The sequence below is a fragment of the Candidatus Dormiibacterota bacterium genome, from assembly GCA_035635555.1.
In the GTDB taxonomy this organism is placed as follows: Bacteria; Acidobacteriota; Polarisedimenticolia; order Gp22-AA2; family Gp22-AA2; genus Gp22-AA3.
The window spans coordinates 1-115,343 of the sequence record DASQAT010000055.1 but is presented as its reverse complement, the minus strand read 5'-3'; the positions used below and the strand labels follow the sequence as shown (position 1 = coordinate 115,343).

Sequence of the window (115,343 nt, the reverse complement as noted above, 5' to 3'; positions counted from 1 at the left end):
TGGCGAGCGGCAAGGTGACGAAGCCGGCGACCCTCGAGAACGGCACGCAGATCAGAGTTCCCGTCTACCTCGAGGGGGGGGAGACGGTGCTGGTGGACACGACCACCGGCGAGTTCGTGAAGCGGGTGTCGGAAAAATAGGAGGGGACATGAAGCTGTCGCGCAGGGCCGTCGCCGGCGCCGTCGTCGGAGCACCCGTCCTGGCGCTCGCCGCGTCGGTCGCACGGCTCGGATCGCTGTTCGGGATCAGGGAGGCGCACGCCGCGCAGGATCCGGCCCCGTCGCCGACGCCCGAGCCCGAGGACTCGGCCCTCGGGCGGTTCCTGGCCCGCGACGAGGAAGGGCTCACGGGCGAGGAGCGTCGCAAGGTCAGGAAGCAGGTGGCGCAGCTTGAGCAGTCGCTCAAGGAGATCCGCGACTTCAAGCTGACCAACGACGTCCCGCCGAGCGGCACGTTCACGGCACTCAGGACGAGGCGGCCCCATGCTCGGTGACGAGGTCCTGTACAAGCCGGTCACCGACCTGGCGAAGATGGTGCGGGCCCGGCAGGTCTCTCCGGTCGAGCTGACCCGCGCGTATCTCGCGCGCATCGAGAGATTGAACCCGAAGCTTTCCGCCTTCGCCACGGTCACGGCCGACCTCGCCCTCGGGCAGGCCAGGCAGGCCGAGCGCGAAATCGCCGCCGGCAAGGATCGCGGGCCGCTGCACGGCATCCCGTACGGCGTCAAGGACCTGGTCGCGACCAAAGGGACCAGGACGACCTGGGGGGCGAAGCCTTACGAAGACCAGGTGTTCGACCGTGACGCGGCGATCGTCAGGCGGCTCGAATCCGCGGGCGCGGTCCTCCTCGGCAAGCTGGCCATGATCGAGCTGGCCGGTGGCCTGGGCTACTCGAAGGGGGAGTCCTCTTTGCAGGGCGCGGCGCACAATCCCTGGGGACTCGATCGCTGGACCTGCGGCTCGTCCTCCGGCTCGGGGGCGGCCGTCGCCTCCGGCCTCGTGCCGTTCGCCATCGGGTCGGAAACCTGGGGTTCGATCATCTGCCCGTCGTCGTTCTGCGGCGTGTCCGGCCTGCGCCCGACCTTCGGCCGCGTGTCGCGACAGGGGGCGATGGCGCTGTCGTGGACGCTCGACAAGCTCGGGCCGATGGCGCGCTCGGCGCGCGACTGCGAGATCGTCCTCGAGCGGATCCAGGGACACGATCCGGAGGACCCGTACTCCGCCGACGAGAAGCCGGCCCCGCCCTCGGACCCGGCCGCAGTCAAGAAGATGAAGATCGGCTGGCTGCGCCTCGATTTCCAGAAGCAGGGGGACAAGTCGGTGGAGAAGGCGTTCCTCGCCGCCCTGGACGATCTGCGGCGCGCCGGCGCGCGTCTCGAGGAGGCGAAGCTCCCGGACCTCCCGTTCGAGGCGGCCGCCTCGATCGTCCTCACGGCCGAGGTCGCGACCGCCTTCGAAGATCTCCATGCGTCGGGCGGGGCCCGCAAGCTCGTCAGCCCGGACGCGCCGCTGGCGTTCGTGGTGGCGCGGGCGGTGAGCGGTCCCGACTTCGTCAAGGCGCAGCGCGTCCGCACGGTGTGCCAGAAAGCGATGGCCGATCTCTTCGCGCGCTACGACGTCCTGCTCTATCCGGGGGAGGGATACACCGCCTTCCCGCTCGACAAGGACTTCAACGAGATCGCCTGGTCCGATCCGGTCGGCGGCGCGGGGAACCTGTGCGGCCTGCCGGCGATCGCCGTGCCGTGCGGCTTCGGCGCCGACGGAATGCCGGCCAGCCTCACCGCGATGACCTCCGCCTTCGAGGAGGACAAGGGGATCTCCCTCGCCCGCTTCTTCCAGGGGATCACCTCGTGGCACCTGAAGCGGCCGCCGATCGACGGCGCCGCGGGGGCGCACGCCACCGGGACGGCGGCGGCGGGCGCGGCCGCGCCACCCCCCGTCTCCTGAGGCTGCGCATGGATCCCAAGGACCGCGTGGCGCTGATCGCCGGAGGCGCCCGCATCGGGCAGGAAGTCGCCACAGCACTCGCCCGGCGCGGCTGCCACGTCGCCCTCACCTACAACCGGTCGCGCGCGAGCGCCGAAGAGGCGGCCGGGCGGGTGCGCTCGCTCGGGTCGCGCTCCCTGATCGTCAAGGCGGACCTGTCGAGGGCGTCGGGGGCGGCCGCGGCGGTGCGGGCCGTGAAGGCGAAGCTCGGCGGCCCCGACATCCTCGTCTGCATGGCGTCGGTGTACGACCGCGTGCCGTTCGCGAAGATCGACGAGCGCTCCTTCCGCGCCAACCTGGACGTCGATCTGGCGAGCGCCTTCCACCTGGCGCGGCAGGCGGCGCCGCTGATGAAGAAGGCGGGAGCGGGGCGGATCGTCCTGTTCGCCGACTGGCTGCCGCGCAGCGGCCGGCCGCGCTACCGCGGCTACCTGCCGTACTACGTCGCCAAGGCCGCCGTGATCGGCCTCACCGAGAGCCTGGCGCTGGAGCTGGCCCCCGAGATCCTGGTGAACGCCGTCGCACCGGGACCGATCCTCAAGCCGCCGGGGTTCAGCGCCAAGGCCGATCGCGCCGTGCGCCGCGTGACCCCGCTCGGACGCTGGGGCGGCCCGGAGGAGATAGCCCGCGCGGTGCTGTTTATGGTCGAGACCGGGTTCGTCACTGGCGAATGTCTCCGTGTGGACGGCGGACGCCACCTGAATTGAGCCGAAACCTCGCCGCCGCGGCGACCGTCTGAAGAGCGCCTGTTCAACCGGGCAGGGCTGTTGTAGTATTCCCGCCCCCACAAGGAGGATGCACGACGATGAACAGATTCAACGCCGTCCGCAACCTGGCACTGGGTGCCTTCGCCGTCTCGGCCCTGGGCCTGGCCGTCACACCGGCCGTCGCCGCCCCCGAGACGTACGCGATCGATCCGGCCCACAGCGCCGTCACCTTCTCCATCCGGCACCTGTTCAGCCGGGTGCCGGGGCGGTTCACCAAGCTCGAGGGGAAGATCGTCATGGACCGGGACGACTGGACCAAGAGCACCGTGCAGGTGGCGATCGATGCCGGCAGCGTCGACACCAACGAGCCGGCGCGCGACAAGCACCTGCGCAGCGACGCCTTCTTCGACGTCGCCAAGAACCCGAAGATCACCTTCCAGTCCGTGTCGGTGAAGCAGGTCGCGCCGAACAAGCTGCAGGTCGCCGGCAACCTGACCATCCGAGGCACCACCAAGCCGGTGGTGCTCGACGTCGATGTCCTCGGCTTCGGCCCCGGCTACGGCGGCGGATACCGCGGCGGCTTCGAGGCGCACACCCGGATCAACCGGCAGGACTTCGGCGTGGCCTGGAACGACGTGGTCGAAGGGGGCGGCGCCGTCCTGGGGGACGACGTCGACATCACGATCAACATCGATGCGGCGAAGGAGATGCCCAAGCCGGCGCCGAGCCCCGCTCCCAAGAAAGGGCGCTGACCGCCCGCCCGGGTCATTCGCCCGGGACCAGGTCGCACGACGTGACGACCGCGGCCGTGTCGCCCAGGTGACGGGTCGCGCCTGCCCCCGCTTCGAGGACGTGCTCCTTCAGCGCGTCCGCCGCGTAGCCGGACGGCGCGAAGATCACCATGACCAGCGCGCGGGTCGACGGCGTGACCGACGTGCGCAGGGAGTCGGAGGTCGGGTTCCCGAACGGCCCCTGTGCGTCGACGAGCACCGGCCGTCCCTCCAGGTGGACCTCGTCCTTGCGGATGCCGGCGTATGTCTCCCCGGGGCGGCCGCGCCTCAGGGTCACAGGCGGATCGACGCGGTCGGCGTCGTACAGGCCGATCGGCAGAAGGAAGCGGAGCGCGCACAGGTTGCAGAGATCCACGGCGTTCAGGATGCGCGGCAGCCCCTTCCCCTGCAGGACGCGGCGCAGGAGCGCCTCCGACGAGGGGCGTGTGTGCGTCGGGTCCATCCCGAAGGCGCGGTACAGATCGCGCGCCGCCGCGAGACCGGGGATCCCGCCGGGCGCTTGACCGGCGTGCGCCGACAGCAGGGCGGAGGCGGTCGTCTCCATCTCGGCGACGAGCGCCTCGCCGGCCGGGCCGACCGCGACCGGCGAGGCGTGCATCACGCCGGCGCGCACGCGCGATCGCGCGTCGTCGTCAATCCGCAGCAGCGCTTCGCGTTCCCACACGCCGCACCTCGCATTCAGGAGATCCGCGCTCCAGGCGCGCGCGGCCCGGAGACACCGTCCGTCATCGCGCAGGCGTCGTACGGGTCCTGGCCATGCCCCACGGCGACGGCAGCGGCCCGGTGAACAGCAGATCGTAGTCGACGACGGCGTGGATCGAGGGGTACCCCTCGAAGTACGCCGCCATCCCGGCGGTGTTCACGAGGAACGTGGGGTCGATCCGCGACAGATCGACCGTCACGGTCGCGGCGCCGATGCGCTCGAAGATCAGCGACCTGAGATGGCGACTCACGCCGACGTTGAGCCGGCGCAGCGCGGCGTTGTAGTGGCACTGCACCAGAAGCGGCACGTCGAGCGGAAGCGTCGTCTCGGCCGAGTTGAACGCGAAGTTGAAGAAGGCGTTGTCCCCGACGTTCCCACCGAACACCGAGGGGGACACGAACGGCCCGCCGAACGCCGTCACGTTCGGGAAGTAGTCGAACTCGACCAGGTCGAAGCTGTCCGAAGGGAAGGCCGTGCGATTCAGCCCGGTCCGTGCGGCGTTCCAGAGGCCGAAGGCGATCTGGGAGAACCCGTTCGGGTCGGCGAAGTATCCCTGCGAGCGGATCGTCAGGATCGCGCCGAAGTCGAAGTCGGCATCGAGAGAGAACACCTGGCCGGTCGAGGTCGACAGGCGCGCCGTCGGCAGAGTCGTGTCGTAGACGACCCGCAGCGTCCCGTCATGGTCGCCCGGGAAGTGCGACGGCTCGTCCGCGAGGAAGGTGAAGCGGGAGGCGACGTCCCCCTCGCCGATGAAGATGTTCCTGCTCTGTCCCGTGAGCGGGTCGGCGTCGAACCTCTCCACCATCTGGGCGGACAGGGGGGACAGCGAGGCGGCGGCGACGAGGACGAGAACGACTCCGAGCGCGGTGCTCCGGACAGGGTGCTCGATGCGGCGTGCGAGCGTCATGGCAGGCTCCTTGTGAGAATGGCGAAAGAGAACGGCGGCAGCCGCGCCGGCAGGGCGGCGACCAGACCACCGGTCTCGGCGTTGAAGATCAGGACACGGGGCGTGAAGAAGTTGCTGTCGGCGACCAGGAGGAAGCCGTCGCCGTCGGTCTCGATCGAGGCGATCTCGCCGGCGCTGTCGAAGATCGTCCCCAGAATTTCGCCGGTCGTCGGATCGAACATCTTGACGTAGTTGTGGAACGAGGCGTCGGAGACGACACAGTAGCCGCGCGTCGCCGAGTGGACGGCGACGGCGGAGACGTTCCCTCCCAGGTCGTCGTCATCGACGAGCAGACCGCCGCCCCTGCGGGTGATCGGGTCGATCGTCTCGATGCCGCCGCTCAGGACGGGCAGCGGGCCGGCGCGGCCGGGGAAGAGACCGGCCAGGCCGACATAGATGAGGCCGGTCGAGGGGGCGTACGACAGCGACTCGAAGGGGTTCTGGCCCACCAGGTCGATGACGTCCACCACCTGTCGCAGGACCGGATCGACGACCACGACCCGCCCGTTCATGAACTCGCTGAAGGAGGCGTTGGCGTCCTCCATCGTCACGTAGATCAGACCGTCGTGCAGAAGGGCCTGATCGGGGCGCGCCAGGTGGTCGGCGTTCCTGGCGTAGGGGGCGAGATCGATCCGGTCGATGATCTCCCCGGTCGCGAGATCCAGCACGGCGACGTCGTTGAACGCGGCGCCGTAGCGTGTCACGAACGCCGTGCCGGCGTCGCCGACGGCGCCGGGGGGCGGGACCACGAGGTCGTGAGGATTGGCCAGGTTCCCGACTGAGCGCTCGAACAGAGTCGCGAACGAGCCCTCGGGATCGAGCCCCTGGATGTTGTCGAAGGTGAAGCGGTTGACGACGAACGGCCGGCCGTCCTCCACGCGCGCCACCGGGTCGCTGCTGATCACTTCGACGTCGTCGTTGGAGGTCACGAGTGTGTCGTAGCGGACCGAGATGACCGCGACTTTCCCGATCGGCCCCTGCAGATCGGTCCCCGCAACCAGGTACCGCCGGCGCTTCACCGCCACGAATGTCCCCGGATCGGGGATACCGAACAGAGAGGCCGCGCCCGCCACCCGCCGCGCTCCGTCCTGGGCGCTGCCGGTCAGACCGACGAGCAGCCCGGCGTTGCCGACGCGGATCGGCCCGAACAGGTTCGTCGCCAGGACACCGTCGCCGTACGTCCCCCCGATCGCGATCGGCTGCATCGCCTCGAACGCCTGCGGCACGCCCCCTGCGGCGACCGACGTGATGCGCGCCTTCGCCTCGAAGGCCGGGTCGTCGTCCCGCAACGAGGCGTCGTCGAAGGTCAACTCGATATCGAGATCGATGCCGCGGTAGGTCAGCCCCGAGACGATGATCTCGGTGCTGGGAAACGTCACGGAGACGTCGTAGATCGGCGCGAGACGAGCCGTCTTCGGGCCGGGCAGGACATCGATCGCCCGCGCTCCCGGGCCGCAGCCGGCGAGCCAGGCGGCCGCGGCGCACGCCAGGAGCGGTCTCAGAACTCCCACGACATCCTCGCGTCGACGCTGCGGCCCGGGAGCGGATAGCGCGCGTAGTCGAAGGTCTTCTCGTTGCCGATGTTCTTGATCTCGAACGTCGCTGTGAGCCCCGGGCGGACCCGCAGGCGGTAGCCGGCGTCGTGCAGGTAGCGCGCCGGCAGCATCTCGCTCTTGGTGTTCGGCGTGTCGATGAAATTCCGGCCGACGTAGGTGAAGTCGTAGAAGACGCGGCCGCGCCCCGCCTCGAGCAGACCCCCGGCGCTCACTTCGTCCTGCGGTCTGCCGGGCAGGATGTTTCCGTCGGTGTACAGACCGCTGATGTCCCTCGGCACCTGGTGCGTGACGTTCAGGCTGCCGTTGAAGCGTCTCCCCAGCCCGAGAAGAAACGTCAACTCCAGCCCCGTGATGCGCGCTCTGGACATGTTCTGGGCGCGCACGATGCTCTGGGACTGCGGGACGAACTGGATGAGGTCTTCGGCGATCGTCTCGAAGAGCGTCGCCTCCACCTGAGCCAGGCGCAGGCGGCCCGCGGAGCGCCGGCGCGCGGCGATGATCCCGAGATCGGCGCTCCTGCCACGCTCGGGGGAGAGGGCCGGGTTCCCCACGACCGACCCGCGGTCGCCGAACAGCTCGATGAAATCGGGCAGCCGGAAGAAGCGGCCGTAATTCCCCTTCAGAGTCACGCTGTCCCCCGCCCGAAGGCGGAAACCGATCTTCCCGGTGAGGGAGTCGTCGCCCGACAGCCGCGCCACGAGCCCCCCGGCGTCCCCCGGACGGTAGACGCTGTCGTACGTCTCGTAGCGCAGCGACGGGTTGATCACGAGCACGTCGGCCGCGAGCGCGACCTGGTCCTCGAACGTGACGACCGTGGTGTTGCGCGCCGCGCGGCCGATGTCCTGGGGCCCCTGGATGGCGCGGTCCTGCAGGTCGGCGGTCTCCCTCGATCTCGACGCGAGAAAGGAGATCGCCTGACGTCGCGTGGCGGCCAGAACGAATCCCGCCTCCCCCCCGAGCGACGAGGTGAGATCGATGGCGTCGACCGGCACTCCCGACAGGCCCCCCTGGCCGTTCCGGTCGTCGAACTCCTCGCGGTTGCGCGTGACGTCGACAGCCGCCCGCGCCAGCAGACGGCCGCCGAAGAGACCGGGCACCTCCAGCTCCGGCCGCACCAGGACGCGCCAAGTCGTATAGCGCGCGTCCCGCGACAGGCAGCAGTCGAGACCCGAAACTCCCTGCCCGCGCGCCAGCAGGTCGGTGGAGAGCGTGAACCGGCTGCGCGGCCCGCTCTTGAGCGCGAGCCTGCCCGACAGATGGCCGCGGCGGAAGTCGTTGTTGACGCGGCGGGTGGTGACGTCATCGGAGGGATCGTGCGGCGTGCCGTTGTTGTCGAGGAAGAGAAAATCGCCCCGGCCCACCGCCGAGTCGAATCCGAGCAGGTAGTCGGCGCTCCCGCGGGCGCCTGTGACCGAGGCGATCGCCTCGCCCGACCCGAACGAGCCGGCCGAGACCGATACGGTCGAGGCCGGCGCGCCTGTCGGCCGGCGTGTGTGGATCATGACCGCCCCGCCGATCGAGGCGGCCGGCAGCCCCGCCGGCGTGAATCCGCGGTACACCTCGATCGACTCGACCTGCCCGAGCGGCAGGTCGGCGAGGTTGACGCCCCCTCCGAGCGCGTGGTTCAGGGGGACGCCGTCGAGATACACCATCACCTGCTCGGCGCTGGAGCCGCGGATAGAGACCGTCGCGAACTCGCCCCCCAGGCCGCGTACCTGCACGCCGACCAGATCGCGCAGAAGCTCCGGCACCGAGGTGATCCGATCCGCGAAGTCCTCCGCACGGATCACGGTCGCGAAGGCGGTCGTGTCCAGGACCGCCGCGTCGTCGGCGCTGCCGCGGACTTCGATGGTCTCGACCGGCCCCTTGGGCGCCGCGCCGCCATCGTCCGCGCGTGCCGCCCCGGTGAGCAGGACGAGCAGGGCCGGCAGGAGGAGGGCGTGAGGCCCCGCCCTTCCGCCTCGGGTGCGCGCGCTCATGGACAGCCGCCGGAGGCGGGGACGCGCCGGTCGTGCGCGGACGAGAAGCCGTATCCCAGGCCGCTTCCGGCGGGATTCTGGCGCACCAGATAGAAGAACGCCGCGCCGGTGAACGGGGCCGCCGCGTCGGCCAGGCCGCGCGTCGTCAGATCGGTCGAGTCGTTCTCGATGCAGGTGACCACACCGAGATCGACGAGTCCGCCCGAGGCGTGCAGCGCGGCGACGTCGCCGCGGATGACGTCGTAGGTGACCCCGGTGCCGAGGAAGTTCCAGCGCACCACCGTCGGCGAAGGATCCGCCACCTCAAGATTGAGGACCGGCACGAAGAACGGATCGGCGGCGGCTCCGGCGGGATTGCGGCACGAGGCCGCCTCGTCTCCGTCGGTCACGCCGTCGCCGTCGCTGTCGATCCGCGCCGGGTCGGTGAGATAGAGGTAACGCTCCGCCTCGTCGGAGAGACCGTCCCCGTCGCTGTCGGTCTCCGCAGAGTCCAGGATCGCCCGGGAATGGATCGCCGCGACTGCGTCGAGATCGAGCCCCTCCGAGGCGCCGGGAATGCCGATCGGCAGGTTCGGATCGGTGATGCGCACGAAACGGGCCCGGGCGAGCCCGACGGTCGCGAGATCGAATGCATCCCCGCCGTGCCCCGAGACCCCTCCGGGCGCTGTCGGATCGAAGACGAGCGGATCGTCCGGTACCGTCCAGTTGCCGATGAAGGACGGCGTGATCCCCATGAGACCGATGAGCCGGCGCAGGAGCGTCTTGTCGGTGCACAAAGAGGTCACCTGCGACAGCGCCGAGGCGTCGTAAGGAAACATCCTGAAATTTACGCCGTCCTCGCTGACCTCGACGATTCCCGGCTCGGCGAACACGCTGTACGGATCGGCGTCGCTCAGCGGCACCGACGTGCAGAAGAACGGATTCTCGAAGAGGATGAGGTCCGGACCGGGACCGTCGACGATCTCGTTGTTCGTGAACTCCAGCGTGATCCGCCCGCCGTGCCCCAGAGACATGACGGCGAGCGATCCGTTCGTCGGGGTCGAGCCGCCGGGCGGGCCGAGGACGATCCCCGGCTCCCACGTATTCGTCGCCGGTGGCGCGCTGACCGTGCCGACGGTGAACGAAACGATCTTGTCGGGAAAGCAGTCGGTCGTCGCCTGGGCGCGTGCAGACGTCGCGCGCGACAGTGCGACGAGCAGAATCACGACGGCGGTGGGGAAACGGGCGGATCGAGCCATGGCAGCCTCCCTCGAGGCGAAGCATCCTCGCGGGCAGGTTTCCTGGCTCGCGGCTTTCTACTCGCCGGCCCTTCCCAGGAGCCTCAGGCTCCCAGTGGGATTCTCCGGCTTTCGGTACCGCTCACAGTTGCGGGGCAGCGGGGGTTTCACACCCCCTTCCCTTTTCAATCATCCCGGCGAGGTGCCGGAACGATCGCCCACGATGCGAAATGTCAAGGAACGAAAGCGCCCTCTATATACCTCGGGCGGCTGGTGCTGTCAATCGTGAAGGCAAGAACTTAACGGCTAGTCCTGGACATTGAAACCGATTGGCAACGCCATTCGGATGGTCATGTCCGGCCAGATCACAAGCACTGCGTCGCCGGTTCGTCCGGTGCTGTCTCTGAGATGGTAGTGCACAGTCACGCGTTCAGCCGATAGGGATTGTCCACTGAAGACAGGCTCGTCCCAGACGAGCGACATGTTGAGCCGGCAGGACTCATCCTCGCAGAGTCCGTTTATCTCACGGCTCAGTCGCAGCGGCGTAGTGTCGAAGGTCGCGGAAGCCGACTGGGGTCCGCCCGAGGGCAGACTCGAGACAGTCGTCCTGGTCGGATACTCGATCGACGTGAGCCTCGGTGGCAGACGTAGAGAAAACCAGTTCACGTCGATCCGAACGATCTGAAGATCGGTCCCTGAAGTATTGACGAGGTCCCAGGAGAGCTTCCTGTTCTCCTCTGTCGTGATGACCAGCGGCGTCGTCGTGCTCAACCCTCCCTCCGGCCTGGACTTGACGAAAAAGTCGGTGGTCCTGAAGGTGTTGCACCCCTCGGCGGTCGTCAGTCCCCAATATATTCGGTAATCTCCGGCACCCGAGACCCTTGTATCCCAAGTCGGGAACAAAAAGGGGACACCTGCACTCTGATGATCGTAGACGACAGAGTCGAGGTCATCCTTGCGAACCACCCGAACCCTCGCCCTCGGATATCCCCTCCGGGTATCTGGACGAAGGATCATAGGAATAATCCCGGAGCCCGAGTCCCCATCCCTCGGGGTAAGATCCAGGACCGCCTCAACTTTGCAAGAAAGACCGCCTGGATCTGATCTCCCACTTTCATTTCCACAGCGATCTGCAGCAGTGACTGCATAATAGAATTGCCACCCACGGATTATGTCGCTCTGTTCAGACACGTCCAAGACATCGTTATAAGAAGGCGATGCACTGTCGACCGCAGCTCGCAACGAGAATGTCTTGAGATTCAGGTTGGATGTTGAAAGATCAGAAATGCTCCTATACAGGTAGATCCTGTATTGATCGATAAACACCGGTCCCCCGTTAAGGTCAGAACGGACGGGTTTCCAGGAGAGGGCAGTCTGGTCCTCCGAGAGTCGAAAGACAGTCAGAGCGACCGGGGCTGATGGAGAAACGCTTGTCTCCGCTCGTCCTTCAGCGACGAGAGAGGCGACGCTCGTCACGGCGCAATTGTCGACGGCGATAAGCCTATAGTAATAGGTCAAACAATTTGCCACATCATGGTCAACATAACGGCTGGTTCCGGCGCCTATGGTTGCGATGAGGTTGCCGCTATCGCTTGGAATGAAACCAGGCGTAGAGGCGCGGTATAGCTTGTAGCCGTTGAGGTCCCGTATTACGGTCGTATGATCGACAACGTCTAGGTCATCAGGGATCAGCATGGTGTTACTCACGACTGGTGACCATTGGAGTTCGATATGGTTGGCCAAAGCAGTGTGTGGTGCCCCGCCCGTTGCGACCAGGTCAACCGGGGCACGAGGCGTCGTCGCATCCGTGACTTGGACGCAAGGAGCGGCGGAGGCCGAGGACCAATTGCTGGGCCCCCCGGGTATGAACCGAGTTCTGACCTGAAAACAATAGGTGGCTTTCTCGGTGAGGCTGGTGAGATAGCCGTGAAGGTGGTGATCAATGCCCGAAGCCTGAACGGATGGATAAGAAAATGCTTTCGTCCGCGGCTCCGAGGCGACGCCTTTCTCCCAGTATCTTATGTCGAAGCCACGGATGTCGTCGTGGGGCTCATCGGCCTCCCAGGTGACCAATACGCTCCGACAGTGTCCGGCCACGGCGCGAACGGCCTTAGGGACGACGGGGGCTTGAGTGGAGGTATCAGCAATCCCGACTCTGCCCAAGTTGCCAGGTGTGATCATGGAAGAGAGAGAGAATCCTTCGGCTCTTGAGACTCTCCTTCCTACGGGGTGCTTGCCCGATTCAGAGGATTCCTGTGGTGGCATCCCCGTCAGTGTAATCTTGATGCTGCGAATCCGGGCCCGGGTGACTATTCCAGTATCGCCGCCGCCGATGTCGTCGACGGGGTCTTGAGGTGTGCCGGGACTCAGCAGTCGTCCTTCATGATCATAGTATTGGAGTGTCAAGCTGCGGATATTGTCGGCGATGGACTCAAATAGAAAATTGGACGGCGCTTGAGGCGCAGAAGGGAAGAGACCGCCTGTGTTCCGGAGAGTCACTCTGTACAAAGTGTAGGGCGGCTCATCATGAACTAGAGAAACGACCGGTACGATGATGGTCCTCGGAATCTTAGATCTCGGTTCATCAGCGTCGAGCTGAAGAGCGAGACTGTTCGAGTGCTGTTGCTGCGGCTTTGCCAGCACATAGGATACAATCTCGTCGTTCCCGATTGACACAATCCTGTAGTGCGGCGGCGCCAAGGCGAGTTCGGGTACGGTGTTCTCAGGTGAGCGATCGGAGTCGAGGTCCGCGCGAAATGTGATTGCGGTGTCCCAGGCTCCTTCGATCTGTTCGTCAGGACGGGTCAGGTCTCCATCGGGGTTCGAGTTGAACCCCGCCAACCCAATCTCAGAAACCAGACGATCAAACCCCAGACGTACATTCTGTTGATCAAGCACCTGCTGCTCTCCGGTTCGATACGAACGTGTGGCACCGGAATATACGGCGAGAGCCACGGCGATCGCCAAAGCGAACACGGCGATGGCCACCAGCAGTTCCACGAGGCTGAAGCCGAGTGGTATTCCACCTGCTTCGCTTGGAGGATGCTGAAGCGCATAGTCGCACGTGACTCGGCTCGCTCTGCGAATTCGGTTGCTCCAGGGAATCATCGACGATGGGAGGCCGTCCAAGGAAGAGGCGCTCATTTCATGGGCTCGAGGCAGACGGAAGGAATGGTCGGCCGCACACTCGCTCTCTGACGGAATTCCTCGGAACTCAAATCTAAGCATTCGAAGACAATGTGCAACCTGAATCGGTGGGGCTCGAACTGAGCATACCGCTACGCGTCACACGTCATCGGGTAAGCGGAGCTTGTCCGGAGCTCGGGACACCATCATTAGGAGACTCCATCGCTGAATGGACACAGGGGCCCCCACTTCGGTAAGCTGACGGGCATGTTCGGCGCCCGTCGCGTACTCGTCGAACTTGCCCTCGCCATCATTCTGATGCCGTGTCCGCTCCTCCTCTCGGCGGATACGACCGCCGAAGGGGACGGCTGGGCGGCGGAGACCAGGATCCGCAAGGATGGAGCCCGCGTGGAGGCGGTCTGGGAGATCCGCCTCTCCCGCTCGCGTTTCAATCCGGAAAACTTCCAGGAGCTGCGAAAGCTCTGGAACGCGGCCTCCCTCTTGGACAGCGACATCGCTCAATTCATGCCGTGACCTCCGCGCGCGTCGTTCAAGTATGTGTCCTGGCGGCCGTCGCCGTCCTGTCGTGCGCCCGGTGGCCATCGGAGCCTGACTGGCCTGGCGACGCCTGGCCCCTGTCGACGCCGGAGGAGCAGGGGATGGACTCCGCGGCCCTGGCCTCCCTCGATTCCGAGTTTGCGTCGGGACAGCACGGGTACATCGACGGGATGCTGGTCATCCGTCACGGCCGCATCGTCCTCGACCGCACGTACACCAACGACTACGTGAAACTGTTCGAGGGGAAGGACCCGGTGCGCGGGGCGTACAACTACTACGACCCCGACTGGCACCCGTGGTTCAGGAAGAGCGACCTGCACACGCTGCAGTCGGTCACGAAGAGCGTGACCTCTGCGGCGATCGGCGTGGCCATCGCGCGCGGCGAGATCCCGGGTGTCGACGTCCCGATCCTGAAGTATTTCGATGCCGGCGCCGTCGCCAACCTGGACGATCGCAAGCGGAGCATCCGGCTGCGCGATCTCCTGACGATGACGGCGGGGTTCCACTGGGACGAGGACTCGGTGCCGTACACCGACCCGCGCAACACCTGCGCGGCGATGGAGGCGAGCCACGACTGGGTGAAGTACGTCATCGATCAGCCGATGGACCAGGCGCCGGGGAAGATATTCCTCTACAGCAGCGGCGTGAGCCAGCTCCTGTCCCACATCCTCTTCAAGGCCACGGGCCGGCAGGTGGACGCGTACACGGAGGAGCACATCTTCCATCCGATCGGCATTCAGACTTATTACTGGAAGCACACGCCGACCGGTCTTCCCGACACCGAAGGGGGGCTGTACCTGTCCCGGAAGGACCTGGCGCGCTTCGGCTACCTGTACCTGCACGACGGCGTCTGGAACGGAAGACGGATCCTCCCCTCGGCCTGGATCGCCGAATCGCTGAAGCCGTGGGTGACTCCGGGGGATATGGAAGCGTCCGGCGTGCGTTACGGCTACCAGTGGTGGCTGATGCCATACGGAAGCGCGGGGGCGCGCGCCGCCACCTGCTGGGGGTACGGCGGACAGTTCCTGTTCGTGGTCCCCGAGCACGACCTGGTGGCGGTCTTCAACGGCTGGAACATCTACGACAAGCCCGAGCTGGAGCCGAAGATGGCTCTCGATCGAGTGCTGGCGGCGATCCGCGCACCGCATTGATGGCCGGGCCCCGGCTCCGGGGCCCGGCCTTTGAGGATCCACGCCGCGAGCTACCCTTCCCTCACGGCGTCCGGAAGTCGATCTCCCACGAGTTGAGCGTCCCGACGTCGATCGCCGCCAGGTCACGGACCTTCAGCTTCCAGGCGCCGGCGATCGCCTTGCCGTTGAAGGCGGAGAGCGACTGCGCCGGGGCCGTCAGGTCGGGATAGACCGTGACGATGTTGTCCGCGCTCCCGCCGGCGCGGTTGTGCAGCAGGACTGCGGTGTTGTCCGGTCCGATGAGCGACACCTCCAGGTCCCCCTGGTAGGTGTGGGTGATGTTGACCCGGACGCGCAGGTCGGCGACCGTACCGGTCGCCGCCACGTTGATCGTGCTGGTCACACCCGTAGTGTTGTTGTCGGGTATCGCCAGGCCGGGGGAGGCGGTCGAGTAGCCGTTGAACGCCAGTTTCCACGAGTTGAGCGTCCCCGTATCGATCGCCGCGAGGTCCCGCACTTTCAGCGTCCAGGCCCCGGACGTGTTCTTCCCGTTGAACGCGGTCAGGGATTGGTTCGACCGTGTGGTGATGTTGTAGGTCGTCACGATGTTGTCGGTGCCGCCGCCCGTGCGGTTGTGCAGCAGGACCGTCGTGTTGTCGGGAGCGATGAGCGACACTTCGAGATCACCCTGGTAGGTGTGGGTGACGTTCACGTACACGCTCACGCTCGTGATCGTCTCGGACCCGGCGACCGAGATCGTGCTGGTGACCCCGGTGGCGCTGTTGTCCGGGATCGGCAGGTTCGGTGTTGTGGAGAAGGTCAGGACCTGGTTCCCGCCCCCGGCCGCCTGCACGTTCAGGGAGACGGTCGTGGAGTGGGACAGCGCCCCGCTCGTCCCGGTGATGGTCAGCGTGTAGGTCCCGGCAGGGGTCGTCCCCGCCGTCGTCACACTGAGCGTCGAGCTCGTCGAGCCGTTCGCCGGCGGCGTGATCGGGTTCGGCGAGAAGGAGCCGGTCGCACCGGAGGGAAAACCGCTCACGGAAAGCGTCGTCGCCGCGCTGAAGCCGTTGACGCTGGTCACGGTCGTGGTGTAGCTCGTGGAGCCGCCCTGGGGGACGGTTTGCGAGGCGGGTGTCGCCCCGATCGTGAAGTCGGGAGTCGGGGCCGCCTGGGTGCCGTTGTAGACGAACAGGGCGAAGTCCTGGTCGGTCGTGTCGGCGTTGCCGGGGACGCCGTCGCCGTTGATCCCGATGGCCCGCACGGTGATCGAGAAGCTCCCGGTCGTGCCGGCGGGGAGGAACACCGCTTCGGTATTGTCGCGGTTGTCGGCGGTCCCGCCGCTGATCGATCCCGACCCCGAGAAGACGTTCCCCCGGTAGAGGGTCCCGTTGATTGTCACCTCGAGATCGAGGTCGTTCACCCAGGCGTTGCCGCTGGTGGCGCCGGGAGCGTCGGTCCACGCCAGCATGACCCGGAACGGCAGCGACGAGCTGGCGATGTTGCCGGTCACGTTGTATGTCTGCCCCGCCGACCCGAACACCTGCGACTCGTCGACCCGGATGTTCGATGCGTTGTCGAAGGCGCGGCCGAGGTCGAGCCGGCCGTACCCCTGGTTGTTCGAGGGGAGCGTGTCGTTCGCCCCGACACCGGTCATATAGGCCGGGGTCGCCATCAGGAACGCTTTGGTCATCGCCGGGGAGGGGCTGCCCCATCCCTGGTTGGTGAACCACTGGCGGGCCAGCGCGGCGGCTCCGGCGATCCCTGGCGTCGAATGGGACGTTCCGGAGGACCAGGCGTAGAGCGTCTGTCCCGCAGGCCAGTACTGGTTGCACACTCCGGACCCGTCGTAGTTCGCGCTCCTCGACGCGGCACCCTGGATGTGCGTTCCGGGGGCCATCAGGTCGGGTTTCTTCCGTCCGTCCGAGGTCGGGCCTCGGCTGCTGAAGCTGATGATGTCGCGCGCGTTGTCGGCCCCGGTGTTGGCGATGCCGCAGCCGTCGGTCCCGGTCTGCCGGAAGTTCTCGGACGCCCCGGCGGTGAGGACGTTCTTCGCGGTCCCGGGCGCCGATACGGTGTTCGCTCCGGAGCCGGCGTTGCCGGCGGCGAAGACGATCGTCATCTCCTGGTTGCCGGTGCTCCCCGCGACGGCGTCGCGCGCCAGGATGTCGTAGGAACGGGAGTCGGTCGTGTACTGGTTCGCACCCGTGCCGGTGAGACCCCAGGAATTGCTGCTGATGCGGGCACCGCTGTTGTAAGCGTTCGCGATCAGTGTCGCGTAGCCGGTCGAGGTGAACGCGCCGGCGTTGCTGAAGATCTTCGAGGCTCCGAGACGCGCGTACGGCGCGAGCCCGAGACCGTACTGATAGCCCGCCGTGTCCTCGAAGGCGGAGTTCCCCTGGGTGTCGTTGTAGCCGCCGACGATCGCGGCATTGATGTTCCCGTGACCGGCGCCGCTCTCCCCCGAGGCGTCGCCGGAGTAGTTCAGGACGTAGGTGACCCGCGACGTTCCGCCCGCGTCCTTGAAGTCCTGGTGGACGTCGGTGGTCGAGCCGCGGTCGATGCCGTCGTCGGCCACGTCGACGGTGAACGGGAAGTTCGACGTGAACCCTCTGCCTCCGAGCCAGGCCAGATAGCCCGGGGCGGACGGCTGGCTGCCGGTGCCGTCGAGGTTCCCGGCCATGATCTGCCCCTGGCGCTCGTCCATCTTGATCTTCGGAAGGCACGGCTCGATCCAGAAGACGTCGGGCTGCGCGGCCAGACGCGTGACCAGCCGGGCGGGGACCCGCACGCGCACGTCGCGCATGCCGCCGAGGCTGACGTCGTCCATCAGCACCCGAGCCGCCTGCGCCTTGAGGTCGGCGGCGGTCCGCTCGGCGCCGTCGTGCTCGACGATCTGCACGACCACGTCCACCGCCTTGTCGTCCCGGGCGATGGCGTCCTCCAAGTCGGCGGAGATCCGGTAGGCGGGATGGTACGCGCCGGCCCACTGGACGTGACTCATGGGTCGACCCGCCTCCCGCGACAACCGCTGCCAGGCGGCCGGCGCCGCGAACAGGGCGTAGGTGTTGCTGGGGAGATAGGCCACGATCGCGGCGTCGCCGCGCGCCGTGAGATCGGCGAGCCACTCGTCCTTGGCCGGACCGACCAGCTGCGCGAGATAGAGCTGACGATCGTACCGTCCCGGCGTGTCGACGCGGTCCCACGGCAGGTCCTTCGGCTCGCCCACCCGCGTATCGATGAGCCAGCGATTGACCGCGACGAGGTCGAGATCGTCGCGCAGCGCGGCGCCGGACAGGTCCGCCTCCCCGAGCGCCGGCATCGCCCGGTCGTCCACCACCAGGAGCTGGAGCGTTCCGTAATCGATCCGACGCTGCACGACGCCGAGAGCGGCCAGACGCTCGAGCGCCTGACGATCGTCGGTGCGGATCAGCAGCTTGTGCGGTCCGGAATCGTGCGCCTGCCGCGCCGGGATCCCGGCGCGCGCCGGCAGGGAGGGGGATCCTCCTTGCGCGACCGCGAAGGCGAGGATCGCCGGGACCGCCAGGAGACAGCCCAGCGCCAGGACGATCCGGAACGAACCACGCCGCCTGCGGGTGTCTGGCCCAAGGCCTCGCCGTGATCGCGTCCATCCAGTCGACATCGTTGCCCCCTCCTCTCGAGAGACGAAGCGTGCGGTACGCTGGATCTGTGTGTGGTCGGCGCGCCGGTGAAAACCGCTCCTATCTACCCGGTATTTCGTCTGCTGTCGAGTCGGGTATTCACCTCATAAGACTCGGTGGAACCCCCTATGCGGGGTCGGTGGGTTGCTCCGCGCGCCGCTTCAGCGCGCGATTCATCTCCTCGAATCCGGCGCGCGTCGCCGCGAGCACGACGCGACCCAGAACGGGGACGAGGACTCCGCGAAACGTCTCTCTCTGCGAGAACCGCACCCGGCCGGCGGCGAGGGGGGCTATCGAGAAGACGTGCTCGCCGTCGAAGATCCCGGGCAGCAGGAGGCGACCCCGCCAGCGCAGCTCGCGACGCGCCTCGGCCCGCAGGACTCGCGTGCGCAGAGTCACCGTGCGGCCCCCCGGCGCGCGGATCGCGACGGCGAGACGCGCGCCGGCTCGGGCTTCGCCCCGGACGGAGCGGATGAATGGATTCCAGTCGGGGTAGGTGTCGAAGCGGGTGAGGACGCTCCAGACGCGCTCCGCCGGTGCATCGATTCCGATATCGCTGAGGACGTACGAATGAAATGGATGGCCCCGGAGGGGGAGGATCCTGGGGAGGGCCGACGCCTCGTACTCGAAAGCACCGCTTCCGGCCATCCGCGCGGCCGCCCCCTTCCAGGATTCGACCGAGGCGCGGAACGACCGCAGCTCCGGAAAGAATGCGTCCGCCGGGACCGCGGCGAGCTTCGCGACCCCCTTGCTCAGGAGGGACACCGTTCCCGAGGGCTGGCCGCACTGCAGCTTGTGAAACCCCGCGGCCACCTGGATGAGTCCGTGCAAAAAGACCTTGTCTTCGTCGCGCGCCCGGCGCCAGGCGTCCTCCCAGACTTCGTGGGCCTCGAAGAACTGCCCGCGGTCGAACAGGACGATCCCGTCCTCGAGAAGACGCACCAGTCTCCGGTCCATGCCGGGACTTTAGCGCACCTCGGGGATGCGGGGCCGGCCCGTCCTGATCTACAATCACGCCACCGTGAGACGCCACTTCATCCTGACCGCCATCGGAAAGGATCGCCCCGGGATCGTCGCCGACCTGGCGGAGATGGTGTTCGATCTCGGCTGCAACCTCGAGACCAGCAGCATGATCAACCTGGGAAGCGAGTTCGCCACCATGATCCTGTTCTCCGGCCAGGGGGACGATCTCCTGCAGCGGCTGCACATGACGTGCAAGCACCTGGAGTACGAGCAGGGGATGACGATCTTCATCAAGCCGATCGAGGAGGGGGCCGGGCCGGCATCCCCCGCCGCCGGGCGGCCGTACCGCCTGAAGACGATGGGGGAGGACAAGGCCGGGATCGTCGCCCGCACGGCGCGCGCCATCGCCGACGCCGGCGGCAACATCCTCGAGCTGACGTCGCACCTGAAGCCGGCCGCCTCGACCGGCACGCCGCTCTATGAGATGGAGATGCGCTTCGACCTGCCGCGCGCGGCCGATCTCGAGGCGCTGCGCCGGAAGCTCCAGGGGATCGAAGAGTCGCTGCACGTCGACATCACGCTGGCGCCCGCCTGAGAACCGGATGCCCCGTCACGATCCGTCCGGCGCCGGACCGGGGCCGCGCCAGGCCGCGCGCTGGTACACGCACGGGTGGAACCGCAGACTCTCCTGGCGTCTGATCCACGCCATCGTCCCGAAAGTGCCGCGCCTCCTGCGGCCGCCGATCCACCTCGCCACGACGGCGATCTGCTTTCTCGCCATGCCGGACGAGAGGCGCGCCGCCCGGCACAACCTGGAGCGGGCCACTCGCCGCTCGGGGCTCGCGTCGCGCGCGCTGGCCTTCGGCCTGTTCTACAACTTCAGCAAGTTCATGGTGGGATACACCGACCTGATACGACTGCCGGACGAGTCGCTGCGGCGCCGGGTCGAGGGAGGGGACGAGGCACGACGGCTGATCGAAGCCCTCCTGCGCGAGGGGAGAGGGCTCATCGTGCTGACGCTGCACCTGGGAAACTGGGAGATGGGGCTCCTGCACCTCGCGAGCCTGGGCCGTCCCGTCAGCGTCGTCCTGCGCCCGGAGGACTCCGGGGGGGCGCCGTTCGAGGAGGAGGCGCGGCGGCGCGCCGGCGTGCGCGTCGTGCCCGCGGGGGAGTCGGCCTGGAACGGGCTCGATCTTCTCCTGGCCCTCAGACGCGGGGAGATCGTGGCGATCCAGGGGGACCGGACGTTCGGGCCGCTCAGCGAGCGCGCCGGTCTGTTCGGAGCCGACGTCGATCTCCCGTCGGGACCGTTCGCGCTGGCGCAGGCGAGCGGGGCGCCGATCCTCGCCGTCTGCGTGCCGATCCGGGGGCACTCCCGCTACCGCATCGTCGTGGACGGCCCTCTGCGGGTCGGGTCGGGGGCGGAGGGGGTGCGGGCCGCGGTCGACTCGTTCGCGCGCATCGTGGAGCGGTTCGTCACCGACTACCCGACGCAGTGGTTCAACTTCTATGAAGTGTGGGGGGAGGCGGTGAAGCGCGGTGACTGAGGGCGCCGGGCCGGGGCGTCCGGCGGACGGGCCACCAGGCCGAGGAGACTCTTCCGGTCGGTCTTGCCGCGGGGGCTCACCGGGATCCGCTCCACGAACTCGATGCGCCGCGGCAGCTTGAACTGGGCGAGTCGCGGGGCGCAGGCCATGAGGAGGCACTCGCGCGTCACGCCGCGGGCCGCGACGAGACAGGCGCAGACGATCTGGCCGCGATGACGGTCGGGCGCGCCGAACACGACGACCTGGCGCACGCCCGGGACCTCGCGCAGGACCGCCTCGATCTCGACCGGGTTCACCTTCCTGCCCCCCACGTTGATCATCCGGTCGGCGCGACCCAGGAGGTGCAGACGCCCCTCCGCGTCGATGCGACCGAGGTCCCCCGTGACGAAGCGCCCCGCCGAAAGCTCGGGACTTCCTTCCGGAACGTAACCGAGGGCCACCACGTCGCTCTCGACGCAGAGGCGTCCGGCCCCTTCCTCCCCGCCGCGCTCGGCGCGCACGGTGACGTTCACGCCGGGGAGGAGCGTGCCGACGCAGCCGTCCGGGAGAATCCCGTCGCGCGATCGGTCGTACGAGACGCCGCCGCACTCGCTGGCGCCGTAGAAGGTCCTGATCGGCAGGCCGAGGCGGTCCTTGCAGGCGCGCGACAGGTCGGCCGGCAGGGGCGCTCCCGCCGACAGGCACAGACGCAGCCCCTTGAGCTTCTTCCTCCCCGCAGCCTGGAGGAGCAGGCTGAACAGGTACGGCGTGCCGGTGAGGACGAGGGGACCGGGACCGGAGAGCGCTTCCAGAAGCAGCGCCGGCAGCGGCTGCTCCAGCAGGATCGGACGCGAACCCTGAAGCACGAGAGACATCAGGACGTGCCCGAAGCCGTACGCATGCCCGAGCGGGATGGCGCACACGATCGTGTCGGCGGGCCTGATCCCGACGGCCGAGGTGATGTGGCGCGCGTCGGCGAGAAGCTGCCCGGCGGTCGCCAGGATCCCGCGCGGCCGTCCGGTGCTCCCGGAGGTCAGACGGACGACCGCAGCGTCGCCGTGCAGGACGGTCCCGTTGGCGAGAAGGCCGGAGACCGGCCGGGTCGCTCCCCGCCGCGCCGGGATGAAGGCGTGCAGGCCGGTGAGCGAGTCCCCCAGGTCCTCGGTGTCCCCTCCCTCCGGGTCGACCCGTCGATCGAGAATGCAGAAGGCCGGTCGGAACGTCCTCACGAGGTCCGCGATCTCGGCACGCGCCAGGTCGGCGTCGGCCAGGATCGGCACGAAGCCGCGCTTCCACAGCGTGGCGATCGCCACCAGATACGGCTCGATGTTGCGGGAGGACAGGAGGACGAGCTGACCGATGTCGGGGACCGCCGTGGGCCGCCCCGAGGGCGTGCCGACGCGCACGAGCCTGCGCTCGGCCCCCAGGATGCGTCGTTCGAACGTGTCCAGGTCGAGAGACCGCCCGCCCGGCAGGAAACGGGCCACCTCCCTCTTCGGGGAGGAGGCGAGGCTGGCCAGGAGCCTGTCGTGCAGTGCCCTCGTCGCGGGGCCGGACATGCGGCGCATTATAGCGGCACGGCGGCATTTTCCGGCACGGGATGTTGCCGTGCCGCGACGGGGGAGGGTATCATCCGGCCGTGAGCGACGCCTCCTCCGACACGCCTCCCGCGCCGACGCTCAGGCGTTGCGACCTGCACCTGCACACCCGTTACTCCTCCTGGAGCCACGCGCGCGTCCTGCGGGCCCGCGACTCCTGCTCGCACCCGGCCGACGTGTTCGACAGAGCCAAGGCGGCGGGCATGGACTACGTCGCCATCACCGATCACGATTCGATCGAAGGAGCCCTCAGCCTTTTGGAGGATCGGCCCGACCGGGCGGCGGAGATCATCGTCGGCGAGGAGGTGGAGACGCGCTTTCCCGACACCGGCCAGCGCCTGCACGTCAACGTCTTCGGCCTCAACGAGACGGCGCACCGCGAGGTGCAGCGCCTGCGCGGCGACGTCCACGACCTGGTCGCCTGGCTGCGTCGCCGCCGGCTGCTGTTCGTCCTGAACCATCCGTTCTGGTCGTACCGCTTCCAGAAGCGGCCGCGCGCCTACGTGGAGGAGATCCTGGGGCTGTTCGACCACATCGAAGTCGCCAACAGCACGATGCCGGCGGGGCACGTCGAGGTGGCCGAGGCGATGCTGCGCTTCGCCCTGGCGCTCGGCCTGCGCAAGACGGCGGTCGGCGGGAGCGACGCGCACGTCCTGGACCACGTCGCTTCTTCGTACACGCTGGCGCCGGGCGGGACGGCGGCCGAGTGGCTCGCGAGCGTGAGTCGCGGAGAGTGCCGTTACGTCGCGTCATCCATCGGCTTCCCGCGTCTGCTGTCGCACATCTACCGGGCAATCGGACACTACTACGCCGGCCTTCTCGCGCCGGAGACGCGCGCCTCGATGCGCCCTATCAACTACCTCGCGGCCGCCGCTTTCCTGCCGGGCGCGACCGTCCTCGGTGTTCCCGCCATCCTCGCCTGCCTCAACGAGATCAAGCAGCGCTCCGTCCTTACCCTGACGCGCCGCAGCCTGGAGCGCGACGTCACGGCGCCGGCGCCTCTCGAAGCCCTCGATTGAGCCTGCGCTAGTAAAGGTAGGGGTGCTTCCCGGCCTGCTGCATCTTCCTGAAGATCAGGTTCGCCGTCAGGTAGTGCATCTGGATCTTGAGATTGCGCGGCGCGGGCGGGAAGAAGCGGCGCAGGATCGAGCGCATGCTGAAGAAGTCGTGGTAGGTCGCCCAGAACTTCTGCTCCGCCATCTCGGGCGTCATCCGCTTCGGCCGGATGACGGCGCTGCCGTAGTGGTAGCGGCTCCAGTCCTTCGTCAGGATCCGCCCCTCCTTCTCCATCCGGTCGTAGAACGGCGTCCCGGGATACGGGATCGGCAGGTGGAACTTCGCCAGCGGCACCTTGTGGCGGATCAGGAACTCGAGGGTGCGGTCGAAATCGGCGGGATCGTCGTCGTCGAGGCCGATCATGATGAGGGCGACGATCTGGATGCCGCGGTGACGTAGCAGGCGGATCAGGCGCGCGTACTCGCGGGCGCGGGCCCACGGCTTGTTGATTCCGTCGAGGTTCGACTGCTTGATCGTTTCGAAGCCGATCGAGAGAAGAAAACAGCCGCTCTTGGCGGCGAGATCGAGGAGCTCCTCGTCCTCGGCGATCTGGATCGTGCACTGGCTGCACCAGCGCATCCCTTTCGGGGCCAAAGCACCGAACAGCTCCTTCGCGTAACGCCGGTCGGCGACCGGGTTGTCGTCCATGAACAGGATGTTGCGGGACCCTCTGGAGCGGATGGCGTCGACGTCGCGCATCACCTCGCCGATCGGCCGCTTGCGGTACGTCGCCTCGTGGAACCGGGTGACGCAGCAGTACTCGCAGCGGAAGGGACAGCCGCGCGTGACGTACAGAGGGAACTGGAAGTAGTAGTCGCGGTACACCTTTTCGCGCATCAGCTCGGGGCGCCAGAGCGGCAGGTGGTCGAGGTCCGCCTCGGGGAGCCCGCGCAGGTCGTGCTGCCGGCTCCCTTCGTAGACGCGCTGGCGGAATACGCCGCGCTGGAAATCGGCCAGCAGCTCGGGCCAGGCGTACTCGGCCTCCCCCTTCAACACCACGTCGCAATGTTCCAGCGCCTGCTCCGGGTTGAGCGAGACCCACGCCCCCCCCATGACGACCGGCAGGCCGCGCGCGCGGTAGTAGTCCGCCAGATCGTACGCCCGGCCGATCTGCAGCCCCATCGCCGTGATGCCGACCAGCTCGGCGTCGGTCTCCAGGGGCGGCTCGCGCCTGAAGTCGTCCACCAGCTCGCAGACGAAATCGCGCGGCGTCAGCGCCTCGAGGTGGACGAGGGTGAGCCCGGAGGTCCAGTAGCGCTCGACGCGCGCCACGCCGCCGCGAGGCTCGTAGTGCGAGGCGGAGATCAGCAGGATCTTGCGCGACCCGGTCACGGCTCGTCCGGGCGGGAGCGCGCGAAGCGGCGTCTCAGCCACTGGCGCAGGACGGTGTCGACGATGCGGACGGTGTCGCGCAGCGGCCGGTAGTGGCTCGTGGCCCGTCCGTCGACGACGCGCAGGTGGATCGGCACCGAGGTGACCTTCATCCGCCACTCCGCGGCGCGCATCAGCGCCTCCATCTCGGCCTCGTAGCGGCGCCCGACGAGGCGAAGCCGTCCGAGAAAGGCGGCATCGTACAGCCGGAAGCCGCTCTGCGAGTCGGGCAGATCGACTCCGGAGAAGATGCGCAGCGAGGCCGACGAGAACCGGTTCATGGCCCGGCGCGGTCCCCACATGGCCGCGAAGTCGCGGGCGCGCGAGCCCACGATCAGGGAGGGACGCGCGCTCCGGTGCAATTCCAGGAAGAGGGGGATATCCTCCGGATCGTGCTGGCCGTCGGCGTCGAGGGTGATGACGGCGTCGACCGGGCGCCCGGCGAGCACGTGCTCGAACGCCGTGCACAGCGCCGCCCCCTTGCCGAGGTTGTCGGGGTGACGGAGGACCTCGGCCCCCGCGGCGCGCGCGCGGTCCGAGGTGTCGTCGGTCGATCCGTCGTCCACCACCAGGACGCGCGGCAGGTGGCGGAGAGTGCCCGCCACCACCGGTCCGATGGTCGACGAGGCGTTCAGAGCCGGGATCACTCCGACATAGGCGGCCGCGCCGCGGCCGCCGGCCTCAGGCGTCGCCACGCTGCCCGGCGACGAATCGGGCGAGGCTGTCGACCGACGTCAGGATGCGCCGGCCCTCCGCCACGTCCGCGATCTTCAGCCCGTACTCCTTCTCGAGCCCGACCACCAGCTCCAGAAGATCGATCGAGTCGAGGTCGAGACCGCCGCCCACGAGGAGGGCGTCGTCCTGGATGGAATCGGGGTCGACCTGCTCCAGGCGGAGCCGGCGCACGATGAAGCGCTTCAATTCGCTGTGGAGCACATGATTGTTGCCGGGCATGGAGGCCGTCCTTATACCAGAGACGAGCGACGCTTGCAACGACGGGAGCCGTCGTCTAAACTGCCTGTCCCGTCCGCGGGAGACCCGCACGTGAGCGACGCGACCGTTCCGCCGCACTCGCACCCATTCCGGATGATCGACGTGGTCCTGGAGCTGGAACACGGGATCAGCACGGCCATCAAGGCCGTCACCACGGACGAGGTGGTGCGGGACGACCCGCGGGGAGGATACCCCTTCTCTCTTCTGCTGGAGGCGATGGCGCAGGCGGCCATCCCTCTGGCGGAAACACAGGGCGAGGACCATGCGCACGCCTCCGAGACACCGCGCGGCGCGGGGATGATCGTCGGGATCGACGGGGGGCGTCTTCTGCGGCGGGTGGGGCCCGGCGATCGCCTTCTGATCACCGCCTCGGTCACCGGGATCCTGGGCAACATGATCCGTGTGCGCAGCGTCGCCGAGCTCGCCGGCTCCCCCCCGGGCGGGGCGGTCGTCGCCGAAGGGGAGTTCACGATCGCCCTGGGGAAGCCTGCATGAGCCGGGTCGCCGTGACCGGGGCCGGCGTCATCTCGGCCCTGGGGGAATCGGCGGCCGAGACCTGGCGGGGGCTCGTCGCCGGGCGCTGTGGGATCGGGCCGCTCACGCTGTTCGACGCTTCGAAGGACCGCACGCACACCGCGGCGCAGATCAACCCGACAGGCTGGAACGGGGATTTCACGAGGAAGGAACGGGCGCGCCTGTCCCGCGGCGACAGGCTCGGCGTCGAGGCCGCGCGGCAGGCCCTCGCCGACGCCGGTCTCGACCCCGCACGCGTCGGGGGGACCGGGACCGGCCTGATCCTCGGGGGCGGCGGCACCGGGCTCCTGCAGGGGGAAAATTATCTCGAGGCCAGGCTCCGGGGGCGCCTCCCGCGGCCGTCATCGGCCCTCGGGTTCTTCATGACGACGACGGCGGATCTCATCGCGGCGCGGCTCGGTCTCGCAGGACGGGTCCAGACGATCATGAACGCCTGCTCCTCCTCGACGATCGCCGTCGGGCTGGGGGCCTCGCTCGTGGCCCGCGGCGCCCAGGACATGGTGCTGGCGGGGGGCGTCGAGACGCTGTCGCGCACGACCTATTCCGGCTTCAACTCACTCCGGCTGGTCGACCCGGAGCCGTGCCGTCCGTTCGACCGGGAGCGCCAGGGGATGTCCCTGGGGGAGTGCGCCGTCCTGCTGGTCCTCGAGCCTCTCGAGGCGGCACGCCGGCGCGGGGCGCGTATCTACGGGGAGATCGCGGGGTACGGCATGTCGTCGGACGCGCATCACGCCACGGCCCCCGACCCCAATGGAGCGGGCCTCGTCCGATCGATGCGGGCGGCTCTCGCCTCCTCCAATCTGACGGCCGACGACGTCGATCACGTCAACGCTCATGGCACCGGCACCGAGCAGAACGACGCGGCCGAGACGCGCGCCCTGAAGACGATGTTCGGTGAACGCGCCCTGCGCATTCCGGTCGTGTCGATCAAGGGGGCGGTGGGGCATTGCCTGGGCGCCGCGGGTGGGATCGAGGCGTTCGCCTCCCTGATGTCGCTCTTCCACGGACTCATCCCGCCGACCACCGGTCTCAGGGAGACCGGGCCGGACTGCGACCTCGACTGCGTCCCCGCGCGTGCCCGCGAGGCGCGGTTGAGAGTCGTCCTGTCGAACTCGACGGCCTTCGGCGGGAACAACGGCACGCTGGTCCTGAAGAGGCACGACGCATGAAGAAGAGGTCGAAGCCGATCCGCGTCCTGTTCGTGTGCACCGGCAACGCGGCCCGCAGCCAGATGGCGGAAGGACTCGCGAATTACCTCGGGAAGGGGCGCATCGAGGCGAAGAGCGCCGGGACCTTCCCGGCCGGGTTCGTCGTCGGTCACGCCGTCGCGGTGATGGAGGAGCACGGCATCGACATCAGCCGGCAGTACTCCAAGGGGATCGACGACGTGCCGGGAGCGTTCGACTGCGTGGTCACCCTGTGCGACTCTGCGGTGCAGGAATGCCCGGTTCCGCTCCTGGAAGGCCACCACGAGCACTGGTCGACCTACGATCCGTCCTTCGCGGAGGGGGGGCCGGACGCGGTGCGCGAGGCGTTCCGGCAGGTGCGCGATCGGCTGGAGACGCAGATCAGCGCGCTGATCGACGGACTTCTGCAGGAGGAGCGTCCGGCATGAACCGGCGGGTGATGATCACCGGCGGCGGCTCCATCGGTCCGCTCGGCTCAGGGGTCGACGCCCTGGTCGAGGGGGTCGTGGCGGGGAGGACCGTGCTCGAGCGGTCCGGGCGGATCTGCGCCGCGCGCGTGCGGGAGACGGCGGGATCGGGTCCGTTCCATCCCAACGTCTGGCGCCGGCTGGATCGCTGCTCGCGTCTGGCCGCGACCGCGGCCCTCGAGGCGCTGGAACGGGCCGGGCTCCGCGCCGGGGCGGGTGGAATGGTGGGGCTGGTGACCGGCACGATGACCGCCGGTGTCGCGTCGCTGACCGCGTTCCTGACCACGTTGTTCGAGGAAGGGCCGGCAAGCGTCTCCCCGTTGCTCTTCCCGGTCACCGTCCCGAACGCTCCGGCGAGCCAGTGCTCGCTCCTCCTGGGCCTGCGCGGCCCCAGCCTCACCGTCAGTCAGATGGAGGCATCGGGCCTGGCGGCTGTCGCGACGGCCGCGGGCCTGGTGCGTGACGGTGTCTGCGACGTCGTCCTGGCGGGGGGCGCGGACGAGCGCGTGCCGGAGTTCGAGGCGGCCTGGGACCGGCTGCATCTCCTGTTTCGAGGGGACCCGGATGATTTTCCGGGGCCGTTCGGCAGGGGGCGCCGCGGCTTCGTCCCGGGAGAAGGAGCCTCCTTCGTGGTCCTGGAGTCGCGCGAAGCGGCCGCACGGCGCGGCGCCGTGGCGTGGGCCGAGATCCTCGGCGAGTCGATGGCGCACGCCCCGGGCCCGGTCCACCGCTGGCCCGCCGAACCCGCGATCGCGGCGGCGATCGGCTCGGCGATGGCCCAGGCGCGGCTGGGGCCGGAGGAGATCGGCTGCGTCGTCGCGGGGGCCAACGGCTCGCGGGTCCTGGATGCCGTCGAGACGCGCGCGATCCTCCGGGCCCTCGGCCCGGCGGCGCGCCGGATCCCTGTGACTTCGGTGAAGGGGGGTACGGGGGAGTCGGGGAGCGCCTCGTCCTGCGCACTCCTGGTCGCGGCCTGTTCCGTCCGTCAGGGTTTCATCCCGCCGGTCGCCGGGCTCGTCCAGCCCGACGCGGAGCTCGGTCTCAATATCGTGGTCGGAAATGCCCGGCGGGAACCGCTGCCCTCAGTCCTGGTCAACGCCCTCGGGACCGGCGGATCGTGCGCCACCGTCGTCCTGGGCCGCCCCGGCGCCTAGCGGCTCGTCCGTTTCGGGCACGGCGCGACCGGCGTCCTGCAGGACGCGCTGGGCGTCCGCGACCTCCGATTCGGGGACGTACACCTCGAACGTCGTCGTCACGGGAAGCATCAGTCCGCTGCCGAGAGTGAACGGCTCCTCCGGGTCGATCGGGTGCGGCGCGCCGCTGTCGTCCTTGTAGGCGAGGATGGGATGCATGCCGGCGCTCTCGAGCAGGTGGAAGGCGAGGTGCGCCTCCTGCGGCAGCGGCTCGATCGCGACCGGGCGCGCTCCGTCCAGGAGACCTCCACCCGTTTCGCTCATGCCGGCATCCTACCCCCCGCCCCCGTCGCGGTCAATCAGGCGAGGCGGAAGACGGCTTCTAGATTCCGGGTCGTCGCCTCGCCGACCGCCTCCGCCGTGAGCCCCTTCAGGGCCGCGATCCTCTCGACCACGAGCCTGACGCGCGCCGGCTCGTTGCGCTGTCCGCGGAACGGGTGCGGCGTCAGGTAGGGGGAATCGGTCTCGCACAACAGGCGGTCGATCGGCACGTACGCCGCCGCCTCGGCGACGTCTTTCGCGTTCTTGAACGTGACCGGACCGGCGAACGACACGAAGAATCCGAGGTCGAGGCAGCGCTGCGCCTCCTCCGTTCCCCCGGAGAAGCAGTGGAACACGCCGCCGACGTCGCCGGCGTTCTCGTCCTGCAGGATCATGAGCGTGTCGTCCCAGGCCTCGCGGGTGTGGATCACGATCGGCAGCCTCAGGTCCCGCGCCAGGAGGATCTGCTCGCGGAAGACCCGGCGCTGCGCGTCGCGCGGCGAGAGGTCGTAGTGGTAGTCGAGACCGATCTCGCCGATCGCCACCGCCTTGGGGCGCGTCGCGGCGCTCCTGATGTCCGCGGCGGCCTCGGGCGTGAAGCTCTTCGCCTCGTGCGGGTGCACTCCGGCCGTGAAATGGATGAAGTCGTACCGGGCCGCGAGCGCCGCGCAGGCGGAGGCGTCGCCTATGAACGAGGAGACGGTCACGATCCTCGCGACTCCCGCCTGGCGGGCGCGCGCGATGACCTCCTCGCGGTCCGGGTCGAAGTGCTCCAGGGTCAGGTGCGCGTGGCTGTCGCCGAGCACTACTTCACACGCAGGCCGGGCGGGACGGGCTCCTCGGTCGTCAGGATGTAAGGCTGGCCGGTGGCGTCGGAGGCGGCGAGGAGCATCCCCTGCGACACCACGCCGCGGAGCTTCGCCGGCTTGAGGTTGGCGACCACCACGATCGTCTTGCCGACGAGCGCCTCGGGGGCGTACCGCGTCGCGATCCCGGCCACGATGGTGCGCGTCTCGGACCCGATGTCCACGCTGAGCTTGAGCAGCTTGTCGGCTCCCTGCACGCGCTCGGCGGCCACGATCCGTGCGGTGCGCAGCTCGACGCGCGCGAAATCATCGATGCCGATCTCGGCGCCGCCCGCGGCGGGGGCGGTCGTCGCCGGCAGGGCCTGCGGCGCGCCCGGCCCGGCTGCGGGCGGGGCGGGGGGCGTGGTCATGGGTGCGTCCTTGAGATATTCGGCCTTGTCGATGCGCGGGAAGAGCGGCTCGCCGCGGGCGATCGGCCGCCCCGGCTTCAGCTCTCCCCAGTGAATGTGCTCGAGACTCGCGGTCGTGACGTCGCCTGTCACGCCGAGACGCTTCCACAGCCCGGCTGCGGACTCCGGCATGACCGGTGCTATGAGGACGGCCACGATGCGCAGCCCCTCGACAACGGTGTAGAGGACCGAGTCGAGGGCCCAGCGGCGCACCGGATCCTGCGCCAGTTTCCAGGGCTCGTTCTGTACGATGAAGCGGTTCAGGAGTCCGATGAACCCCCAGACGCGCGCCAGTCCCGACGAGAAGTCGAGCTCCTCGAAGTCCTTCATGAACCCGTCGACGGCGTCCTGCGCCGCCTTCTTCAGCGGCTCGTCCCCCCGGAAGCGCGGATCGGTCTTCGGCGTCTTGCCGCCGCAGTAGTCCTCGATCATCTTCAGCGTCCGGCTCACGAGGTTTCCCAGGTCGTTGGCCAGGTCGGTGTTGACGCGATCGATGAACGCCTCGTCCGAGTAGTTCGCGTCCTGCCCGAACACCATCTCGCGCATCAGGAAGTAGCGCACCGGATCGACACCGAACGCCTCGATCAGGGGGATCGGGTCGACGACGCCTCCCTTCGACTTGGAGATCTTGGCGGCGTCGCGCAGCCACCAGCCGTGCGCCACGACGCGGCGCGGCAGCGGCTCGGCCGCCGACATCAGGTAGGCGGGCCAGTAGACGGCGTGGAAGCGCAGGATGTCCTTCCCCACCAGGTGCATGTCGGCCGGCCAGTAGCGCGCGTACAGCTTGCGGTCGGAGCCGTAGCCGAGCGCCGTGATGTAGTTGCTGAGCGCGTCGAACCAGACGTAGAGGACGTGCTTGGGGTCGCCCGGGAGCGGTATGCCCCAGGAGAAGCTGCTGCGGCTGATCGACAGATCCTTGAGCCCCGACTGGACGAACGACACGACCTCGTTCCGTCTCGACTCGGGGAACACGAAGTCGCGGTGCTCGGCGTAATGCTTCAGGAGCGGCTCCTGGTATTTCGACAGGCGGAAGAAATACGACTCCTCCTCGGTCCATTCGACCTTGTGCCCCTGGTCCGGGCAGCGCCCGTCCACGACCTGGCTCTCGGGATAGAACGCCTCGCACGACGTGCAGTACCAGCCGGCGTACTTGTCCTTGTAGATGTCTCCGGCCGCCGCGATCTTCTGATACAGCTTCTCGACGCCGCGCCGGTGGCGCTCCTCGGTGGTGCGGATGAACACGTCGTTGGTGATGCCGAGGGTGCGCCACAGCCCCCGGAAGCGCTCGACGACTTCGTCGGCGAGCTCGATCGGCCGCAGCCCCTTCGCCTGCGCGGCGCGCTCGATCTTCTGTCCGTGCTCGTCGGTGCCGGTCAGGAAATGGACGTCCTGGCCGAGCATGCGGTGGAAGCGCGCGATGACGTCGGCGACCACGGTCGTGTAGGTATGGCCGATGTGCGGCTGGTCGTTGACGTAGTAGATCGGCGTGGTCAGATAGAACTTGCGTGCCATGTCGTCCCTGCGCTAGGAGCGGTCGCCCGGCTCCAGATAGATCTTGAACAGACGGTAGAACTCGGACTCGAAACTCTTGTGATGGTGGCGCTCGAGCGCCGCCCCGAAGGTCTGTCCCGCATTCAGCAGTCGCACATACTCGCTGTACATGGCGTCGGTGTCCCCCTTGGCGGCGAGGGCGCGCATCGTCTTCTCGGCCTCCATCGCGGGGATTCGAAGGCCGGGCTCCCCCCCGGGCCGCGTGGCGATGTCCAGCGCCCCCTCCGTCACGTCCAGGACGATCCTGAGCATCCGCCCCGTCTTCACCTTGTCGTAGATCACCCTCGTCCTCCACGTCGCTTCGCCTTGCGCGTCCGCGCGGGCAGGACCGGCTGACGCGCCCAGGCCGCGATGGCTTCGGGCGTCCCGCGCGGCGGGCGGTAGGCCTCCGCGGCGACCCGCTGCACGTCCTTGAGAGGGACTCCCGCCTTGAGCGCCGCCTGGCGGCAGTCCTCGTACTCCGGCGTCGCCTGCACGACCTCGCCATTGTAGACGGAGACCTTCATCCGGACCGGGCCGAACTGAGTCTTGACCGTCTCGATGCGTCGCGCCAGCTCGATCCGCCCCATCGGCAGGTAACGGAAGCCGATGGTCGTGGTCTCGCGGAAGACGACCGTCGTGACCGCGTCGAGCTTCGGCTCGGGACAGATGATGGTCACGAGCGTGCCGGGCCGGCTCTTCTTCATCTGGATCGGCGTGTAGAAGACCTCCAGGGCCCCGGCCGCGAACAGGCGCTCCATCAGGTGGCCGTAGAGCTGCGGGTTCATGTCGTCGATCGTGGTCTCGAGCACGAGCACCGTCTCGCGCAGGACCGGCTCGTCCAGGAAGTCGCCGAGGAAGGCGCGCAGCAGGTTCGGGTGGTGGTCGAACTGCTTCGTCCCCGCGCCGTAACCGATCCGGGCGACGCGCATCGGCGGCAGGGGACGGAACTCGGCCGCCAGGGTCGTCGCCAGGGCGGCGCCGGTCGGCGTGACCAGCTCCCCCTCGACCTCGGTGGCGTAGGTGGGCGTCCCCTTGAGGATCTCCGCGGTCGCGGGACCCGGGACAGGGAAGGTGCCGTGCTCCATCGTGACCATGCCGCGCCCGACGTGCAGCGGCGAGCAGACCACGCGCGGCCAGCCGAGCGTCTCCATGCCGATCATCGTCCCGACGACGTCCACGATGGCGTCGATCGCCCCGACCTCGTGCAGGTGCACCTTGTCTTTCTGGATGCGGTGCACGCGCGCCTCCGCTTCGACGAGAGTCTCGAACGCCTCCATGGACCGGCGGCGCACCTCGCGCGACAGTCCGCTTCTTTCGACGATCCGGGCGATGTCCTTGAGACGTCTTTCCTCCTGGCGCTTCGGGGCGATCGCGACGTTCACCTTCGTCCCGGCGAGGCCGGAGCGGTTCACCCTCGAGGCCGAAAGGGTGTACCCGCCGACCCGCAGCTTTCTGAGCCGGGAGCGGAGGTGGGCCGGCTCGACTCCGAGATCCACGAGGGCACCGAGGACCATGTCCCCGCTGATCCCCGAGAAGCAGTCGAAGTACAGTCCGCGCATCGTCAGGCTCCGAGAAGGTCCGGCAGCACCTCGGCCGCCGGCCCCAGCACCACTTCATCGGCCAGGGGAGAGAGGGGCGTCTCTTCCACGTTGATTTCCACCAGGTATGCGCCGTTCCGGCGCGCGATCTCCGGCAGGGCCGCGGCAGGATACACCAGGGCCGAGGTCCCGATGGAAAGGAAAACCGCGGCGCCATTCGCGGCCTCGGTGGCCTGCTGGATCGACTCCACCGGCAGCGCCTCGCCGAACCACACGACGTCCGGACGCAGCAGAGCCCCGCAGCCGCAGCGCGGCGGGATTTCGGGGAACGGCATGCGCCGGTCTTCCCGGGAGGTCCCTTCCTTCGTGCAGCGGACCCGGAACAGATCGCCGTGGAGGAGTATGACGCCGTCACTGCCGGCCTTCGCGTGGAGACCGTCCACGTTCTGCGTGATCAGCCGGAAGTCGGGATGGGCCCGCCCGAAGCGCGCCAGAGCCTGGTGCCCCGCGTTCGGCGCGCAGCGGCTCACCTGGACGCGCCGCGCGTCGTACCAGGTCCAGACTCGCCTCGGGTCGCGCTCGAACCCCTGGGGCGTCGCCAGGTCCTCGAGAGACTCGTTCTCCCAGAAGCCGCCCAGGCTGCGGAAGGTCGGCACCCCCGATTCGGCCGAGATGCCGGCGCCGGTCAGCGCCGCGACGCGCCGCCCGCGCGCCAGCAGCTCTCTGAGACGCGCCGAGATGGCGGCCACTCCGGTCCTCCCTCCGTCGCTGCGAGAACCCATGCTAGCCACCCGGTTCGCAGACTGTCAAGAACCGGTGGAAACCGCCCTCATCGGGGCAGCGGGCCGCCGCGTCGTGGCTCATGCTCGCTCGCGCGGGGAAGGCGAGGCCAGGTCACTCGCATGGCGCGGCTCGAAATCGCCACGCCGCGGCGGCAGGCCCGCCACCGGCAACCGGCCGCGGCTCAGGCGGTCTGCGCGAGGTCCTGGGGCCGGAGCGGCAGGCGGCGGATGCGCTTGCCGGTCGCCGCGAAGATCGCGTTGAAGACGGCCGGCGCGACGACCGGGACGCCGGGCTCGCCCACGCCGGTCGGCGGCTCGGTGCTGGGGACGACGTGCACTTCGACGACCGGCATCTCGTCGATGCGCAGCATCTCGTACTCGTCGAAGTTGGCCTCCTTGACGCGCCCCTTTTCGATGGTGATCCCGGACTTCAGGGCGGCGGTCAGCCCGAAGACGACGGCGCTTTCCATCTGCGCCGCGATGATGCCGGGGTTGACGGCGCGCCCGCAATCGATGGCGCAGACGACCCGGTGGACGCGCACGCCCCCCTCCTTGCCGACCGAGACCTCGGCGACCTGGGCGCAGTACGACAGGAAGGAGAAGTGCCCCGCGATGCCTCGGGCACGCCCCTTCGGGAGCGGCCTGCCCCAGCCCGCCTTGGCCGCCGCCAGGTTCAGGACACCCAGGAGGCGCGCCGTGTCCTGCACGAACGTCTGGCCTTCGTAGGGAATCTTGCGGCCGCCGGCCAGGAGATCCCGGCGCAGCGCCAGCGGATCGCGATGCGCAGCGGCCGCCAGCTCGTCGACAAAGCTCTCGACCACGAAGGCGTTGAACGAGCTCTCGACCGAGCGCCACCAGCCGCGCGGCACGACCGACTTCGCCGGGGAGTACTCGACGCGCACGTTCGGGATGGCGTACGGCAGGTCGGCGGCGCCGCCGATCTCGTCCGATTCGGGATGGGGAGTGCCGGGATCGTAGAACGCCTGGATGGATGTCGATGCGTACCGGTGCTGCCAGGCGACGATGCGTCCCTTTTCGTCCAGGCCCCCCTTGAGCCTGTGGAACGAGGCGGGCCGGTAGAAGTCGTGCTGCAGGTCGTCGGTGCGCGTCCAGACCGTCTTCACAGGGGCCGAGACGGCCTTCGAGATCTCGACCGCCTCGGCGGCGTAGTCGGCGTTGATGCGCCTCCCGAATCCGCCGCCCAGGAACGTGATGTGCAGCGTGATCGCTTCCTGGGGAAGCCCCGCGGCCTTCGCGATGTCGGGCAGAGCCATGCTCGGCGTCTGGACCGGCGCCCAGACTTCGACGCGGTCCTTCCGCCAGTGGGCGGTGGCGTTCTGCGGCTCCATCGTGGCGTGCGCCTGGAACGGCAGCTCGTAGACCGCCTCGAATTTCTTCGCCGCCTTCTCGAGTGCTGTGGAGGCGTCGCCGTCGTTGCGCAGAGTTTTTCCTGGCTTCTGCGACAGATCGTCGCACTCCGCCCGGAGCGTCTCCGAGCTCTCGGCGGCGCCCGGTCCTTCGTCCCACTCGACCTTGAGGAGGTCGCGCCCCTTGAGCGCGTTCCAGGTCGAGTCGGCCACGACGGCGACACCGGTCGAGATCGGCACGACGGCGCGCACACCGGGAGACCCCTTCGCGGCCCCCGCGTCGAAGCGGGCGACCTTCCCTCCGAAGACCGTGGAGCGCGAGACCGCGGCGTGGAGCAGCCCGGTCATCCGGATGTCGATGCCGTAGACCGCGCTTCCGTCCACCTTCAGGGGCGTGTCGGTGCGCGGCAGGCTCCTGCCGATGAGGCTGAAGTCCTTCGGATCCTTCAGCGGCGCGTCCTGCGGCACCGGCTGGGACGCCGCCTTATCGACCAGGTCTCCGTAGGCGAGGCGCCGGCGGGTGGGAGGATGCAGGACCGCCCCTTTTTGCGTCCGGCAGGTCGAGCGGTCGACGCTCCAGGTCTGGGCCGCCGCGGCGATCAGCATGGCGCGCGCCGCCGCCCCGGCCTGCCGCATCGGCCCGTACTTGGTGCGCACGCTCGAGCTTCCGCCGGTGTCCTGGTCGCCGAACTTCGGATCGGCCCCGGCCTGCTCGACGCGCACGCGCGACCAGTCCGCGTCGAGCTCGTCCGCGACGATCATCGCCAGCGAGGTGCGCACCCCCTGGCCCATCTCCGACTTGCTGGCCCAGATGGTCACCTCGCCCCGCGGGTCGATCTGCAGGAAGGCGTTCGGAGCGAGCCGCGATCCCCGGGATCTCTGCGGTCCGGACGCTTCGACCAGGTCCAGCCACCGAAGACCGAGGACGAGGCCCGCGCCCGCCGCGGGGACGATTCGGAGGAACCCTCGCCGGCTGACGTTCAGGATGGCGCTCACCGGGCGCCTCCCTTCGCGGCCCGGTGGACCGCATTGCGGATGCGCTGGTAGGTGCCACAGCGGCAGATGTGCCCGCCCAGCGCCGCGTCGATCTCCTGGTCGGTCGGCTTCGGCTTCTCCTTCAGGAGCGCCGCGGCCGTCATGATCATTCCCGACTGGCAGTAGCCGCACTGCGGCACGTCCTCGGCGATCCAGGCCTTCTGCAGCGGATGACTGCGGTTCGAGGACAATCCCTCGATCGTCGTGATGCTCTTGTCCGCGGCTTCGGAGAGCGGTGTCATGCACGAGCGGATCGCCCGGCCGTCCAGGTGGACCGTGCAGGCGCCGCACAGCGAGGCGCCGCAGCCGAACTTGGTGCCGGTGAGCCCGAGCGTGTCCCGCAGGACCCAGAGGAGAGGCGTCGCCGGGTCCGCCTCCGCGGTGACCTTCCTGCCGTTGACGGTGAGGGTGAACGACGCCATCGGTCCCTCCTGCGCAGAGGCAGTCATTCTATCAGCAGAGCGGTTGACACCCTCCGGGGCGTTGCGTATAGTGCGGCCGCTTCCATAGTCCCAAGCAAAAAAGACGCGTGGAGTGCGCCGGGAATGAAGCTCCAGGCCTTGTTCCGGACGAAGAGCGTCGATCGGATCACGCGTGAATCCGAAACGGTCGGCGAGCACACCCTCAAGCGCACCCTGACGGCGTTTGACCTGACGATGCTGGGAATCGGCGCCGTCATCGGCACCGGCATCTTCGCGGCGATCGGGACCGCGACCGCCGGGAACGCCGACAGGCCCGGCGCCGGACCGGCGATCATCCTGTCGTTCGCTCTCACGGCCGTCGCCTGCATCTTCTCGGCCCTGTGCTACGCCGAGTTCGCGACCATGATCCCGATCTCCGGCAGTGCCTACACCTACGCCTACGCCACGCTCGGCGAGATGATCGCCTGGATCATCGGCTGGGACCTGATCATCGAGTACGCCGTCGGCAACATCGCGGTCGCCATCTCATGGGCGGCGCACTTCAACGATGTGCTGAAGCACGCGTTCGGCTATCGCCTTCCCGACTGGCTCGTGATGGACTACGAGTCGGCGGCCAAAACGCCGGGGGTCCTCGAATCGGCGCCGCACCTGTTTGGATTTCCGATCGTGATGAACGTGGCCGCGGTCGCCATCGTGGCCCTCGTGACGTGGGTGCTGGTGGTCGGTGTCAAGGAGAGCGCCGTCTTCAACAACGTCATGGTGGGGATCAAGATCCTGATCCTCGTCCTGTTCGTCTGGGTCGGGTTCAAGTACGTCAATCCTGCAGGCTTCACCCCGTTCATTCCGAACGGCTGGGCGGGCGTGCAGGCCGGGGCGGCGCTGATCTTCTTCGCGTACATCGGGTTCGATGCCGTCTCGACGGCGGCGGAGGAGACGCGCAACCCGAAGCGCGACATTCCGATCGGCATCATCGGGTCGCTCGTCATCTGCACGTTTATTTATGTGGCGGTCGCGGCGGTGCTGATCGGCATCATGCCGTGGACCGAGCTCGGGGTGGCCGATCCTCTGCCGAAGGCGCTGGCCTACATCCATCTCGATCGTGCGGCGGGCGTGGTGTCGTTCGGCGCGGTCGTGGCGTTCACCGCGGTCCTCCTGGTGTTCCAGCTCGGCCAGCCGCGCATCTTCTTTTCCATGTCGCGCGACGGGCTGCTCCCCAAGATCTTCGCCCGCGTCCACCCGAAGTACCGCACCCCGCACGTGACGACGATCTGGACGGGGATCTTCGTCGCCTTCTTCGCCCTGTTCTCGCCGCTCGACAAGATCGTCGAGCTGACGAACATCGGGACGCTGTTCGCCTTCGTGCTGGTCTGCGCCGGCGTCATGATCCTGCGGCACAGCGACCCGCACCGTCCGCGCCCCTTCAAGACGCCGTGGATCCCGCTTCTCCCGGTCTGGCTCGTCATCATCTATGCGCTGCCGTCGGAGCTGCTGCACGACGACTGGGGCAAGCTCCTCGAGCACTCCGTGGTCCTCCTGCTGGCCGTGATCGGGACGCTGTTCTCGGTCGTCGGGTTGTATGCCTTGATCACGAGACGCAAGGTCCCCGAGATCGTCAAGACCGAGTTCGCGCTCGCCGGCATCGCGTCGTGCGTCTGGCTGATGGCCGGTCTGCCGGCCCTCACCTGGTGGCGGTTCGCGGGCTGGCTGGCGATCGGCCTGGCGATCTACGCGCTGTACGGCTATCGCCACAGCCGCATGGCCGAGCGCCTGGTCCCGATGCCGCCCCATCTCAACGCCGTGACCCCCGGCGCCGTCGTCATGGCGGGGGTCGCCTGGTGGCTCGCCCCGCATCCCTGGAGCCTCGTCCTGCCGATCGTCATCCTGCTCGGGCTGTCGTTCTATGCATTGCACGTCACGCAGCGCCAAACCGTCTGAGCCGATGAAGGCACAACACCTCCTGCTCGGATGGGTCGCGGCCGGCCTGGTCGCGTGGGCGGCGGTCGCCGCCGAGAACCCGCCCGCTCCGAAACAGGACGCTCCGCCGAAGCTCTCGGTGCTCCGGTGCGGCCGCCTCCTCGACGTGCGCACCGGGAGCCTGAAGGAAGGTGCCCTCGTCGTGGTCCGCGGCGATCGGATCGAAGGCGTCCTCGATCGGGGCGCGAAGATTCCCGAGGGGGCCGCGGTCATCGACCTCTCGGCCTACACGGTGCTCCCCGGCCTCGTCGACGCCCACACGCACACCTTCCTGCAGCCCGGCGACTACGACGTGCAGCTCCTGAAGCAGTCCCTGCCGCGCCGCACTCTGCAGGCGGCGGCGCAGGCGCGCGCCCTTCTCCTGGCGGGGTTCACGACGATCCGCGACCTGGAGACCGAGGGGGCGATGTACGGCGACGCCGATCTGCGCGACGCCATCGCCGACGGTATCGTGCCGGGACCCAGGATGCAGGTCGCGACGCGGGCGATCTCGACCACCGGCAACTACGCCCTCCTCGGCTACGCCCACGAGGTGACGGTGCCGAAGGGGGTGCAGATCGCCGACGGTCCGTGGGAGATCCGCAAGGCGGTGCGCGAGCAGATCCAGAACGGCGCCGACTGGCTGAAGTTCTACGGCGACTACCGCACGTTCACGCCGACCGGCGAGATCCTCGACCTGCGCGTCACCATGACCCAGGAGGAGATGGACGCGCTGGTCGACGAGGCGGGGCGCAGGCACCGCCCGGTGTCGGCGCACTGCTACAGCGACGACGCGGCCCGGGCGGCCGTGCGCGCCGGGGTCCGCTCCGTCGAGCACGGGCTGTTCCTCGACGAGGCGACCTTCAAGATGATGCTGGACAAGGGGGTGTACTACTGCCCGACCCTGACCGCCTACATGACGTCCTACGAGACGACGCCGACCCCGGCCTGGAAGAAGGTCGTCGACGGCCACCGAGACTCGTTCCAGCGCGCCCTCAGGATGAAGGTGAAGATCGCTTCGGGGAGCGACGCGGGGGACTTCCCCCCGGCCCAGGCCGGGCGCGAGCTCGAATTGATGGTCCGGTACGGGATGTCCCCGCTGAAGGCGATCCAGGCGGCGACGCTCGTCGACGCCGAGCTCCTCGGCTGGCAGGAGCGCATCGGCGCGGTCGAGGCGGGGAGGCTGGCCGATCTCATCGGCGTCGAGGGAAACCCGCTCGAAGACATCGGCGCCGTACGTCGGGTGCGCTTCGTCATGAAGGGCGGGGAGGTGTTCGCGGGCGGCGGTCCGCCTCAGTCCGACGCGTCGCGGTAGGACCGGTCGCCCGGCCGGGCGCGCCGCCTCTACGTCCCGGTCTTCGAGCGCCCGGGCTTGATCGTGCCGACGTAGTCCTTGTCCCAGCCTTCGAACCGGCGCGCCCGGTCGTCGATGATCAGGTTGGCGATCGGCTTCCCCATCAGGATCTGCGCGTACTTGAAGCCGTGCTCGTCGAGCCACGTCTTCGTCGCCACGTACTCGTCCCAGCCGCGGCCGGTCCACAACACCACGACGTGACCCTCGTCCGTGAGCCGGTTGACGGCCTGCACGGCGCCGGGGAGGGGCTTCGCCCGGGGACGGTCGCGGGGCGGGCCCTCGGGGCAGATCGTTCCGTCGATGTCGATCAGGATAACCATACGAAGTGGTCCTCCCTGGAACGGGTCATGCACAATCCGGATCGCCATTCGATCGGGCCGGCGGGAAGGGATCGGCCGAGTCTCTCCCGGAGAATGAAGCGCGGACCGTCGAGACCGGCCTCGATGGCGCAGATGACGCCGCTGCTGAAGCGCGGGTTCACCTCGAGCAGGAAGGGACCGGCCGCGGTCTTCATGACCTGGATGTTGAGCGGGCCGTACCAGCCGGGGATCGCGGCGGTCCTGCGCGCCACGTCGAGCACCGCCTCGTCCCGCTCGGTCCGGGTGACCATGACCTCCCCCCCCGAGACGACGACACGCACGCGCGCCACGGCCCCCTGCAGCCGGCCGTCACGGGTCACGTAGGCGTCCACGCTGTACTCCGTCCCCTGAAGGAAGGGCTGGATGACGTAATCCCGCGCGCGGTTGCGGGCGCTCCAGAAGGTCAGCTCGTCCTGATCGCGAAACACGACGTGGTCGCGCGACGACGATCCGAAACGCGGCTTCGCCAGGCGCGGGAAGGCCGGGCCGTCGGGGATCGCGACGCCGTGCGAGCGGAAGAACCGGACCGCCTCCGCCTTGTCGTACACCTGCTGGCACAGCTCGGCTCGGCTCACGATCGGAAGCGCGCCGGCCCGTTGCAGCGCCTCCGACAGGCGCGCCACGGCCTGGACCGCGGGATCGATCACGGGGATGACGGCGTCGACCGGCCCCTCCTCGACGAGGCGGAGGACGAAGGGATCGAACTCCGGGCTGTCGAAGGCCGGGCCGTGCACGACGCGGCAGGTCCCCGCCGCATCGATGGCGTGCCAGGGGGACTCGTCCTCGATCGAAGCCAGGTCGATGGCCACGCTCTCGGCCGCGGCCGCGGCCCGGAAGCGGCGCATGAGACCGACCAGACGAGAGGCCCCCAGAAACAGGACGCGGACCGTCCTCACGGCGCTCCCTCCCCCGGGCCGCCGCGGCGGTGAACGGCCAGCAGGGTGCCTTTCAGATGAGAGACGCTCAGGTCGGCGCTCAGATCCAGCAGATAGCGGGTCACCTCGGGGCAGCAGACGTCGGCAAAATTGTCCCACAGGATCATGCCGGTCGGGGAGAGGAGCCGGAGCGCGTTCTCGCTGTCGATCTTCTTCGTCCGGTAGTCGTGCGCGCCGTCGATGAATACGAGATCGATCGGTCCGTCGATCCAGGCGTTGTAGCCGAAGGTCGTCGAATCGCCGAGAAGCTGCACGATCCGCACATCGGTGCGCCCCTTGAAGTAGGAGCCGGTGGAGGTGCCGAAGCGGGGCAGGAACGATTGGGCGACGTACTTGTCCAGCTCGGAGGAGGGGACGCTCGGCTGCTGGCCCACGGGCAGGTCGAGGGTGTAGACGGTGCACTCCGGTGGCGCGTTCAGCGCCATCTGCAGCGTCGTCATCCCGTTGTACGTGCCGATCTCCAGGATGCGCCGGGGACGCAGCCAGCGGATGATGAGACCGATCTTGCAGACCGACTCGACCGACACGTTTCCCCAGTGGCCGAGGAAGTTCTCGAGCCGAATCGCGCCCCGTTCGATCTCCGGTGGAAAGACGTCGCACAGCCGCACCTGGGGAATGACCCGGCGCGCGCGCGCCAGGGTCCGCTCGAATTCGGCCGCCTTCGAGCCGATCTCGCGCTCGACCACCTCGTCGGGGACGAGCCCCTTGAGGGTGAGGAACTGGGGGTAACGATCGAACACACTGGGACGGACGGACTTCCGTGTCATGGTCTTCCTCACCATCCCGAGCGGATGGCCGCGATAATCGACTGCACATCGTCGTCGGTCAGTCCCTCGTGCACCGGGATCGAAACCTGCCGTTCGTCGTAGGAGGTCTGCCCCTCGAGATCGCGGCGCAGCCCGCCGAACACCTTGTAACGGTCGATTCTGAGATGGACGACCGAGGCGGGGATATCGCGGCTCTGGAGCTTGCGGATGAAATCTTCGCGCCTTTCGACCAGGACGGTGAACAGCCAATACGCGTGGGCGCGATCGGCCGCAAGCGGCGGCAGCCGCAGACCCGCGACGTTCGCGAAGGCCTCGCGATAGAGGCGCGCGGTCCCCCGCCTGCGGGCGAGACGGGCGGGGAAGTCCTCCAGGTTCCCGAGACCGACGGCCGCGGCGAGGTCGTTCATGTGCGACTTGTATCCCAGGGTCTCGATGTCGAAGACCCGCTCCCCCAGGATCGACGGACGGCTGGCGTCGCGGTCGATGCCGAACCAGCGGCGCGCCACCGCGGCCCGCGCATCCGCGGGGGAGGAGCAGGCAAGCGCGCCGCCGTCCCCCGTAGTCACGTGCTTGATCGCCTGGAAGCTGAACGCCGTGAACCGTGAGACGGCGCCGATCGGCCGGCGGCGGTAGGTGGCGCCGAGGGCGTGGGCGGCATCCTCGACGACGGTCAGGCCGTGCTCCTTCGCCAAGGCGTTGATCTCGTCCAGGTCGCACGGATAACCGCCCCAGTGCACCGGCATGACGGCCCGTGTGCGCGATGTGATCGCCCGCCCGACCGCCGAAGGGGAGAGGTTGCCGGTCAGGGGATCGACGTCGGCGAATACCGGTATCGCACCGTGCATCAGGACCGAGAGACCGGTGCCGACGAAGGTCTGGGGGGGGAGGATGACTTCGTCGCCCGGCCCCACCCCCGCGAGCGCCAGTCCCAGATGCAGCGCGGCCGTGCCGCTGTTCACGGCGACCGGGTGGAGAATCCCGAGCCGCGCAGCGAGATCCTGCTCGAACCGGCGCGTCATCTTCCCCTCGCTCAGCCAGCCCGAAGCGAGAACCTCGCCGGCGAGCGTCCTGGATCGGGGCGATACGTGAACGTGGAAGAAGTCCATGGCTCCGTCCGGCTCCTACGAGACCGACCGGTAATAGTCGATGGTGCGCGAGATCCCGTCCTCGATCGGCATGAACCGGAAATGGGGAAACTTCTCACGGAACCGCCGGTCGTCGAGGATCTTGCTGGGCGCGCCGTCGGGATAACGCGTGTTGAACACCAGCTCGACTTCGTATCCCAGGATCTTCGCGGCCAGCGCGGCGATCTCGGCGATCGTGTGGCCCTGCTTCTGCGCGATGTTGACCGGGTCGATCTGGGGTCCGCCTTCGAGGGACTCGACCAGGACGCGGGCGGCGTCGTCCACGTAGACCCATTCGCGCACGGGTCGCCCGCTGCCCCAGATCTCGAAGCGTCGCTCCCCCGCCTTGCGGGCGCGCAGCAGCCGGATGATGATGCCGTTGAGGGCGTGCACCCGGTCGGGGTCGGAAGCGTCTCCGGGGCCGTAGGCGTTGGGGACGAGCCAGTTCACCGACCCCACGCCGTGCTGTCTCTGATAAGAAGCGGCGAGGGCGTGGATCATGCGGCGCGTCGATCCGAAGGCCAGGACCGAGTCGTGCACCGGGCCGTTCTGCCACTCCGACTCGACCTGCACGGCCGCCTCGCCCGGATAGGAGCAATTGGAGATCGGGTTGACGAGGACGGCAGAAGGGCAGACGCCCCGGAGGGCGGCGTAGACATTCAGGATCATCCTCATGTTGTCGTGGATGACGTCCGCTGCGTTCCGGCTCACGTAGTGCAGGCTCCCGACGTGCGCCGCGCAGTTGATGAGAGCCTGAGGGCGCAGGGCGGCGAGACGGTCCGTCAGCCCCTGGAGGTCCAGAAGGTCGCAGCCTTCGCGGCGGGACAGCGAAACGCCCCGCTCGCCGCGCTCCTGGAGGAGACGCATCACACTGCGACCGATGAACCCGGTCCCGCCCAGGACGACGACCGTCTTCATGCCGCCTCCACCGACCCGACGCGGCTGGTCTCCCACTCCAGGGCGGGTCGCACCACACCCGGGATCGGCCGGCCCCACCGACCGCGCACGCTTCCCGGCTCGCCGCTGTCGATCACCTGGAATGCGGCGCTGTCGTACTCCAGAAAATGGATCTGGTAGACAGGATGACCCGTGCTCACTTCCGCGACGACGCGCACCTGCCCCTCGGCGAACAGGTTGCCGGGGACGACGCAACGGCTGCGGTAGACGCCCGGCGGCTTGGGCGCCTCGTTCCTCGGCTCGCCGAACCAGTCGCAGGACACGAACAGATGCACGCCCTGGTCGTTGAGGAAGGAGAACCCCGACACCAGGACGGCGCCCGCTTTCAGATTCAAGTACTCCATCTCGACGGTCACCGGCCGGCGCACGTCCACGACGTCGCTCACGCGTCCGTCGCAGAGGACGCGAACCGACTTGAGGCGGGCGACGGCGTCGCCCGGCGCGGTCGCGGGGTCATGCCAGCGCCTCTCGGCGGAGGTGCCGAGGTCGGACTTGAGGTAATGCCCGGTGACCTGGAAGATGTCGCCGTCCATCCGGACGCGCCCCTGCTCCAGAAGGATGCCGCGCCGGCACAACCGCGTGACCGACGGCATGTGATGACTGACGTAAAGGACCGTGCGCCCTTGGCGTGCGACGTCGTCCATCTTGCCGAGACAGCGTTTCTGGAACGCCGCGTCCCCCACCGCCAGGATCTCGTCGACGAGCAGGATGTCCGGGTCGATGTGCGCGGCCACGGCGAAGGCCAGGCGCACGAACATGCCGCTGGAGTAGTGCTTGACCGGCGTGTCGAGAAACTGTCCGATCTCTGCGAAGTCGACGATGGCGTCGAACTTGGATCGCAGCTCCGCGCGCCTCATCCCCAGTATGGCGCCGTTCAGGAAGATGTTCTCCCGTCCGGTCAGCTCCGGATGGAAGCCGGTTCCGACTTCCAGCAGGCTGCCGACGCGACCGAACAGCTCGACGCGCCCGCGTGTCGGCTCGGTGATGCGCGCCAGGACTTTGAGGAGGGTGCTCTTGCCGGCGCCGTTGCGGCCGATGATGGCGACCGCTTCCCCCTGGCGCACCTCGAAGGAGATGTCCTCCAGGGCCCAGATGGTCGGCGACCCGCCGTCCCGCCCCGACAACCGCCGCAGCCGGCGCAGCGGGGCCTTCGCCACCGCCATGATGCTTTCGCGCAGGGTCGTGTAGGTCGTCGCGCGCGCGCCGATGCGGTACTTCTTGCTGACGCCCTCGGCACGGATCATCGGCGCTGTCATGACGGGGGGCCCTTCACACGATGTCCGCGAAGCGCCTCTCGACGCTGCGGAAGTACGCCAGGGCCATGAGGAGCAGGACGATCGAGGAGGTCGTGGAGACCGCGATGGGAACCCAGGGGAATGTCTCTCCCAGGAGCGACGCCCGGCAGCCGGCGATCGGCCCGACCATCGGGTTGAGCGAGTACAGGAGTCTGAAGCGTCCAGGGATCGCGTCGAGCGGGTAGGCGACCGGGCAGAGAAAGATCCAGGTCTGGATCAGGTAGCCGGTCACGTACCGGAAATCGCGATAGGCGACCGTGAGCGCCGACAGAAGGGTCCCGACCCCGATCGCCGACAGAATCGCCGTGCCGACGAACACCGGAAAGAGCAGCGCGCGCGCCGGGAGCGGCAGGCCGAATCCCAGAAGCAGCCCGAACATCAGGACGCTCGAGACCACGAGATCCGGGAGGGCGGACCCGACCGCGGCGACCGGTATGATGAGGCGCGGGAAGTAGACTTTGGAGATCAGATGGCTGCTGACGACGAGGCTCGTCGAGCTCTGCCCCGCGGCCGCGGCGAAGAAGCCCCACAGGAGAATCCCCGAGTAGGCGAAGACCGGGTAAGGGACCTGTACGAGCCGTCCCATGCCGCCGAGCCTGCCGAAGACAAAGGTGAACAGGATCATCGTAAGAACCGGCTGCAGAACGGCCCAGGCCACGCCGAGGACCGTCTGCTTGTAGCGCACCTTCACGTCGCGCCAGACGAGGAAGTACAGAAGCTCGCGGGAGCGCCAGAGCTCGAGGAGTCCGAACCCCTTCCACCCCGGGCGCGCCTCGATGACGACGAGCGGCGCCCGGCCCTGCCGGTCGGCCGATGATGCGGTGGTCACCGAAGACCGGGGAACGCTCATGTCGGAGGCATCCTAGCACCGCGCGGCCGGCTGGCTGTCCGAATCGAGGGGCCGTCAGCCCGCCCGTGCATAATCTATTGACCTGCTTCGAGATTTCAAGCCGGAGAGGGGCCGGCTGCGAGGCGCGACCCTCACCACGGGCTGGAAATCGCTGAAACGAATCACCATATTGAAACGGGACGATCTGGAGAGGGGGAGGAGCATGAAAGTCCTGGTCACCGGCGGAGCGGGGTACATCGGTGCCGTTCTCGTGCCCCACCTCCTGGAGAACGGCTGCCGCGTCAAGGTCCTCGACAACCTGATGTACGGGGGAGGAACCCTCCTGCCGAACGTGCGTCACCCGAACTTCGAGTTCGTGCGCGGCGACGTGCGCGACGAGCGCGACGTGCGCGAGGCTCTCAAGGGATGCGACGCCGTCGTGCACCTGGCGGCGGTGGTCGGATTTCCCGCCTGCCGCAAGTACCCGGACCTGGCGACCTCGGTCAACGTCAACGGCACGAAGGTGGTAGCCGACGCGGCCGGCAGGAGCCGGCTCGTCCTGTTCGGCTCGACCGGCAGCAACTACGGCGCGCTCATCGACAAGGTCTGCACGGAGGACACGCCGCTCCAGCCGCTGACGCTCTACGGCAAGACGAAAACGGCCGCCGAAACGTACATCATGGAGCACTGCACCGCGGTCGCCTACCGCTTCGCCACCGCCTTCGGCGTCTCACCGCGCATGCGGCTCGACCTCCTGGTCAACGAGTTCGTCTACACGGCCATCAAGATGCGCTATCTCGTCGTCTACGAGGCGCACTTCATGCGGACCTTCATCCACGTCCATGACATCGCCCGCTCGTTCCTGTTCGCCATCGAGAACGGACAGAAGATGCGCGGCCAGGTCTACAATGTGGGCTCGGAGGACATGAACTACAGCAAGGCGGACGTGTGCGAGATGATCCGTTCGAAGGTCGACTACTACCTGCACTACGCCGACGTCGGCCAGGACGCCGACAAGCGCAACTACATCGTCTCGTACAGGAAGATCGGCGACCTCGGGTTCAAGACGACGATCGCCCTGGAACAGGGAATCGACGAGCTGGTGCGTGGTGTCGAGGTCCTCGAGTTCAAGACGCCCTATTCCAACCTCTGAGGAAGCGCACATGCGCGACGCCCCGGTCCCGGACGCCCAGGCCTGGGACACACCGGCCCGCGAGGCGAACAGGACGGACCGGGTGCGCGTGAGCTTCGTGCTGTCCACGCGCAACCGCGCCGATCACCTGGATCGCGCCATCCGGAACGCCCGCGAGCTCATGGGCGCGGACGACGAGCTGATCATCGTCGATGGGGGCTCGACCGACGGCACGGCCGAGGTGGTGCGGCGGCACGCGGACATCGTCACGCAGTTCGTGTCCGCGCCGGACACGGGCGAGGCCCACGGGTTCAACCGCGGCCTTCTCATGGCGCGGGGCCGCATCATCAAGCTGCTCGGCGACGACGACTACCTCTACCCGGAGGGCATGCGCCGGGCGATCGCGATGCTCGAGGATCACCCCGAGATCGATGCCCTGATGTGCGGCGGAGAGGCGTGCGAGTTCGATCCTGCGAGCGGCCGGACCCGGCTGGTGGAGTACCGTTTCCTGCCCCCGGGGATGCATCTCCGCGACGACGTGACGCACGTGCTGCGCTACACGCAGTGCGGGCTCGGGCTCGTGCTGGCGCGGCGGGTGCTCGAACGGGTGGGTCTGCTCGATACGTCCTTCCGCGCCGTGGACACCGATTACATGGCCCGCCTCATCCGGAGCGGTGTCGACTTCCGCTATTACAACGTCAAGCTGTTCCGCCACATCACCCACCCGCACTCGGGTCAGAACCGGGAGGCCGAGTCCCTGCGCGATCGAGCGCGGGTCCTGCTCGGCAGCGGTGCCTTCCCGCGCATCGACGAGGCGAGGAGTCCGTCGGCGCTGGCGCAGGCGCTGGGACTCGACCGGGTTCCGCGCGGAGAGGCGCTGGCGCTCCTCATCTGGTACGCCGAGCGGTTGCGGCGCGGGCGGCTCGGATTTCTGCTCTCGTGGATGGCCTGGGGAACGCGCGCGGCGGCGGGGGTCTTCAGGGTCTGCCGCGGAGTCGCGCGTCGGATTCTACCGGCCGGCATGATGCGCGGTCGGAGGGATGTGGACCTCGCCGTCGAGCCGGAATGGGACGGCAGCCTGCGTTGAACGCGCCGGTCCTGGTTCTGGGGCCGGTGGAGCCGCCGATCGGCGGCGTCAGCCGGTATTGCAGGAGCGTCACGGATCTGCTGCGGCGGGAGGGGACCGGTGCCGTGCAGCTCGATCCCGGCCGCCCGGGCACGACCGCCTCAGAATTCCTGGCGCGGGCGCTCACCTGGCCTGTGCGGAGGGCGCTGGGCGCGTCGACCTTCCCCGTCCTGAGAGCAGTGCGGAAACACAAGGCGCGACTGGTTCTCGACAATCGACAGGTTCTCTGGCGCGATCCGGCGGAGGCACGGGGCCTCCGGATGTGTGTGCGCGTTCCGTATGCGCTGGCCATCCACGACGGGGCGTTCCCCGGGTTCGTGGAGGCTCTCGGTGAGCGGAGGCGGCGCGGGCTGTCGCGCGCGCTCGAAGGTCTGTCCGGAGCGTTGTGCATGAGCGACGCGATCGTCGAAGCCGTTCTCCGGACGGCTCCCCGGGCGCGCGCCCGCCGTATGAGTCCCTTGCTGGAGGCGCCGGCCGGACCCGGGGCCCCGCTGCCGCGCGATCTGGAGGCCTTTTTCGGGATGCCGGGGCCGGTCATCAGCGGCAGCGGCGCGCTGCACCCCCAGTACGGGATCGAGGAGCTTCTCGCGGCCTTCGCCGAGCTTCGGAAACGCGGCCGTCCCCTCCGCGTCGTGATCCTGATCGGATCGTTCGCCGAGGAGCCCTCGACACGCGCCGCCCTGGCCGAGGCGCGGGCTCGATTCGGCGATGGAGCGATCCTCGTCCTCACCGATTTTCCGGACGGCGCGGCGGTGATCGCGCGCTCCCAGGTCTACGTCCGTCCCTCGCGGATCGACAGCTTCGGGATGGCGCTCCACGAGGCGCTGCTGTCGGGCGTCCCGGTCGTCGCCTCCGAGCATCCCACGCGCCCGGAGGGTGTCGTGACCTACCGGCCGGGGGACGTCGGCGCCCTGGCGCGGGCCATCGAGGCGGCCCTCGTCCCCGCGGCGAGATCGGCGGCGGCCGAGCGGGCGCCGCGGCTCCGCGAGATGGTCGAAAGAAACAGCAGGGAGACTCTCGAGGTCCTGAGAGCCCTCGTCGGACACTCTCCTAGCGCGCCGGCCGGTATCCGGGGCCGCGCAGGATTCGACCGGGCAGGCGGCCGGTGATCTTCCCCTGGTCCACGACCAGGGTCCCGTTGACGAAGACCTCGACGATCCCTTCCGAGAGCTGGTGCGGCGCGTCGAACGTGGCCCGATCGATCACCTTCCCGGGGTCGAACACGGTGATGTCGGCGAACGACCCCGGACGCAGCAGACCTCGGTCCCTCAGCCCCAGCTTCTGGGCGGGAAGGGACGTCATCTTGCGCACCGCATCTTCGAGACGCAGGAGCTTCTCCTCGCGGACGTAGCGCCCGAGGACGCGCGGGAACGTGCCGTAGGCGCGCGGGTGGCAGTTGCTCGCCCCGAGCACCCCCTCGGGGGACACACCCGCGTTGTCGCAGTTGAACGCCACCCAGGGGGTCGTCATCGCGGTGCGGACGTCGTCCTCCGACATGGCGAAGTAGACGCAGTCGACCGATCCGCTCTCCTCCACGAGCAGATCGAACATCGTCTCGATCGGGTCCTTGCCGCGCAGGGCCGCTATGTCCGACAGTCTCTTCCCCTGGTACTGCTTGTTCGCCTGCGTCCTTACGCCGACGACGAGCACGCCGTCCGGCCCCCCGACGTTGTGGAACAGGCTCTCCCACCCTCCCGAAGGGTTCTCGACCTCGGCGCGGATGCGGGCGCGCTCGGCGGGGTCCTTCAGGCGGGCCACGAGCCGGGCCACGCCCCCTTCCGAAGCCGTCGGCGGCAGACTCGCGGCCAGACCGGTCGACGACGCGGGGTAGGGATAGATGTCGGCGGTGATGTCGATCCCGCGTCCGCGGGCGCCGTCGATCTCCGCCACCACCTCCTTCATGCGCCCCCAGTTCTTCCGCCCCGCGCACTTGAGGTGCCAGACCTCGACCGGGATCTTCGCCTGCTCGCCGATGGTCTCCGCCTCCTTCAGGGCCGTGATGATGTCGTCCGCCTCGTTGCGGATGTGCGAGGCGTAGATGCCGCCGTACAGGGACGCGACCTTCGCCAGCTCGACGAGCTCGTGCGTGTCCGAGAAGCTCGCCGGCGGATAGATGAGGGACGAGGACAGGCCGAACGCCCCGGCCTCCATGGCGCGCGCCACATGGCGCTTCATCGCCTCGAGCTCGGCCGGTTCCGGCAGCCGGTTGTCGCTCTTCAGGACCGCCTGGCGCACCTGGGTCGCCCCGACGAGGTGGGCGAAGTTGATCGCCGATCCCTTCGCCTTGATTCGCCGGAAGTAGCCCTCGTAGTCGCGCCAGTCGACGGTGAGCTTGTACTCGGCGATACCCGGCAGGAGGTCCTCGATCGTGAAGGACGTCTGCGGCGCGACCGAACCCCCCTCGCCGGTCAGCTCGGTCGTGATCCCCTGCGTGATCTTGCTCTGCACCCGGGGGTCGACGAGCACCGTCAGCTCCGACTGCCCGAGCATGTCGATGAACCCCGGGGCGATCACCAGGCCGCGGGCGTCGATCGTCCGGTGGGCGCCGGCGTCCTTCAGATTGCCGATGGCGGCGATGCGGTCGCCGCGGATCGCGACATCTCCGGCGAACCACGGATTGCCGCTGCCGTCCACGATCCGCCCTCCGCGCAGCAGGACATCGTAGGTTTCCTTTGCAGCGACAGACGGCGCGCCCGGCTTCGTGACCGGCGCGGGAGCCGGGGCGGCGCCCGCGGCGGCGAGTGCTGTGAAAAGGACGGCCCAAGGGGCGAGCGCGCGCGGGACATTCCGACCTGTCATGAAAGGGCCTCCTTCTCCATCGCGGGGCCGGCCACGACCAGCACCGAGCGATCCGGAGTCAGGTACGTCCGGGCCGAATCCTCGACGTCGTTCCGCGTGACCTTCCCGATCAGACCGGGCAGTCTCTCAGGGTAGTCGATCCCCAGGCCGTGGAACTCGGCGTCCGCGAGGACGGCCGCCGCTTCGGGATTGGTCTCCATCCGCCGGGGAATGGAGGAGGCGAGCGCCTGCCTGGAATCGCGCAGCTCGGAAGGGGTGACGCCGCGGCGCACGATCTGCGTGATCGTCCGCCGCATCAGATCGATGGCACGCCGCACGCCGTCCGGCGCGACCCCGGCCCGGACCGCGAACGGCCCCGCCCCAAGACCCGCGGTGAAATGGGAGTAGGCGTAATAGGCCAGGCCGGCCCGATCGCGGATCGCCTTACCGAGACGCCCCCCCAGACCGAACTCCCCCAGGATGCTGTTGAGGACCAGGACCGAGGGGAGATCGGGGGCCAGGCGCCTGAGCCCCCTGAAGCCGAGCGCGATATCGGCCTGGGTCTTCCCCGCGATTGACCGGCCCACGACGACGGCCTTCTCGGGCGCGGGAGGATCCGGGATCGAGACGCGCGCCGGCGGCGCGGTCGTTCCGCCGCGGGCAGCGGGCGTGGCCCAGGACCCGAAGACCCTCGCCGCGAGGTCGAAGACGCGCGCCGGATCGAAATCTCCGGCCAGCGACAGGATCGTCCCGCCGGGGCGGTACCGCGCGCGGTGGAAGGCGGCGAGATCCGGGCGATCGATGCGGGTCACGCTGTCGCGTGTTCCCAGTCGCGGGTGGTGGTAGGGGTGGCCGGGAGGGAAGAGGGCCGCGTGCAGCTCCATCTCGGCCACTGCGGCGGTATCCTGATCGCGCTCGGCGATGGCGGTCAGGGCCTGGTCCTTCTCGCGGCGGATCTCGGTCTCCGGAAACGTCGGCTCCGCCGCGATGAGGCGCACCCGCTCGAGAACACCGCTCAGGTGCCGCGACAGGAGTCGCAGCTCGATCTCGGTCGTGTCGCGACGCGCGGAGGCGGCGTACGCCACGCCGAGGTCGTCGAAGAACGACGCGATCGCCTCGCCCGGCAGGGAGCCGGCTCCGCGGTCCAGCAGGTCCGCGACCAGCGCCGCGGTCCCTTCCCTTCCGGGAGGATCGAAGGCCGCCCCCGCCTCGAGGACCAGTCGCACGGCCACCGAGCGCGCCGCGCGGTTCGGCCGCGCGATCACCACGAGGTCGTTGTCCAGGCGGATCTGGCGCGCCGAGCTCATGGGACGGCGGCGCCCGGGAGGGCGGCCGCAGCCGGGGCGGGGGGCGGCGCCGACGGCAGGAGAACGCCCACCGTCCTGCGATCGCGGCCGAGCCGCGCGCGCGCGAAGGCCGTCACGTCGGCGGCCTTGACGGCCAGCACGCGTCGCGGCAGGTCGAAGAACAGACGGTGGCTGGCGATCGTCTCGAAGAAGCCGAGCTGGTGGCCGAAGTCGGTCGTGCTCTCCGACTCGAGAGCGTGCCGCGCCAGGAACTGGTTCTTGGCCCGCTCCAGGTCCCGCGCCTCGATGTCGCCGCGCGCCAGGCGATCGATCTCGGTGGTCAGGACGTCCTCGAGGCGCGCCGGGTCGACCCCCTCGTTCGCCGTCATGGCGATGCGGTACAGGTAGGGGTGACGGGACGGCAGGACGAGGGTCGAGACCTGGCCGGCAAGGTTCCCTTCGATCAGGGTCCGGTACAGGCGCGACGACTTGCTCGGGCCGCGCCCGTCGTGGCCGGACCAGACGTTGACCGTCGGGCCGCCGGCAAGGATCCCGTCGGTGACGAGAAGAGCGGCGAAGTCGGGCTCCGCCGCCGCGGGGGCGTGAAAGGCGACATCGACGTAGACCGCCCCGGAAGGGCGCCGCACCAGGAGGCGCCGCTCGCCCGATTGCGGCGGCTCGACCGTCCGCACGGGCGGCGGTTCCTGCCCGCGGCGGACCCCTCCGAAGTGGCGGCGCACCAGACGGAGCGCCGCGGCCGCTTCGAAGTCTCCGGCGGCGACCAGGATCGCGTTGTTCGGCACGTAATAGCGGCGGTAATGCCCGTAGAGATCATCGCGCGTGATCGCCTTCAGATCCGACAGGTAACCGATGGTCGGCCAGCGATAGGGATGGGCCTGGAGCGCCGTGCCGGTCACCTCCTTCTCGAGGAACGAGCGCGGGTCGTTCTCGCCCCCCTGCAGCTCCGAGATCACGACGTTCCGCTCGTGCTCGACCTCGGTTGTCGAGTAGAGGCACTCCGTCATCCGGGACGACTCGAGGCGGAGCATCTCCTCGAACGCGTCGCTCTGCACCGTCTCGTAATAGGTGGTGACGTCGAGCCAGGTGTAGCCGTTCCAGGTGCCGCCCGCCAGCTCGACCCGGCGGATCACGTCGTCCTTGGGGATGCGGCGCGTCCCCTTGAAGTTCATGTGCTCCACCCAGTGCGACAGACCGGTGATGCCGGGGCGCTCGTCGCGCGAACCGACGCGGTACCAGCACCAGACGGAGACGACCGGGGCCTGGCGCATCTCGCGCAGCAGGACGACGAGCCCGTTCGGAAGACGGACCGCGCGCACTCCGCCGCCGCGGGCCGCTGCGGTCATGCCCGCGCCTCGCGCGAGAGCAGGCTCCGGGCTCCGCTGGGCTCGACCTGATAAATCTCTCTCAAGGGGCTCCTCGGTACGGGGGGCCGGGACACCTGGCCCGAGTCGCGCGGGGTCCGCGCATGGTAATACACGCCGACAGCGCGCGGCAACCGGGGAGTTCGCGGGTTCGGATTAGAATGACGGAGAATCGGGAGGTGGATCGCGTGTCCAGAGGCTATGTCCCATTGGTCGAGGTCCGCCGCGGCGAGATCGTCGAGTCCGTCCATTTCGGGGCGATCGCGGTGGTCGACGCGCTGGGCAGACGCGTCGCGGCCGTCGGCGAACCGACGCAACCGGTCGTGCTGCGCTCCACCGCGAAGCCGGCGCAGGTTCTGCCGCTGATCGACTCGGGGGGCGCGGAGCGCTTCCGCTTCAGCGACGAGCAGATCGCCGTGATGATCGGATCACACGGCGGCGAGCCGTTCCACGTCGGCGCCGTCCGCTCGATTCTCGAGACGATCGGTCTCGACGAGAGGGCGCTGCAGTGCGGCGCGCACGATCCCTACCACCGGCCCTCCGCCCGCGCCCTCCGGCAGAGCGGCCAGGAGCCCACGCCCCTGCACAACAACTGCTCCGGGAAGCACGCCGGCATGCTGGCGCTGGCGGTCCACCTGGGGGCCCCGATCGATCGTTATCTGGAGCCGGGACACCCGGTGCAGGAGCGCATCCGCGCGCGCCTCGAGTCCCTCGCCGGTCTCGCGCCGGGCCCCGCGCCCAGCCTGATCGACGGCTGCTCGGCGCCCACCTTCGCCATGCCGCTGGCCGGTCTGGCGCTGCTGTACGCGCGGCTCGCGGCGCCTGCCGGACCCGCGGCGGACGCGGACTCCTCCGTGCGGCGTGCGGTCGCGGCCATGCGCGGCCACCCCGAGATGATCGCCGGCACCGACCGGTTGTGCACCGCGCTCATGCGGACCGGCCGCTCCGGTCTCATCGCCAAGATCGGCGCCGAGGGGATGTATGCCCTCGCCTGGGAACGGGGCGGGACGGGGTACGGCCTGGCTCTCAAGATCTCGGACGGGGAAGGGCAGCGATCGAGGCACAGCGTGGCTCTCGAGGCGCTGCGTCAGCTCGAGGTCCTCCCGGCGGAGGAGGCCTCGAGCCTGCGCGCACGGTTCGTGGACGAGATCCGCAACCACCGCGACCTGGTCGTCGGCAGCATCCGCACCACCTTTCGGCTGGCCTGAGGGATGGTATAATCAACGTTCGCGTGACAGGCTGAGGAGAAACACCTTGCGGGGCGTGGTCGAGGTGGACGACGGCAATTTCGAGAGCGAGGTCCTGCGCTCGACCGTCCCGGTTCTCCTGGATTTTTCCGCGGAGTGGTGCGCGCCCTGCAAGAGGCTGCAGCCGATCGTCGAGGCGATCGCGCAGGAGTACGACGGCCGCCTGAAGGTGGCGCACCTGGACATCGACAAGGCGCAGTCCACCGCCGTCCGGTACGGCATCATGTCGGTCCCGACCGTCCTGCTCTTCAAGGGAGGGAAGGTTCAGGACCAATTGCTGGGGTACGTGCCGAAAGACAAGCTGATCGAGAAGATCAATCCGATCCTGTGAGAGATTCCCTCTGAGCGCCATCCTGCGTCGGCCCCGGCTCCTGAGTGTCCTGGCGGGAGGTGCTCTGGCGATCCTCCTTCTGCCCGCGGCGCCTCTGCGGGCACAGAAGATGCCGACCCTCGGGCCGCTCGCCGGAAATCGTGTCGGCGACCTCGCGCACGATTTCACGCTCAAGGATCTGAACAACCAGAAGCACACGCTGAAAGAGCTGCGGGGGAAGCAGGTGGTCCACGTCGTCTTCTGGGCGACCTGGTGCGTCCCGTGCCTGGAGGAGATCCCGGCGCTGCGCACGATCCAGGAGAAGTACCGCGATCGGGGCGTTCAGATTCTCGGGATTGTCGTCGAAAGGGATCAGACGAAGGACGGCGTGCGGGCCGCGGCCCGCGACATGAAGATCAACTACCCCATCCTTTGGGACGACGGCGGCGAAGTCCAGGATCGTTACAAGGTCGAGTACATTCCGCAGAATTTTCTCATCGGAAAAGACGGCGTGATTCGCTACGCCGGCACCTTGCTGCCCTCCAATTACGAGGCGCTCCTCGAGGCGTTGTTGAAGGACGATGCCGCCGCCCGGACCGCCCACCGGTAGACCGGGTCCCCGGCACCTGATCCCGCCGCCGCATTGACGCTGCCCCCGCCGGAGATTAAGATCTTCGGGTGAACCGTCCGGAACAGGCCATTCTCGTAGGGCTCTGCCGCAATCGCTGTGACCGCGCCGAGGTCGACGAGCACCTTCTGGAGCTGGGTCTTCTCGCGGAGACGGCGGGAGCCCTGGTCGTCGGCACGGTGGTCCAGGATCGGGGCCCCCTGCACGCGGCGACGCTGGTGAGACGCGGCAAGGTGGAGGAGCTGGCGCTGATGGCCCGCGCGCGCCGGGCCGATCTGGCCATCTTCGACGAGGACCTGTCACCGGCCCAGGTCAAGAACCTCGAGAAGGAGGCCGGCGTGAAGATCCTGGACCGCTCCGGCCTCATCCTCGACATCTTCGCGCGCCGCGCCCGCACGCGCGAGGCGCGCACCCAGGTCGAGCTGGCGCAGCTGCGCTATCTCCTGCCGCGCCTGACGCGTCAGTGGACCCACCTGTCGCGGCAGGACGGCGGCATCGGGCAGAGGGGCGTGGGCGAGACGCAGCTCGAGATCGACCGCCGCCTGATCCGCAGGCGGATCGCGCGCCTGGCGTCGGACCTGAGCAGCATCGAGACCGAGCGCGATGAACGGCGCAAGAAGCGCTCGGCCGTGCCGCGCGTGGCGCTCGTCGGCTACACGAACGCCGGCAAATCGACCCTCATGAACCTGTTGACCGGTGCCCGTGCGCGAGTCGAGAACCGCCTCTTCTCCACGCTCGATCCGCTGGTGCGGCGCTGCGAGCGCGGCGGGCGTCCGTCCTTCCTGGTCGTCGACACGGTCGGGTTCATCCGCAAGCTGCCGCACCACCTCGTCGCCTCGTTCCGCAGCACGCTCGAAGAGGCGGCCGGCACCGACCTCCTCGTGCACGTCGTCGACTCCTCCTCCTCTTCGCTGCAGGACCAGATGAGGAGCACACGCGACACCCTGGAGGGCCTGGGGCTCGCCGACGACCCGCGTCTCGTGGTGTTCAACAAGATGGATCTGGCCCCCGCGGACGCGCTCGACAGGCTCAGGCGCGAGTATCCCGAGGCGGTGTTCCTGTCGGCCCTGGACCCCTCGCAGGCGGATCGGATCGAAACGCGCGTCCGGGCGGCCCTGCGCGCCTCCAGGGCCGCCGGGCCGCCGGCCTCCGTCGCGAGGTCGCTCGCGCCGGTCTGGGTCCTCGGCCGGGGGGGTGACTCGTGAGGACACGGAAGAAGGAGACCCGCGGCGCCGGCCACGGTCACGCCCGCCTTCGCGTCGGCGTGATCTACGGCGGCCGGTCGGTCGAGCACGAGGTCTCTCTGGTCTCGGCGCGGGCCATCATGCAGGCGCTCGACCCGCGCCGGTACGAGGTCGTCCCGATCGGCATCACGCGGCAGGGACGCTGGGTGCTGGCTGGAGCGCATTGGACCCTGCCCCCCGATCCCTCGGTGCGGGGGCTCGTGCGTCTGAGGAACGGCGGGCGGGCGGGAACGGCGCTCGCCTCCCTGCCCAGGGCGGCCCTCAAGTCCGCCGCCGGGCCGGGCCGCGACCCGGGGCCGCTGGGGCGACTCGATGTCATCTTCCCCGTCGTCCATGGCATGGGCGGAGAGGAGGGCACGCTACAGGGGCTCCTCGAGCTGGCGGACATCCCCTACGTCGGCGCGGGTGTCCTGGGCTCGGCGCTGGGGATGGACAAGGCGATGATGAAGGTCGTGTTCCGCGAGGCCGGTCTCCCGATCGTCGATCACCGTGTCCTGCGGCGAAGCGACCTCGAAGCCGGGCGCGACCGCTTCGTCCAGGCGGTCGAGGAGGCCTTCGGCTATCCCTGCTTCGTGAAGCCCGCGAACGGCGGCTCGAGCGTCGGGGTCAGCAAGGCGAAGCGGCGCGCCGATCTCCTCGAGGCCATCGATCTGGCGGCGCGCTACGACCGCAAGATCATCGTGGAGCGAGGCGTCGACGCGCGCGAGATCGAGTGCAGCGTCCTCGGGAACGACGAGCCGGAGGCCTCGGTGCCGGGGGAGATCGTGCCGGGAAACGAGTTCTACGATTACCGGGCCAAGTACATCGACGAGAACTCGCGCCTGCTGATTCCGGCCCCCTTGAGCCCGGAGCAGACACAACGCGTCCGCGACCTGGCGCTGCGCGCGTTCCGGGCCCTGGACCTCTGCGGCATGGCCCGCGCCGATTTTTTCCTCGACCGGACGAGCGATGCCCTCTTCATCAACGAAGTGAACACGATCCCCGGGTTCACGCCGATCAGCATGTATCCGAAGCTGTGGGAGGCGAGCGGCGTGCCGTTCCCGGCCCTGGTCGATCGGCTGATCCGTCTGGCCGTCGAGCGGCACAGGGAAAAAAAGAGCCTGATCACCTCCTACCGGCCCGCGCGGAACGGTCGCCGCTCCTTGACAAAAGGCTGACGCCGTTCTATTTTTTCCAGGGTACCCCGGGGAGGCTGCCGGCCGCGGGGCGCCGTCGCCAACGATGCTGGACACCAACGTTCTCGTTCTCAACAGACTGTTTCAGGCCATCCAGGTCACCACGGTCCGCAAGGCATTCTGTCTCCTCTACAAGGGGCATGTGCGCGCCGTGGCCTCCGATTACACGACATACGACTGGGAGGACTGGGTGGACGTCCCGCCCCAGCCCCACGAGGATTCCATCATCACGCCGACGCTGCGCATCCGCATTCCGCGCGTCGTCCTGCTGGTGGATTTCGATCGGCTGCCCCGGCACGAGGTCCGCTTCACCCGGAAGAACATCTTCTATCGCGACCGCAACCGCTGCCAGTACTGCGGCGAGAAGTTCCAGACGCGCGATCTCAACCTCGACCACGTCGTGCCGCTGTCGCGCGGGGGAAAGTCGACCTGGGAGAACGTCGTGTGCTGCTGCATCGCCTGCAATTCCAGGAAGGGAGGCCTCCTCCCGGAGGAGGCCGGCATGCACATCATCCGTCCGCCGGTGAAGCCGCGCTGGCATCCGCTCGTCAAGATCTCGTTCACCACCGGGCAGTACGAGGTCTGGAAGAACTTCCTCGACATCGCCTACTGGAACACCGACCTGCGCGAGACCTAGAGCCGCGCTCCATCCACGGCCGTTTCCTTGCAATGCCCTGGATCGTGTGTTAACGTCCGGACATGTCCTCCCACCGCCCGCAATACAGCCCTCAGATCGGTCTCGGTGGTCGCATCACCCCGGGTGTGAAGGCGCTCCTGATCGCGAACGTCAGCGTGTTCGCGCTCCAGGTGCTGGCGCAGCAGATTGCCCGGACGGACGACGTCGAGCAGATCTTCGGTCTGCTGCCGAACATGGTTCTGCACAATTTGCAGCTCTGGCGCCTGGTCACCTATATGTTCCTGCACTCCACGAGCTGGCTCAGCCACCTGCTCCTGAACATGCTCATGCTCTGGATGTTCGGGACGGAGGTCGAGCGCGTCTGGGGGACGCGCGAGTTCGTGAAATATTACTTCCTGTGCGGCATCGGAGCGGCCATCACGACCTGCTTCGTGTTCAGGGACAGCAACACGATCGGCGCTTCGGGCGCCATCTTCGGGGTGATGCTGGCCTACGGTCTGATGTACCCCAATCGACAGATCTTCTTCTGGTTCATCTTCCCCATGCGGGCGATCAGCTTCGTCCTTCTGTGCACGGGGATCGAGCTGTTCTCCCTCCTGGGCCTGCCGGACAACGTGGCGCATTTCGCCCACCTCGGCGGGATGCTGTTCGGGTACCTGTACCTGAAGCGCGCCTGGCGGCTGAAGGAAGTCTGGAACGAGCTGCGCTGGCGCCTGCGCCGGCGCCGCTTCCGTGTGATGCGCGGCGAGGACGATCACTACCCCTACCACTGAGGGCGGGGGAGCGCTCTCTCCGTCAGAAGCAGGCGATCGGAAGGTAGGATGCGGCCAGGTCCGTGCCGAATCTCTCCGCGACCCGCGCGGGGAGGTCGACCCGCTGCAGCAGGCTGGTCCGGCCGTTCGCGAAGCGGAACACCAGCGCGCTCTCGAGACCACGCGCCGGTATCACCAGGACGATCCCCCGGCAATCCCCGCCCGAGCCGACGGCCCAGATGACCGCATGCGTGCGGTTCCCCGTGACCGGCACGTCCACGGCTCCCAGGATGATCGGTCGAGACCCGCCTCCGCCCCCTTTGACCCCCGTGACGGGCACGTCCGTGGCGCCCTGGATCGAGAACCCGCCGCGCGTACGCTGAGGCGCGACGTCGCGACCCGCGCTTCCGAGGTCGAGCGTCTTCGGCGCCGCGAACAGCCGCCCCGTCACGAGATCGAGCGGGGCATACTGGTAGGTGTCGGGTTGTCCGTAATAGAACAGGAACGACCCGGCCAGGGAGGTGCCGATCCGCGGCTCGTAGTTGTTCCCGGGCCCGAACGTGAGGTAATGGACATTGGTCCAGGCGCCCCCCGCGAAGCGGGCGTAGGCGATCTTGCGGAAGGACCCGTCGAAGCGGCTCCAGACCAGGACGGCCGAACCGCTTTCGTCGAGCGTGAGGGTGGGCTCCGCGTCGCGCGCCGCGTCCGCCGTGGTCGGCACGAGACCCAGATGGGTCCCGGCGGCGTCCATCAGCGAGTAGCCCAGGGAGGACGATTCCCGGCCCCCGCCCGGACGGGCGCAGCCGCGCTGCTCCCAGACGGTGAGGGACGCGCCGCCGGCGATCGTGACGGAGGTCGTGGAAGCGAACGCGGACAGGCTGGTGGCGGCACACAAAGCGAGAGCCGCTCCCACCATCCCGATCGCTTTCACCCGGCCGATGCCACGCACGCGTCCGCTCCTAGAAGGGGTTCTTGAGATTGATGATGTTGCTCACGTCGAACGTCCTCAGGAACTGCTTCAGCACCGGCAGGTGCGGGTAGAACTCCTGGAGCCTGTCGAAGTAATGATCGCTGCGCTCTTCGTTGCCCATCAGGAGGTTCACCTCGCCCAGCAGGTAGTAGCAATTCTTGACGATGTCCTTGTAGTCCTTCTCGGTCGCGATCTTCAGAGCCTTCTCGCCGTGCTCGTCGGCCTGTTTCAGCTCCTTGAGCTGCATGTAGGCGAAGCACAGGTCCTGGTAGCACTCGACCAGGCACCGGGTGTTGCCGTTGGCGAGCGAGATCTGGAGCGCCTCGAGGATGATGGCGATTCCCTGGCGATAGCGCTTCTTGAGCAGGCTGCAGTACCCCAGGTTTTCCTTGATGTAGTCGACAGGGTACGCGGTGCCGAGGTTTCCCTTCTGGCCGAGCGTCAAGGCGAAGCGGTACTCCGCCATCGCGTCGTCCAGGTAGCTCATGTTCATGTAGATGTTGGCGATGAGGTTGTGGCAGGTCGCCTTCCAGGTGTAGTCGTCGATGGTCTCGCTCGCCCGGAGAGCGCGCTTGGCATACATGAGCGCCTTGTGGAGGCGCCCTTGGCGGCGCAGGGCGCTGGCCAGGTTCGACGAGGCGATGAAGATGATGTTCGGGTCGGAGCTCTTGAGCAGGATCTCGCGCAGGCCCTTCTCGGCCTCCTGGATCTGCCCCTGGGAGAGGCGTGCCGTCGAGAGGTTGCACAACGCCCTGTGGATGAGGTGCTGATCGTTCAGCTCACGGGCGATCTGCAGGGCCGCCTCGAACTGCTCCTCCGCCTGGCGGAACTCGCCGCGCCGCACCTGCAGCGTGCCTTCGGCGGTCAGCTCCGAGTAATGCGCCACGCGATCCGTGGGCATGGGAGGCTCCTCAATTGTCCTTCTTGATCTTTTCGTCCCGGACCTTCTCTTCGGTCTGCATCTTGAACAGAATGAAGGCCTGCACCTCTTCCTGCGCCCGCGGGGAGAGTCTCTGGTACTGGCGCAGAAATTCGTACTCGCGCTCCCGTGTCGCGCCCGCCGCTCCCTCGTTGAAGAAATCGGAGATGTTCATCTCGAAGATCGAGAGGATCTTGAAGAGAGTCTCGAGGCTGACCTTGTACTCGCCGTTCTCCATGCGGCACAGATCGGATTGCTGGATGCCGATGCGGTGCGCCAGATCGGCCTGCGTGAGCGCACGATCCTTGCGCAGTGACCGGATCCTGGACCCCACCAGGAGGGACTGTCTCTTGAATTTTGACGTAATCATGCGGTCTATCCGCGATTCTTTCGCTGAAACACTAGAAAAACAAGGTACTTGAAGCCGATGTTGGTAACCCAAAAAGTTCTTGACACGCTTGTCGCGCAAACATATACTTGCGTCGTCAGCTCACACAGCCACAGCCATTCGCCGCGTCAATATCTTGATGAAACCGTCGAGACGAAGCGCGCAGCCGATTGCCATTCAACATTCCCCAGCGCCAATCGACCCGGGGTGCAGGTGTCTATCGACGCTTGTGTCATCGAAGGGGACCCGTGTCTTCTGGCCTGAGCCCACGAGAGTGACCTAAATGTATGGTGTTACAAAATCGAAGTCAAGGGAAAAAGAGGTCACCCGGCGCTGCCAGGCGGGCGATCAAGGAGAAGGACGAGCCTGATGGCAAATCGCTCTTTTGAAAGAAGTTCCTGCGTCTCCAAGTACCTACAGGAAATCAGCGAGTTCCCCCTCCTGACAAAGGAGGAGGAACACGACATAGCCGTCAAGATGGAAGAGGCCGGCAAGGACGGCTCGTACCACGACCTGGTCAAGTCCAACCTCAGCTTCGTCGTGAAGATCGCCAGTGAATACAAGAACATGGGCCTTCCCTTCGAGGACCTGCTGAACGAGGGGAACATCGGTCTGATCGAGGCCGCCCACCATTTCGACTCGTCGCGCGGCACCAAGTTCATCACCTACGCCATCTGGTGGATCCGCAAGTCGATCCTGAAAGCGCTGTCGCAGCACTCCGCCATGGTCCGCATCCCCAACTACCAGCTCAAGAAGGTCCGCAACGTGCGCAACACCGAGCGCATGCTGGCCCGGGAGCTGGGACGGGAAGCCGACCGCGAGGAGATCTCCAAGGAACTGCGCGTCACCATCGCCAAGATCGACGAAATCCTGCAGATGAAGATGCGGGAGCTGTCCCTGGACGAGAAGGTGGGGAAGGACAAGGACACCCCGATCTCGGATTACCTGGTGGACGGACGATCGATCAACCCCGAGGACGAGCTGATCAAGAACGAGAGCCAGGGGGTCATCCGCATGGCGCTGCGCAGCCTGAGCGACCAGGAGCAGACGGTCATCATCAATCGCTTCGGGCTGGAAGGGGGGCGCGTGTTCACGCTGAAGGAGATCGGCGAGAAGCTCGGCGTCTCGCGCGAACGTGTCCGCCAGATCGAAAACCAGGCGAAGAAGCGTCTGCGCAAGCTGATCGCGCGCCAGCAGCACCCCGAGAATCTCGCCGCCCGGGGGGCCAGGCTGCGCTCGTCGGGCTCCGACCCCGCGCCCGCGGTCCGGATCCGATCGAAGGAGTCGATGTCGCACTGAGGGTCACGGCGCCGCCCTCCCCGGGCGGACCGAAGGCGGGTTTTTCCAGGATCCCCGCGGCGGGCCGAACGCCGCGGGGATTCCTTTTTGAAATGCCTTCGATCGCTGTGCTATTCTGCGGTTCATGCGTCTGACGCGCGATCAGGTCGAGGCGATCTCCCAGCGGATCGTCCGCGGACTCATCAAGGACGAGATCATCGCCGCGGACCGTCCGGAGGCGGCCATCGACCTCCTGGCGGGCGTGTTCCTGGCCGATCTCGCGGCCGAGGACCGGCTCAACGACGAGGTCCACGAGCTCCTCAAGAACTACTCCGAAGAGATCAGCCGCGGCATGGTGAACTACCAGGAGCTGTTCCGCAAGGTGAAGTCGAAGATGGCCCGGGATCGCAAAATGGTGATCTCGTGAGACTCAGCCACGAGCGCTGCGTGCACCTGTCGCACCTCTTCGTCAACGCCCTCGAGGACGAGGAGAGCGTCGAGTTCCTGCTCGACCCGAACGACATCCGCCAGAGGATCCTGCAGATCCTCGAGGCGGAGCTGGTGAAGGAAGACGAGATGGAGGAGGCCATCCGGCGCAAGATCGCCCTGCACAAGCGCGACGTGCCGGAAGGCAGCGCCGAGTGGGATCTCCTCTTCCGCAAGTACTACGACGAGGAGATGAAGAAGGTGAAACGGGTCCGCGAGTAGGACGCATCCGCGCCCCGCCTCCATGATCGCCCCGCGCCAGGTCGTCGTCGGCACCGCCGGACACATCGATCACGGCAAGAGCCTGCTGGTGGAGGCCCTGACCGGCACGAATCCCGACCGCCTGAAGGAAGAGAAAGAGCGTGGCATCACCATCGACATCGGCTTCGCGAACCTCGTCCTGGACGACGGCACACGGGTCGGGTTCGTGGACGTGCCGGGTCACGAGCGCTTCGTCAAGAACATGCTCGCGGGAGTGGGAGGGATCGACCTCGTCCTGCTGGTCATCGCCGCGGACGAGTCGATCAAGCCGCAGACGCGCGAGCATTTCGACATCTGCCGCCTGCTGCGCATCCCGGACGGCGTCGTCGTCCTGACCAAGAGCGACCTGGTCGAGCCGGACATCCTCGACTTGGTGCGCCTGGAGGCGCGCGAGTTCGTGGCAGGCTCGTTTCTGCAGGCGGCGCCCATGGTCGCGGTCAGCAGCCGGACCGGGACCGGGCTCGAGGAGCTGACGACGGTGCTGCGCGATCTGGCGGGACGGGCCGCCGGGCGGGCTCCGCACGGTCTCATGCGTCTGCCGGTGGACCGCTCCTTCAGCATCAAGGGATTCGGCAGCGTCGTGACGGGGACGCTGATCGCCGGCACGATCCGCGAGGGAGACGAGGTGGCGGTCCTGCCGCAGGGGACGAAGGCGCGCGTCCGCGGCCTCGAGGTCTTCAACCAGCCGACCGCGATCGCGCATCCCGGTCAGCGGACGGCGGTCAACCTGCAAGGTGTCGAGGCGGGGGCGATCCAGCGAGGAAACCTCCTGACCGTTCCGGGAGTCCTCGAGCCGTCGTACATGCTCGACGTCGAGCTGGAGACGCTCGTGGCGGATGAGGCCGCCCTGCGCGATCTCGCGCGGGTGCGCTTCCACCATGGCACGCTCGAGGCGATGGCGCGCGTCAAGCTGTTCGAGGGCGGGACGCTCCCTCCCGGTGGCCGTGGTTTCGCGCAGCTCCGCCTGGAAACGCCGCTGGCCGCGCTGCCGGGTGATCGCTTCATCCTGCGCCGCTACTCTCCGCCGATTACCATCGGCGGCGGCACGATCCTGCACACACGCCCCCCCAAGCTGAGGCGCTCGGCGCCCGGGGCCCGTGAGCGCTTCGCGCGCCTGAGCGATCCCTCGCCCGTCGTCCGGCTGCGCGCCCTCGTCGACGAGGCGGGGGCGTCCGGTGTCGACGCGCAGGACCTGAGATCGCTCACCGGCCTGGAGCCGGTGGAGACCGCGCATCTCCTGGAGCCGGTCGTGCGCGCCGGGGAGATCGTGTCCCTCCCCGCCGCCGCGACGCGCTACGTGGCCGCGGAAGCCTGGAGCGATCTCGAGGACCAGGTGAAGGCGACGCTCGCGGAGTTCCACAGGAAGGAGCCGCTCAAGGAGGGGTTCCCCCGCGAGGAGCTGCGGACACGGCTGTTCGCCCGGCTCCATCCCGACGTCTTCAAGTTCATCCTGACGGGTCTCTCGCAGAAGGAGGCCGTGCGAGTCGAGAAGGACCGGGTCGCGCTCGCCACCCATCGCGTCGCGCTGACGCCGAAGGAGGAGGCTCTTTTGGAGCAGATCGAGGCCCATTACTCCTCGTCGGGGACCAATCCGCCCGAGCTCGACGAGGTGGTCGCGTCGCTGCACGCCGACCCGACCCAGGCCCGGCGGCTGTTCCACCTGCTCCTGCTGCGCGGGCGGCTGGTGCGCATCCCGGACGGCAAGGTGTTCCACGCGCGGGCTCTCGACGATCTCAAGCGCCGCCTCTGGGAGCAGCGCGCGCGCGCACCCGTCATCGACATCTCGGAGTTCAAGGAGCTGAGCGGCACCAGCCGCAAGAACGCCATCCCCCTCCTGGAGCATTTCGACCAGACGCGCGTCACGCGACGCGAGGGAAACAAGCGTCTCATCCTCCCGCCGCCCGCGGACGCACCCTAGGAGCGTCTGGGAGGCCGGCTGATTGACTCCCGCTCGCACGGGGTCTAAGATCAACCGTCTGGGGGTGCTACCAATGGGTCCGATTGGCTTTCCCGAGCTGATACTCATCTTGATCATTCTGCTTCTCATTTTTGGAGGCAAGAAGATCCCCGAGCTCGCCCGAGGTCTGGGCAGCGGCATTCGAAACTTCAAGGACGCCATGCACGAGGGGGAGCGCGGAGACCAGAAATCAAAAGATACCAAGGACAACTGAAGGCCGATCACCGCCCCAGCTTCGGTTCGAGGCGGGAGCGGGCGTAGAGAGTTGCCCGGTCCCCCCACCCCGCCATGTCGAGCAGCCCTCCTCTCCCCACTCCGACCCCTCCGATCCGGGAGGAGATCGCCCTCCAGAGGGCGACGGTCGCCCGGCTCAAGAAGGACATCCTCGGGATCGACCGCAACGCCCGCAGGCGCTACATCCGCGAGTTCCACGAGGAGTTCTCGCACCTCGAGGGACCCTCGTCCTTCGACGATCTGGTCGTCGCCTGCTTCAAGGCGGATCTCGTCTACATCGGTGATTACCACGCCCTGCCCTCCTCGCAGGAGTTCGCCGCCCGCCTCCTGCGCGAGATCGCCGATCGCGCCAGCGAAGTGGTTCTGTGCCTGGAGATGGTCTACACGCGCAGCCAGAAAGTCCTCGATCGGTTCATGACAGGGGAGATCGGCGAGGAGGAGTTCCTGAAGGGGATCCGCTACGACCTGGACTGGGGCTACGACTGGAAGTCCTTCCGGCGGCTGTTCGACGTCGCCCGCGAGCGCGGGATCGCTGTCTTCGGGGTCGATTGCGAGCCGCGCAGCGGCCTGCGCTACATCGGAAAGCGCGACATGCACGCCGCGGCCCGAATCGCCGAAATCGTGCAGCAGCGTCCGCGCGCCAAGATCGTGGTTCTGATCGGCGAGTCACACCTGGCGCGCAACCATCTGCCCCGCAAGGTGACCGACAACCTCAAGCGCAGAGCCCTGGAGCGCCGCGGTGTCATCGTGCTCCAGAACCTGGAGGAGATCTACTGGCAGCTGGCGGAGCGCGGTCAGCAGCAGGCTGACGTGGTGACGCTCGGTCCGGATCGCTTCTGCGTGTTCAACACCAGCCCGATCGCCAAGTACGAGGCCTACCGCCAGACGCTCGAAGCGTGGCAGGGGGACCCCGAGGACCAGGGGGACGTGGACCTGTCCTCGACCGTCTACAGCATGATCGACACGATCCTGAGGTTTCTCCGGGTCGACAAGTACACGCACGTCGTGAAGCGCAGCGGTCGCCCCGGGGACTTCCTGATCGACATCTACCCGGAGGTCTATTCCGGGCTCGACGACAAGGAGCTGAGACACCTCCTGCAGGCCCACGAATTCTCCGCGGAGGAGGTCGAGGAGATCGCCGATCACGTCGCCAACCGGGGCTCGTGCTACGTGCCGCGCATGAACGCCATCTTCATCGGACGGCTCAACCTGGTGCACGCCGGCGAGGAGGCGGCGCACTTCGTGAACCTGGCCCTGAAAGGGGAGGTCTACGACGACGCGCCGCGCGAGATGCCGCAGCACGACCTGTTCTACAACGGCGTCCTGGAGGAGGCGCTCGGGTTCTTCGGCTCGAAGCTCATCGACCCGGGACGCAACCACTTCTTCGAAACGGCGTTCTACCAGTACTACCGCAAGGACAGGGAGACCATCGAGCGGGAGACCGCGTACACCTACGAGGACTTCAACGCGATCATCCACTTCATCCTGCTGCACAAGAAATTCGAGCAGAACTACGGGACGTACGAAGACGTGCCCCCCGAAATTCTGGCCGGCATCCGATCCGAACCGCGCCGCGCCAACATCCTCATCCACGAGCTCGGATATTTCCTCGGGCAGCAGCTGCACGACGCCTATCGCGCCGGTGTCATCGACCGTCGCGACATCGCCCGCCTGTTCCGGGATTCCTTCCGCGAGAGCGGCAGTGCCCTGAAGACCTACCTCGATCTCACCGAGCGCGTGCGGCCCGCCCTGCAGGAAGGGTCGACCCCGCAGCCGTCGCCCGGGGATGGCGGGTCAGAGGCCCCTTGATGTCGCGGGGATCTCCGCCCGCCGGAACAGGACGCCGGTCGCCGAGCTGAACAGCAGCAGGGACGGCACGGCCGCGAGATAGCCCAGGCGCACGAGCTCTTCGAGGACCTGCAGGGCCTCGTCCGGACCGCACCCGAGCCTCGAGGCCGTGTCCTCGGCCACCAGACTGGCGGCACGCGACGACGCGAGGAGAGCCAGGAGATCGCGGCAGCGGCGGTGCAGCGTCATGCGAGCGTCGCGGCGCAGGCGGAGATCGCGCACGACCGCGGCCGCCAGGATCACGGCGGCGCGCCCGGCCAAAGGATCGGGGCTCTCGAGAAAGATGTCGAAACGATCGAGCCGTTCCCGGACCGCGCAGGTGAGGCCGCTGCAGCGGCGGAGACCCAGAATGCCCACGAGGATCTCGATCGCCACGTGCTCGATCAAGTGAGCGGCGGCGAGACCGTCCCGAGGGTCGGTCTCCTCCGGGGCGACCGCGGTCTCCGGGGCGGCCCGCGCCCCGTCCTCGAGAAGACGCCGGATCCCGTCGCCGTCGCCGCAGTCGTGCTCCAGAAGACGCGGGCAGAGGCCGAGGAGGGCTTCGCGTCCCTCCGGGGAGAGGGGGAACGAGGTTCCGCGCAGATCGGCCCCCAGGTCGATCGTCATCCTCACGCGCGGCAGACCCGGCACGAATCCGGGATGCAGCGGCGAGACCTCCGGAAACAGGCCCACGCGCACCTCGCGGATGTGAATCGAGTCCGCGGGCGCCTCGTCGCCGGGCGGGGCCGCCGGCGGTTCGCCCGGCCGGGGGCCGGGCGGACGGCCGCGCAGCTTGTCACGGAACGGTCGAAGCAGCTCGTCGCTCACGGGTTTCTCCTCGGCGGCGCGCAGGGTCAGCGTCCGGAGTTCGGATCCTCCAGATCGAGCATGCCCTGCAGCACGACGCGGTACTCGCCGCTCTCGCGGTCGACCATCTCGACCTGGGCGGCGGCGCTCACCGAATGGATGATCAACTCGCCGATCTTGGTGCGCAGCGTGGCGGGCGACGTGGGCGAGGCTTCGAGCGTGGGGAGATCCGACAGACGGAATCGCTGCATCGGGTGGAGCCTCCTGGGTTCAGGTCTTGTCGAACGGCGTCTTCTCGGTGTCGAGCGTGCCCTGCAGCACGATCCTGTACTCGCCGGTCTGCGGATTCACGGACTCGATGCGCACTCGCGCCGACGTCGAGCTGATGAGCATCTCGCCCAGCTTCGCGCGCAGCCCCGCGGCCGAGGTCGGCGCGGTCTCGAGAAGCGAAAAATCGTCCAGACGGAACCGGGTCATTCGTCTATCCTCCTTTCAATCCGTCCCGCGGTCGGCGGGGCGGGACGCGACGATGCGGGGCCGCCGGTACAGGCGACCACCCGCCGGTAGCCCCTGGAGATCATGTCGAGCGGCGCCCGCGCGAGATCCTTTTCCAGCCCCTTCTCGATCTCATCCACGAGGTCGTTCAGGATGGTCGCGCCGGTCGTGCCGGTGCGCTGCGGCATGATCGGCTCGATGACGGGAGCGATCCCTCCCTCATGATTGGGCCCCAGGAGCTCGGCCATCTCCAGAGGGGACACCGGACCGGACGGAGCCGCGGGAGCGACGACGACCGGTATCGAAAGTGCCGCGGGCGCGACCGCCGGTTTCGTCCCGGCTCTTCTGAAGTGGGGGAGAGCGGGCAGAGGGATCCTTTTCAGGTCGGTCGTCGCTGGAATGCCCGGCGACGTCCTCGGGCGCGGCCGGCGTTCAGTGGTCATCACGGACCCTCCTGGGGGCCGGGTCGCCCCCGGGCGTCCTGATCTCGGGCGTTGGAGTGGCCTCTTCGTCGGCGGTGCTTCCGGTTTTGGCGGGAGCCCCGAAGGACCAGAACGATCCCGGCAGCGTGCGGCGAGGTGCTGTGTCCTGCGCCGGGAGAGAGGGCCGGGGCTCGGTCGCCGGCGTCGCGGCCGGCCAAGGCGGATCCTCCGTCGCGAACGGATCGGGACGGACCGGATCGAGGATCCGATCGGCCACCGAAAACGACAGCCGCCCTGAAGGAGTCCTGGACGTGAATCCCATCCAGGTCACCAGCGCCACGTCGTCCACGAAGGGGTCCATATCGTCGACCCGGCGCTCCGGTCCCTTCGGCGCCGCCGGCGCCGAAGGTCCCTTCCTGCGCCGCGCCGCGCGCGGCGTGGGCGGGGGCTTCGTCGCGGGTCCGCGGGCCTCCTGCACGACCGCCACGATCCGCCGGGCCAGGGGCAGGGAGACGCCGCTCGTGGACGCCAGGAGATCCGGACCCGCGGTGGCGATGGCCGACTCGTCGCCGTACCCCGCGCGCGCCAGCCGGTCCAGGACCTCGCGACCGAAGAGCTGGACGAGCAGGGTCAGGCCGGGCCGGTCGCGACTGTCGCTCGCGCTCATCGTCTTCTTCTTTCTTCCGTGAGGGTCAGCATTCCGCCACGACCTCCGCGGCCAGCGCCATGTAGTCGCGGCAGCCGCGGGCGTTCGGGTCGTAGTCGACGATCGGCACGCCGAAGCTGGAAGCCTCCTTCAGCTTGACGTTGGAGTGGATGACGGTCCCGAACATCGCCTCGCCGAAATAGCCGCTCAGGTCCTTGAGGATCTCGCGGCCGAAGGCCGTCCGGCGATCGTACAGAGTGGCCAGCGCCCGGATGCGCGGCGCTCCGCTCGCGGCCCCTTCGATGAACTCCAGAAGCTGGCTGACGCCGTACAGGGCGAAGAACCCGGTGTCGACCGTGATGATCATCTCGTCGGCAGCGCGCACGGCATTCGCGGTCAGGAGACCGCCGGTGGGCGGGCAGTCGATCAGGACGAACTCGTAGCGTCCGTCCAGAGTGCCGAGCGCCCGCTTCAGCGTCTCCTCCCCGTGCGGCAGCAGCTGAAGCCGCTGCTCGGCGAGGAGCAGCCGCGGGTTCGAGGGGGCCAGATCGAGATTGTCGGACACCTTCCTGACGACTCCCTCGAAGCCGCCGCCGTCCAAAAGGGCGTCGTAGACCGTCGCGCCCTCGAGGTCCGGCCGCCCGCGGCTCAGGCCGAGGGAGGCGTGGGCCTGGGGGTCGAGATCGACGAGGAGGGTCCTGCGTCCGAGCCGGGCGAGGCAGGCCCCCAGGTTGATGGCTGTCGTCGTCTTGCCGCAGCCCCCCTTCTGGTTGGCGATGGCGATCACGCGCATTCGGGTCCCCGATCCGACTCTCCGGCTGCAGAACGCCGGCTCTCGATTTCCAGGAGAAGCGCCCGGCCCACTCCGCGCAGACAGGCGGAGGCAGGCGCGGCCGGCTGGTTGAGAAGGATCGGGATGCGGGCGGCCACCGAGGTGCTGACGCGCGCGTCGTTGAGCACATGACCGAGATACGTCAGGCCGCGTTCGAGGAAGCGCTGACTGACGCGCTCGATCCGGGAGAAGACCTCCAGCCCCTCGACGGCGCTGTGCGCGCGGTTCACCACGACGAAGATGCGCGCCGAACGATTGTTGCGGGACACGTTCTTGATGACCGCGTAGCCGTCGGTCATGGCGGTCAGGTCCGGGCTCGTGACGACCAGGATCGCTTCGAAGGCGTACAGGAACGAGGTCGTGGCCCGTCCGATGCCGGCCCCGGTGTCCACCAGCACCACGTCGGCCCTGTCGCCCGTCGCGTCCAGGGCGGCCACCAGGCGCCGCAGGCGGCTCGCGTGCAGGTCGGCCATCTCCGGCCGGCCCGACCCGCCGCCGGCCAGCCGCACCCCGAGCGGACCGTCCTCGGCGATGTCGTCGATCGTCGCGCCCGCTTCGATGACGTCCATCACCGTGCGGCGCGGCTGCATGCCGAGGAGCAGGTGCAGGTTCGCGAGCCCCATGTCGGCGTCGACCGCGACGACCCTCATCCCGGACGCGGCCAGGTGGACGGCCAGATTGCTGGTGAGGATCGATTTCCCCGTCCCGCCCTTGCCGCTGGTGACGCAGACGACGATCGGACGCGGACGGGCCGCCGGGGACGCCTCCTTGACGAGGGTCAGCTCCAGGGGTCTTGTCTCGGGAGCAGCGAATGGCGAGACGCCGAGATCGTACAGGCCGCGGCCCAGCCGGCGCCTGGTCAACCGTTCCTCCTCACGACGATCTCCTGCCGCGATCGAGCCTCTGGCGCTCGAATCGCTCGAATTCCTCCAGCTCTTCCATCGTCAGCGTCTCGAACGAGCCGGGGAGCGCCGGCTCAGCGTCCGAAGGGATCGGAGCGGGCGGCGCTCCCGCCTCGTCCATCTCCCAGGGGAACCGCTCCTCCGGCCCGTCCGGCCACGGCATGTCCGCCGCCTGCTCGGGTGCCATCGTCGGAGCCGGTGTCCCGGACGCATCCTCCGCGTCGGCCAGGACCGGACGAATGCCGCGGGACACGGTCTCGGTCTCGCCCGACGGAAGCACACCTTCGGGCCAGAACGGCTGCCGGGTTTCCCGTCCCGCTTCGGCCTGGTCTCGCGGCTCGACGCTGTCGAGACCGAACAGAGTCGCCGCGGGCTCGACGATCGCCCGGCGGTCCCCGTCGCCTGCGTCAATTTCGCGCGCCAGGCAGGGCGTGACCCGGACCGACAGCAGGGACAATCGGCGAAGGAAGTGATGGCTGAACGAGGGGGAGAGGAGAAATCCGATTGCCGGACGTTCGGCGTCGACGCCTCGCTCGGCGAACAGCCGTCCGAGAAGATCGCGCTGGTCGGCGGCCCAGAGATGACCATCGAGGAGCCGCGCCAGCGCCGCCTCCGGGTCCCCGGTGGCGATCACGACGAGGGCCAGACTCCCCGAACGGTCGACCCCGATCGCATCGAGGCTTGCCGTCGGTCCCGTCCTGATGTCGAAGTCGAAAAGGCTAAGGTCCCGCTGGATGACGGAGGGGTCGGACCGGATCAGGGCGCGGATCGACTCCGGGGTGCTGCTGGAGCCGGTGGGGACGCGCGATGGCAACGCACGCCTCGAAGCGCGGGAAGCGCCTGCGATGGCGGCCCGGACACGGCCGGGCCGGTCACCTGGCGACGCTGTGGACGCTCACGTCTTTGGAAGCGTGCCGCCAGTCTGCTGGTCCCGCGCGGGGCCTGCGTAAAGTTTTCGCTCTGAGGGATCGATCCGACCGTCCGCCGCGCGGTCTATCCAATTGACCGACAAGAGCTTCGGTCGGGTGCCATCGTAAGCGAGCGGCGCTCGCGAAGTCAAGCGAGATGGCGGACGGAGAATCTTTTCCGGGGGCGCATAAGTCATATACACTGATACGCATCACCAGGACAAGGTTGGGGGACCGTTCGTCCGGGAGCGAGGGGGTGTCCGATGGGAGTGCCCAACCAGGAAGTCGAAGTCAAGGCAGACAGGCTGCTCTTGAGGCGGATCCGCCGGCAGCTGCGTAAAGAGAACGCCTTCGTTCACCTTCTGCGTGTGGTCACGTCGGCCTCCAACGAATCCAGCACGATCGAGGAGGCGCTGCAGACGACTCTCGACGCCGTCTGCGGCCTCACCGGCTGGCCGGTCGGCCACGCCCTCCTGAGGATCGACGAGAAGGACGAGCTCGCCTCGGCGCGTCTGTGGCACCTCGACGGACCGGAGCGCTTCGAGTCGTTCCGCAAGATCAGCGAGGCCCTCACGTTCGGCGGCGGAGTCGGTCTCCCGGGCCGGGTCCTGGCGGGCGGTGCCCCGATCTGGGTCTCGGACGTGACGATGGACACGAACTTCCCGCGCAACCGGATGGTGCATGACCTGGGGCTGAAGACCGCCTTCGCCTTCCCGATCCTGGTCGGCCGCGAAGTCGCGGGCGTGCTGGAATTCTTCCACACTGAGAAGGTCGAGCCGGACGAGGCGATCCTGATGATCATGAAGCAGGTCGGGGTGCAGCTGGGAAGGGTGGTCGAGCGCCGGCGCGCCGAGCAGACGCTGATCAGCCTGGCGCAGGGGATCTCGCCGAAGCAGGGGGAGGACTTGTTCCGTTCCCTCGTCCTTCACCTGGCAAAGAGCGTGAAGGCCGACTATGCCCTGGTCGGCGAGCTGAAGGAGGGGAAAGACGCGATCCGGACGCTGGCCGTCAGCGCGCAGGGAGAGATCGCCCCGAACTTCGAGTACGACCTGGCGGGCACTCCGTGCGAAGCCGTGATCGGCCGGACCTTCTGCTCGCACCCGCGAGACGTGCAGGAGAAGTTTCCACGGGACCGCATGCTGGTCGACATGAAGGTCCAGAGCTACGTCGGGACACCGCTGTTCGATTCGCACGGCCGGGTCCTCGGGCTCCTCGTCGCGCTCTGGTGCCGGCCCCCCGCCAACATGCAGGTCGCCAACTCGATGATCCAGATCTTCGCCGTGCGCGCCGCGGCCGAGCTGGAGCGCAAACGCGCGGAGGAGACGGCGGAGAAGCTCGCCGAGGTGCCGCGCGCCAACCCCCACCCGGTTCTTGAGTTCTCCGGCGACGGCACGCTTCGATTCTGCAACGCCGCGGCGCACGTGCTGGCGCGCTCGCTGGGAAAGGACGACCCGATCCACATCCTTCCCGCGGACACGGCCGGGATCGTCAGGAAATGCCTGGACACGGGGAAGAACGGGCTCGTCGTGGGCACGCCCGGGGACAATCGGACGGTCATCTGGTCGTTCATCCCGATCGTGAAGAACGACTCGGTATTCGCCCACGCCTTCGAGCTGACCCTGTTCCTGGACCTGCACGAGGAGATGCGCCGCATCGGCGCCGTGTCTCGGAGATCACGCGGAGGAGGGCACGCGCACGGCCTCCGCGGCGGCTCCGGGCGCCGGCCCTCCAAAGAACGCGTCCACTGACACGGCGTCCTGCGCGTCCATCCCTGCAACGACCCGACCGCCCCCCGCGGAGAGGCCGCGGCGCACGCGTTCGCATTGACTCCGTCGGCGGGGCGGATGCATGATGACCGGGCGAGGCTCAGTGACTGCGCAGCGCCGGAAACCGATGAGCTCCTCCGCGGAATCCTCCAGGCTCCTGTTCGAAGAGAACGCCTGCCCGATGTGGATCTGCGACTCGAAATCGTCCGCCTTCCTGGAGATCAACGCCGCGGCCAGCGCGCTGTACGGATACTCGCGTGACGAATTCCTTGCGCTGACCCTCGAGAACATCCACCCGCCGGACGACGCCCCGCGCCGTCTCAGCAGCGGCACCTGGCGCCACCGGCGCAAGAACGGCAGCGTCATCGAGGTGGAGGTCAGCGCCAGCCGGATCGAATGGGACGGCCGTCCGGCCCGCCTCGCCGCGGTCCGGGACTTGAGCCCGCAGGCGAAGGCCGAGAGAGCCCTGCGGGAGAGCGAAGAGCGCTTCAACCTCGTCAGCCGCGCGACCAACGACGTGGTGTGGGACTGGAATCTGGTCGCCGACAGGGTCTGGTGGAGCGAGGGGGTCACGACGGTGTTCGGCTACGCGCCCGAAGACGTCGGCCCCGGCGGCGACTGGTGGAAGGAGCGCATCCATCCCGACGAGCGGGACGCGATCCTCGCGGCGACCCAGCGGTCGATCGATACCGGAGAGGAATTCTGCGACGAGGAGTACCGCTTCCGGCGGGCCGACGGCTCCTACGCCCTCGTGCGCGACCGCGGCTACGTCCTGCACGACGCGGACGGCAGGGCGGTGCGCATGCTCGGCGCGATGACGGACATCACCTCCCACCGCGAGGCCGAGAAGGCCCTGCGCGAGAGCCAGGAGCTGATGCAGCAGATGAACCAGGCGATCCAGGACGTCTTCTACGTCAGCGACGCCGAGACCAACGACATCATCTACATGAACGCGGCGTTCGAGCGGATCTGGGGGGTCAAGGTGGACGCGGTCCAGGGCCGCCCGCGCTCGTGGCTGGACAACGTGCACCCCGACGACCGCGAGCGCGTCGTCCGCTCGCTGACCGACTGGCGGCCCCGCGGGGACGCCCCGGAGTGGAACGAGGAGTTCCGGATCATCCGGCCCGACGGCGCCGTGCGCTGGATCTGGGTCCGATCCTTCCCGATCCGCGACGCCGCGGGGGAGATCGTGAGGTTCGCCGGTGTCGAGAGGGACGTCACCGAGCGCAAGCGCACCGAGGACACGGTGCGCTCGCTCCTGGCGATCACGAGGCAGCTCAACTCGACCCTCGACGTCGACGCCTTGATGGAGGCGCTGGTCCAAGAGACGCTGCTGCTTCTCGACGCAGAGGGGGGCTTCGCGGGCCTGATGACACCCGAGGGGATGACCTGTCTGAAATATTTCACCCGGGCCGACGTCATCCCGTTCCCGTATCGGTGGCCATCCGGGCGCGGCCTGCCCGGGTGGGTCGCGGAGCACAAGGCGCCGTACGTCACCAACGACGCCGTCACCGACGCGCAGATGGATCGCGACCTGCAGCGTCGCTTCGGGATCCGAACGGCCCTCTGCACGCCCCTCCTGGACGCGCATTCGGTGGTCCTCGGCTTCATCCAGATCCACAACAAGAAGGACGGGTCGGAGTTCGACCACTCGGACGAAGTGAAGCTGACGGCCGTGTCGCGCGCCGCCTCGGTCGCGGTGCAGAACGCCCTCGCCTACCACAAGCTCCAGCAGACCGCCGAGGCGCTGCGCCTCGCCGAGGAGAAGTACCGAGGCATCTTCGAGAACGCCGTCGAGGGGATCGGGCGGACCACGCCGGAGGGTCTCATCCTCGCCGCCAACCCGGCCTTTGCCCGCATGCTGGGGTACGACTCGCCCGAAGATCTGATCGCCCACATCTCCGACATCGGCCGGGTCTACGTGGACAAGGGACTGCGCGCCGAGATGCAGCGCATGATGGAGAAGGAGGAGGCGATCCAGGGGGTCGAAGCGCAGGTGCGCCGCAAGGACGGCACGCCCATCTGGCTGTTGATGAACCTGCGCGCCGTACGGGACGAGCAGGGACGCCTGATGCACTACGACGGCGTCGCCCAGGACATCACCGCCCGCAAGAAGACCGAAGAGGCGCTGCGCGAGGTTTCAGGGCTGCTCCTGCAGTCGCAGAACGTCGAGCGCCGCCGCATCGCCCGCGAGCTGCACGACAGCACGGCGCAGAGCCTGGCGGCCCTGGGCATGAACCTCAGCATGGTCGGCAAGGCGGCGGGCAGCCTGAGCGCCGTGGCCCGCAAGAAACTGCGCGACAGCATCGAGCTGACGCAGCAGTGCTGCCGTGAGGTGCGGACCCTGTCGTACCTGCTGCACCCGCCCGCCCTCGAGGAAGGGGACCTGTGGTCGGCCGTGCGCTGGTACACGGAGGGGTTCGCCAACCGCAGCGGCATCCGCGTCGATCTCACCCTGCCCAAGGCGCAGAGCGCCGGCCGGCTGCCCGAGGTGGTCGAGACGACGTTGTTCCGGATCGTGCAGGAGAGCCTGGCCAACATCCACCGTCATTCCGGCAGCCGCCGGGCCCGCATCCGCATCGCCAAGAGCCGGTCACGCGTCACGCTCCTGGTCCGCGATGAAGGGCGGGGCCTGCGCAAGGCGGTCGGCCGCAACACCCGCGACCCGGCGCTGATGGGTGTCGGCATCGCCGGCATGCGCGAGCGCGTCCGCCAGCTGGGCGGGGAGATCGCGATCGACTCGAGCGGGCGCGGCACCGAGGTCAAGGTGATGCTGCCGCTGCCGCGGGGGCACTGACGATCCGCGGCGTCCGTCCGCTGGATGGGCGCCTTCGTCGCGGGAATCACATCCCTTCTCAGCTCCGAGATTTCAGGGACCGGCGTCCAAACTGGATCGGAATTCCGAAGTGGCGCATGCGACGATAGAGTTTGGGACGTGACCAGCCGATAAAGCGAGCTGCCTGCGTCTTGTCGCCCTCGGAATTGTGGAGGGCTTTCTCGATCATGAGCTGCTCGCCGCCCTTGCCCGCGCCCGAGTACTCTCGCGATTCCTCGGTGATCATCACGTGGCGGATGCGGTCCGGGAGCTCGGTAGCATCAATCCGGTCGCTCTCGCTCAATGCAACCGCCCGCTGCACGACGTTTTCCAATTCCCGAATATTGCCGGGCCAATCGTACTCCCCCAACAGTTCGAGGGCGCCGCAGGAGAACGCTCGACGTGCTAGGGCGGTCTCCGCTGCAATGCGGTCCAGAAAATGATCGACCAGGGCCGGGATATCCTCTTTGCGATCGCGCAGAGGTGACAGGTCGACGGTGATGACGTTGATGCGATAAAAAAGATCTTCGCGAAACGTCCCTTCTTTGATCAAACCGTGGAGACTGCGGTTAGTCGCGGAAACGATCCTGACATCGACGCGGATGGTCTCCTTCCCACCTACCGGACGGACCTCCCGTTCTTGCAAGGCGCGCAGAAGCTTGCTTTGCATTCTCACACTCATGTCGCCGATTTCGTCGAGGAAAAGAGTGCCGCCGTGCGCCAGCTCGAGGATCCCCTTGCGGTCGCGATCGGCACCCGTGAACGCTCCGCGGACATGACCGAACAGCTCCGACTCCAGCAGGCTCTCGGAGATCGCGGAACAGTTCTCTGAGAAGAATCGTTGAGTCTGGCGCCCCGATTTCTGGTGGATGGCCCGTGCCACCAACTCCTTTCCCGTCCCACTTTCTCCCTGGATCAGCACTGGCAGAGTGCAAGCAGCTGCCTTCGTGATGAGATGATGAACGCGTCGCATGCTTTCGGTCGACCCGATGATGCCGTCGGAGCCATCCTGACCAAGGATCGTCGCCACGATTGGGCCCCTTGATCCCCCCTCTTCCTCATGGGAGGCCAAACCGTAATCAGCAATCGTGGTGCCGCTGTTCGGCAGCGTAAGGATCGACTCGAGACTCCCAACCGGGCGGGGACTGCCCGCGCGACTTGCGCCCTCGGGGCCACGTGCCTGAGGAAGCCCATAAAGAGCCTTCCTGCTCAGCGTGACGATGATGCGCTTAGTCGCTTCCTCGAGCATCCGCAGGTCGGCGAGATCCATGAGGCTTTTCAGTGACTCGTGCCGCTCACTCAGTGTTCGCGCCTGTCCACCCAGCCTTCGAAGATCCTGAAGCCAGGCATCTAGGTCCAACCTCTTGTGCGGATCAGTTGTCATCCAGCGTTTTCTCCTTCTGCTTCATTTCCCCGGCCATGGACACGGCTCTCAATTCGGTGCCTGTGCGCCCAAATGAATTTGCTTCCCGGCCGGTGGTGGGGCTGAACAAAGCAATTGTGGTACCAGTGAAGACAGAGAGTGCGATGACTATCTTGAGTGGGAGCAGGGCCTTTACTTGCTTGCGGATGCGCCGAGGGATCGGCGGGGTGACACCAAGTGTCACTCAATCAGCGACGGTCGATGTGTCCCATTGTGGAAATCGGCCGCCTGCAGTGTCACACAGTATCACACGGTCTGCCCGTAATCGGTGGGGATGTCGAACGCTTTCATCTTCCTGTAGAGCTTCTGGCGGTTCCAACCGATGAAGCGCGCAGCCTTAGCCTTGTCGCCCGCGAAGCGCCGCAGGGCCTCCTCGATCATGATTTGCTCCCCGGTCTTGTGACCGTCGCCATTGCCATTCGTGGGTGTGAGCCCTGCCGCAGAGCGGATCATCCCAGGGAGATCGTCCACGACAATGACATCGCCTGGCGTAAGGACCAAGAGGCGCTCCAGGACGTTCTCCAGCTCACGAACGTTTCCCGGCCAGTCATAACGACAAAGCGCCTCCACAACCCCCGGCCTTAGACTTCTCGGTTTACCAGAATCGCGAACGTGCTTCCTGAGGAAGTTGTCGACCAGCAGCGGTATGTCTTCACGGCGCTCGCGGAGTGGCGGAACTTCAAGGGTAACAACGTTCAGTCGGTAGTACAGGTCGGTCCGAAACTTCCCGTCCTTCATCAAGGCGCCAATATCGGCGTTCGTCGCACCCAGCACCCGGATATCGACCTGCCGTGGCGTGTTTTCCCCAACTCGCCGAATCTCGTGTTCCTGCAAGACCCGCAGGAGTCTCGCCTGTAGCGCCAAGCTGGTGTTCGTGATCTCGTCGAGGAAGAGCGTACCGCCGCTCGCCTCCTCAATTAGACCCACCCGGGTCTTCTCGGCACCCGTAAATGCGCCCCGAACAAATCCAAACAGCTCGGCTTCGAGTAGATGTTCCGGGAGAGCTCCACAATCAATCGCGACGAACTTCCCCTTTTGACGTGGGCCGTTGTAGTGGATGGCCTTCGCGACCAGCTCCTTCCCAGTGCCGCTCTCTCCGACGATGAGCACATTGCAGTCGCTGGAAAGCACGCCGGAGATCGACTCACAGAGCTTGTGCATTGCGGGTGCAGCACCGATCAGATTGTCGAATCGATTTCTCCCCTTCACATCTCTTCTGAGTCTGTCGTTCTCGGCGCGCATGTTTCCGAACTGTCGCGCGTTCTCAATCGCGATCGCAGCCTGGCTCGCGAATGATTCCACGAAGGTCCTCTCCTTGTCCGTGAACATTTGCGCCGCCTTGCGCGTATCGAGATAGATGACGCCCACTGTCTTGCCAAGGTTTCGCATAGGAACACACAAGATCGACTTGATCTCGTGAATCACGAGACTCTTGAATGCGGACAGGGCTGGGTCGGTTCCGACATCGACCTTGAGGAGGGTGTGCCCTTCAGCGACTTGTTTGATGACCGAGCGACTGAACGAAGCAACACCGTCCAGACTCTCCCGATCCATGCCGCGAGCGCAGGCCAGCTGCAGCTCTCCACTCGCCTCGTCCTGAAGGAAGACCATGCCCCTTTCCGCCCGGACGTTCTCAATCGAGAGATCCAGCAGACTCGCCAACAAGTCGTTCAGATCGAGAATCGAGGTTAGCTTCTGACCTATGATGTTGAGCGCATTCAGCATCCTGCGCGAGATCTTTTCGCTACGACTCATCGCGGCAATGTCATGCCGCGCTCTCTTGCCAACTTGGCTACGCAGGCGTTCGTGCCTGGCGAGGACCTCACGGATCTCAGGCTGCCCGAGGAACGGCTCGCGGTACCGCTCATCCTCGATATCCATAGCAAGCTCGTTCACTGTTAACGCGGCCACCCGGTAACTCCCGAGCGCCCTCTCGTATTGCAGCCGCTGCTCGAACACCCGTCCGAGCCAGTAGCTTGCCTTCCACACATTCGGCCGATCCGCGTTTCGCTGCGAAATCTTGATGGCCTCCGTCAGGTCAGCCTCAGCTTCTTCAGTGCGTCCGGCAGCGAGCCGACCCTGCGCTCGCAATACCAGCGCCCACGTAGTGTGCCACGCCATTCCTTTCTTGCGACTAGTCTTGAGGACAGGCTCAATGCGGTACTCAAGCGCCTCGGGGGAAAAGCCGAGTGCCATGTCGATTTGAATGGCGGCCAGTTGAGCGGCAATTTGCCCACTGAACGGGGTGCGTCCATGGAATCGTGCTACACTCGCAGCCAATGATCCACGCGCTCGGTCGTGGTCCCCGAGTGCGCTCACAGATAGCGAATGCAGCAGTTGTGATTCAAACGCTTGGGCATCCAAATGTTCATTTTCACCAAGGCCATATGCTCGACGGGATATCCGAGCTGAGAGATCCGAACGGCCAGTCATTAATAGCAATAGCGCCCAAGCGTTCAAGGTATCACACGTCAAATCAACAGAAGATTGATGGCGAGATAAAGCAAGGTGATTTCTCAGCTCCGCGTGCGACCCGGCGTAGTATCCGGATCTGATGAGGACATCGGCAATGTTGCAGTTAACAGGCAAAGACCAGCTACTAGCTCTCAACTCTGACATGACCTCAAGCGCGGATCTGTAACATTTGAGGGCAGCCTTCCACCGACCCTGTGCTCTGTAGGTCTCACCGATGTTATTCCACGTCATCCCAGCCAATATCCTGTCCTCCAGTTGGGCTGCAATTCCTCGTCCATGTGTATGAACGCTTCTTGCCTTGGAATACATGCCAAGGTCAGACAAGATAATCCCGACTCTACTTGAAGCGAAAGCGCTTTTGACGTCCTGGCGCTGGCCACCTCGAAGAGCAACGGATCGTCGCTGGTATTTCAACGCGCGCAGATACTCTCCATTCTTCCAATGACAGGCCGCGATTTCTCCAAGGGTTGTGGATAGCGTGTCGGTCATGTTATGTCTGCGAGCCTTGACGGTGGCCCTAATGAGACGGGAAAGCCCATTGTGCCTATCCCCTAGTCGGCATTGGGCAAGGCCGAGAGCGATGGTTGCTTCAATTGACTCTCGATGAAGTGAGGCTACATTAGACAGATCGAAAGCAGACTGCGCTGCCTTCTCCATCTGTGAGTAGTCACCGAGGAAATCCGCCGCCTTGCATCTCTGAAGCTCCAACTCGATTAGGGTGGCAGTAGGTAAGATGGTTACCAACGAAAAACCATTCAAGCGGTCAAGGGCCTCTCGGGAAGCCCCGAGCGCGTGCTCAACGCGAGCTAGCCCGAGCGTTGCCAGCGTCCGTATATCCCGGTTCTCGGGCTCCATTGATAACACTCGCGTATAAAGGATCCCCGCTACTCGATGATCGCAGTGCTCTTCCGCTGCCCGCGCAGCAAGGAGGGAGTATTGCGTGGCCTCCTCCTTCATTTCGGCCGCATAGAAATGTTGAGCGGCCCGCTCCATACTTCTTTCTAGTTGTGGATGAGCAACGTACCAGCGGCCGAGGCGACCGTGGAGGTCCCGCTTCTCACAGTGGGGAAGTGACCTAAGGACAGCCTTTGCCAGAACACCGTTTGCCAAACGTACCAACGATACGTCATCCGGATCGGTAATCAAGACACCCTGCTCTACGAGGTCTTCGAAGGATTCGCGGATCTCCGAGGGGTTGGTATCAGTGAGCTGTGCTAGATCTTCCAAGGACAGTTGACACTCGGACGCGGCGAGAAGCGAGGCAAGGTCGCCCTTGCTGCCGATGAGGGAACTACATACGGGTTGCAAATACTCTGACATGACATCTGTGTTGGTGGCTTGAGTGAAGTCTTCTCCCAGACATAGCGAGCCGCCCTTTATGACGAGGTTCTGGCTGTCAAGAAGTGTCGTTAACAGTCTGGACAAGAGCCAAGGATTGCCTCCGGTTTCCTTGCCGCACAGGTCAAGGACATCCGGCGCAACCGTTGTGAGTCCCAGCGTCTGTTGAATTAGGAGCTCAGTGTCTCTCAAGCCGAGGGGGGTTAGCTGTAGCAACAGACCTCCAAGTTGAGCGACGGTCGCGAGGATGTCACGAAGGGAATACGTGGAGCTGTCTACGGCTAGGACGTAAACGTGAGAAGGCCTTGTGCGAGGGTAGGGTGGAGGACTCTCGCGCCTCAGCGCGGAAAGAAGATCCAAGTCGATGTCGTCCTTGACTATCAAGGTTGGTGCGTCGCCTTGAGGTGTGTCTTCGCGCTTGATCACATTCACCAAACGAACGTCGTCTCTTGATGAGGGGTCTTGCCTGAGTCTGCAAATGTTGTACCCGGCTTTGAGTCCGAGAATTGCGATATCCCGAAGGCAACGCGTCTTTCCGATACCGCGACAGCCTGCCACGACTATTAAATGCTGCTGCGGCGTTGAGTGCGGTTGAAGAGCTTTGTCAAGGAAGGTTATTGCTTTCTCGTAGGCTTCACCACGGCCGATTGTTGGCCCCGACGTTGTCAAGCCAAGCCAACTATGAGTCGTATGAATTCGATAGGGGATGTCTGGAGAGGATGTCGACATCAGACGTAAGATGTCCATCGCAGATTGAGGTCGCCTAGACGGGTCCTTCGACAATAGGTGATAGACAGTCTGGTGTAGCTCTGGTAAGGAGTGGCCGGTGAGAGGCGGAATGGGTTGCTGAACGTGCTGCCTGAGAGTAGATCCGATGTCCGTCCCTGTGAAGGGCAAAACGCCTGCTATGCATTGATAGAGAATCACGCCGAAAGAATATAAGTCCGCGGCAAAGCTGCATATCCTCCCTTCGATGATTTCGGGGGCAATGTAATGGGGACTGCCGAGAACACCATCAGGTGCGGACGTGTGGTTCCTCATTGCATATCCAAAATCAATGATTGTGATCGTAAGGTCAGATGCCGTTGACCCTGAACTTGTTGTAACTTGCAGGTTACTCGGATTCAGGTCTCCATGAACGTAGCCCCTGCGATGAATATGATCGAGACCGGCGCAGACTTGATTGATCATTGTATAGAAATGATGTCTCGATACCTTTTTTGAGGCGGTGACAAAGTCCTCCCCGTCAGCCCACTCGGTTGCGAGGAAGTCGGAGCGATCGTCCAGGGTCTTGCCGAAGTCTGTGAGCTTGACAAGGTTGGGGTGTGATGTTGTCGCTAGCACCTCCAACTCCCGGAGGAAGTGTGACGATGGCTCGACGTTCGAGCGATCCCCCGGCGTCCTGGAAGACCTGTACACCTTCAAAGCGCAGACTTCACCGGACGAGGCTTTTGCTCGGTAGACGGTTGCGTGAGACCCGACATTCAGCTTCGCAAGAATCGTGTAGGTGAGTAAGCGAGGGTAGGAATCCACGGGTGGCAAACGTAGTATTTCAGAAAACTATTTGTCAACCGCGACTACGCAGAAGCCAAAAAAAAGGGAGACCCGGTCAGGGTCTCCCTAATTTGAGTGTGTGGACCCGTCGGGGTGAGGGTGTCGTCAGTGTCCCCCGTCATTGCTCCAGATGGCCCCGTGGCCGCCCCAGATGGCTCCGTGGTCGCCCCAGATGGCGCCACGCTCGCCCCAGATCGCGCCGAGAAGTCCGAGGAAGTGCGCGAACATGCCAGAATTGTTCGAATTGGCCGTCGCCATTGCGGCACCCTGGGTCGGGGCCGCCATCGCCGACTGGCAGAGCGCCAGTGCCAGCACGAGAACCACGAGAACCTTCGCCATCCTCTTCATAGCCATCCTCCCCGCTCCGTTGACTGCCTGTTCACTACCCCATACCCTCGGCCAATCCTTAGAGCAACGGTGATGCCAATCTTGTAAGAGTACTTGGACATATCGGATCAAGTTATTGAAAATAAATACACTTGCCGACAGCTTCAACGGAAATCATGACGACAAGTGAGTCTCAACAGTCTTGAGACGAAATCAGTTCGATCGATCTGAACCTGTGCTTACAACGGCCATTATAACCAGTCAGTTACGGCCAGTCTCAGTCTTAATTTCAAGTCGCTGACAATTGAGACGACAAGCAAGTGACTGAAAAACAATGATGTTGATACACGCTAGTCTCATGGATTATGCAAAAGTCTCAAATATCGCCTTCGTCTAGGTAATTTACCTGGTAGTCCGATGGTAGCGACTCAGCCTGAGATCCGGGGAGGTCTTGCCCCAGGTCGCTCAGGCCGAATGGGGAGGGCGCACCAGGCGCGGACGCTTCTGGTCGAACTGGAACTGTTTCAGTTTTCGGAAGAATGTGGCCCGGCTGACGTGGAGGATCTTTGCGGCCTCGTCGCGGTTGCCGTTGGCCTGGTTGAGGGCGCGCTGGATGTCGTCGCGGGTGATGCCGGTATCGACACCGCGCGTGCCGGGGAGCGAGACCTTGCCGAAGAACTCGGCGTCGTTCTGCGCGTCCTGCACCGTCAGCGTGTCGCCGGTGGCGAACAGGGCGAGGCGGTACACCTCGTTCTCCAGCTCGCGCACGTTGCCGGGCCACTCGAAGCGGCTGAGCAGGGCGTTCAGATCGCGATCGATGCGCAGCTTGGGGGTCTTGTTCTCGCCGGCGATCTTGGCGAGGAAGTGATCGACCAGCAGCGGGATGTCCTCGCGGCGCTCGCGCAGGGGCGGCAGCTTCACGGTGATGACCTTGAGGCGGAAGTAGAGGTCCTCGCGGAACGTCTTCTGCTTGATCATCGCCTCGAGGTCGCGGCTGGTGGCCGAGATGACGCGCACGTCCACGCGGCGCGCGGTCTCCGAGCCGACCGGGCGGAACTCGCCGTCCTGCAGGACGCGCAGGAGTTTGCTCTGCATCGGCATGCTCATGTCGCCCACTTCGTCGAGAAACAGCGTCCCGCCGTCGGCCAGCTCGAACAGGCCGCGGTGCGACGTGTCGGCGCCTGTGAAGGCCCCCTTGGCGTGGCCGAACAGCTCGCTCTCGAGCAGCGTGTCGGGGAGGGCGGCGCAGTTCTCGGTGAAGAACTTGCGGTCGCGGCGCGGGCTGTTGTGGTGGATGGCGCGGGCGACCAGCTCCTTGCCGGTGCCGCTCTCGCCCCTGATCATCGCCGGCAGGTTGCTCGGGGCGATGCGAGTCAGAAGGGTGAAGACGTCACGCATCTTCTGGCTGCGGCCGATGAGGTTCTCGAAGCCGTAGCGCTCCTGCACCGCCTGCTTCAGGTACTGGTTCTCCTGCCGTGCCTGCTCGTACAGCCGGGCGTTCTCGATGGCGATCGCCGCCTGGTTGGCGAACGCCTCGAGGAACTCGAGATCCCCCTGGGAGAACACGACGCCGGGCTTGCGGGTGTCGACGTACACGGTGCCGATCATCCGGCTCTTCAGCTTCAGCGGGACGCACAGAAGCGAGCGGATGTTGTAGATGGTGACGCTTCTGAACTCCTTGAAGCGCTGGTCGGTCGCGGCGTCGTGCGACAGGATCGAGCGGCCGTGGCCGACCTCCTTCAGGATGCTGCGGCTGTACTCGGTGGCGTCCTTGATCGTCTGGCGCTCGATGTTGCGGGCCACCACCATCTCCATCTCGTCCGTCTCGCTGCGGTACAGGAAGATCAGGCCGCGCTCGGCGCCGACCAGGTCGATCGCCAGGTCCATGACCTTGTTGAGCAGCTCCTTCAGGTCGAGGATCGAGTTGATGATCTGGGTGATCTGGTAGATGGTCGTGAGCATCTTGACCGGATCGTCTTTGGCGGCCCCCGCCGGCGCCTCGCTCACCGAGCGGATGCCGGGCATCTGGTCCGCGCGGGACAGCACCGTCTGCCGGGTCTCTTCGTTCTCGTAGTCTTTGCGCATGGCCGTGTCTTCGATCTCCGAAGCGGATTGTCTGATTAGATCGCGCGCCGCATTATAGAAGCGGGTCGCGTCGCCGGGCAAACTCTTCGCGGTCAGTGAATCACCCATCAGCGCGTTGAACCGCCACTCGAACTCGCGCATCCCCGCCTTTTCCGCCGCCGCGAGGCCGGCGCGGGCCTCGCGCTCGGCGTCGGCCGGCCGGCCGGCGTCCAGGGCGCAGCGGCCGAGGGTCAGGTTGAGAAGAAGGCGATCGTGATAGCGCAGCGGCCTGGCGTCGAGACGCGTCAGGGCGCGCGTGGCCGTGGCCAGGTCGCGGTGATCGTCGCGGCGGGCCGCCACGCGCGCCAGGACGCACTGCGCGACGCACACGATCCGGGGTCGTCCCAGCTCGCGGCCGATCGCGAGCGCCTCGCGCGCCGAATCCTCAGCCCCCTGCACGGCCTCGTCCTGCAGGAGATCGGTCGCCAGGGCCGCGAGCAGGAAGCCTTCCTGCACGCGGTCGCCAAGCCGGCGCGCCAGCTCGATCCCCTGGCGGTGCTGGTCCTTGGCCTCCTCAAGCCGGCCGAGGTCGCGCTGGATCGCCCCGGTGAAGTCGAAGATCGGCAGCAGGACGGATCGATCGTTGACGGCGAAGCGCAGGGTCCGCTCTTCCGCGAGTGCTTTCAGGGCGCGGTCGAACCGTCCCGCCTGCGCCTCGAACAGCCCGACGTTCTCGAGGCTCTGGTGGAGGATCTCCTGGGTCAGGTGCTCGCGCGCCCAGCCGAGGGCGTCGTGCGTGGCTTGCAGCGCCCCCGGCAGGTCGCCGTTGTCGTAGCGCGCGACCGCGAGCGACGGCAGGTAACGGTGCAGCGCCTGGGGGAGCCGGTGCTTCTTGGCGATCTCGATCGAGTCCTCGACGATCTTCAGGGCCTTCGCCGGCTCTCCCATCCCCAGGTAGTTCAGGCCGGCGTTGTTGCAGATGGTCACGTAGGGGGCGGTGGCGCCGATCGCCTCGGCGATGCGCTGGGCGTCGTCGAAATACTCGGCCGCCGCGGCGTTTTCCCTCTGGCGGCCGCACAGCGTGCCGAGGGTGTTCAGGGTCCACATCTCGTGCAGCCGGTTGCCGACCGAGCGGATCAGCGCCAGGGCGCGCCGGCCGTGCTCCAGGGCTGCCGCGTACTGCCCGAGGAATCCCAGGTTCCAGGCCATCTCCCGCAGTGCTATCGCCTCGTGGGTGGTGTCTTTGGCCCGGCGCGCCTCTTCGTAGAGAGACCGGGCATCGCGCAGGCCGCCCTCGTGGTCCCACAGATCGCACGACTTCGCGGACGACGACTGGGCCAGCGCGGGCAGACGACGCGCGCTGTCCTCCGCAGGGAGGAGCGCGAGGGCCTGCTCCAGGTACTCCGTCTGGCGCAGCGGGTAGAACAGAACGTCCGCCTTGGCGGCGGCGCGCAGGCAGTAGTCGGCGGCGCGGTCGCGCTCGCCTGCCGCCGTGAAGTGGTGCGCCAGCTCCTCGACGACGCCGTCGATCGACGCGGCGTTCGCCGCTTCGATCGCCGAGCCGACGGCCCGGTGCAGGGCGCGGCGGCGGTCGTCGGAGATGACCTGGTAGATCGCCTCGCGCAGGCGGCTGTGCGCCAGGCCGATGATCTTCCTGTCGCCGGATTCGGTCTCCTCGACCGCGAGACGCAGCCGTTCGAGCGCCTCGATCGCCTGCTCGACCCTGGCCGGCTCCCGCCCCGCGGCGGGGGCGAGGACGTCGAGGTGCACGGGCCGGTTGAACACGGCCAGCACCTCCGCCACCTGGCGCTCGTCCTCGGCCAGGCCGGCGAGACGCTGCACGACGACACTCGCCAGGCTCGGGGGCAGCCGGATGGCGTCGAGGGTGCGGCTCTCGGCGATCCAGGCGCGGCCGTGGCGCCTCAGCGTCCCGTCCTCGGCCAGGGCCTTCATCAGCTCCTCGAGGTACAGCGGGTTCCCGGAGGTGCGATCGACGAGGATGCGCGCCAGCTCCAGGGGGCGGTCCTCGAACGGGACCATCGACGCGATCAGGTCGGTGACCTGCTCCGCGTCGAGAGGGCGAAGCGGCATCTGCCGCACGCGCGCCGCGTCGGCGAAGCGGTTCACGAACGCTCCGACGGGGGCGCTCTGCGCCTCTTCGTCCCGCAGGCTGCCGACGAACAGCCAGGGGGCGCGGCCGGGCGCCTGGACCAGGTGCTCGAGCAGGTCGATACCGGGCGCGTCGCTCCAGTGCAGGTCCTCGAGGAAGACGACGCCGCGGACGCCCGCCGCCAGGTGGGCGAGCGCCTCGGCGACGCCATGGATGAACTCGTCCTTGCCCAGTTTCTCGACGGCGGCCGGGGCTCCCGCGCCCGTCTGCGGCTCGGCGGGCAGCAGCTGGTCGAGGACGGGGACGAGGCCCGAGGGCAATGACGCGGGGCGCGGCAGCTGGCGCAGCACTTCGACGAACGGCTGGAAGGGGACGCCGCCGTCCTTGTAGCAGCGGCCGGTGAGGTTGACGATCCCCGCGAGCTGCAGACGGTGCTTGAGCTCGCGCAGGAGCCGGCTCTTGCCGATGCCGCTCGCGCCGCTCAGGAGCACCAGCCGGGGACCGTGGTCGCCCGGGCCGGTGCCGAGCACGTGCTCGGTCGCCAGCTCCATCAGAGTGCTCAGCTCGGCGTCGCGTCCGATGAACCGCCCCGAGGTGACGAAGCTGGCGTAGGTCTCCGGCGTGTCGAGGTGCAGAGGGACCGCCATCCCGGCGTTCAGGAGATCGAGCGCCGCCGCGGCACTCGCCGGTCGGGCCGCCGGCTCGCGTTCGAGGAGCGCCATCACGAACGTCTCGAGACGCTCCGGGATCTCGGGGTCCAGCTGACGCGGCGGTCGCACCTGCCCGCGCAGGATCGCCCCGACGACCTGGCCCGGGTCTTTCCCCTGGTGGGGGAGCGAGCCGGTGAGGATCTCGTACAGCACGACCCCGAGGGAGTAGAGGTCGGAGCGCGCGTCCACGGAGGTGTCGCCGAAGCGCTCGGGAGCGATGTAGTGCAGCGTTCCGCTGAGACCGGGCCGGGCCGATTCCGCCTGGCCACCCGCCAGGCCGAAGTCGAGAAGCTTCGCCTGGAACGGGGGGTGGATCATGATGTTCTGCGGCTTGATGTCGTTGTGCAGAAGGCCGCGCGAGTGGATGTAGTCGAGGGCCCGCAGGCACTGCACCGCCAGGCTGTCGATGCGACCCGCAAGCGCCGGGCGCGGCCGGCGGGCGAGATCCTCGCCCGTCACGAACTCCATGGTCAGGAAGTGCCGGCCGTCCCCCTCGACGCTGCCGAAGTCGTAGACTTCGGCGAGATTCGGATGGCGCAGGCGCGCCATCGACCGGAACTCCTCCTTGAACAGCTCGATCGAGGCGCTGCTGAGATTCTCGGGGCGCAGGAGCTTCAGGGCGACCTGGCGCCCTCCCTGGCAGGTGTCGCGTACCAGGTACACCGATCCCATCCCCCCTTCGCCCAGGAGGCGCACCACGGTGTACCGCTGGTTGATCAGTCGGCCAAGAGTCTCGGGCATCGGGGGCAGAAGCGCAGACGCATACGTGTCTTGGATCGGGGGCGTTCCCCCCGAGGCAATGGCGGGAAAATACTACTAATTCATTGAGGACGCAAAGGTTTTTCTTCGCGGGGCGGGTGTCAGAAAAGCGCCGGGCGCGCTCAGTTCACCGGCACCGAGCGCCGGCCGGTGAAGCGCTGGTAGCCCGATCCGTCCGGATCCCCCTTGCGGCGGGATGATTTGACCCCGTACATCCGGGCGTCGGCGACGGCGATGAGGGCTTCGAACGACTTTCCGTCCTCGGGGAACGAGGCCGACCCCATGCTGACCGAGAGGCGCGCGGGCCGGCCGCCGTGGACCGCGAAGTCGTGCCCCTCGATCGCCTCCTGGATGCGTCTCTGCAGGCGGGTCACCTCCTGGCGGCCGACGCCGGGGACGATGACGATGAACTCGTCGGCCGCGTAGCGCACGCAGGTGTCGCAGCCCCGAAGCTGCGCCCGCACCACGCGCGCCAGCTCGCGCAGGATGCGGTCGCCGGCGGCGTGGCCGTGCTTGTCGTTCACGTCGTTGAAGGTGTCGACGTCGAGCTCGATGATGCTGAGCGGCACCTGCTGGCGAAGCGCGCGGCTGATCTCCTCCTCGAAGGAGACGAACAGGTACCGGGCGTTCGGCAGGCGCGTGAGCGGGTCGATCAGGGCGCCCTGGCCGGCTCCGTACTGCAGGGCGTTGCGCACGGCGGTGGCGACGTGCTTGGCGACGATCGAGATGACGCGCAGGTTGTCGTCCTCGTACGGGCGGCTGCGGAGATCGTAGAGGGCGAGAACGCCCAGAAGCGTGTCGCCGTCGAGGAGCGGCGCGACGATCGAGCTCTCCAGTCTGTCCAGCGTCTTGTCCGGCAAAAGCTCTTCGATGTCGGACCGGCCGCCCTCCCGCAGCACTGTGTCCTGGTGAGCCACGCCGTGGATCGGCATCCGGTGCACCGCCGCCCAGCCGCTCATCCTCTCCCCCATGGGGATGGTGTGGTGCCCGAGGCGCTGCGAATGCAGTCCGTGGACGTAGCGGGCAGCCAGGACCCGTCGATCCGCGTCGTACAGGTACAGGACGATGCAACGGTAATGGACGAGGTGCGCGATCTTGCCGGCGATGAACCCCATCGCCTCGTCGAGATTGAGGCTGCGGGCGGTGCTCTGCGCGACCTCGTACAGGGCGAACAGCTCGCGCTGCGCCGAGTGGATCGAGTCCACGATCGACGTCCGCAGCAGGTTGGTGTCCCGCGTCAGCCGGTCGGTTCCCTTGGTCAGGAGCCGCTTGTCGGGCGCCGCAGAGGTCTCGTGCGAGCGGTTGATCTCCTCGGCGATGAGGCGGAGCCGGGGGAGGTTTCCCACCAGCGCCTTGACGACCGCGGGATCGAACGACGTGCCGGCCTCGCTCTCGACGTACTTCAGCGCCTCCTCCTGTGAGAGCGGCTTGCGGTAGGGCCGGTCGGACGTCAGGGCGTCGAAGCAATCGACGACCGACAGGATGCGGGCGGTGATCGGGATCTCCTCTGCTTTGAGACGGTCGGGATACCCGGTGCCGTCCCACTTCTCATGATGCGACCGGACGACCTCGGTGAGAGGGAAGGGGAAGTTGATGGTCTCGAGGATCTCGACGCCGATGCGCGGATGGATGCGCATCTTCTCCGTCTCCTCGGGGGTCAGAGGGCCGGGCTTGCACAGGATGTGCTCGGGGACGGCGAGCTTGCCGATGTCGTGCAAGAGCGACCCGGCCTTCAGCGCCTCGAGCTCCGCCTCGGAGATCCCCATCGACCGGCCCAGCTCGACCGCATAGGCCTGCACGCGCCGGATGTGCCGCTGGGTGGTGCGGTCCTTCGCGTCGATGGCGAGGGCCATCGCCTCGATGACCGAAAGATAGAGGTCGGCCATCTGGCGGCCGTGCCGGCGGTCCTGGGCGACCCTCTCGGCGTAGAGGTTCAATGAGAAATAGAGGATGTACAGGAGCGGCAGCGACAGGCCCAGGGCCATCAGGCCGAAGCCCTGCACTCCCAGCGTCAGCGTCGCCCCCAGGAGGGCCCCCGCCACGTAGCCGGGGCCGGTCCACAGGAAGTTGGTCCGCCAGTTGTCGAGCAGGGGAATCTCGTCGGTCAGGCTGACGACACCGGCGACGATGAACGAGTTCGCCACGAAAAACGCGGCGGACGACAGGAGGATCGCAGGCCATTCCTGTCCAAGGTCGAGAGGGCCCGGTGTGCCGCCAGCCAGGTGGAAAATGAGACCGGCGATGGCCGACGAGACGGACAGCTCCGCCGCGTTGAACAGGACGCGCACGACCGGAGGGCGCCCGCCGCGCCGCAGGATCGACGCCGCCACCCCCGAGATGGCCGCGGTCACGACGGCGGCCGGTGTGCCGAGCAGGAGCAGGGTCGCGAATACGAACGTGAAGGCGATCGAGACGTTGCCGAGGACCGGCAGCGGTATCCGGAACGGCGACGACACGACGGCCGCCGCGATCGCGACCAGGAGCGGCAGGAGGGCGGGCCGGTCTCCCAGGACGAACGACGCCGCGAGGGCCGCGACCCCCGCCGCGCAGACACAAAAGATGTACAGCCGCACGTACGCCTTCAGGCTCGCCACGCCACAAAGATTGCGTCCTCCCGGGGGGGATTCCATTACTTTTTGGATATCGGGAAGTGGGGTGCCTGCCGCCGACGGGGGCGGCCGGGAGCGGGTGCTATACTCGAAACATGTTGCCGGAAGGCCGTTTGCGATGCCGGGCGCGGTGCGCGCGATGAGCTCGCGCTCGGGCGGAAAGCGCGCCGGCGGCGCCCCTCCGGGCGGGAAGCCGAATGTCGGTCTTCCGCACGGCGGAGCGGGCGCGCCTTCCGGCCGCGGACCCCGTCTGCGGCTCATCCTGTCCCTGCTCGTCGCCGCGCTGGGCGCATGGCTCGCGTGGGCCTCGATCGTTCGCGTGGACGCGGGCGAACGGGTCTTCCGGCGCACCGCCCTGGCGGGAACGGCGACTCGGCTGACGCCGGGGCGCCACGTCGTCGTGCCGCTGCTGCAGCGTCTGGTGAGGGTTCCCGAGGGAGCGGTCCGCGCTGAGTCGTCGGTGCGGGTGCGGAGCAGGGAAGGGGTCGACCTCGAAATCCCCTTCGAAGTCACGTTCCAGATGGACGATCAGGCGCTGGCGGCATTCCTGGGTCCGCGCGGCGGGCGCGGGACGCCGCAGGACGTGGCGCGCCTCGCCGCCTCGGATCTGGTCTCAAAGTGGGGCGCCGGCGGCACGACCGAGTCACTCGTGCTGGGCCAGGGCGGAGCCGGCGTCGAGACGAAGCTGAAGGAAAGCCTGGAAGGGCAGGGGTTCGCGTCTGTGACGCTCCGCCTGCAGCGGCCGCGCGGCTCGGATGCGGCGGTGGCGGCGATCACGGCGCGCGCGCTGCACGATCGGATGTCCGACACGAAGGTGAAGGTCGCCATCCTGGGGCTGGACGGGGCGGACTGGGAAATTATCGACCCGCTGATCGCGAAGGGGCTGCTGCCGAACCTGGCGCGGCTGAGGGGGCGCGGCGCCTGGGGGAACATGAAGACGATGATGCCGTGGCTGTCCCCCCTCCTGTGGACGAGCGTGGCGACGGGGAAGCCGCCCGAGGAGCACGGCATCGTCGATTTCCTGGTCGAGGACCGCAAGACCGGGAAGGCCGTGCCGGTCTCGAGTCGCTGGCGAAGGGTGAAGGCGCTCTGGAACATGTTCACGGACGCGGGCCGGCCGTCCGCCTTCATCGCCTGGTGGGCCACCTGGCCCTCGGAGCCGGTGCAGGGATTCATGGTCTCGGACCGGGTCGCCTACAGCCTGTTCGGGTTCGTCAAGAGCGAGCCGGAGGCGAACGGCGCCACCTGGCCGGACGGCTATTTCAAGGAGATCCGGCCGCGCATCGTGTCCGATCGGTCGATCACGCTCGATGAGGTCAGGCGCTTCGCCGAGGTCACGCCGGCCGAGTTCGCCGGGCTGCGCCGGCGCGTGGAGGACGACCCCAAGAGCGCCTATCGCGAGCCGGTCAACCACCTCACGAAGATCCTCGCCAGCCAGAGGACGTACCAGGCGATAGCGCTCGACATCCTGAATCGGGGCCAGCCGGACCTCTTCTCGATCTATTACCAGGGGATCGACGAGGTCTGCCACCGCTTCGCCCATTATATGCCCCCCAAGATGGACATGGTCACGGCGGAGGAATTCGCCCGCTACCATGAAGTCGTGGAGAGGTACTACCGCTACCAGGATCAGCTTCTGGGGGAGATCCTCGCGAAGCTGTCTCCCGACACCGTGGTGTTCGTCCTCTCGGACCACGGATTCCAGAGCGGCCTCAGCCGTCCGAAGGACGACCCGCCTTACATCGAAGGAAAGCCGGGTCTCTGGCACCGGCGCTACGGGATCCTGATCGTCGCCGGGCCGGTCATCAAGCCGGGACAGCTCGACACCACGAGCCTGCTCGACGTCGCGCCGACGGTGCTGTACCTGGCCGGTCTTCCGGTCGCCGAGGACATGCCGGGACGGGTGATCAAGGAGGCGATCCGCGACGATTTCCTCGGCAGTTTTCCCGTGCGCACCCTGCCGTCCTACGAGGGGGTCGGCCGATCGCTCGAGGAGAACCGGCCGATGGTCGCCTCGAGCGGCACCGACCAGGAGCTGGTCGAGAACCTCCGCAACCTCGGTTACATCGCCGGCGGGTCGGATAAGTCTCCCTCCGCCGTCGCCGACGAGGGGCAGGGGCAGGCGCTGGTCTCGGCGCATCTCAACGAGGCCGGCCTCTTCCTGAAGAATAAGGACTACGCGCGGGCGCAGGCGGCGGTGGACGAGGCGCTCAAGGTGCAACCGGGGTACATCCAGGCGCTGCTCGTGCAGGTGGAGGTCGCGGAGGGGCGCCAGGACCACGATCGCGCCATCGAGGTCGCGCGGGGGATCCTCGACAAGAATCCCGCGGATCACAACGGGCTCTACATCCAGCTCGGGGACGCCTATCGCGAGGGAGGCCGGGCGCGCGACGGGATCGGCTACTTCGAGAAGAAGCGCGCGGAGCACCCGGACGTGCCGGAGATCCGGGCCGCCCTCGGCTCGCTTCTTCTGAAGGAGGGGAGGGCGGACGAGGCCGAGAAGGAGCTCCTCGAGGCCCTGAGGCTCGACCCGGCGCTGTCCGAGCCGCTCAGCGACCTGCACACGCTCTACAAGGACACGCCCCGGATGCTCACCATCGAGCCGATCGTGCGCAAGGGGCTGGAGCTCAACGACAAGTCGCTGGTCCATCTGAACTGGCTGGGTCTCATCTACGAATGGAAGCAGGATTTCCCGCACGCCGAGGAGACCTTCAAGCGGGCGCTTGTGATCGACCCGGACTATGCGGCGACGATGGCGAACCTCGGCGCCCTGTACGGTCGCCACGGCCGCCTGCAGGATGCCGTGGACGTGCTGAGCCGCGCCGTCGTCAAGGAGCCCGACAACCTCGAGTCGTGGGTCAACCTCGGGGCTGCCCAGGGACGTCTCGGCCGGTCGCGCGAGGCGATCCAGGCGCTGGAGACCGCGCGCGCCAAGGGAGCGAAATCACCGACGCTGTACAACGCCCTGGCCCTCTCCTACCTGCAGGACCACCAGCAGGAGAAGGCGGTCCAGTACCTGCAGGAATCGCTCAAGCTCGATCCAGGGCAGAAAGACGCGGTCGATCTCCTTCAGAAGGTCAGGTCGTCCCGCTAGGGAGTCGATCGCTCGCGGTGCGAAGCGGCGGAGAGACGGACGCCCTCCGACGGCGTCGCGCCGGCGGGGGTGAGGAGGGTCTCCGGCCGGAGCAGCAGCTCGGAGATCCGGCTCCAGCGCGCAGGGTCGGAGTCCTTGAGGATCGCCCGCAGCGCCGCGTAGTGCTCCCCCAGCCGGTCGAGGGCCTCGCGGAACTCGTCGGGGCTCAGACCCGGGTAGCGGCCGGCGCGGGCCTCGGCGACGTTGAACCCCCACGCCGCCGCCTCGTTGTAGTGCCTTTCGATCTCGGGAACGCCGTCGCGCACCACGGGCAGAAGCGTGGCCCCCGCCATGTGTCGTGCGTGGAAGTACTCATGCTCCAGGAGCAGCGACCTCCAGGCGACGCTGTGCCCCGTCGCGATCGAGGCCTCGTCGTAGACGATGTCGTTCCGCGCTCCCGGACCCGCGTTGGGGGCGCTCCCCCTGCCCGCCGGGTCGGTCGCGCCGGGGCGGACCAGGGCCATGTAGAGGCGACGGGCGACGCCGGGCGTAAGAGGCCTCACCGAGGAGATGTAGAGCGGGTAGTCCGGCCGCAGCAGCGACAGGGTGCGGACGAGGGCCTGTTGATCCAGTCGCGGCCCCGGGTCCGCCGGCGCCGCCAGGACCACGCCCGCGGAGAGGCAGAGCGCTCCCGCGGCCGCGAGCAGGTCCGTTGGAATCCTTGTGCGGCGCCGCTTTCCTTGATTCGGCATGGGTCCTTCCATGTACGGCGACGGAGGCCTCTCTTCAAGGTCTAAAAAGAGGAAGAAGGCCGGCCGCGACGGTCCATTTACAAAGTTGTAATGTGCTATATTGACCGGCCGATGAAACGAGTAGCGAGAGAGAGCGGGGCATATACGACGAACGAGCAGATCGCCCGGAGGGCTTATCGCGCCCTGAAGACCCCCAGCGACACCGACCGGACCACCGATCCGATCCTCGCCTTCCACTTCAAGGGGAAGGACGATTACATCCTGATGCGCTGCAACAAGACGCCGGAGATCAGCATCAAAGGGAAGGACCAGATCGCCGGCGAGGTGAAATTTTTCGCCTACAGCGACTTCAAGGACTACGATGAACGCTCGGTCCTGTTCAAGCTGAAGGACGACATCGCCCTCATCGAGCTCTACAGCAAGGGGGCGATCACGAAGACGACGTGGGATACGTGGGACAGATTTTGCCGCTGGCTCGATTCGCTGGACGAAGATGGAGTGCAGATCTCGCTCAAACTCCCCTGCCTGGTGTACGAATCGGTCAAGCATCAGAAGCCGTCGATGCAGAACTACATCGTCGAAGCGGTGAAGGCGGCGCTCAAGAGCCCGAACCACAAGGACAAGGAAGAGGCATGAGCCGCTCCATGGCCGGTTCCGCGGCCCCGGGCCGGGGCCGCAGCGATGATCGCGTGCGCCCGCGTCTCGCGTGGGCGGGCGGAACACTGGGGCTGCTCCTTTTCGGCGCCGGTGTCCCGGTCTTCGCCGCCGCGGCCGCCCCCGAGACGCCGGCCTCACCGGTCGTCCTCATGCCGCTGGACCAGATCCGGCCGGGGATGCTGGGGATCGCCCGCACGGTGTTCGAGGGGAGCAACCTGGAGGAGTTCAAGGTCGAGATCCTCGGCGTGCTGCAGGGGGCCATCGGCCCGCAGCAGGACCTCATCGTCGCCCGCCTGCGCGGCGACAAGGTCGAGTACACCGGTGTCGTGTCGGGGATGAGCGGCAGTCCGGTGTACATCGACGGGAAGCTCATCGGGGCCGTGTCGTACCGGCTCGGAAACTTCGCCAAGGAGCCGATCGCCGGCATCACGCCGATCGCCGACATGATCAAAGTCGCGGGGCCGGCGCGCGCCGCCGACGCCGGCTCCCAGGCTCCCGACCTGCTCGGTCGATTCGTCGCGTCCCGCTCGGGCGGGGACAGTCCGATCGCCGGTGCCGCCGGCGCTGCGCCGCGGCCCGGTCCGGAGGCCCCGTCCCTGGCGGCCGGCGGGGGCTTTCCGGGCGGGCTTCAGCCGATCGGCATCCCGCTCGTCTGCTCGGGATGCGACCCGGGCGTCCTGCGATACTACGCGCCGATCTTCGAATCGTACGGACTGGAGCCGACCGCCGGCGGCGGCGCCACGACGTCGCCGTCCTCGCTGCCCCTCCTGCCGGGCAGCGCCATCGGGGCCGCGCTCGCCACGGGCGACATGAACATCGTCGGCATCGGCACCCTGACGCACGTCGACGGGAAGCGCGTGTTCGCCTTCGGTCACCCGATGCTCGGGACCGGGCCTCTGGAGATGCCGATGACGCAGGCCCAGGTCATCCTGACCTTCGCGTCGAGCGCCGCGTCCTTCAAGATCGCCAATTCCACCCCGCCGGTCGGCACGATCTTCCAGGACGGTCTGACTGCGATCGTCGGCGAGGTGGGGCGCGTGGCTCCGACCATCCCGGTCTCCGTCCGGATCAAATCCGCCGCCGGCCTGCGCGACTTCAACTACGCCATCATGCGCAACCGGGCCTGGTCGCCGGTCCTGCTCGCGGTCACGACCGCCAACAGCCTGGTGCGGAGCGTCGAGTTCGACGCCACGGCGTCGCTGGCGCTGCGCTGTCGCCTCGACATCGAGGGATATCCGCCGGTGACGTTCGAGGACCTCTACTCCGGCACCAACCCGGGTCAGCCGGTGCACCTGTCCCTGGCGAACGACACCGCCGGCGTGTTCGGCTTCCTGGTCAACAATCGATTCGAGGAGCCGCGCGTCCGGAAGGCCGAGATCGACGTCGACGTGCTGCAGGGCTCGCAGGTGGCGACGATGGCCTCGTTGCGCGCCTCGCGCACCGAGGTGCGGCCGGGGGAGAGCGTCACCGTGACCGCGGTCCTCGATCTCTACCGCGGGCGCGAGTGGGAGGAGTCGTGGACCCTGACGATCCCCGAGGACACGTCCCCGGGCGACGCCGAGATCGTCGTCGGCAGCGGCCCCGCCCTCGACAGCCTGGATCGGAGAGTCATCGAGCGCCAGGTCGCCCAGGCGTCGAGCCTCGGCGATCTCGTGCGCCTGGCCACGAGGCAGAGACGCAGCCGGACGCTCTATCTCCGAATGACGCGCCGGGCGCCGGCCGCCATCGTGCGCAGCGAAGTTCTTCCGGATCTCCCCCTGTCGATCTTCACCGTGTTCAACACTCCGCGGCTGAGCGCCGACACCACCCTGATAGGCGAGACCTCGATCCTGGAGATGCCGAAGGATCTCGACGTCGTGGTCGTGGGCGGCCGCCGCATCTCCATAAGGGTGAAATGAAGCGCGCCGCCGCGATCGCCGCCGTTCTGTCCGCTCTCGTCGTGCTCCTGTTCCAGGCCGCTTCCTTGCGGGCCGTCACCTCCCAGACCTGGCGCCAGAGGGAGAGGGACGACTTCGCCCGGGGGGAGACGAAGGGGGTCTCCCTTCTCTCCGACGGCGTGCTGCGCCTGTCGCCGCGTCTCGATCTCGTCCACGAGGCGAAGCAGCCTTACCTCTGGGCCCTCGCCCAGGACGCCGGCGGGAACCTGTACGCTTCCGGCGGGAACGACGGGACGATCTACCGTCTCGGCGCCGCGGGGGCCGAGGTGTTCTTCAAGGCGGGGGAGCCCGAGATCCACGCCCTGGCGATCGACAAGTCCGGAAACGTGCTGGCCGGCGGATCGCCGGGCGGCAAGATCTACAAGATCGCGCCGGGCGGCAAGGCCGTCTGGACGTACGACAGCGGCGAGAAGTACATCTGGGCCCTGGCGTTCGACCGCCAGGGGATCCTGTACGCCGCCACCGGGATCGACGGCCGGATCCTGCGGGTCGATCCCGACGGTCACGGCCGCGTGTTCTTCGACTCGGCCGAGACGCACATCCGCTCTCTCATCACGGATGCCAAGGGGGATCTGATCGCCGGCTCCGAAGGGCATGGGCTGGTGTTCCGGATCTCCTCCGCGGGCGAGGGGTTCGTGCTGTACGACGCCCCCCTGGCGGAAGTCGTCGCGCTGGCGCTCGGGAAGGATGGGACGATCTACGCCGCCGTCGCCGGCGAGTCGGGGCGCGGGGCGCGGCCGGCCGCGGCTCCGCCGCCGCCGACCCCCCCCGCGCCGGCTCCGTCCTCCGGCACCGAGGGTGCGGCGCCGCAGCCGTCACCGACACCGTCGCAGGAGCAGCAGCCTACGCCGGAGCAGCGCGTCCCGATCGGCATGGAAGGGAAGGTCCTGGCGATCTCCCCGGAGGGGTACGCGCGCGAGGTCTGGTCGGGCAGCCAGGAGGCGATCCTGTGCCTCGCGGTCGCCGCGAGCGACGATCTCCTGATGGGCTCGAGCACGCAGGGGAAGATCTATGCGCTCGACGCCGCCGGGAACGTCGACGAGATGGTGCGCCTCGCGTCGGGACAGGTGACGGCCCTGCTGCGGCTGGGAGCGGACGGAGCGGCGCTGAAGGGCCAGGAGAAGCCGGCGGGGCCGCCGCGGCAGGGGGACGTCGCCGTCGCCGGCAGCAATTCGGGAAGCCTGTCGCTCCTGCGCCCCGGCTTCGCGCGCTCGGGAACCTACGAGTCGCGCGTGCTCGACGCCCGATCGTTCGCCACCTGGGGCCGGGCCTCCTGGCGGAACGAGGCCCCGAAGGGGACCTCGATCCTCCTGAGCGTGCGCTGCGGCAACACCGAGGAGCCGGATCGCACCTGGTCGGACTGGCGCGGCGCGCCGTTCACGACGGACGGGGCCCTTCTCAACTGCCCGGCATCGCGCTTCCTGCAGTGGCGGACCGAGATGAAGACGGATGACGCCCGCGTCTCCCCCTCCCTGCGCGAGGTGGCGATCACCTACCTGCAGGCGAACCTGCCGCCCGAGATCCGAAAGGTGGAAGCGCAGGCGCCGGGGGTTTCGTTCCAGAAGATCCCGGGCACACCGACTTCGGGGCCCCAGGAAGCCAAGACCGCGGGTAGCGCGGGGAGCGACGTCGAGGGAGGCGTGCGGAAGCGCGCGCGTCCGCAGTCGCGCCGCGGCTTCGAGGCCGGAGCGCGCAGCGTCACCTGGCAGGCGGTCGATCCAAACGACGACGATCTCGTGTACGACGTCTACTACCGCGCGGTCGACGAGAAATCATGGAAACAAGTGCGCAGCAAGATCGACGAAGACTTCGTGACCTGGGACAGCACCGCGATGCCGGACGGCACCTACGTGTTCCGCGTGGTCGCCAGCGACGCCCCCTCGAACGCGGCGGGCCGGGCGCTCGCGGCGGAGAAGATCTCGGAACCGTTCGACGTCGACAACACGCCGCCGCGCGTCGAGTCGATCAAGGCGCAGGTCCAGCCGTCGGGCATCCGCCTGACGTTCACAGCCACCGATTCGTTCAGCCTCATCCGCGACACCGCCTACGCCGTCGACGCCGGTGACTGGGTCGCCGTCCAGCCGGCCGATGGTCTGAACGACTCGCCCGTCGAGACGTACGACCTGACCCTGAAGCACCCCGGCCCGGGCGAGCACAGCATCGTCGTGCGCTCGACCGACGCCGCCGGGAACACCGGCTCGGGTAAGACGATCGTGGACATTCCGGCTAAATAGGCGCGCCGCCTCGATAACAGTGACTCGTTCACGCCCCCCCCCGCACGATCAATTATGTGGGTTCGACTCGGGGGCCCGGGTCCAACTATCAAAGATGATAGCGTCCAGAAATCTGGACAGGTTCGGGCTGCCCCAGGATGCGTGGAGGATAGCCGCTTGAAACCCACATTACAGACCATCCCACGACTCGTCTACAAGTTAGACGTGCGGGACCGGGTGGTCGCGCCGTTCTGGAGCCTGCTCGAGTCCGCCAAGCTTGCCGGCGTCGATCCAAACTTCCTCCTGCTCACTGCCACATGCGACGCACATCGTCTCGCCGCTATGAAGCAGGAATTGGCCTTTTACGTTGCCTGGTACAACGGCCACCGGCCTCGGCGTCCTGCAGCTCGCGCGCCGCGCCTCGAACCCCGCAGGCGATGGCCACGACGTTCTCCCTGCGCCTCGCCTCGGACTCTCGAGGCCAGCCCGGAGCCGCGCTCGATCTCACCGTCCGCTACCACGCCGGGCGCTCGTATTTGCCCATCGTCACCCTCAAGCGTGCTGCGTAGCAGATCGTCACTCGTCATCTCGCCGAGTGTCGCCCATGAAATCGTCTGTTCGTCCTTCCTTAGTTCCGGCCCCCTCTTGACGCCTGCTGGAACCTTTCCACCAAGATCGTGATGCTGAAGCCCATCTTCTCCGCTTGGAAACACACCGAGAAGCCCTGCGAAGTCTCGATGGACCACTACACCTGAAAGAGGTCCGTGCCAGCATAACATTTCGGTCGACTATTACAGCAGCATTTTACTGGGCGAACAGGTAGTTCGGCAAGGTGGGTATTGCTTAGGTCTCTCCGCCAGCACTGAGCCGAATCCACCCCGTAATATTCGGCGCGTTCGCGGCCGGTTCATAGTGGACTTCAAGGAACGCAGGTGGATCATCTGAATCGATCCACTCTGGATAGATGAAGGATTCCGTTCCTCGTGGCGCCCGCCTCCCTTCACATAGCCCCATCCTCGAACCAGCGGCCCAAGTCCAGTCAAGCTTATCGATCGTTCGGCTGCAATCAAACAACATCTTGCCATCTTTGCTAAGAAGTCGGAGAGAAAGGACGCCGCCCGGCACCCTAGTCACTTCTTTCGGATTCTGATCAAAGTCTTCCTGCTGTACGTTGACACTTAGCCCTACGTAGAACGCAGAGCGATGCGATGGGAGGCCATCAAGGCGATACTTGGCGCTATAGGCACTCGTCAAGGAAAATCCTTCAAAATCCACTCGAACGCCCGGGTTCGGCAGGAATCGGATTCTGGATATTTTTCCGTCCCCCCGGTACGAGGAAATTGATACACATCCCAACGTAAGGGCACAAACGGCAATGCCCCGGAGTACTGTGCACCGCAAATCGACACGCACGACCCGCGTAGCGCCCATATTGGCTCCCATCGTACACGCTAAGATCATCTTCACAGCCTAGCAAAAGAAGTTCGCATCCCACTAGCTATTGCCCTACGTATTTGATCGAGCGGATCGATACCTCTAACTCTGCCGCATCAACTCTTGCTCTACGTTCCATTTCGAGAGACTCTCGAATTTCGTGCCGCGATCAATCGTTTTTTTCGAACCTATCTTTTCCCACTCTGTCGGCTGCTGTGCTCGGTGCAAACCTTCCCCGTTCAACGCGATCAACCCTTAGCGCATTCGCTAGGACGTTAGAAGGCTTCGACTGAGCACGCGCCCGACTTATGGGTACCATCGACATCGACATATCCCCCGTTACTGTGACTCGGCTGTCCGCCTGCCCCGAAGAAGGGGCCGTCGAACAACCTGCTCTGCTTCTTTTCTGATTGCTCAGGATCGTGTGACGATTCTTGTTGACTATGCTTCTTCGCATCCTTCAGCAGTCTGCGCGCTTCACCTTTGCACGTCTTGAAAAGCCCCCATATATGGTGTGAGGGGTGCTTTGGGTTCGTCGTGGAATTAATTTCGATTCTGAGTTGATCATCAAGTTCAGGCCCTGTTGCATGTCTCGCCAGGCCCTGGTCGATCGCCTCTTGGGCCACACCCATGTCATGTGTATCTCTTATCCTTGTCTTCCCATTATTCCAACTGGCGGTGTCGGTTACCACACCGTTTGGGTGCTCCGAAGTCGGCGGGCCAGTGACCGCTACGAAATCATGGGCTAGAAACTTGGAACTACTCACAGGCGGTCCATCCTCTGATTTCAGTTTCCGTTCTACTTCCCAGCCATCCTCACCATTTGGGTCAAACCGATTGATCGGATTGTCCCTGACGTACGCATACTTGTTCCAGCTCTGAGGATCCCCGAGATCGGTGTCATCTCCTGGATCCACCACCATGAACCTGCCGAGAGAGGAGGAGTAGTACCTCGCCATCATGTAATCCAGCCCACTCTCCCTGTCGCGCTCGTGGCCAGTGAAATTGTGCGTGTTAAGGGACGGGTCAACCTGGGGCGGACGTTCCTCTCCGAAGGGGAGGTAGTGGTGCTGCGCCACGAAGACACCGTTGACGTCGAGCTCGAGGCGGGCGCTCCCAAGGTGGTCCAGGTGGTAGAAAATCCATCGAGCAGGTGGGTTGTAAGGGTTGCTCTGGCCGATGACGCGCCGGGGGGCCATCGCTGTGTCAAGGCCCGAATCGTCCGACGGCCCTTCGCATGTCATGGCATCGGTCATTGTAACCCGGCCGGAGCCGTCAGGGTCCATCAGGAGAGCGTCTTCGCCGCCGCAGACCAGGTACTCACCGTTGCCATCGGGGTCGCGTCGCTCGGAGCAGGACGTCGGAGTGGCGGGACAGGTCGCGACATAGCAGTAGTTCAGCCAGGCGGCGTTCTCAGCCGACGGCATCGATTCGGCCTGCGGGTAGCCGCCCTGCAGGGTGCCCACGGCTGTCACGAAGTACCGGTAATTGTAGGGATACTGCTGGCCGACGGGATCGGTGAGCCTTGGCCAGCACGTGAACGACCGGTCGGCGATGCCGCAGCGAGGCCCGTTCGTGTCGTCACAGGGCGTCGTAGGTGCGATGATTGGACAGCTCGGGTTGCCCGATGCGTCCCATTTGGGATTATAGCTACTGTCGACGCAGACGTTTGGGTTCGGGTCGGTCGCGGGGCGGATCTCGCAGCGGCCCGCTGTCAAGCAGGCAGGTGAGAGGCGCGCCAGAAGACGATAGGTTCCGGGTACACCCTCCCCGTTGGCCAGCTTGGTGCGGTACACCCTGTACTCATCGACAGTTGGCAGGACGTCGGGGGAGTTGCCGCTCGGGGTCGGGATGGCGCACCACTTCAGCATGACGCTCTCTTTGTCTACGAGGCCTCCGGTCTGGGAGGCCCATGCCCTGAAGCCTTGTGGCGGGGGTAGCGTGGTCTTGTCATACGGCAGCTCCCTGCCTCGGACCTGATAGGCCGAAGAGAAGGGCGTCTCGCTGCTGCCGGCCACCGTCGTCACCCTGTAGTAGTAGACCGTGTCGCTCATCACCGTCTGGTCCCAGTAGTTCGTGGCGGTCGTGCTGAGACTGACCGAAGCGGCGTCGTAATCCACGCTCCAAACAGCGGGGATATCGCTGGTGCACCGGGTCGGGGCCTCGGAAGGGAGTGGCGGGGACGGGTTGACCCCAGAATCGAGGAGGGCGCAGAACGGTCCTTCGGGGGTAGCGCTGCGGTACACTCGGTACCCCGTGGCACCGCTTACGCCAACCCAGGCGAGTTTCACGCCGTTGCGCCGTTTGAGTGAGAGGACCGCGTCGTTGAGTGTCCAGAGCACCGTCTTGAGTGACGTCGGGGGCGCGGGGCTCGCTGTCTGCGCACCAGGCGAGGCCGTCGCCAAATCGATGACGTTACGGCACAACTCACCCGGGACGCACACTTCGCCGGTTGGACAGGGCGTGACAGCGTTGCAGGTCGTCCCGGAGATGTTGCACTGGCCAGGGTAGTACCCCGGGCACTGACTGGATTGAGTGCACGAGAAGTCTGTGTGCACGGTACACCACCGACCGATGGACTCTTCGCAGCTTTCCCCGACGCACACGTCCTTGTCACAGGTCTGCTGGATGCACGTGTTTCCCGCACCGCACTGGGCGGACTCGAGCGGGACAGTCTTGAACGTGGCAATTGCTCCGGCCCAGAACTGCTTGGCACTCAGGGTGGCGCCGACACTCGCACCGCCGGTTGTGCTCTGAATCAGATCTTCGAGAACCGTATTGTTGAGGGTGCTGTCGGGATTGGTTTGAATCTGCGCTTCAAGACGCTCCGTGAAGCCATTCGTCTGGCCGCTGTAAGTGCTGGTGTCGATGTTGGCCATGCCTCCGACCCAGATTTCATTCCCCTGGGACGTCGTAGAGGTTTGGCCAGTGCTGGGGTTGTTGCTCTTTGTGGTGTTGGAATTGCTCCAAAATTGGTCGAGAGCACTTGAGCTGAGGATGCCACTATATTCCGCGATCACCACGTTAGCATTGAGCTGCGCTGCCAGATTGATGGTCACCTGTGTTCCCGCGTTTTCGTTGACGGTCAAGGCGTACCAGATCTCGATGGTCACACCGTTCGGGTTCGTCTTCTGAACCGCACGAGTTGAATTCCAGGATACGCCAGGCTGGGTCACTGACGAGACTCGCGAGTCGCTGGCGCCGCGCGTGCCGATCACCGCGATCAGTGCATTGCCCTTCGCGGGAGGAGTCGGGAATACGGGGGTAATCCAGTTCTGTCCACTGTTTGCTCCGCGAATAGCCCGGATGAACCTAATTGGCGTACAAGCGACCGCGTGATTGTTGCTGCAAACTCCAGCCGGGCATGTGCCGGTTGAATCGCAGGACGCGAGCGAGACGGTGCAAACACCGTAGGAGCAATCCGCCTGGGTCGCGCAGGGCTTGCTCGTATTGTCGCAAATACCCACTCCTCCGGTCGTGCACCCGGCGTAGGGTTCGCACTGGCTGCCGCTCTCGCGGCACGTGTAGTCCTGGCCGGACACATGCCCTGCCGTGTCGAACGAGGAGACGCTGAATTCATACGACGACGGCCGCAGGCCGGAGAGTGTCACCGTCGTCTCATTCGGCCCAACGGTGGCGAAAGGAAGCGGATGTTTGAACGTCGTGGTGTCATTGTTGCGACGGGCGTAGAGATAATAACCCGCGATCGGTGGTCTCCCGGTGCTAACAGCAGGCTTGACCCAGTCGAGGCGGATGGAACCAGGACCTGCGGGGACCGCGGTTACCTTGCTCGGTGGCGGGACAAAGTTCGGATCACCCAGGGTCGGCCTGTTGTCTCCACAGCGCGGGAAGTTGGGAGTCGGTTCATGAAGGAATGTCTTGCAGCGCAAGGATGGATCCGTATTGAGCGTGTCGAAGTAGTCCGGCCAGTCGGATTCCGCCGTCAGCCAGGTGCCCTCCGCAAAGACCTTGTACACGGCCTTGGGCATGACGCAATTCGGCTCGAAGTTCGGAGTGCCGGCGCAGTCGCCGTACAGGAATCGGCCTCTATTATCTGTGTCGGACCGGTTGAATTGAGGGGAGAGGATCTGGGTACTGTTGATTGCGTAACGCGGATCCTGGTAGACGTACCCGCTGTTTGAGCCGGTCGGGCTCTTATAAATAAGGTAGGGATCAATCGTCCTGGCAACGTCCGTTACGATCTCCCGCGTGGGGCTGTCGTCTTGATAATCCACTGGGGGCCCGGACATGCGACCACAGAGCTTGTAGTGATAGAGATGATAGCCCTTGAGATAAGAGGAAGTTCCGTCGGCCGTTGACGCCAGCAGCGGCTGGTAGAAACTGGACGCTGGCGGCATCCACTGCACGGAGTTTGAATCTGCAGGGACCCCCCATGGATCGGGCACGCGGCACTGGTACTGGCCGAAGGGCCGGGCCAGCGGGATCGCCAGCGTCGGCCTGCTGAAAGACGACTCGACTCCGCCAACTATCGCTGTCATTGCGTAGTCGTAGGCGACGTTGTTGGGCACTCCGCTGTCAGTGAAGCTTCCCGACGCCGACGTCACGCTCTGGATTTGCACATAGTTGACGCACGAGTCGATCGTGTTCAGCTTCCTGTAGATCAAGTATTGCGACGGCGGGGGGGGGTTGGCCGGATCGGGGATCTGCCATGAGATGTCGACCGAGCCGTCCTTCGGCCTGGCGAAGATCTGGAGCTTCGGGATGATGCTCGAATCGCGTATCTTGCCCGCCACACACTTCGAGAAGGGCGATTTGCTTATGAACTGGCTGCCGTTGTTGAGAAAGTAGGCTTTGACCGCATAGTAATAGGTCGTCCCCGGCGTGAGAGCTGTGGGGTCCTGGTAGTACGCTGTCGAAACGCCCGCGATCGAGGTCAGGGGAGGGAATCGATAGTCATAGATGGGCGCGGTGTCCCTGTAAACTTCGTACATCACCGTGTAGCTGCCAGACGGTGGGTTCGCCTCCCAGGACAGGTTCATCTTCTCGGACGTGCCTAGCGTGCCGCAAGTCGACGACACCTTCAACCCCTTGGGAGGAGGGGGCGGGGTGTGGTCCGAAGGACTTGCCGCGAGGTCACAGATGCTTCCGGGCTGGCAGCTCATCGGCCCCCAGTTCCCGGCTGCATCCTGGGCCCTGACCCTGTAGTAATAGTACTGGCCGTTGTTCAGGTTGTAATCGGTGAAGGTCGACGACTTGACGAGTTGTCCCGTGATCGGCAATGACGGCACATTGTTAGCTGTCGAGAGACGGCGATCCACTTCGTATCCCACGATGTCGGAGGCGTCCGTCGGAACGGTCCAGGTGAACTTGATGTAACCGTCCCCGAACTCGGCGAGGGTGAGTGTGGGAGCCGGTGGTCCAGACGTGTCCCCCGTAACGACCTTCAGCTCCAGCGAGAGGTTGCTCTCGTAGCCGCTGGAATCCACTGCACTGACCTTGTAGTGTACGGTCTTTGTGCCAACGAAATTGGTCGGATCGGCGTAGGTAGCCGTCGCCGGCGGGTTGGGCGGAGCGACCACAATGAAGGTCGCGTCGGTTCCGTCCACCTTGCGGTATACCTTGTAGTAGCTCTTGTCGGGCTCGCTGTTCTCGTCCCAGGTCAGCGTGACGCGCCACGTGCCCGGTCCCTGGCCCGCCAGGGTCGCGCGGAGGTTGAGCGGCGGTCTCGGCTTCAGATTCTCCTTCAGCGCGAGGAGCCGGCCCGCCAGATAGACATAGTCGCTGGACCATTCCGGACCGCTGCCATCCAGGGCCGGCGTTCTGAACTCGGAAAGCACTTGACCCGACGGATCGCGCAGGTAGTACGTCTTGATGCCTGTTTCCTTCTCTATCTTCCAGAGCCTGTTCCCGGACGCGTCGTACTCGAAGCTGTCCACTTCCGCCAGGCCGCCGCCATTCGAAGTATTGCCGATCTGCTGGATGCGCACCAGGTGGTTGATGGGATCGTACTGGTACTTCTTGACGTCATCGACCGCTGGCTGGGTGGGATCCGGTATCCAGCGCCTTCCTCCTTGGAGCAGGTTGCCGGCGGCGTCGTAGACGAAATTGACAGCGCTCGGCGTGCTCGAGCCGATGGTCGTCTGCCGCGTCATGATGCGGTTGCTGCGGGGGTTGCTGTAGGTGAAGGCCTCGGTCTCCACAACATCAGGCAGTGGCGGGATCTGTTGATCCAAGATCCGCTGATCCATGTTCCCAAACGGATCGTAGAAGAAGGTCTCGTTGAAAATGCTCCCCTGGAACTCTGTGTGGGCGGTAATCAGCCTGTTGACGGCGTCGTACCCATACCAGTTGGATCCGATTTGAAAGATGTTTCCTACCCCATCGTAGTTATAATCGCCGCTTTGATACTCCGGGTCCCGTGACCAAGTGGTGCCGTTCCACGCGCCACCCTTGATTGTCTTGGGCCGGTTTCTCGAGTCGAATGTGGTCTCGGTACGGCCGTTCGGCATATTGACGCTCGCGACCGCCCCCGCGGCGTTGTAGCTCAGTCGGCCCAGGGCCGTACCCTGCCCGTCTTCGGTGGCCATCACCACCATCCCGTTCGAGTAGCCGTAGTTGACCTTCAGAATACTCCGATTCGGTGGTGTCGCTACCGGATACTGAATCGAGGTGAGCTCACCGCGCGTGTCGTACGTGTAGCTCGTCGTCTCGATTGGGAAGTTGAGAAAGTCAGTGAACGAATGGGTCGTCGACGAGAGACGACCGCCGATACCATTGTAATAGCGATTCTCCTGGAAGAACTGATAAAGGTTAGGGGCCCCCTTGTATCGGCTGATGGATGAGAGCTTTCCAAGTCCGTAGGGACTCCCCGCGCCCGTGTTGTCGTAGCCATAACCCACGATCCCCGACACCACACTACCGTCACCACCGGCGAACCAGAAATCCTGCTCCGAGACTCGTCCGGCGAAATCGTATCTGAATTTGGCTCCGTTGCCATTGGGATGTTGCTCACGTAGCAGGTTCCCAAGAGCGTCGTATCCCTCATAGACCGTCGTGCCACTCTCCGGGTTATCCGCCCAGATCGGATTCCCCAGACCGTCGTAATCCATGCGACGGATCTGGGTCTGCACCAGGTTGTTGCTGAGCTTCACCTGAACGAGTCGGTCAAGTGGGTCGTAATCGTAGTAGGCGTCGGCACCGCCGGTCACCGCGCAGGTGGCACCGCCGCAGTCTGCGTTGGTCGTGCACGCCACGTTGTTCGAGGTGCAGCGGCGCTCCGCCGGGGAATCCACGGTGACGAGGCGCTCGAAGGCGTCCCTGATGAAGGATGTCTTGGCCGAGTACGTCGCCGTGCCGCCGGCGTCGTGAATCGAGTTCTCGGTGACGTCTTGGCTTGTGCCGTAATAGTCCGTTCGGGTGACGTTCGTATTGGTGGCGCGATCGCCGTCCGCCGGGATGTTTAGCCGCACGCGCCCGAATGGATCGCAGGTGCCGACTCCCGGCGGCACCGTGCCCGGTTCACTGTAATCGAACTCGGTCCCAGGATCGGTGGTCCGGTTGATTCCGGAGGCCGTGCAAAGGTTTTGGCCCGGAACCGGCAGGGCGTCACACGCGGTCAGGGTCTGATAGGTCCACTCGGTCTTGTACACGACGTGCCCTGCCACGTCATACTGGGTCTTCTGGCAGGCGAACCGTGGATCCGTAGGAGAAATGTCGGCCGGCCGTTTTTGCGTCACGACCTGCCTCCCCAGTCCGTCATAGATGTACCGGGTGAAGACGAAATTGGCCGCGGGGTCGAGATCCGACGTGCCCGGTGTTCCCTGCGTCACCGCCGTCCTGGTGAGTGACTCGTAGGCGATCTGCGTCGGCTCTTCCCCTGCCGGCAGAACCTGCGTCACGCGTCCTAGGGCGTCGTAGGTGTAATTCGTCTGGACCCCTGCCGTGTCCCGCGTTGCCAGAATCAGTCCGGTGTTCGCGTCCCGGTCCCTGTCAATCGATTTGAACAGGGGCAAGCTGTACAGGCTCGTGGTGAACGCCTTGCTCGCCAGGTAGCCGCCGCATTCGCCGGCGGTGGTGCAGTTTCCGGCTGACGGAGCGTAGGTGTACTTGATGTAGTAAATCGGATCATCGAACCGCCCTGTCGACATGGTCTTGGAGATGATGTTCCCGGACGCGGTACTTGAGGTGAACTGCGTCAGCACGTCCCCCGGGGTGGAGGTGGTGCTCAGATTTGCAGGAACCGGTGTTCCAATGCTGGCCGGCAGGTTCGCACGCGCGATGCTCGTCGTCAGCCTTCCGTACGCGTCGTACTCATTCTCGGTTCGGGACAGGACGCGCTGGCCGTCCGACACTTCCTTCGAGCGGGGAAGGCCCGTGATATACACGTATTGAGCCCCATTCTGATAGGTGGTCGTCGTGCGCCTCGGCACGTCGATGTTGAAGCCCGACTCTACCTCGGTCTGCCAGTGGCCGTATCCATCCCACTGATCGCGGGAGACGATTGATTCGGCGCCGCCGGCGTCGACGAACCGCTTCGTCGCGCGCTTGACACGAACGTTCGACTTCGAATGAGCGTGAGTCTGCGGATCGAGGTCTGAGTCGTGTTCCTGGAGCTCCGACTGGAGCAGTCTTCCGGTCGCAGCGTTGCCACGGTAGTAATCGATCTCGAAATTGGACCCGTCGCTCCACTCCGGAGCATAGCCGTCGCTCGGATCCGGCCCGACGTTGGGATTATCGGTCGATTGGGAGGCGTGGTAGTAATAGACCGTGTCGTTTCCGAGCGGGTCGCTGACGGTCACCTGGGTGGGGTTCGTGAATGCCGTCGTGTTGCGCTTATACTGCCACGTCTGACCCGACGAGGCCCCCGAGGGCAATTGCAGCTCCTTCGTGACCATCTGCCGGCTCAATCCCGTGATGCTGACCGAGACGCCGTGCTTCGAGGCCTGCATGAACTTGCCCACGTAGACGTAGTACCCGTATGAATACTTGAACGTGGCACCTCGCTTGTCCGGCGGCCAGGAGCTGACCTGACTGCAGGCGTTGGCAGTGATTCCGACTGGATCGGATCCTGCCTTCCTCAGGAGCGGAAGCGTGCGGCAGGTCACCTCACCGTAATCGCCGTTGCCTCCAGACGCGAGCCCGGGGGGCGGCGCGTCGTTGTAATAGCCATAGTAGAGGCTGTACAGATCCGGATTGCTTTGGCCCGGACCTATATAGCCAGGGTAGTCCAGACGCAGGAGCTTCAAGATCGGCGTCGGAGTGTACACCTGGGTGGGCCCCTCGAGATCGAGATCGGCCCGACGGATCCGCGTGTACTCGTACATGAATCCGAACGTCGCCTTCGCCGACGGGGTGAATGTCGTGCTGCCATAGCAACCTCGATCTGTACAGTTGGCCAACGACGGGACGTCGACGGCATAGGTCGCGACCGCCGATCGATCGGAGGCAGTCCACGTAGCGGGGTCTTTCGAACCCGTCATGCACATGTCGTCAATGGTCGTAGTCTGGATCGGCGCGCACTGTCCGCCTGGACACTGTGCGTCCGTGCTACAGTTCTGCGTAGAATTATTCGAGCAGACGCCTGTGTAGCATATCTGTGGGGACGGACACTGGCTGTCGCCGTTGCACGCCTGGGTGGTGGTGCTGCAGTGCCCCCCCGACCACCACTCGCAGTTGTGGAATGAGATGGTCCGCGTCGCGCTGTCGGTGATGCTCGCTATCGCATGCTGGAAATTGGGCCGCGTGTCGTAGACGACCTTGACATTGTTTGGGTACGGAGACGTCACTCCGTTGTTGGTCACACGCGAGTACAGGCTCGGATCCTCAATGTACTTCGTGTACCACCCGCAGAAGTTCTGATTGTCCGTCCGTATCTGCTGATAGGCTGACGTCGGCTGGCCGGTGCCGTCAAGGGAAGGCTGGATGCAATCGACCCTCTTCGCCAGAGTATAGACAAGGCCATCCGGGGATTCGACTCGCATGCAGTTGGTCTCGGCTGTGCCATCGTCCTTGGTTCCCACGCAATATTCATTCCCAGGGCCTCTGACCTTCGCGTAACTGAGGTCAGTGGTCATTCGCCCCGTAAAGGATAGGAATACACCAGCGGGATCGAAGAATACCCCGTCCTCCTCGCGGGTCTGTGGCGGGTTGACGTGGTCGTCGCTGTCAAAGAAGAACGTGTGGTGCACGCCGTCCGGCGAGATCCAGGTCCACGTCCTCGAGAAGCAGGTGTTGTGCGGAGTCGATCCGCAGTTCTGGTTGAACTGGAAGTCCTCATAAATCCGGCCCATCGTCATGCTAAAGCCGATCCCGAACGGGCTCTTCGTACTCGGCACGATCCGCTGGTCAGTGCTGATGAAATCAGTCTTGTAATATGTGGTGTCCCAGACCTTCGAGCTGTAGGAGAGCTTCAGCCCGTGCCCCAGGCGGGAGTTGATCAGGAATTGCTGCCCGATGGACACCGACATGTTCAGCCCGCCATTCAGTATGTCGACGTCCTCTCCGAAATTGCCGCTCTCGAAGACATGGTTGGGGCGGAATCCGACATTCTCGTTTTCGTTCTGCGCCCAGAGGGCGCCAAGGGGCACGGTCAGGCACCAGATGATCGGGACAAGTCGCGCCGCGGCGCGTGCGCTTCGCTTATTCATGAGATCCCCTTTCGAGGTCCAGGTGGGCAGGAGACTCCTTGCCGCAGGACAACCGAGTTCGGGTTAGTCGAGAGGATTTGAGGTCGATAACTAACGGGAAATAGGCGCGGGATGTTCCAGGGCTGTGGGCGACAGGGAAACCCGCCAGTGTCTTCCGGATCTCACCGGCGGATCCCAGGAGCTTAGGAGCACACTTCTCGCTGGACGCGGTCCACCCGCAGCCTGCCTAGCAGGCGTAACTTACGTTACGGTCGGTCCCGCAGCGACTCTCTGCGGGTCCCTAGACCTGGGTGTGGTCCGTGCCCTGGAGAAGGGGAGCTCAAAAGTAAGGACAGTTGCCTGTCTAGTACTCTCGATTCACATCCTTAGTCAAGCGAATCAGTTTTCCCCGACGCTGCGAATCTGCTGCTATCCTTGCGGTATCAGCATCCGCAATCATTGATCCTTCACCAATCGGATAGGAGGCGCCCGCCTCTTTGTCGGACGACTCGGGCCGGGGACGAGCCCCTCTTGCTCTTCGCAACGGCCGGGTCCGTGCCGGACGACTGCGAGCACCGATCGGCTGCTGTCGTGCTCCAGCTTGGAGACGTGAGACCCGCGGAGACCCTGGATCTCCAGCATTCTCGTCTCGATGATCGTCGAGAGACGGTCAGTGACGGCTCTGTCGATGGCTCGACCCC

General features: G+C 66.7%; 86 protein-coding genes and 1 riboswitch (1 of these 87 running past the window's edge). Of the genes, 38 read left to right on the top strand and 48 right to left on the bottom strand.

Features of this window, described 5'->3' with window-relative positions:
• From efp to VEW47_16815, 5 genes are all read left to right on the top strand, one after another.
• On the top strand, positions 1 to 140 hold the 3' portion of the coding sequence (gene efp / locus VEW47_16835; protein ID HYS06849.1) for an elongation factor P. 436 nt of this gene lie to the left of the window's left edge; 140 of the gene's 576 nt are visible here — the last part of the coding sequence; its start codon lies beyond the left edge, outside the window; its stop codon occupies positions 138 to 140.
• Between the two features lie 8 nt (positions 141 to 148).
• Positions 149 to 493: a hypothetical protein gene (locus tag VEW47_16830; protein HYS06848.1), complete on the top strand. Its 345-nt coding sequence runs from the start codon at positions 149 to 151 to the stop codon at positions 491 to 493.
• Complete coding sequence (locus VEW47_16825; GenBank protein HYS06847.1) at positions 483 to 1,946, top strand: amidase; 1,464 nt, start codon at positions 483 to 485, stop codon at positions 1,944 to 1,946. Before VEW47_16830 ends, VEW47_16825 begins: the two co-directional genes overlap by 11 nt.
• Before the next feature lie 8 nt (positions 1,947 to 1,954).
• Entirely contained in the window at positions 1,955 to 2,692 is a 738-nt protein-coding gene (locus tag VEW47_16820) for an SDR family oxidoreductase (protein ID HYS06846.1), read from the top strand.
• A gap of 98 nt (positions 2,693 to 2,790) precedes the next feature.
• Positions 2,791 to 3,444, top strand: coding sequence for a YceI family protein (locus VEW47_16815; GenBank protein HYS06845.1), 654 nt, complete (start codon positions 2,791 to 2,793; stop codon positions 3,442 to 3,444).
• 13 nt (positions 3,445 to 3,457) lie between these two features.
• Here VEW47_16815 and VEW47_16810 read toward each other — a convergent pair whose 3' ends face one another.
• The 6 genes from VEW47_16810 to VEW47_16785 all read right to left on the bottom strand — a co-directional run bounded on the left by VEW47_16810 (position 3,458) and on the right by VEW47_16785 (position 12,992).
• Positions 3,458 to 4,147, bottom strand: coding sequence for a phenylalanine--tRNA ligase beta subunit-related protein (locus tag VEW47_16810; protein HYS06844.1), 690 nt, complete (start codon positions 4,145 to 4,147; stop codon positions 3,458 to 3,460).
• Between the two features lie 61 nt (positions 4,148 to 4,208).
• Entirely contained in the window at positions 4,209 to 5,093 is an 885-nt protein-coding gene (locus VEW47_16805; protein ID HYS06843.1) for a hypothetical protein, read from the bottom strand.
• Positions 5,090 to 6,643 (bottom strand): hypothetical protein, encoded by a 1,554-nt coding sequence (locus tag VEW47_16800; protein HYS06842.1) that lies wholly within the window; start codon positions 6,641 to 6,643, stop codon positions 5,090 to 5,092. Before VEW47_16800 ends, VEW47_16805 begins: the two co-directional genes overlap by 4 nt.
• Positions 6,631 to 8,667: a TonB-dependent receptor gene (locus VEW47_16795; GenBank protein ID HYS06841.1), complete on the bottom strand. Its 2,037-nt coding sequence runs from the start codon at positions 8,665 to 8,667 to the stop codon at positions 6,631 to 6,633. Before VEW47_16795 ends, VEW47_16800 begins: the two co-directional genes overlap by 13 nt.
• Positions 8,664 to 9,905 (bottom strand): hypothetical protein, encoded by a 1,242-nt coding sequence (locus VEW47_16790; protein HYS06840.1) that lies wholly within the window; start codon positions 9,903 to 9,905, stop codon positions 8,664 to 8,666. The genes VEW47_16795 and VEW47_16790 overlap by 4 nt, the downstream gene beginning before the upstream one ends.
• A 14-nt stretch (positions 9,906 to 9,919) precedes the next feature.
• Positions 9,920 to 10,121: riboswitch (cobalamin riboswitch) on the bottom strand.
• Positions 10,122 to 10,190: 69 nt separating this feature from the next.
• Positions 10,191 to 12,992: a prepilin-type N-terminal cleavage/methylation domain-containing protein gene (locus VEW47_16785; GenBank protein HYS06839.1), complete on the bottom strand. Its 2,802-nt coding sequence runs from the start codon at positions 12,990 to 12,992 to the stop codon at positions 10,191 to 10,193.
• Between the two features lie 285 nt (positions 12,993 to 13,277).
• On the opposite strand from VEW47_16785, the gene VEW47_16780 reads away from it, so the two are divergent.
• Together VEW47_16780 and VEW47_16775 are read left to right on the top strand one after the other, a co-directional pair.
• Entirely contained in the window at positions 13,278 to 13,544 is a 267-nt protein-coding gene (locus tag VEW47_16780; GenBank protein HYS06838.1) for a hypothetical protein, read from the top strand.
• Positions 13,541 to 14,719 carry a serine hydrolase gene (locus VEW47_16775; GenBank protein ID HYS06837.1) on the top strand — a complete coding sequence of 393 codons (1,179 nt, stop codon included), beginning with the start codon at positions 13,541 to 13,543 and terminating at the stop codon, positions 14,717 to 14,719. The genes VEW47_16780 and VEW47_16775 overlap by 4 nt, the downstream gene beginning before the upstream one ends.
• 61 nt (positions 14,720 to 14,780) lie before the next feature.
• Here VEW47_16775 and VEW47_16770 read toward each other — a convergent pair whose 3' ends face one another.
• Both VEW47_16770 and VEW47_16765 read right to left on the bottom strand, forming a co-directional pair.
• Positions 14,781 to 18,338, bottom strand: a complete 3,558-nt coding sequence (locus VEW47_16770; protein HYS06836.1) for a proprotein convertase P-domain-containing protein — start codon at positions 18,336 to 18,338, stop codon at positions 14,781 to 14,783.
• 145 nt (positions 18,339 to 18,483) lie between these two features.
• A complete protein-coding gene (locus VEW47_16765; protein ID HYS06835.1) occupies positions 18,484 to 19,314 on the bottom strand; it encodes a DUF309 domain-containing protein in 831 nt (276 codons plus the stop codon).
• A 25-nt stretch (positions 19,315 to 19,339) separates the two neighbouring features.
• Between VEW47_16765 and VEW47_16760 the strand changes: the two genes are divergently transcribed.
• Positions 19,340 to 19,915: an ACT domain-containing protein gene (locus VEW47_16760; protein ID HYS06834.1), complete on the top strand. Its 576-nt coding sequence runs from the start codon at positions 19,340 to 19,342 to the stop codon at positions 19,913 to 19,915.
• Positions 19,916 to 19,922: 7 nt separating this feature from the next.
• Positions 19,923 to 20,867, top strand: a complete 945-nt coding sequence (locus tag VEW47_16755; protein HYS06833.1) for a lysophospholipid acyltransferase family protein — start codon at positions 19,923 to 19,925, stop codon at positions 20,865 to 20,867.
• Here VEW47_16755 and VEW47_16750 read toward each other — a convergent pair.
• The gene (locus VEW47_16750) at positions 20,828 to 22,405 is read right to left on the bottom strand and encodes a class I adenylate-forming enzyme family protein (GenBank protein ID HYS06832.1); all 1,578 of its coding nucleotides are present in this window, start codon (positions 22,403 to 22,405) and stop codon (positions 20,828 to 20,830) included. The genes VEW47_16755 and VEW47_16750 overlap by 40 nt on opposite strands.
• A gap of 80 nt (positions 22,406 to 22,485) precedes the next feature.
• Between VEW47_16750 and VEW47_16745 the strand changes: the two genes are divergently transcribed.
• Positions 22,486 to 23,463: a PHP domain-containing protein gene (locus VEW47_16745; protein HYS06831.1), complete on the top strand. Its 978-nt coding sequence runs from the start codon at positions 22,486 to 22,488 to the stop codon at positions 23,461 to 23,463.
• 7 nt (positions 23,464 to 23,470) lie between these two features.
• Here VEW47_16745 and VEW47_16740 read toward each other — a convergent pair whose 3' ends face one another.
• From VEW47_16740 to VEW47_16730, 3 genes are read right to left on the bottom strand one after another with little or no spacing between them, the layout of a single operon-like run.
• Complete coding sequence (locus tag VEW47_16740; protein HYS06830.1) at positions 23,471 to 24,832, bottom strand: radical SAM protein; 1,362 nt, start codon at positions 24,830 to 24,832, stop codon at positions 23,471 to 23,473.
• Positions 24,829 to 25,566 (bottom strand): glycosyltransferase family 2 protein, encoded by a 738-nt coding sequence (locus tag VEW47_16735; protein HYS06829.1) that lies wholly within the window; start codon positions 25,564 to 25,566, stop codon positions 24,829 to 24,831. Before VEW47_16735 ends, VEW47_16740 begins: the two co-directional genes overlap by 4 nt.
• A complete protein-coding gene (locus VEW47_16730) occupies positions 25,553 to 25,825 on the bottom strand; it encodes a phosphopantetheine-binding protein (protein ID HYS06828.1) in 273 nt (90 codons plus the stop codon). The genes VEW47_16735 and VEW47_16730 overlap by 14 nt, the downstream gene beginning before the upstream one ends.
• Before the next feature lie 90 nt (positions 25,826 to 25,915).
• Here VEW47_16730 and VEW47_16725 point away from each other — a divergent pair, with 90 nt between their 5' ends.
• Genes VEW47_16725 through VEW47_16710 form a run of 4 tightly spaced genes read left to right on the top strand, consistent with a single transcriptional unit; the run spans position 25,916 to position 29,206 of the window.
• A complete protein-coding gene (locus VEW47_16725) occupies positions 25,916 to 26,359 on the top strand; it encodes a hypothetical protein (GenBank protein ID HYS06827.1) in 444 nt (147 codons plus the stop codon).
• Positions 26,356 to 27,567 (top strand): beta-ketoacyl-[acyl-carrier-protein] synthase family protein, encoded by a 1,212-nt coding sequence (locus VEW47_16720; GenBank protein HYS06826.1) that lies wholly within the window; start codon positions 26,356 to 26,358, stop codon positions 27,565 to 27,567. The genes VEW47_16725 and VEW47_16720 overlap by 4 nt, the downstream gene beginning before the upstream one ends.
• Positions 27,564 to 28,013, top strand: a complete 450-nt coding sequence (locus VEW47_16715) for an arsenate reductase ArsC (protein ID HYS06825.1) — start codon at positions 27,564 to 27,566, stop codon at positions 28,011 to 28,013. The genes VEW47_16720 and VEW47_16715 overlap by 4 nt, the downstream gene beginning before the upstream one ends.
• A complete protein-coding gene (locus VEW47_16710; GenBank protein ID HYS06824.1) occupies positions 28,010 to 29,206 on the top strand; it encodes a beta-ketoacyl synthase N-terminal-like domain-containing protein in 1,197 nt (398 codons plus the stop codon). The genes VEW47_16715 and VEW47_16710 overlap by 4 nt, the downstream gene beginning before the upstream one ends.
• Here VEW47_16710 and VEW47_16705 read toward each other — a convergent pair.
• From VEW47_16705 to VEW47_16670, 8 genes are all read right to left on the bottom strand, one after another.
• Entirely contained in the window at positions 29,135 to 29,509 is a 375-nt protein-coding gene (locus VEW47_16705; protein ID HYS06823.1) for a hypothetical protein, read from the bottom strand. The genes VEW47_16710 and VEW47_16705 overlap by 72 nt on opposite strands.
• Positions 29,510 to 29,544: 35 nt before the next feature.
• On the bottom strand, positions 29,545 to 30,312 hold the full coding sequence (locus tag VEW47_16700; protein HYS06822.1) for a TatD family hydrolase: 768 nt from the start codon (positions 30,310 to 30,312) through the stop codon (positions 29,545 to 29,547).
• Entirely contained in the window at positions 30,312 to 32,273 is a 1,962-nt protein-coding gene (gene metG, locus VEW47_16695) for a methionine--tRNA ligase (protein ID HYS06821.1), read from the bottom strand. The genes VEW47_16700 and metG overlap by 1 nt, the downstream gene beginning before the upstream one ends.
• 12 nt (positions 32,274 to 32,285) lie before the next feature.
• Positions 32,286 to 32,594, bottom strand: a complete 309-nt coding sequence (locus VEW47_16690) for a hypothetical protein (protein ID HYS06820.1) — start codon at positions 32,592 to 32,594, stop codon at positions 32,286 to 32,288.
• Positions 32,591 to 33,853, bottom strand: coding sequence for a nickel pincer cofactor biosynthesis protein LarC (larC, locus tag VEW47_16685; protein ID HYS06819.1), 1,263 nt, complete (start codon positions 33,851 to 33,853; stop codon positions 32,591 to 32,593). Before larC ends, VEW47_16690 begins: the two co-directional genes overlap by 4 nt.
• A gap of 2 nt (positions 33,854 to 33,855) precedes the next feature.
• Positions 33,856 to 34,581 carry an NAD-dependent deacylase gene (locus tag VEW47_16680; protein ID HYS06818.1) on the bottom strand — a complete coding sequence of 242 codons (726 nt, stop codon included), beginning with the start codon at positions 34,579 to 34,581 and terminating at the stop codon, positions 33,856 to 33,858.
• Positions 34,582 to 34,796: 215 nt separating this feature from the next.
• Positions 34,797 to 36,977 carry a xanthine dehydrogenase family protein molybdopterin-binding subunit gene (locus VEW47_16675; GenBank protein HYS06817.1) on the bottom strand — a complete coding sequence of 727 codons (2,181 nt, stop codon included), beginning with the start codon at positions 36,975 to 36,977 and terminating at the stop codon, positions 34,797 to 34,799.
• Positions 36,974 to 37,438, bottom strand: coding sequence for a (2Fe-2S)-binding protein (locus tag VEW47_16670; GenBank protein ID HYS06816.1), 465 nt, complete (start codon positions 37,436 to 37,438; stop codon positions 36,974 to 36,976). Before VEW47_16670 ends, VEW47_16675 begins: the two co-directional genes overlap by 4 nt.
• 123 nt (positions 37,439 to 37,561) lie before the next feature.
• On the opposite strand from VEW47_16670, the gene VEW47_16665 reads away from it, so the two are divergent.
• The gene (locus tag VEW47_16665; protein HYS06815.1) at positions 37,562 to 39,373 is read left to right on the top strand and encodes an amino acid permease; all 1,812 of its coding nucleotides are present in this window, start codon (positions 37,562 to 37,564) and stop codon (positions 39,371 to 39,373) included.
• Positions 39,374 to 39,377: 4 nt separating this feature from the next.
• Positions 39,378 to 40,706, top strand: coding sequence for an amidohydrolase family protein (locus VEW47_16660; GenBank protein ID HYS06814.1), 1,329 nt, complete (start codon positions 39,378 to 39,380; stop codon positions 40,704 to 40,706).
• Between the two features lie 29 nt (positions 40,707 to 40,735).
• On the opposite strand, the gene VEW47_16655 is transcribed toward VEW47_16660, so the two are convergent.
• The 7 genes from VEW47_16655 to VEW47_16625 are packed head-to-tail and all read right to left on the bottom strand — an operon-like array spanning position 40,736 to position 47,032.
• A complete protein-coding gene (locus tag VEW47_16655; protein ID HYS06813.1) occupies positions 40,736 to 41,065 on the bottom strand; it encodes a hypothetical protein in 330 nt (109 codons plus the stop codon).
• Positions 41,053 to 42,000 carry an ATP-grasp domain-containing protein gene (locus tag VEW47_16650; GenBank protein HYS06812.1) on the bottom strand — a complete coding sequence of 316 codons (948 nt, stop codon included), beginning with the start codon at positions 41,998 to 42,000 and terminating at the stop codon, positions 41,053 to 41,055. Before VEW47_16650 ends, VEW47_16655 begins: the two co-directional genes overlap by 13 nt.
• A complete protein-coding gene (locus VEW47_16645; GenBank protein ID HYS06811.1) occupies positions 41,997 to 42,806 on the bottom strand; it encodes a class I SAM-dependent methyltransferase in 810 nt (269 codons plus the stop codon). Before VEW47_16645 ends, VEW47_16650 begins: the two co-directional genes overlap by 4 nt.
• A gap of 8 nt (positions 42,807 to 42,814) precedes the next feature.
• Positions 42,815 to 43,912: a DegT/DnrJ/EryC1/StrS family aminotransferase gene (locus tag VEW47_16640; GenBank protein HYS06810.1), complete on the bottom strand. Its 1,098-nt coding sequence runs from the start codon at positions 43,910 to 43,912 to the stop codon at positions 42,815 to 42,817.
• Between the two features lie 15 nt (positions 43,913 to 43,927).
• Positions 43,928 to 44,848, bottom strand: coding sequence for an NAD-dependent epimerase/dehydratase family protein (locus VEW47_16635; GenBank protein HYS06809.1), 921 nt, complete (start codon positions 44,846 to 44,848; stop codon positions 43,928 to 43,930).
• Entirely contained in the window at positions 44,845 to 46,131 is a 1,287-nt protein-coding gene (locus VEW47_16630; protein ID HYS06808.1) for an ABC transporter ATP-binding protein, read from the bottom strand. Before VEW47_16630 ends, VEW47_16635 begins: the two co-directional genes overlap by 4 nt.
• A gap of 25 nt (positions 46,132 to 46,156) precedes the next feature.
• The gene (locus VEW47_16625; GenBank protein HYS06807.1) at positions 46,157 to 47,032 is read right to left on the bottom strand and encodes an ABC transporter permease; all 876 of its coding nucleotides are present in this window, start codon (positions 47,030 to 47,032) and stop codon (positions 46,157 to 46,159) included.
• A 202-nt stretch (positions 47,033 to 47,234) separates the two neighbouring features.
• Here VEW47_16625 and VEW47_16620 point away from each other — a divergent pair, with 202 nt between their 5' ends.
• From VEW47_16620 to VEW47_16610, 3 genes are read left to right on the top strand one after another with little or no spacing between them, the layout of a single operon-like run.
• The gene (locus VEW47_16620) at positions 47,235 to 48,164 is read left to right on the top strand and encodes an NAD(P)-dependent oxidoreductase (protein HYS06806.1); all 930 of its coding nucleotides are present in this window, start codon (positions 47,235 to 47,237) and stop codon (positions 48,162 to 48,164) included.
• A gap of 10 nt (positions 48,165 to 48,174) precedes the next feature.
• Positions 48,175 to 49,230, top strand: coding sequence for a glycosyltransferase (locus VEW47_16615; protein ID HYS06805.1), 1,056 nt, complete (start codon positions 48,175 to 48,177; stop codon positions 49,228 to 49,230).
• Positions 49,209 to 50,378, top strand: a complete 1,170-nt coding sequence (locus tag VEW47_16610; protein HYS06804.1) for a glycosyltransferase family 4 protein — start codon at positions 49,209 to 49,211, stop codon at positions 50,376 to 50,378. Before VEW47_16615 ends, VEW47_16610 begins: the two co-directional genes overlap by 22 nt.
• On the opposite strand, the gene VEW47_16605 is transcribed toward VEW47_16610, so the two are convergent.
• From VEW47_16605 to VEW47_16595, 3 genes are read right to left on the bottom strand one after another with little or no spacing between them, the layout of a single operon-like run.
• Positions 50,320 to 52,068, bottom strand: a complete 1,749-nt coding sequence (locus tag VEW47_16605; GenBank protein HYS06803.1) for a D-aminoacylase — start codon at positions 52,066 to 52,068, stop codon at positions 50,320 to 50,322. The genes VEW47_16610 and VEW47_16605 overlap by 59 nt on opposite strands.
• Positions 52,065 to 53,354, bottom strand: coding sequence for a pitrilysin family protein (locus VEW47_16600; protein HYS06802.1), 1,290 nt, complete (start codon positions 53,352 to 53,354; stop codon positions 52,065 to 52,067). Before VEW47_16600 ends, VEW47_16605 begins: the two co-directional genes overlap by 4 nt.
• Positions 53,351 to 54,697 (bottom strand): pitrilysin family protein, encoded by a 1,347-nt coding sequence (locus VEW47_16595; protein HYS06801.1) that lies wholly within the window; start codon positions 54,695 to 54,697, stop codon positions 53,351 to 53,353. Before VEW47_16595 ends, VEW47_16600 begins: the two co-directional genes overlap by 4 nt.
• Positions 54,698 to 54,903: 206 nt before the next feature.
• Between VEW47_16595 and VEW47_16590 the strand changes: the two genes are divergently transcribed.
• The 7 genes from VEW47_16590 to VEW47_16560 all read left to right on the top strand — a co-directional run bounded on the left by VEW47_16590 (position 54,904) and on the right by VEW47_16560 (position 60,729).
• Positions 54,904 to 55,923, top strand: a complete 1,020-nt coding sequence (locus VEW47_16590) for an asparaginase (protein HYS06800.1) — start codon at positions 54,904 to 54,906, stop codon at positions 55,921 to 55,923.
• A 55-nt stretch (positions 55,924 to 55,978) separates the two neighbouring features.
• The gene (gene trxA, locus VEW47_16585; protein ID HYS06799.1) at positions 55,979 to 56,293 is read left to right on the top strand and encodes a thioredoxin; all 315 of its coding nucleotides are present in this window, start codon (positions 55,979 to 55,981) and stop codon (positions 56,291 to 56,293) included.
• Positions 56,294 to 56,402: 109 nt separating this feature from the next.
• Positions 56,403 to 56,882: a TlpA disulfide reductase family protein gene (locus tag VEW47_16580; GenBank protein ID HYS06798.1), complete on the top strand. Its 480-nt coding sequence runs from the start codon at positions 56,403 to 56,405 to the stop codon at positions 56,880 to 56,882.
• Positions 56,883 to 56,950: 68 nt separating this feature from the next.
• A complete protein-coding gene (gene hflX, locus VEW47_16575; protein ID HYS06797.1) occupies positions 56,951 to 58,105 on the top strand; it encodes a GTPase HflX in 1,155 nt (384 codons plus the stop codon).
• Entirely contained in the window at positions 58,102 to 59,301 is a 1,200-nt protein-coding gene (locus VEW47_16570) for a D-alanine--D-alanine ligase family protein (protein ID HYS06796.1), read from the top strand. Before hflX ends, VEW47_16570 begins: the two co-directional genes overlap by 4 nt.
• A gap of 64 nt (positions 59,302 to 59,365) precedes the next feature.
• The gene (locus tag VEW47_16565) at positions 59,366 to 59,956 is read left to right on the top strand and encodes an HNH endonuclease (GenBank protein HYS06795.1); all 591 of its coding nucleotides are present in this window, start codon (positions 59,366 to 59,368) and stop codon (positions 59,954 to 59,956) included.
• A 62-nt stretch (positions 59,957 to 60,018) separates the two neighbouring features.
• Positions 60,019 to 60,729 carry a rhomboid family intramembrane serine protease gene (locus VEW47_16560; GenBank protein ID HYS06794.1) on the top strand — a complete coding sequence of 237 codons (711 nt, stop codon included), beginning with the start codon at positions 60,019 to 60,021 and terminating at the stop codon, positions 60,727 to 60,729.
• Positions 60,730 to 60,751: 22 nt separating this feature from the next.
• On the opposite strand, the gene VEW47_16555 is transcribed toward VEW47_16560, so the two are convergent.
• Genes VEW47_16555 through VEW47_16545 form a run of 3 tightly spaced genes read right to left on the bottom strand, consistent with a single transcriptional unit; the run spans position 60,752 to position 62,967 of the window.
• Positions 60,752 to 61,657 (bottom strand): hypothetical protein, encoded by a 906-nt coding sequence (locus VEW47_16555; GenBank protein ID HYS06793.1) that lies wholly within the window; start codon positions 61,655 to 61,657, stop codon positions 60,752 to 60,754.
• A gap of 10 nt (positions 61,658 to 61,667) precedes the next feature.
• Complete coding sequence (locus tag VEW47_16550; protein HYS06792.1) at positions 61,668 to 62,579, bottom strand: tetratricopeptide repeat protein; 912 nt, start codon at positions 62,577 to 62,579, stop codon at positions 61,668 to 61,670.
• A 10-nt stretch (positions 62,580 to 62,589) separates the two neighbouring features.
• Positions 62,590 to 62,967, bottom strand: a complete 378-nt coding sequence (locus VEW47_16545) for a helix-turn-helix transcriptional regulator (GenBank protein HYS06791.1) — start codon at positions 62,965 to 62,967, stop codon at positions 62,590 to 62,592.
• Positions 62,968 to 63,462: 495 nt separating this feature from the next.
• Between VEW47_16545 and VEW47_16540 the strand changes: the two genes are divergently transcribed.
• The 6 genes from VEW47_16540 (at position 63,463) to VEW47_16515 (ending at position 69,010) form a co-directional block, all read left to right on the top strand.
• A complete protein-coding gene (locus VEW47_16540) occupies positions 63,463 to 64,284 on the top strand; it encodes an RNA polymerase sigma factor RpoD/SigA (protein ID HYS06790.1) in 822 nt (273 codons plus the stop codon).
• Between the two features lie 124 nt (positions 64,285 to 64,408).
• The gene (locus VEW47_16535) at positions 64,409 to 64,690 is read left to right on the top strand and encodes a DUF507 family protein (protein ID HYS06789.1); all 282 of its coding nucleotides are present in this window, start codon (positions 64,409 to 64,411) and stop codon (positions 64,688 to 64,690) included.
• Positions 64,687 to 64,971 carry a DUF507 family protein gene (locus VEW47_16530; protein ID HYS06788.1) on the top strand — a complete coding sequence of 95 codons (285 nt, stop codon included), beginning with the start codon at positions 64,687 to 64,689 and terminating at the stop codon, positions 64,969 to 64,971. Before VEW47_16535 ends, VEW47_16530 begins: the two co-directional genes overlap by 4 nt.
• Before the next feature lie 22 nt (positions 64,972 to 64,993).
• A complete protein-coding gene (selB, locus tag VEW47_16525) occupies positions 64,994 to 66,928 on the top strand; it encodes a selenocysteine-specific translation elongation factor (protein ID HYS06787.1) in 1,935 nt (644 codons plus the stop codon).
• Between the two features lie 73 nt (positions 66,929 to 67,001).
• Entirely contained in the window at positions 67,002 to 67,181 is a 180-nt protein-coding gene (gene tatA / locus VEW47_16520; protein HYS06786.1) for a twin-arginine translocase TatA/TatE family subunit, read from the top strand.
• Positions 67,182 to 67,255: 74 nt separating this feature from the next.
• Entirely contained in the window at positions 67,256 to 69,010 is a 1,755-nt protein-coding gene (locus VEW47_16515; protein HYS06785.1) for a ChaN family lipoprotein, read from the top strand.
• On the opposite strand, the gene VEW47_16510 is transcribed toward VEW47_16515, so the two are convergent.
• From VEW47_16510 to VEW47_16475, 8 genes are read right to left on the bottom strand one after another with little or no spacing between them, the layout of a single operon-like run.
• Complete coding sequence (locus VEW47_16510) at positions 68,996 to 69,856, bottom strand: hypothetical protein (protein ID HYS06784.1); 861 nt, start codon at positions 69,854 to 69,856, stop codon at positions 68,996 to 68,998. The two genes, VEW47_16515 and VEW47_16510, sit on opposite strands and share 15 nt — an antisense overlap.
• Before the next feature lie 26 nt (positions 69,857 to 69,882).
• Positions 69,883 to 70,086: a hypothetical protein gene (locus VEW47_16505; GenBank protein HYS06783.1), complete on the bottom strand. Its 204-nt coding sequence runs from the start codon at positions 70,084 to 70,086 to the stop codon at positions 69,883 to 69,885.
• Positions 70,087 to 70,105: 19 nt separating this feature from the next.
• Positions 70,106 to 70,312, bottom strand: a complete 207-nt coding sequence (locus VEW47_16500) for a hypothetical protein (GenBank protein HYS06782.1) — start codon at positions 70,310 to 70,312, stop codon at positions 70,106 to 70,108.
• A complete protein-coding gene (locus VEW47_16495) occupies positions 70,309 to 70,773 on the bottom strand; it encodes a hypothetical protein (protein ID HYS06781.1) in 465 nt (154 codons plus the stop codon). Before VEW47_16495 ends, VEW47_16500 begins: the two co-directional genes overlap by 4 nt.
• Positions 70,763 to 71,419: a hypothetical protein gene (locus VEW47_16490; GenBank protein ID HYS06780.1), complete on the bottom strand. Its 657-nt coding sequence runs from the start codon at positions 71,417 to 71,419 to the stop codon at positions 70,763 to 70,765. The genes VEW47_16495 and VEW47_16490 overlap by 11 nt, the downstream gene beginning before the upstream one ends.
• Positions 71,420 to 71,444: 25 nt before the next feature.
• The gene (locus tag VEW47_16485; protein HYS06779.1) at positions 71,445 to 72,191 is read right to left on the bottom strand and encodes a ParA family protein; all 747 of its coding nucleotides are present in this window, start codon (positions 72,189 to 72,191) and stop codon (positions 71,445 to 71,447) included.
• A complete protein-coding gene (locus tag VEW47_16480; GenBank protein ID HYS06778.1) occupies positions 72,182 to 73,093 on the bottom strand; it encodes a P-loop NTPase in 912 nt (303 codons plus the stop codon). The genes VEW47_16485 and VEW47_16480 overlap by 10 nt, the downstream gene beginning before the upstream one ends.
• A 10-nt stretch (positions 73,094 to 73,103) precedes the next feature.
• The gene (locus VEW47_16475) at positions 73,104 to 73,946 is read right to left on the bottom strand and encodes a hypothetical protein (protein HYS06777.1); all 843 of its coding nucleotides are present in this window, start codon (positions 73,944 to 73,946) and stop codon (positions 73,104 to 73,106) included.
• A 357-nt stretch (positions 73,947 to 74,303) separates the two neighbouring features.
• Between VEW47_16475 and VEW47_16470 the strand changes: the two genes are divergently transcribed.
• Positions 74,304 to 75,788 carry a GAF domain-containing protein gene (locus VEW47_16470; GenBank protein HYS06776.1) on the top strand — a complete coding sequence of 495 codons (1,485 nt, stop codon included), beginning with the start codon at positions 74,304 to 74,306 and terminating at the stop codon, positions 75,786 to 75,788.
• Between the two features lie 145 nt (positions 75,789 to 75,933).
• Positions 75,934 to 78,603: a PAS domain S-box protein gene (locus tag VEW47_16465; protein HYS06775.1), complete on the top strand. Its 2,670-nt coding sequence runs from the start codon at positions 75,934 to 75,936 to the stop codon at positions 78,601 to 78,603.
• 58 nt (positions 78,604 to 78,661) lie between these two features.
• On the opposite strand, the gene VEW47_16460 is transcribed toward VEW47_16465, so the two are convergent.
• From VEW47_16460 to VEW47_16440, 5 genes are all read right to left on the bottom strand, one after another.
• Positions 78,662 to 80,005 (bottom strand): sigma-54 dependent transcriptional regulator, encoded by a 1,344-nt coding sequence (locus VEW47_16460; GenBank protein ID HYS06774.1) that lies wholly within the window; start codon positions 80,003 to 80,005, stop codon positions 78,662 to 78,664.
• A 285-nt stretch (positions 80,006 to 80,290) separates the two neighbouring features.
• A complete protein-coding gene (locus VEW47_16455) occupies positions 80,291 to 85,390 on the bottom strand; it encodes a sigma 54-interacting transcriptional regulator (GenBank protein HYS06773.1) in 5,100 nt (1,699 codons plus the stop codon).
• A gap of 126 nt (positions 85,391 to 85,516) precedes the next feature.
• Complete coding sequence (locus tag VEW47_16450; GenBank protein ID HYS06772.1) at positions 85,517 to 85,759, bottom strand: hypothetical protein; 243 nt, start codon at positions 85,757 to 85,759, stop codon at positions 85,517 to 85,519.
• Between the two features lie 444 nt (positions 85,760 to 86,203).
• Positions 86,204 to 91,363 carry a sigma 54-interacting transcriptional regulator gene (locus tag VEW47_16445; GenBank protein ID HYS06771.1) on the bottom strand — a complete coding sequence of 1,720 codons (5,160 nt, stop codon included), beginning with the start codon at positions 91,361 to 91,363 and terminating at the stop codon, positions 86,204 to 86,206.
• Positions 91,364 to 91,503: 140 nt separating this feature from the next.
• Positions 91,504 to 93,975: an HD domain-containing phosphohydrolase gene (locus VEW47_16440; protein HYS06770.1), complete on the bottom strand. Its 2,472-nt coding sequence runs from the start codon at positions 93,973 to 93,975 to the stop codon at positions 91,504 to 91,506.
• Positions 93,976 to 94,129: 154 nt separating this feature from the next.
• On the opposite strand from VEW47_16440, the gene VEW47_16435 reads away from it, so the two are divergent.
• Entirely contained in the window at positions 94,130 to 97,084 is a 2,955-nt protein-coding gene (locus VEW47_16435; protein ID HYS06769.1) for an alkaline phosphatase family protein, read from the top strand.
• On the opposite strand, the gene VEW47_16430 is transcribed toward VEW47_16435, so the two are convergent.
• Positions 97,081 to 97,815: a hypothetical protein gene (locus VEW47_16430; GenBank protein ID HYS06768.1), complete on the bottom strand. Its 735-nt coding sequence runs from the start codon at positions 97,813 to 97,815 to the stop codon at positions 97,081 to 97,083. The genes VEW47_16435 and VEW47_16430 overlap by 4 nt on opposite strands.
• Positions 97,816 to 97,926: 111 nt before the next feature.
• On the opposite strand from VEW47_16430, the gene VEW47_16425 reads away from it, so the two are divergent.
• The 3 genes from VEW47_16425 to VEW47_16415 are packed head-to-tail and all read left to right on the top strand — an operon-like array spanning position 97,927 to position 102,643.
• On the top strand, positions 97,927 to 98,451 hold the full coding sequence (locus VEW47_16425) for a hypothetical protein (protein HYS06767.1): 525 nt from the start codon (positions 97,927 to 97,929) through the stop codon (positions 98,449 to 98,451).
• Positions 98,448 to 100,370 carry a SpoIVB peptidase S55 domain-containing protein gene (locus tag VEW47_16420; protein ID HYS06766.1) on the top strand — a complete coding sequence of 641 codons (1,923 nt, stop codon included), beginning with the start codon at positions 98,448 to 98,450 and terminating at the stop codon, positions 100,368 to 100,370. Before VEW47_16425 ends, VEW47_16420 begins: the two co-directional genes overlap by 4 nt.
• Complete coding sequence (locus VEW47_16415; protein ID HYS06765.1) at positions 100,367 to 102,643, top strand: hypothetical protein; 2,277 nt, start codon at positions 100,367 to 100,369, stop codon at positions 102,641 to 102,643. The genes VEW47_16420 and VEW47_16415 overlap by 4 nt, the downstream gene beginning before the upstream one ends.
• Before the next feature lie 1,688 nt (positions 102,644 to 104,331).
• Here VEW47_16415 and VEW47_16410 read toward each other — a convergent pair.
• Positions 104,332 to 114,663 carry an RHS repeat-associated core domain-containing protein gene (locus tag VEW47_16410; protein HYS06764.1) on the bottom strand — a complete coding sequence of 3,444 codons (10,332 nt, stop codon included), beginning with the start codon at positions 114,661 to 114,663 and terminating at the stop codon, positions 104,332 to 104,334.
• Positions 114,664 to 115,343: the final 680 nt, after the last annotated feature.

What these genes read in the sequence shown, in the direction of transcription:
- VEW47_16830 (HYS06848.1), top strand. Translation starts at nt 149, where the DNA reads ATGAAGCTGTCGCGCAGGGCCGTCGCCGGCGCCGTCGTCGGAGCACCC.
- VEW47_16825 (HYS06847.1), top strand. Translation starts at nt 483, where the DNA reads ATGCTCGGTGACGAGGTCCTGTACAAGCCGGTCACCGACCTGGCGAAG.
- VEW47_16820 (HYS06846.1), top strand. Translation starts at nt 1,955, where the DNA reads ATGGATCCCAAGGACCGCGTGGCGCTGATCGCCGGAGGCGCCCGCATC.
- VEW47_16815 (HYS06845.1), top strand. Translation starts at nt 2,791, where the DNA reads ATGAACAGATTCAACGCCGTCCGCAACCTGGCACTGGGTGCCTTCGCC.
- VEW47_16805 (HYS06843.1), bottom strand. Translation starts at nt 5,093, where the DNA reads ATGACGCTCGCACGCCGCATCGAGCACCCTGTCCGGAGCACCGCGCTC.
- VEW47_16795 (HYS06841.1), bottom strand. Translation starts at nt 8,667, where the DNA reads ATGAGCGCGCGCACCCGAGGCGGAAGGGCGGGGCCTCACGCCCTCCTC.
- VEW47_16790 (HYS06840.1), bottom strand. Translation starts at nt 9,905, where the DNA reads ATGGCTCGATCCGCCCGTTTCCCCACCGCCGTCGTGATTCTGCTCGTC.
- VEW47_16785 (HYS06839.1), bottom strand. Translation starts at nt 12,992, where the DNA reads ATGATTCCCTGGAGCAACCGAATTCGCAGAGCGAGCCGAGTCACGTGC.
- VEW47_16780 (HYS06838.1), top strand. Translation starts at nt 13,278, where the DNA reads ATGTTCGGCGCCCGTCGCGTACTCGTCGAACTTGCCCTCGCCATCATT.
- VEW47_16770 (HYS06836.1), bottom strand. Translation starts at nt 18,338, where the DNA reads ATGTCGACTGGATGGACGCGATCACGGCGAGGCCTTGGGCCAGACACC.
- VEW47_16765 (HYS06835.1), bottom strand. Translation starts at nt 19,314, where the DNA reads ATGGACCGGAGACTGGTGCGTCTTCTCGAGGACGGGATCGTCCTGTTC.
- VEW47_16760 (HYS06834.1), top strand. Translation starts at nt 19,340, where the DNA reads ATGCGGGGCCGGCCCGTCCTGATCTACAATCACGCCACCGTGAGACGC.
- VEW47_16755 (HYS06833.1), top strand. Translation starts at nt 19,923, where the DNA reads ATGCCCCGTCACGATCCGTCCGGCGCCGGACCGGGGCCGCGCCAGGCC.
- VEW47_16750 (HYS06832.1), bottom strand. Translation starts at nt 22,405, where the DNA reads ATGTCCGGCCCCGCGACGAGGGCACTGCACGACAGGCTCCTGGCCAGC.
- VEW47_16730 (HYS06828.1), bottom strand. Translation starts at nt 25,825, where the DNA reads ATGCCCGGCAACAATCATGTGCTCCACAGCGAATTGAAGCGCTTCATC.
- VEW47_16720 (HYS06826.1), top strand. Translation starts at nt 26,356, where the DNA reads ATGAGCCGGGTCGCCGTGACCGGGGCCGGCGTCATCTCGGCCCTGGGG.
- VEW47_16715 (HYS06825.1), top strand. Translation starts at nt 27,564, where the DNA reads ATGAAGAAGAGGTCGAAGCCGATCCGCGTCCTGTTCGTGTGCACCGGC.
- VEW47_16710 (HYS06824.1), top strand. Translation starts at nt 28,010, where the DNA reads ATGAACCGGCGGGTGATGATCACCGGCGGCGGCTCCATCGGTCCGCTC.
- VEW47_16705 (HYS06823.1), bottom strand. Translation starts at nt 29,509, where the DNA reads ATGAGCGAAACGGGTGGAGGTCTCCTGGACGGAGCGCGCCCGGTCGCG.
- metG (HYS06821.1), bottom strand. Translation starts at nt 32,273, where the DNA reads ATGGCACGCAAGTTCTATCTGACCACGCCGATCTACTACGTCAACGAC.
- larC (HYS06819.1), bottom strand. Translation starts at nt 33,853, where the DNA reads ATGCGCGGACTGTACTTCGACTGCTTCTCGGGGATCAGCGGGGACATG.
- VEW47_16670 (HYS06816.1), bottom strand. Translation starts at nt 37,438, where the DNA reads ATGGCGTCGTTCACCCTCACCGTCAACGGCAGGAAGGTCACCGCGGAG.
- VEW47_16665 (HYS06815.1), top strand. Translation starts at nt 37,562, where the DNA reads ATGAAGCTCCAGGCCTTGTTCCGGACGAAGAGCGTCGATCGGATCACG.
- VEW47_16660 (HYS06814.1), top strand. Translation starts at nt 39,378, where the DNA reads ATGAAGGCACAACACCTCCTGCTCGGATGGGTCGCGGCCGGCCTGGTC.
- VEW47_16655 (HYS06813.1), bottom strand. Translation starts at nt 41,065, where the DNA reads ATGGTTATCCTGATCGACATCGACGGAACGATCTGCCCCGAGGGCCCG.
- VEW47_16645 (HYS06811.1), bottom strand. Translation starts at nt 42,806, where the DNA reads ATGACACGGAAGTCCGTCCGTCCCAGTGTGTTCGATCGTTACCCCCAG.
- VEW47_16640 (HYS06810.1), bottom strand. Translation starts at nt 43,912, where the DNA reads ATGGACTTCTTCCACGTTCACGTATCGCCCCGATCCAGGACGCTCGCC.
- VEW47_16635 (HYS06809.1), bottom strand. Translation starts at nt 44,848, where the DNA reads ATGAAGACGGTCGTCGTCCTGGGCGGGACCGGGTTCATCGGTCGCAGT.
- VEW47_16630 (HYS06808.1), bottom strand. Translation starts at nt 46,131, where the DNA reads ATGATCCGTGCCGAGGGCGTCAGCAAGAAGTACCGCATCGGCGCGCGC.
- VEW47_16625 (HYS06807.1), bottom strand. Translation starts at nt 47,032, where the DNA reads ATGAGCGTTCCCCGGTCTTCGGTGACCACCGCATCATCGGCCGACCGG.
- VEW47_16620 (HYS06806.1), top strand. Translation starts at nt 47,235, where the DNA reads ATGAAAGTCCTGGTCACCGGCGGAGCGGGGTACATCGGTGCCGTTCTC.
- VEW47_16615 (HYS06805.1), top strand. Translation starts at nt 48,175, where the DNA reads ATGCGCGACGCCCCGGTCCCGGACGCCCAGGCCTGGGACACACCGGCC.
- VEW47_16610 (HYS06804.1), top strand. Translation starts at nt 49,209, where the DNA reads ATGGGACGGCAGCCTGCGTTGAACGCGCCGGTCCTGGTTCTGGGGCCG.
- VEW47_16605 (HYS06803.1), bottom strand. Translation starts at nt 52,068, where the DNA reads ATGACAGGTCGGAATGTCCCGCGCGCGCTCGCCCCTTGGGCCGTCCTT.
- VEW47_16600 (HYS06802.1), bottom strand. Translation starts at nt 53,354, where the DNA reads ATGAGCTCGGCGCGCCAGATCCGCCTGGACAACGACCTCGTGGTGATC.
- VEW47_16595 (HYS06801.1), bottom strand. Translation starts at nt 54,697, where the DNA reads ATGACCGCAGCGGCCCGCGGCGGCGGAGTGCGCGCGGTCCGTCTTCCG.
- VEW47_16580 (HYS06798.1), top strand. Translation starts at nt 56,403, where the DNA reads ATGCCGACCCTCGGGCCGCTCGCCGGAAATCGTGTCGGCGACCTCGCG.
- VEW47_16565 (HYS06795.1), top strand. Translation starts at nt 59,366, where the DNA reads ATGCTGGACACCAACGTTCTCGTTCTCAACAGACTGTTTCAGGCCATC.
- VEW47_16560 (HYS06794.1), top strand. Translation starts at nt 60,019, where the DNA reads ATGTCCTCCCACCGCCCGCAATACAGCCCTCAGATCGGTCTCGGTGGT.
- VEW47_16550 (HYS06792.1), bottom strand. Translation starts at nt 62,579, where the DNA reads ATGCCCACGGATCGCGTGGCGCATTACTCGGAGCTGACCGCCGAAGGC.
- VEW47_16545 (HYS06791.1), bottom strand. Translation starts at nt 62,967, where the DNA reads ATGATTACGTCAAAATTCAAGAGACAGTCCCTCCTGGTGGGGTCCAGG.
- VEW47_16540 (HYS06790.1), top strand. Translation starts at nt 63,463, where the DNA reads ATGGAAGAGGCCGGCAAGGACGGCTCGTACCACGACCTGGTCAAGTCC.
- VEW47_16535 (HYS06789.1), top strand. Translation starts at nt 64,409, where the DNA reads ATGCGTCTGACGCGCGATCAGGTCGAGGCGATCTCCCAGCGGATCGTC.
- selB (HYS06787.1), top strand. Translation starts at nt 64,994, where the DNA reads ATGATCGCCCCGCGCCAGGTCGTCGTCGGCACCGCCGGACACATCGAT.
- tatA (HYS06786.1), top strand. Translation starts at nt 67,002, where the DNA reads ATGGGTCCGATTGGCTTTCCCGAGCTGATACTCATCTTGATCATTCTG.
- VEW47_16515 (HYS06785.1), top strand. Translation starts at nt 67,256, where the DNA reads ATGTCGAGCAGCCCTCCTCTCCCCACTCCGACCCCTCCGATCCGGGAG.
- VEW47_16505 (HYS06783.1), bottom strand. Translation starts at nt 70,086, where the DNA reads ATGCAGCGATTCCGTCTGTCGGATCTCCCCACGCTCGAAGCCTCGCCC.
- VEW47_16500 (HYS06782.1), bottom strand. Translation starts at nt 70,312, where the DNA reads ATGACCCGGTTCCGTCTGGACGATTTTTCGCTTCTCGAGACCGCGCCG.
- VEW47_16495 (HYS06781.1), bottom strand. Translation starts at nt 70,773, where the DNA reads ATGACCACTGAACGCCGGCCGCGCCCGAGGACGTCGCCGGGCATTCCA.
- VEW47_16490 (HYS06780.1), bottom strand. Translation starts at nt 71,419, where the DNA reads ATGAGCGCGAGCGACAGTCGCGACCGGCCCGGCCTGACCCTGCTCGTC.
- VEW47_16485 (HYS06779.1), bottom strand. Translation starts at nt 72,191, where the DNA reads ATGCGCGTGATCGCCATCGCCAACCAGAAGGGGGGCTGCGGCAAGACG.
- VEW47_16470 (HYS06776.1), top strand. Translation starts at nt 74,304, where the DNA reads ATGGGAGTGCCCAACCAGGAAGTCGAAGTCAAGGCAGACAGGCTGCTC.
- VEW47_16465 (HYS06775.1), top strand. Translation starts at nt 75,934, where the DNA reads ATGAGCTCCTCCGCGGAATCCTCCAGGCTCCTGTTCGAAGAGAACGCC.
- VEW47_16460 (HYS06774.1), bottom strand. Translation starts at nt 80,005, where the DNA reads ATGACAACTGATCCGCACAAGAGGTTGGACCTAGATGCCTGGCTTCAG.
- VEW47_16450 (HYS06772.1), bottom strand. Translation starts at nt 85,759, where the DNA reads ATGAAGAGGATGGCGAAGGTTCTCGTGGTTCTCGTGCTGGCACTGGCG.
- VEW47_16445 (HYS06771.1), bottom strand. Translation starts at nt 91,363, where the DNA reads ATGCCCGAGACTCTTGGCCGACTGATCAACCAGCGGTACACCGTGGTG.
- VEW47_16435 (HYS06769.1), top strand. Translation starts at nt 94,130, where the DNA reads ATGAGCTCGCGCTCGGGCGGAAAGCGCGCCGGCGGCGCCCCTCCGGGC.
- VEW47_16430 (HYS06768.1), bottom strand. Translation starts at nt 97,815, where the DNA reads ATGCCGAATCAAGGAAAGCGGCGCCGCACAAGGATTCCAACGGACCTG.
- VEW47_16425 (HYS06767.1), top strand. Translation starts at nt 97,927, where the DNA reads ATGAAACGAGTAGCGAGAGAGAGCGGGGCATATACGACGAACGAGCAG.
- VEW47_16420 (HYS06766.1), top strand. Translation starts at nt 98,448, where the DNA reads ATGAGCCGCTCCATGGCCGGTTCCGCGGCCCCGGGCCGGGGCCGCAGC.
- VEW47_16415 (HYS06765.1), top strand. Translation starts at nt 100,367, where the DNA reads ATGAAGCGCGCCGCCGCGATCGCCGCCGTTCTGTCCGCTCTCGTCGTG.
- VEW47_16410 (HYS06764.1), bottom strand. Translation starts at nt 114,663, where the DNA reads ATGAATAAGCGAAGCGCACGCGCCGCGGCGCGACTTGTCCCGATCATC.